The sequence below is a fragment of the Streptomyces sp. NPDC052107 genome (assembly GCF_040680215.1).
GTDB lineage: Bacteria > Actinomycetota > Actinomycetes > Streptomycetales > Streptomycetaceae > Streptomyces.
Genome location: NZ_JBFAWG010000004.1, coordinates 114,045 through 229,387 on the forward strand (window position 1 = coordinate 114,045; position 115,343 = coordinate 229,387).

At 70.4% G+C, this 115,343-nt stretch carries 100 protein-coding genes, 5 tRNA genes and 2 pseudogenes (2 of these 107 cut by a window edge); 74 read left to right on the top strand and 33 right to left on the bottom strand.

Translation table 11 applies throughout. The features are described from left to right. From AB0M27_RS06005 to cimA, 5 genes are all read left to right on the top strand, one after another. Positions 1–17: the end of an urease subunit alpha gene (locus tag AB0M27_RS06005; RefSeq protein WP_365718403.1), read on the top strand. The gene continues 1,708 nt to the left of window position 1, outside the view; only the last 17 of its 1,725 coding nucleotides appear in the window; its start codon lies off the left edge, out of view; the stop codon is at positions 15–17. A 16-nt stretch (positions 18–33) separates the two neighbouring features. After that, positions 34–1,104 carry an agmatine deiminase family protein gene (locus AB0M27_RS06010; protein WP_365718405.1) on the top strand — a complete coding sequence of 357 codons (1,071 nt, stop codon included), beginning with the start codon at positions 34–36 and terminating at the stop codon, positions 1,102–1,104. A gap of 17 nt (positions 1,105–1,121) precedes the next feature. Next, positions 1,122–1,733, top strand: a complete 612-nt coding sequence (locus AB0M27_RS06015) for a TetR/AcrR family transcriptional regulator (protein ID WP_365718407.1) — start codon at positions 1,122–1,124, stop codon at positions 1,731–1,733. 38 nt (positions 1,734–1,771) lie between these two features. Then, positions 1,772–3,073 (top strand): MFS transporter, encoded by a 1,302-nt coding sequence (locus AB0M27_RS06020; RefSeq protein ID WP_365718409.1) that lies wholly within the window; start codon positions 1,772–1,774, stop codon positions 3,071–3,073. A gap of 285 nt (positions 3,074–3,358) precedes the next feature. Then, positions 3,359–4,969 carry a citramalate synthase gene (cimA, locus tag AB0M27_RS06025; protein ID WP_365718411.1) on the top strand — a complete coding sequence of 537 codons (1,611 nt, stop codon included), beginning with the start codon at positions 3,359–3,361 and terminating at the stop codon, positions 4,967–4,969. Positions 4,970–5,008: 39 nt separating this feature from the next. Here cimA and AB0M27_RS06030 read toward each other — a convergent pair whose 3' ends face one another. Both AB0M27_RS06030 and AB0M27_RS06035 read right to left on the bottom strand, forming a co-directional pair. Continuing rightward, positions 5,009–5,608, bottom strand: a complete 600-nt coding sequence (locus AB0M27_RS06030) for a GPP34 family phosphoprotein (protein WP_365718413.1) — start codon at positions 5,606–5,608, stop codon at positions 5,009–5,011. 363 nt (positions 5,609–5,971) lie between these two features. Beyond that, a complete protein-coding gene (locus AB0M27_RS06035) occupies positions 5,972–7,837 on the bottom strand; it encodes a ricin-type beta-trefoil lectin domain protein (protein WP_365718415.1) in 1,866 nt (621 codons plus the stop codon). Between the two features lie 139 nt (positions 7,838–7,976). Between AB0M27_RS06035 and AB0M27_RS06040 the strand changes: the two genes are divergently transcribed. The 3 genes from AB0M27_RS06040 (at position 7,977) to AB0M27_RS06050 (ending at position 12,853) form a co-directional block, all read left to right on the top strand. After that, positions 7,977–10,991 (top strand): glycoside hydrolase family 3 N-terminal domain-containing protein, encoded by a 3,015-nt coding sequence (locus tag AB0M27_RS06040; protein ID WP_365718417.1) that lies wholly within the window; start codon positions 7,977–7,979, stop codon positions 10,989–10,991. A gap of 48 nt (positions 10,992–11,039) precedes the next feature. After that, positions 11,040–12,392 carry a hypothetical protein gene (locus AB0M27_RS06045; RefSeq protein ID WP_365718419.1) on the top strand — a complete coding sequence of 451 codons (1,353 nt, stop codon included), beginning with the start codon at positions 11,040–11,042 and terminating at the stop codon, positions 12,390–12,392. A 194-nt stretch (positions 12,393–12,586) separates the two neighbouring features. Next, positions 12,587–12,853 (top strand): hypothetical protein, encoded by a 267-nt coding sequence (locus AB0M27_RS06050; protein WP_365718421.1) that lies wholly within the window; start codon positions 12,587–12,589, stop codon positions 12,851–12,853. Between the two features lie 160 nt (positions 12,854–13,013). Here AB0M27_RS06050 and AB0M27_RS06055 read toward each other — a convergent pair whose 3' ends face one another. After that, the gene (locus AB0M27_RS06055; RefSeq protein WP_365718423.1) at positions 13,014–13,610 is read right to left on the bottom strand and encodes a YceI family protein; all 597 of its coding nucleotides are present in this window, start codon (positions 13,608–13,610) and stop codon (positions 13,014–13,016) included. Between the two features lie 399 nt (positions 13,611–14,009). On the opposite strand from AB0M27_RS06055, the gene AB0M27_RS06060 reads away from it, so the two are divergent. Both AB0M27_RS06060 and AB0M27_RS06065 read left to right on the top strand, forming a co-directional pair. Next, a complete protein-coding gene (locus AB0M27_RS06060; protein WP_365718425.1) occupies positions 14,010–15,605 on the top strand; it encodes an acyl-CoA carboxylase subunit beta in 1,596 nt (531 codons plus the stop codon). Positions 15,606–15,662: 57 nt separating this feature from the next. Beyond that, complete coding sequence (locus AB0M27_RS06065; protein WP_365718427.1) at positions 15,663–15,860, top strand: acyl-CoA carboxylase subunit epsilon; 198 nt, start codon at positions 15,663–15,665, stop codon at positions 15,858–15,860. A gap of 178 nt (positions 15,861–16,038) precedes the next feature. Here AB0M27_RS06065 and AB0M27_RS06070 read toward each other — a convergent pair whose 3' ends face one another. From AB0M27_RS06070 to AB0M27_RS06105, 8 genes are all read right to left on the bottom strand, one after another. Further along, positions 16,039–16,620, bottom strand: coding sequence for an ATP/GTP-binding protein (locus AB0M27_RS06070; RefSeq protein ID WP_031224757.1), 582 nt, complete (start codon positions 16,618–16,620; stop codon positions 16,039–16,041). Beyond that, positions 16,601–17,170: a DUF742 domain-containing protein gene (locus tag AB0M27_RS06075; protein ID WP_365718429.1), complete on the bottom strand. Its 570-nt coding sequence runs from the start codon at positions 17,168–17,170 to the stop codon at positions 16,601–16,603. Before AB0M27_RS06075 ends, AB0M27_RS06070 begins: the two co-directional genes overlap by 20 nt. Positions 17,171–17,264: 94 nt before the next feature. Continuing rightward, a complete protein-coding gene (locus tag AB0M27_RS06080) occupies positions 17,265–17,678 on the bottom strand; it encodes a roadblock/LC7 domain-containing protein (RefSeq protein ID WP_004983065.1) in 414 nt (137 codons plus the stop codon). Positions 17,679–17,688: 10 nt separating this feature from the next. Then, entirely contained in the window at positions 17,689–20,913 is a 3,225-nt protein-coding gene (locus AB0M27_RS06085; RefSeq protein WP_365718431.1) for a nitrate- and nitrite sensing domain-containing protein, read from the bottom strand. Positions 20,914–21,303: 390 nt separating this feature from the next. Then, positions 21,304–21,879, bottom strand: coding sequence for an ATP/GTP-binding protein (locus tag AB0M27_RS06090; protein WP_365718433.1), 576 nt, complete (start codon positions 21,877–21,879; stop codon positions 21,304–21,306). Beyond that, a complete protein-coding gene (locus AB0M27_RS06095; protein WP_030168425.1) occupies positions 21,860–22,258 on the bottom strand; it encodes a DUF742 domain-containing protein in 399 nt (132 codons plus the stop codon). The genes AB0M27_RS06090 and AB0M27_RS06095 overlap by 20 nt, the downstream gene beginning before the upstream one ends. A gap of 111 nt (positions 22,259–22,369) precedes the next feature. Beyond that, positions 22,370–22,783 (bottom strand): roadblock/LC7 domain-containing protein, encoded by a 414-nt coding sequence (locus tag AB0M27_RS06100; protein ID WP_005479910.1) that lies wholly within the window; start codon positions 22,781–22,783, stop codon positions 22,370–22,372. A 9-nt stretch (positions 22,784–22,792) separates the two neighbouring features. After that, positions 22,793–26,602, bottom strand: a complete 3,810-nt coding sequence (locus AB0M27_RS06105) for a nitrate- and nitrite sensing domain-containing protein (protein WP_365718435.1) — start codon at positions 26,600–26,602, stop codon at positions 22,793–22,795. Positions 26,603–27,175: 573 nt separating this feature from the next. Here AB0M27_RS06105 and AB0M27_RS06110 point away from each other — a divergent pair. The 12 genes from AB0M27_RS06110 (at position 27,176) to AB0M27_RS06165 (ending at position 37,966) form a co-directional block, all read left to right on the top strand. Beyond that, entirely contained in the window at positions 27,176–27,370 is a 195-nt protein-coding gene (locus tag AB0M27_RS06110) for a hypothetical protein (RefSeq protein WP_365718437.1), read from the top strand. Between the two features lie 374 nt (positions 27,371–27,744). Then, the gene (locus AB0M27_RS06115; protein WP_365718439.1) at positions 27,745–28,530 is read left to right on the top strand and encodes a fumarylacetoacetate hydrolase family protein; all 786 of its coding nucleotides are present in this window, start codon (positions 27,745–27,747) and stop codon (positions 28,528–28,530) included. Further along, entirely contained in the window at positions 28,523–30,007 is a 1,485-nt protein-coding gene (gltX, locus tag AB0M27_RS06120) for a glutamate--tRNA ligase (protein WP_365718441.1), read from the top strand. Before AB0M27_RS06115 ends, gltX begins: the two co-directional genes overlap by 8 nt. Positions 30,008–30,290: 283 nt before the next feature. Further along, on the top strand, positions 30,291–31,823 hold the full coding sequence (locus tag AB0M27_RS06125; RefSeq protein ID WP_365718443.1) for a class I SAM-dependent DNA methyltransferase: 1,533 nt from the start codon (positions 30,291–30,293) through the stop codon (positions 31,821–31,823). A gap of 11 nt (positions 31,824–31,834) precedes the next feature. After that, a complete protein-coding gene (locus AB0M27_RS06130; protein WP_365718730.1) occupies positions 31,835–33,013 on the top strand; it encodes a restriction endonuclease subunit S in 1,179 nt (392 codons plus the stop codon). Positions 33,014–33,081: 68 nt separating this feature from the next. Further along, positions 33,082–36,600: a DEAD/DEAH box helicase family protein gene (locus AB0M27_RS06135; protein ID WP_365718445.1), complete on the top strand. Its 3,519-nt coding sequence runs from the start codon at positions 33,082–33,084 to the stop codon at positions 36,598–36,600. Between the two features lie 82 nt (positions 36,601–36,682). Further along, on the top strand, positions 36,683–37,414 hold the full coding sequence (locus AB0M27_RS06140) for an HAD family hydrolase (RefSeq protein ID WP_365718447.1): 732 nt from the start codon (positions 36,683–36,685) through the stop codon (positions 37,412–37,414). A 90-nt stretch (positions 37,415–37,504) separates the two neighbouring features. Then, positions 37,505–37,576: transfer RNA gene (locus AB0M27_RS06145), tRNA-Gln, on the top strand. Between the two features lie 21 nt (positions 37,577–37,597). Continuing rightward, positions 37,598–37,670, top strand: a tRNA-Glu gene (locus AB0M27_RS06150). 29 nt (positions 37,671–37,699) lie between these two features. Continuing rightward, a tRNA-Glu gene (locus tag AB0M27_RS06155) sits at positions 37,700–37,772 on the top strand. A gap of 21 nt (positions 37,773–37,793) precedes the next feature. After that, positions 37,794–37,865, top strand: a tRNA-Gln gene (locus AB0M27_RS06160). A 28-nt stretch (positions 37,866–37,893) separates the two neighbouring features. Continuing rightward, a tRNA-Glu gene (locus AB0M27_RS06165) sits at positions 37,894–37,966 on the top strand. A 51-nt stretch (positions 37,967–38,017) separates the two neighbouring features. On the opposite strand, the gene AB0M27_RS06170 is transcribed toward AB0M27_RS06165, so the two are convergent. After that, positions 38,018–38,662, bottom strand: a complete 645-nt coding sequence (locus AB0M27_RS06170) for a MerR family transcriptional regulator (RefSeq protein ID WP_365718449.1) — start codon at positions 38,660–38,662, stop codon at positions 38,018–38,020. Positions 38,663–38,746: 84 nt separating this feature from the next. On the opposite strand from AB0M27_RS06170, the gene AB0M27_RS06175 reads away from it, so the two are divergent. Beyond that, complete coding sequence (locus AB0M27_RS06175; RefSeq protein WP_365718451.1) at positions 38,747–39,256, top strand: DUF4188 domain-containing protein; 510 nt, start codon at positions 38,747–38,749, stop codon at positions 39,254–39,256. Between the two features lie 87 nt (positions 39,257–39,343). On the opposite strand, the gene ndgR is transcribed toward AB0M27_RS06175, so the two are convergent. After that, a complete protein-coding gene (gene ndgR, locus AB0M27_RS06180; protein WP_009320373.1) occupies positions 39,344–40,060 on the bottom strand; it encodes an IclR family transcriptional regulator NdgR in 717 nt (238 codons plus the stop codon). 197 nt (positions 40,061–40,257) lie between these two features. Between ndgR and leuC the strand changes: the two genes are divergently transcribed. The 4 genes from leuC (at position 40,258) to AB0M27_RS06200 (ending at position 43,560) form a co-directional block, all read left to right on the top strand. Continuing rightward, positions 40,258–41,682: a 3-isopropylmalate dehydratase large subunit gene (leuC, locus tag AB0M27_RS06185; RefSeq protein WP_365718453.1), complete on the top strand. Its 1,425-nt coding sequence runs from the start codon at positions 40,258–40,260 to the stop codon at positions 41,680–41,682. A 6-nt stretch (positions 41,683–41,688) separates the two neighbouring features. Further along, positions 41,689–42,282, top strand: a complete 594-nt coding sequence (gene leuD / locus AB0M27_RS06190; RefSeq protein WP_365718455.1) for a 3-isopropylmalate dehydratase small subunit — start codon at positions 41,689–41,691, stop codon at positions 42,280–42,282. 263 nt (positions 42,283–42,545) lie between these two features. Continuing rightward, positions 42,546–42,776, top strand: coding sequence for a hypothetical protein (locus AB0M27_RS06195; protein ID WP_365718456.1), 231 nt, complete (start codon positions 42,546–42,548; stop codon positions 42,774–42,776). 136 nt (positions 42,777–42,912) lie between these two features. After that, on the top strand, positions 42,913–43,560 hold the full coding sequence (locus tag AB0M27_RS06200; protein ID WP_365718458.1) for an HU family DNA-binding protein: 648 nt from the start codon (positions 42,913–42,915) through the stop codon (positions 43,558–43,560). A 70-nt stretch (positions 43,561–43,630) separates the two neighbouring features. Here AB0M27_RS06200 and AB0M27_RS06205 read toward each other — a convergent pair whose 3' ends face one another. Both AB0M27_RS06205 and cofC read right to left on the bottom strand, forming a co-directional pair. Beyond that, positions 43,631–43,834: a hypothetical protein gene (locus tag AB0M27_RS06205; RefSeq protein ID WP_365718460.1), complete on the bottom strand. Its 204-nt coding sequence runs from the start codon at positions 43,832–43,834 to the stop codon at positions 43,631–43,633. 89 nt (positions 43,835–43,923) lie between these two features. Further along, positions 43,924–44,562 carry a 2-phospho-L-lactate guanylyltransferase gene (gene cofC / locus AB0M27_RS06210; protein WP_365718462.1) on the bottom strand — a complete coding sequence of 213 codons (639 nt, stop codon included), beginning with the start codon at positions 44,560–44,562 and terminating at the stop codon, positions 43,924–43,926. 156 nt (positions 44,563–44,718) lie between these two features. On the opposite strand from cofC, the gene AB0M27_RS06215 reads away from it, so the two are divergent. The 3 genes from AB0M27_RS06215 to AB0M27_RS06225 all read left to right on the top strand — a co-directional run bounded on the left by AB0M27_RS06215 (position 44,719) and on the right by AB0M27_RS06225 (position 47,794). After that, a complete protein-coding gene (locus tag AB0M27_RS06215) occupies positions 44,719–45,525 on the top strand; it encodes a lysophospholipid acyltransferase family protein (RefSeq protein ID WP_365718463.1) in 807 nt (268 codons plus the stop codon). Next, the gene (locus AB0M27_RS06220; protein ID WP_365718464.1) at positions 45,522–46,532 is read left to right on the top strand and encodes an NAD(P)H-dependent glycerol-3-phosphate dehydrogenase; all 1,011 of its coding nucleotides are present in this window, start codon (positions 45,522–45,524) and stop codon (positions 46,530–46,532) included. The genes AB0M27_RS06215 and AB0M27_RS06220 overlap by 4 nt, the downstream gene beginning before the upstream one ends. Before the next feature lie 104 nt (positions 46,533–46,636). Further along, positions 46,637–47,794, top strand: a complete 1,158-nt coding sequence (locus AB0M27_RS06225) for a D-alanine--D-alanine ligase family protein (protein ID WP_365718466.1) — start codon at positions 46,637–46,639, stop codon at positions 47,792–47,794. A gap of 12 nt (positions 47,795–47,806) precedes the next feature. Here the strand turns inward: AB0M27_RS06225 and AB0M27_RS06230 are convergent, their stop codons facing one another. Continuing rightward, positions 47,807–48,328: a DUF3515 domain-containing protein gene (locus AB0M27_RS06230; RefSeq protein WP_365718468.1), complete on the bottom strand. Its 522-nt coding sequence runs from the start codon at positions 48,326–48,328 to the stop codon at positions 47,807–47,809. Between the two features lie 20 nt (positions 48,329–48,348). Then, the gene (locus AB0M27_RS06235) at positions 48,349–48,582 is read right to left on the bottom strand and encodes an Lrp/AsnC ligand binding domain-containing protein (protein WP_003997603.1); all 234 of its coding nucleotides are present in this window, start codon (positions 48,580–48,582) and stop codon (positions 48,349–48,351) included. A 246-nt stretch (positions 48,583–48,828) separates the two neighbouring features. On the opposite strand from AB0M27_RS06235, the gene AB0M27_RS06240 reads away from it, so the two are divergent. Continuing rightward, positions 48,829–49,794 carry a thiamine-phosphate kinase gene (locus AB0M27_RS06240; RefSeq protein WP_365718470.1) on the top strand — a complete coding sequence of 322 codons (966 nt, stop codon included), beginning with the start codon at positions 48,829–48,831 and terminating at the stop codon, positions 49,792–49,794. After that, on the top strand, positions 49,791–50,615 hold the full coding sequence (thiD, locus tag AB0M27_RS06245; protein WP_365718473.1) for a bifunctional hydroxymethylpyrimidine kinase/phosphomethylpyrimidine kinase: 825 nt from the start codon (positions 49,791–49,793) through the stop codon (positions 50,613–50,615). The genes AB0M27_RS06240 and thiD overlap by 4 nt, the downstream gene beginning before the upstream one ends. Before the next feature lie 141 nt (positions 50,616–50,756). On the opposite strand, the gene rpmB is transcribed toward thiD, so the two are convergent. Next, positions 50,757–50,942: a 50S ribosomal protein L28 gene (gene rpmB, locus AB0M27_RS06250; protein WP_003993230.1), complete on the bottom strand. Its 186-nt coding sequence runs from the start codon at positions 50,940–50,942 to the stop codon at positions 50,757–50,759. Positions 50,943–51,200: 258 nt separating this feature from the next. Here rpmB and AB0M27_RS06255 point away from each other — a divergent pair, with 258 nt between their 5' ends. Then, positions 51,201–52,916 (top strand): DAK2 domain-containing protein, encoded by a 1,716-nt coding sequence (locus tag AB0M27_RS06255; RefSeq protein ID WP_365718474.1) that lies wholly within the window; start codon positions 51,201–51,203, stop codon positions 52,914–52,916. 13 nt (positions 52,917–52,929) lie between these two features. Here the strand turns inward: AB0M27_RS06255 and AB0M27_RS06260 are convergent, their stop codons facing one another. After that, a complete protein-coding gene (locus tag AB0M27_RS06260; protein WP_365718476.1) occupies positions 52,930–56,127 on the bottom strand; it encodes a tetratricopeptide repeat protein in 3,198 nt (1,065 codons plus the stop codon). Then, entirely contained in the window at positions 56,124–57,953 is a 1,830-nt protein-coding gene (locus AB0M27_RS06265) for an HSP90 family protein (RefSeq protein WP_365718477.1), read from the bottom strand. The genes AB0M27_RS06260 and AB0M27_RS06265 overlap by 4 nt, the downstream gene beginning before the upstream one ends. Positions 57,954–58,117: 164 nt before the next feature. Here AB0M27_RS06265 and AB0M27_RS06270 point away from each other — a divergent pair, with 164 nt between their 5' ends. The 8 genes from AB0M27_RS06270 (at position 58,118) to mutM (ending at position 66,591) form a co-directional block, all read left to right on the top strand. Beyond that, positions 58,118–61,357, top strand: coding sequence for a helicase-related protein (locus AB0M27_RS06270; protein WP_365718478.1), 3,240 nt, complete (start codon positions 58,118–58,120; stop codon positions 61,355–61,357). Positions 61,358–61,481: 124 nt separating this feature from the next. Then, positions 61,482–62,069 (top strand): 16S rRNA (guanine(966)-N(2))-methyltransferase RsmD, encoded by a 588-nt coding sequence (rsmD, locus tag AB0M27_RS06275; RefSeq protein WP_365718479.1) that lies wholly within the window; start codon positions 61,482–61,484, stop codon positions 62,067–62,069. A 26-nt stretch (positions 62,070–62,095) separates the two neighbouring features. Beyond that, positions 62,096–62,575 carry a pantetheine-phosphate adenylyltransferase gene (coaD, locus tag AB0M27_RS06280; protein WP_365718732.1) on the top strand — a complete coding sequence of 160 codons (480 nt, stop codon included), beginning with the start codon at positions 62,096–62,098 and terminating at the stop codon, positions 62,573–62,575. Between the two features lie 57 nt (positions 62,576–62,632). Further along, entirely contained in the window at positions 62,633–63,742 is a 1,110-nt protein-coding gene (locus AB0M27_RS06285) for a cell division initiation protein (protein WP_365718480.1), read from the top strand. A 158-nt stretch (positions 63,743–63,900) separates the two neighbouring features. After that, positions 63,901–64,554, top strand: a complete 654-nt coding sequence (locus AB0M27_RS06290) for a YceD family protein (protein ID WP_365718482.1) — start codon at positions 63,901–63,903, stop codon at positions 64,552–64,554. A 2-nt stretch (positions 64,555–64,556) separates the two neighbouring features. Next, entirely contained in the window at positions 64,557–64,730 is a 174-nt protein-coding gene (rpmF, locus tag AB0M27_RS06295) for a 50S ribosomal protein L32 (RefSeq protein ID WP_003951102.1), read from the top strand. 8 nt (positions 64,731–64,738) lie between these two features. Continuing rightward, positions 64,739–65,647: a ribonuclease III gene (gene rnc / locus AB0M27_RS06300; RefSeq protein WP_365718483.1), complete on the top strand. Its 909-nt coding sequence runs from the start codon at positions 64,739–64,741 to the stop codon at positions 65,645–65,647. An 83-nt stretch (positions 65,648–65,730) separates the two neighbouring features. Further along, the gene (gene mutM / locus AB0M27_RS06305) at positions 65,731–66,591 is read left to right on the top strand and encodes a bifunctional DNA-formamidopyrimidine glycosylase/DNA-(apurinic or apyrimidinic site) lyase (protein ID WP_365718484.1); all 861 of its coding nucleotides are present in this window, start codon (positions 65,731–65,733) and stop codon (positions 66,589–66,591) included. On the opposite strand, the gene AB0M27_RS06310 is transcribed toward mutM, so the two are convergent. Next, the gene (locus tag AB0M27_RS06310) at positions 66,564–66,959 is read right to left on the bottom strand and encodes a helix-turn-helix domain-containing protein (protein WP_365718735.1); all 396 of its coding nucleotides are present in this window, start codon (positions 66,957–66,959) and stop codon (positions 66,564–66,566) included. The genes mutM and AB0M27_RS06310 overlap by 28 nt on opposite strands. 152 nt (positions 66,960–67,111) lie before the next feature. Here AB0M27_RS06310 and AB0M27_RS06315 point away from each other — a divergent pair, with 152 nt between their 5' ends. Continuing rightward, positions 67,112–67,693 carry a flavodoxin family protein gene (locus tag AB0M27_RS06315; protein WP_365718486.1) on the top strand — a complete coding sequence of 194 codons (582 nt, stop codon included), beginning with the start codon at positions 67,112–67,114 and terminating at the stop codon, positions 67,691–67,693. A 4-nt stretch (positions 67,694–67,697) separates the two neighbouring features. Here AB0M27_RS06315 and AB0M27_RS06320 read toward each other — a convergent pair whose 3' ends face one another. Further along, positions 67,698–68,048, bottom strand: coding sequence for a hypothetical protein (locus tag AB0M27_RS06320; protein WP_365718488.1), 351 nt, complete (start codon positions 68,046–68,048; stop codon positions 67,698–67,700). Positions 68,049–68,059: 11 nt separating this feature from the next. Continuing rightward, entirely contained in the window at positions 68,060–69,388 is a 1,329-nt protein-coding gene (locus tag AB0M27_RS06325) for a CAP domain-containing protein (protein ID WP_365718490.1), read from the bottom strand. 180 nt (positions 69,389–69,568) lie between these two features. Here AB0M27_RS06325 and AB0M27_RS06330 point away from each other — a divergent pair, with 180 nt between their 5' ends. From AB0M27_RS06330 to AB0M27_RS06350, 5 genes are all read left to right on the top strand, one after another. Beyond that, positions 69,569–69,850 (top strand): acylphosphatase, encoded by a 282-nt coding sequence (locus AB0M27_RS06330; RefSeq protein WP_365718492.1) that lies wholly within the window; start codon positions 69,569–69,571, stop codon positions 69,848–69,850. 381 nt (positions 69,851–70,231) lie between these two features. Then, positions 70,232–70,435 (top strand): hypothetical protein, encoded by a 204-nt coding sequence (locus AB0M27_RS06335; RefSeq protein WP_014675251.1) that lies wholly within the window; start codon positions 70,232–70,234, stop codon positions 70,433–70,435. 243 nt (positions 70,436–70,678) lie between these two features. Continuing rightward, complete coding sequence (locus tag AB0M27_RS06340) at positions 70,679–74,416, top strand: AAA family ATPase (protein ID WP_365718494.1); 3,738 nt, start codon at positions 70,679–70,681, stop codon at positions 74,414–74,416. A gap of 203 nt (positions 74,417–74,619) precedes the next feature. Then, on the top strand, positions 74,620–76,038 hold the full coding sequence (locus tag AB0M27_RS06345; protein WP_365718496.1) for a sugar porter family MFS transporter: 1,419 nt from the start codon (positions 74,620–74,622) through the stop codon (positions 76,036–76,038). A 175-nt stretch (positions 76,039–76,213) separates the two neighbouring features. After that, on the top strand, positions 76,214–78,328 hold the full coding sequence (locus AB0M27_RS06350; protein WP_365718498.1) for a HEAT repeat domain-containing protein: 2,115 nt from the start codon (positions 76,214–76,216) through the stop codon (positions 78,326–78,328). Here AB0M27_RS06350 and AB0M27_RS06355 read toward each other — a convergent pair. Next, a complete protein-coding gene (locus tag AB0M27_RS06355; protein ID WP_365718500.1) occupies positions 78,273–79,256 on the bottom strand; it encodes an LLM class flavin-dependent oxidoreductase in 984 nt (327 codons plus the stop codon). The genes AB0M27_RS06350 and AB0M27_RS06355 overlap by 56 nt on opposite strands. A 92-nt stretch (positions 79,257–79,348) precedes the next feature. On the opposite strand from AB0M27_RS06355, the gene AB0M27_RS06360 reads away from it, so the two are divergent. Next, entirely contained in the window at positions 79,349–79,549 is a 201-nt protein-coding gene (locus AB0M27_RS06360) for a hypothetical protein (protein WP_365718502.1), read from the top strand. A 6-nt stretch (positions 79,550–79,555) separates the two neighbouring features. Here the strand turns inward: AB0M27_RS06360 and AB0M27_RS06365 are convergent, their stop codons facing one another. Continuing rightward, a complete protein-coding gene (locus tag AB0M27_RS06365; protein WP_365718504.1) occupies positions 79,556–81,007 on the bottom strand; it encodes a cytosine permease in 1,452 nt (483 codons plus the stop codon). 325 nt (positions 81,008–81,332) lie between these two features. Here AB0M27_RS06365 and ftsY point away from each other — a divergent pair, with 325 nt between their 5' ends. Beyond that, positions 81,333–82,538 carry a signal recognition particle-docking protein FtsY gene (gene ftsY / locus AB0M27_RS06370; RefSeq protein ID WP_365718506.1) on the top strand — a complete coding sequence of 402 codons (1,206 nt, stop codon included), beginning with the start codon at positions 81,333–81,335 and terminating at the stop codon, positions 82,536–82,538. A 93-nt stretch (positions 82,539–82,631) separates the two neighbouring features. Here the strand turns inward: ftsY and AB0M27_RS06375 are convergent, their stop codons facing one another. Further along, positions 82,632–83,294: a bifunctional DNA primase/polymerase gene (locus AB0M27_RS06375; RefSeq protein WP_365718508.1), complete on the bottom strand. Its 663-nt coding sequence runs from the start codon at positions 83,292–83,294 to the stop codon at positions 82,632–82,634. A gap of 457 nt (positions 83,295–83,751) precedes the next feature. Here AB0M27_RS06375 and AB0M27_RS06380 point away from each other — a divergent pair, with 457 nt between their 5' ends. The 6 genes from AB0M27_RS06380 to ftsH all read left to right on the top strand — a co-directional run bounded on the left by AB0M27_RS06380 (position 83,752) and on the right by ftsH (position 93,447). Then, positions 83,752–85,230 (top strand): hypothetical protein, encoded by a 1,479-nt coding sequence (locus AB0M27_RS06380; RefSeq protein WP_365718510.1) that lies wholly within the window; start codon positions 83,752–83,754, stop codon positions 85,228–85,230. 364 nt (positions 85,231–85,594) lie between these two features. Then, entirely contained in the window at positions 85,595–86,938 is a 1,344-nt protein-coding gene (locus AB0M27_RS06385) for an ammonium transporter (RefSeq protein ID WP_365718512.1), read from the top strand. Then, the gene (locus tag AB0M27_RS06390; RefSeq protein ID WP_030990174.1) at positions 86,935–87,273 is read left to right on the top strand and encodes a P-II family nitrogen regulator; all 339 of its coding nucleotides are present in this window, start codon (positions 86,935–86,937) and stop codon (positions 87,271–87,273) included. Before AB0M27_RS06385 ends, AB0M27_RS06390 begins: the two co-directional genes overlap by 4 nt. A 29-nt stretch (positions 87,274–87,302) precedes the next feature. Next, on the top strand, positions 87,303–89,744 hold the full coding sequence (locus AB0M27_RS06395; RefSeq protein ID WP_365718515.1) for a [protein-PII] uridylyltransferase: 2,442 nt from the start codon (positions 87,303–87,305) through the stop codon (positions 89,742–89,744). 124 nt (positions 89,745–89,868) lie between these two features. Next, the gene (ffh, locus tag AB0M27_RS06400; protein ID WP_365718517.1) at positions 89,869–91,416 is read left to right on the top strand and encodes a signal recognition particle protein; all 1,548 of its coding nucleotides are present in this window, start codon (positions 89,869–89,871) and stop codon (positions 91,414–91,416) included. Between the two features lie 90 nt (positions 91,417–91,506). Further along, positions 91,507–93,447: an ATP-dependent zinc metalloprotease FtsH gene (ftsH, locus tag AB0M27_RS06405; protein WP_365718519.1), complete on the top strand. Its 1,941-nt coding sequence runs from the start codon at positions 91,507–91,509 to the stop codon at positions 93,445–93,447. Here ftsH and AB0M27_RS06410 read toward each other — a convergent pair. Next, positions 93,444–94,439 (bottom strand): SAM-dependent methyltransferase, encoded by a 996-nt coding sequence (locus AB0M27_RS06410; RefSeq protein ID WP_365718521.1) that lies wholly within the window; start codon positions 94,437–94,439, stop codon positions 93,444–93,446. The two genes, ftsH and AB0M27_RS06410, sit on opposite strands and share 4 nt — an antisense overlap. Before the next feature lie 577 nt (positions 94,440–95,016). Here AB0M27_RS06410 and AB0M27_RS06415 point away from each other — a divergent pair. From AB0M27_RS06415 to AB0M27_RS06485, 15 genes and pseudogenes are all read left to right on the top strand, one after another. Next, positions 95,017–95,613 (top strand): hypothetical protein, encoded by a 597-nt coding sequence (locus AB0M27_RS06415; protein ID WP_055704355.1) that lies wholly within the window; start codon positions 95,017–95,019, stop codon positions 95,611–95,613. Positions 95,614–95,925: 312 nt separating this feature from the next. Beyond that, a complete protein-coding gene (rpsP, locus tag AB0M27_RS06420) occupies positions 95,926–96,345 on the top strand; it encodes a 30S ribosomal protein S16 (protein ID WP_208898581.1) in 420 nt (139 codons plus the stop codon). Between the two features lie 5 nt (positions 96,346–96,350). Further along, positions 96,351–96,590: an RNA-binding protein gene (locus AB0M27_RS06425; RefSeq protein WP_005479813.1), complete on the top strand. Its 240-nt coding sequence runs from the start codon at positions 96,351–96,353 to the stop codon at positions 96,588–96,590. 104 nt (positions 96,591–96,694) lie between these two features. Next, positions 96,695–97,237, top strand: coding sequence for a ribosome maturation factor RimM (rimM, locus tag AB0M27_RS06430; protein ID WP_365718524.1), 543 nt, complete (start codon positions 96,695–96,697; stop codon positions 97,235–97,237). Continuing rightward, complete coding sequence (gene trmD / locus AB0M27_RS06435; protein WP_365718526.1) at positions 97,237–98,070, top strand: tRNA (guanosine(37)-N1)-methyltransferase TrmD; 834 nt, start codon at positions 97,237–97,239, stop codon at positions 98,068–98,070. The genes rimM and trmD overlap by 1 nt, the downstream gene beginning before the upstream one ends. 135 nt (positions 98,071–98,205) lie before the next feature. Then, positions 98,206–98,556 (top strand): 50S ribosomal protein L19, encoded by a 351-nt coding sequence (gene rplS, locus AB0M27_RS06440; RefSeq protein WP_365718528.1) that lies wholly within the window; start codon positions 98,206–98,208, stop codon positions 98,554–98,556. Between the two features lie 45 nt (positions 98,557–98,601). After that, entirely contained in the window at positions 98,602–99,297 is a 696-nt protein-coding gene (lepB, locus tag AB0M27_RS06445) for a signal peptidase I (RefSeq protein ID WP_365718530.1), read from the top strand. Then, positions 99,290–100,381, top strand: a complete 1,092-nt coding sequence (lepB, locus tag AB0M27_RS06450; RefSeq protein ID WP_365718532.1) for a signal peptidase I — start codon at positions 99,290–99,292, stop codon at positions 100,379–100,381. The genes lepB (AB0M27_RS06445) and lepB (AB0M27_RS06450) overlap by 8 nt, the downstream gene beginning before the upstream one ends. After that, the gene (lepB, locus tag AB0M27_RS06455) at positions 100,269–101,279 is read left to right on the top strand and encodes a signal peptidase I (protein WP_365718534.1); all 1,011 of its coding nucleotides are present in this window, start codon (positions 100,269–100,271) and stop codon (positions 101,277–101,279) included. Before lepB (AB0M27_RS06450) ends, lepB (AB0M27_RS06455) begins: the two co-directional genes overlap by 113 nt. A gap of 36 nt (positions 101,280–101,315) precedes the next feature. Beyond that, positions 101,316–101,567 carry a hypothetical protein gene (locus tag AB0M27_RS06460; RefSeq protein WP_365718536.1) on the top strand — a complete coding sequence of 84 codons (252 nt, stop codon included), beginning with the start codon at positions 101,316–101,318 and terminating at the stop codon, positions 101,565–101,567. A gap of 93 nt (positions 101,568–101,660) precedes the next feature. Beyond that, on the top strand, positions 101,661–102,446 hold the full coding sequence (gene lepB / locus AB0M27_RS06465) for a signal peptidase I (RefSeq protein ID WP_365718538.1): 786 nt from the start codon (positions 101,661–101,663) through the stop codon (positions 102,444–102,446). Next, positions 102,436–102,960: an NUDIX hydrolase gene (locus tag AB0M27_RS06470; protein WP_365718540.1), complete on the top strand. Its 525-nt coding sequence runs from the start codon at positions 102,436–102,438 to the stop codon at positions 102,958–102,960. Before lepB (AB0M27_RS06465) ends, AB0M27_RS06470 begins: the two co-directional genes overlap by 11 nt. A gap of 57 nt (positions 102,961–103,017) precedes the next feature. Continuing rightward, a complete protein-coding gene (locus AB0M27_RS06475) occupies positions 103,018–103,326 on the top strand; it encodes a DUF2469 domain-containing protein (protein WP_003965949.1) in 309 nt (102 codons plus the stop codon). A 58-nt stretch (positions 103,327–103,384) separates the two neighbouring features. Beyond that, positions 103,385–103,777, top strand: a complete 393-nt coding sequence (locus AB0M27_RS06480; protein ID WP_365718543.1) for a YraN family protein — start codon at positions 103,385–103,387, stop codon at positions 103,775–103,777. Then, a pseudogene (locus tag AB0M27_RS06485) lies at positions 103,778–104,812 on the top strand (ATP-binding protein); the annotation flags it as partial. A 71-nt stretch (positions 104,813–104,883) separates the two neighbouring features. On the opposite strand, the gene AB0M27_RS06490 reads toward AB0M27_RS06485, so the two are convergent. From AB0M27_RS06490 to AB0M27_RS06510, 5 genes are all read right to left on the bottom strand, one after another. Further along, a complete protein-coding gene (locus tag AB0M27_RS06490) occupies positions 104,884–105,441 on the bottom strand; it encodes a GNAT family protein (RefSeq protein ID WP_365718545.1) in 558 nt (185 codons plus the stop codon). A gap of 185 nt (positions 105,442–105,626) precedes the next feature. Further along, positions 105,627–106,043, bottom strand: a complete 417-nt coding sequence (locus tag AB0M27_RS06495; protein WP_365718547.1) for a hypothetical protein — start codon at positions 106,041–106,043, stop codon at positions 105,627–105,629. Beyond that, positions 106,040–108,118, bottom strand: coding sequence for a hypothetical protein (locus tag AB0M27_RS06500; protein WP_365718549.1), 2,079 nt, complete (start codon positions 108,116–108,118; stop codon positions 106,040–106,042). Before AB0M27_RS06500 ends, AB0M27_RS06495 begins: the two co-directional genes overlap by 4 nt. Next, positions 108,115–109,929, bottom strand: coding sequence for a hypothetical protein (locus AB0M27_RS06505; RefSeq protein WP_365718551.1), 1,815 nt, complete (start codon positions 109,927–109,929; stop codon positions 108,115–108,117). The genes AB0M27_RS06500 and AB0M27_RS06505 overlap by 4 nt, the downstream gene beginning before the upstream one ends. Positions 109,930–110,011: 82 nt before the next feature. Continuing rightward, positions 110,012–111,457: a site-specific integrase gene (locus AB0M27_RS06510; RefSeq protein ID WP_365718553.1), complete on the bottom strand. Its 1,446-nt coding sequence runs from the start codon at positions 111,455–111,457 to the stop codon at positions 110,012–110,014. 136 nt (positions 111,458–111,593) lie between these two features. Here AB0M27_RS06510 and AB0M27_RS06515 point away from each other — a divergent pair. The 4 genes and pseudogenes from AB0M27_RS06515 to AB0M27_RS06530 all read left to right on the top strand — a co-directional run. Next, positions 111,594–112,190 (top strand): annotated as a pseudogene (locus AB0M27_RS06515) (ATP-binding protein); the annotation flags it as partial. After that, the gene (gene dprA / locus AB0M27_RS06520; RefSeq protein WP_365718554.1) at positions 112,187–113,347 is read left to right on the top strand and encodes a DNA-processing protein DprA; all 1,161 of its coding nucleotides are present in this window, start codon (positions 112,187–112,189) and stop codon (positions 113,345–113,347) included. The pseudogene AB0M27_RS06515 and the gene dprA, both read left to right, overlap by 4 nt. A 311-nt stretch (positions 113,348–113,658) precedes the next feature. Further along, on the top strand, positions 113,659–114,501 hold the full coding sequence (gene whiG, locus AB0M27_RS06525) for an RNA polymerase sigma factor WhiG (RefSeq protein WP_365718556.1): 843 nt from the start codon (positions 113,659–113,661) through the stop codon (positions 114,499–114,501). A gap of 97 nt (positions 114,502–114,598) precedes the next feature. Then, on the top strand, positions 114,599–115,156 hold the full coding sequence (locus AB0M27_RS06530; protein WP_365718738.1) for a helix-turn-helix domain-containing protein: 558 nt from the start codon (positions 114,599–114,601) through the stop codon (positions 115,154–115,156). 124 nt (positions 115,157–115,280) lie between these two features. Here the strand turns inward: AB0M27_RS06530 and AB0M27_RS06535 are convergent, their stop codons facing one another. After that, on the bottom strand, positions 115,281–115,343 hold the end of the coding sequence (locus tag AB0M27_RS06535; protein ID WP_365718558.1) for a M23 family metallopeptidase. The gene runs 531 nt beyond the window's last position; 63 of the gene's 594 nt are visible here — the last part of the coding sequence; the start codon falls outside the window, past its right edge; it ends in the stop codon at positions 115,281–115,283.

The following is a 115,343-nucleotide window of genomic DNA, read 5'->3' on the forward strand; positions in this document are numbered from 1 at the left end:
GCCTCTACTTCCTCTGAGAATCCGGGAATTCCTATGACGACCCCCGCCGCCGACGGCTTCCGTATGCCCGCCGAGTGGACCCCGCACGAGCGCACCTGGATGGCCTGGCCCGGCCCGAACCCCACCTTCGACAGCCCGGAGGACCTCGCCGCCTCCCGCACCGCCTGGGCCTCGGTGGCCCGTGCGATCCGCCGCTTCGAGCCCGTGACCGTGGTCTGCGGCCCCGGCCAGTCCGCCGACGCGAAGGCGCTGCTCGGCCCGGACATCGACACCGTCGAGCGGGAACTGGACGACGCCTGGATGCGGGACATCGGCCCCACCTTCCTCACCAACGGCAAGGGCGAACTGGCCGCCGTGGACTGGACGTTCAACGGCTGGGGCGCCCAGGACTGGGCCCGCTGGGAGCACGACTCCAAGATCGCCGCGTATGTCTCCGACCTCGCGGGCGCCAGGACGTACGCCTCGAAGCTGGTCAACGAGGGCGGCGCGATCCACGTCGACGGCGAGGGCACCGTGCTGCTCACCGAGACCGTGCAGCTGGGCCCCGAGCGCAACCCGCACTGGTCGAAGCAGGAGGTCGAGGCCGAGATCCACGCCCACCTCGGCACAGAGAAGGCGATCTGGCTGCCGCGCGGCCTCACCGGCGACTACCCTCCCCCACTGCCCGAAAGGCGTGGGGGGACCCCCGACGGCTTCGGCACGCTGGGCCATGTGGACATCGTGGCCGCCTTCGCCCGGCCCGGCGTCGTGGTGGCGCACTCCCAGCCGGACCCGGCCCACCCCGACCACGAGGTCACCAAGGAGGTCATCGGCATCCTGCGCTCCCAGACGGACGCCCGGGGCCGCGCCCTGGAGGTCGTGGAGGTCCCCGCGCCGACCGTCCTGGAGGCCGACGGCCACTGGGCCGACTACTCCTACATCAACCACTACATATGCAACGGCGGCCTCGTGCTGTGCGGCTTCGACGACCCGCGCGACGAGATGGCCGCCGGGATCTTCCGCCGGCTCTTCCCCGAGCGGACGGTCACCCTGGTGGACGCGCGTACGATCTTTGCGGGTGGGGGCGGCATCCACTGCATCACCCAGCAGCAGCCGAAGGCATGAGCATGTAGGAGACAGGGATGGCCGGTGCGGCACGGGCGCGCAAGAACGCGCCGCCGCGCGAGGAGGTTCTCGCCGCCGCCATGGACATGATCGCCGAGCGCGGCCTGGAGAAGCTCACCATGGCGGCGCTCGGCCGCGAGGTCGGCATGAGCAGCGGCCATCTCCTGTACTACTTCCGCTCCAAGGACGAGCTGCTGCTGCAGACCCTGGAGTGGAGCGAGGGGCGGCTGGGCGTGGAGCGGGGCCGGCTCCTCACCGGCCCCGGAAGCGCGAGCGAGCGCCTTTCCGCCTACGTCGACCTCTACGTCCCCGACGGGCACCGCGATCCGCACTGGACGCTGTGGCTGGAGGTCTGGAACCGCTCGCAGAACGCCGACGAGGACGCGCGTGCCCGGCAGGCGGCCATCGAGGGAGCCTGGCATCGTGACCTGGTCGCGCTGATCGCCGAGGGCATGTCGCGCGGGGAGTTCCGGCGGGTGGACGCGGACCGCTTCGCGACGAAGCTGCGTGCGCTGCTCGACGGTTTCTCCATCCATGTGGCGATCGGGCTGCGCGGTACGGATCGTGACCAAGTGCTTTCGCATGTGCGGGAGTTCATCGCCGACTCGCTGCTGGTACCGGCCGGGTAAAGGAATCGTCTGCTCCGGCTCCGGGCATGTACCGGCGCATGGGACGACAACACTGGAAGAAGATCTGGGTCGGTTCGGCGGGGAACATGGTCGAGTGGTTTGACTGGTTCGTGTACGCGAGCTTCGCCACCTACTTCGCCGGCGCGTTCTTTCCGAGCGGGAATCCCACCGCCCAGCTGATGAACACCGCGGGCATCTTCGCCGTCGGGTTCTTCATGCGCCCCGTGGGCGGCTGGCTGCTGGGGCGGGTCGGTGACCGCAAGGGCCGCAAGGCTGCGCTGACGCTGACCGTCACGCTGATGTCGGCGTCGGCGATCCTGATCGCCATCGCCCCGACGTACGCGGTCGCCGGCTACGGCGGCGCGCTCGTGCTGCTCGTCGCCCGGCTGCTGCAGGGACTGTCGGTGGGCGGCGAGTACGCGGCCAGCGCCACCTATCTGACCGAGGCCTCGGACCCGAGCAGGCGCGGGTTCGCCTCCAGCTTCCAGTACGTCTCCATGACCGCCGGGCAGATCGTCGGCCTCGGGCTGCAGATCATCCTGCAACGGACCATGTCCGACAGCGCGCTGCACAGCTACGGCTGGCGGATCCCGTTCGTCGTCGGTGCGCTCGGCGCCGCCGTCGTCTTCTATCTGCGGCGCAGCATGCTGGAGACCGAGGTGTACGAGGAGGACACCTCCCACGCCGAGGAGCGCGGCACCCTGCGCGCGCTGTGGCAGCACCGGCGGGAGGCGTTCCTGGTCATCGCCCTCACCATGGGTGGCACGGTCGCGTACTACACGTACACCACCTATCTGACCAAGTACCTCTCCAACTCGGCCGGACTCTCCAAGGAGACGGCGACGCTCGTGTCCTTCACCGCGCTGATCGTCTTCGCCTGTCTCCAGCCGCTCGCCGGCGCCCTGTCGGACCGGATCGGCCGCCGCCCGCTGCTCATCACCTTCGCGGTCGGCTCCACCTTCCTCACCGTGCCGATCATGACCCTGCTCAAGCGTGCGGGCAGCTACTGGCCGGCGCTCGGTCTCGCCCTGCTGGCGCTGGTCGTCGTCACCGGCTACACCTCGATCAACGCCTGTGTGAAGGCCGAGCTGTTCCCGACCGGCGTCCGCGCCCTCGGCGTGGCCCTGCCGTACGCCATCGCCAACGCCCTCTTCGGCGGCACCGCGGAATACGTCGCCCTGTGGTTCAAGAAGGCCGGGATCGAGTCCGGCTTCTACTGGTACGTGGCGGGCTGCGCCGCCGTGTCCCTGGTGGTGTACGTCGCCATGCGGGAGACGAAGGACCTGGACCTCGCCCGGGTGAGGGACCGTACGGATTCCAGTCTGACGACCGCATCCTGAGACGGGCGGCGAGCCGGGGGCAGGTATGTGCCAGACTGCTCCCGTGCTCTCGTTCGCCATGATTATTGGCAGCAGGCGCGCCGGTCCGCAGTGACCACCTCGTACGACCAGGTGCGGGTGGCCACCGTCGTCCTCGACCCGCGCGCAGACCTCTCGCACCCGCGAGGGGTTTTTTCGTTTTCCGGCCCACCTGCAGTCGGAGGCGATGCGCGAGGGACCATTGGGGGGACGGTGGAGCCGGTCATTCCGGTAAGACCGAAGATCCACAACAGGAGCCTTGAGACCATGACCGAGACGGCAACCAGCGAGCTCGACGACTCGTTCCACGTCTTCGACACCACGCTGCGCGACGGCGCGCAGCGCGAGGGAATCAACCTCACCGTCGCGGACAAGCTCGCCATCGCACGGCACCTGGACGACTTCGGCGTCGGCTTCATCGAGGGCGGCTGGCCCGGCGCGAACCCCCGTGACACCGAGTTCTTCGCCCGCGCGCAGGCGGAGATCGAGTTCGGGCACGCCCAGCTGGTCGCCTTCGGCGCCACCCGCCGCGCCGGGGCGAAAGCCGCCGAGGACCCCCAGGTCAAGGCGCTGCTGGAGTCCGGCGCCCCGGTGATCACCCTGGTCGCCAAGTCGCACGACAGGCATGTGGAACTGGCGCTGCGCACCACGCTCGACGAGAACCTGGAGATGGTCCGCGACACGGTGTCGTACCTGAAGGACCAGGGCCGCCGGGTCTTCGTGGACTGCGAGCACTTCTTCGACGGCTACCGCGCCAACCCCGAGTACGCCAAGACCGTGGTCCGTACGGCCACCGAGGCCGGCGCCGACGTCGTCGTCCTCTGCGACACCAACGGCGGCATGCTCCCCGCCCAGATCCACGCCGTCGTCGCCACCGTCCTCGCCGACACCGGCGCCCGTCTCGGCATCCACGCCCAGGACGACACCGGCTGCGCGGTGGCGAACACCCTGGCCGCCGTGGACGCGGGCGCGACCCACGTCCAGTGCACCGCCAACGGCTACGGCGAGCGCGTCGGCAACGCCAACCTCTTCCCGGTCGTGGCCGCCCTGGAGCTGAAGTACGGCAAGAAGGTGCTGCCCGAGGGCAAGCTCCGCGAGACGACCCGGATCTCGCACGCCATCGCCGAGGTCGTCAACCTGACCCCCTCCACCCATCAGCCGTACGTGGGCGTGTCGGCCTTCGCGCACAAGGCCGGACTGCACGCCTCCGCGATCAAGGTCGACCCGGATCTGTACCAGCACATCGACCCCGAGCTGGTCGGCAACACCATGCGCATGCTGGTCTCCGACATGGCGGGCCGCGCCTCCATCGAGCTCAAGGGCAAGGAGCTCGGTATCGACCTCGGCGGCGACCGCGATCTGGTCGGCCGGGTGGTCGAGCGGGTGAAGGAGCGCGAACTCAAGGGCTACACCTACGAGGCCGCCGACGCCTCCTTCGAACTCCTCCTCCGCGCCGAGGTCGAGGGCCGCCCGCTGAAGTACTTCGACGTGGAGTCCTGGCGGGCCATCGTCGAGGACCGTCCCGACGGCACCCATGCCAACGAGGCCACGGTGAAGCTGTGGGCAAAGAGCGAGCGGATCGTCGCCACGGCGGAGGGCAACGGCCCGGTCAACGCCCTGGACCGCGCCCTGCGCGTGGCCCTGGAGAAGATCTACCCGCAGCTCGCCAAGCTGGAGCTGGTCGACTACAAGGTCCGCATCCTGGAGGGCAAGCACGGCACCCAGTCCACCACCCGCGTGCTGATCTCCACCTCGGACGGCGCCGGCGAGTGGTCCACGGTCGGCGTGGCGGACAACGTCATCGCCGCGTCCTGGCAGGCCCTGGAGGACGCGTACACGTACGGGCTGCTGCGGGCCGGGGTGGAGCCGGCGGAGTAACTGCGCGGCTGCGGGCAGCGTCCCGCCCGGCCCGCCCGGCTACGGTGCACGCCAGATGTTGTCGAAAGCGGCGTTCTCGATGCGGCGCCGCTCCCGTACGGCCCCCAGTTCCGTCACCGCGTCGCCGACCGTCACCAGAACGGTGACCACCGCCTCCTCCCCGGGTTCCTCCTCGGGCGGCTGCTCACCCTGGATGCCCAGGGTGGCGGCGAGCCCGGCAAGGACCGGCTCGCGGGACCACCATCGGTCGGCGGCGTGCCGGCGGGCCGGGGTGTCGGCCGCCGCCGCCTTGTCCACGCGGTGGGGCCAGCGGTGCCGCTTCCCGGAGAGCTGCCCGGAGGCGTCCAGGACGTCGCGGTAGGCCGTGGCCAGCCCCTCCCCCCGGCGCCACAGCCAGTCCTCGACCGTCTCGTACGGCTCCTTGCGCACGAGCGCGGCCCCGGCCTCGTCCAGCATCCGGTCACCCGTGGTCAGCACCGGACCGGGCACGATGCGCTCACCGTCCAGGGTGAGCGCCCGCGCCCCGAGAAGGTCGATCAGCTCGGCCCCCGCGAGCGCCAGCGACAGATCGCCCGGCTCGACGGGGTGATCGCCGGGTACGTCGAGGCTGACGAGGAACAGATCCTGCGGTGTGGTCATACCCCCACCATGTGCCGTGTGCAGCGGATCCGCAGCACGACACCCGGTCATGGCTCAGCAGGAGTCCTTCGCCGGTGACGCAGTGCCCGAACCCGGGGGTGTACATCGTGCCGGGGGAGCAGCCGCCGGGCGCCCCGGTACGGGCGTGCCGGCCCTCGCAGGGGCGAAGAGGGGGACCTCGGCGTCCCCCGTGCAGCCCCTCCCTGCGCCCGTCCCACCCCGTGGTCACGGGCCGGTCCCCGCCGGCGCGGGGCCGCCCGTCGAGGTGGGGGCCGAGCGGCAGGTCGACGGCGGCACAGCCGCTCCGCGGCAGCATCCCGTCGGCCATCCCACCGTCACGGCCCCGTGCGTCTCATGCCTCCCCTACTGCAGCTTCCACTTCTGGTTCGCGGCCCCGGTGCACGACCAGATCTGTACCCGCGCCCCGTTCGCGGACGAGTTGTCCGTCACGTCGAGGCACTTGTCGGCCGCCAGGTTCACCACGTCACCGGTCGAGGAGTTGTACGACCACTGCTGGGCACCGGTGCCGTTGCAGTCGTACAGCTGCACCTTGGCGCCGTCCGCCGTCGAACCCGAGGTCACGTCCAGGCACTTGCCGAGCGCCTGGATCGAACCGTCGGCCATCACCGTCCACTGCTGGGCGGCGGTGCCGTTGCAGTCGTAGAGCTGTACGGCCGTGCCGTTGGCGCTCGAAGCGCCCGCCACGTCCAGGCACTTGCCGGCCAGGCCGACGAAGGAGCCGGTCCGCGTGCCGCCGCCGGACTGGGTGCCGGACCAGGTGAAGGTGGCCGAGGTCTTGCCGGGCAGCGAGTAAGTGGCGTGCTGGGAGCCCCAGTTGATGGTCACCGTCTGCGCCGAGGACGAGTCGTTGTACGCGATCAGCGCCTTGCTGCCGTCGGGGTTGCGCCAGGCCACGTTCGGCACGGTGGTGGACGCCGTGGAGGCGATCCGCTGGGCGCCCGGCCGGACGAACTTGGTCAGGTGGCCCATGTCGTAGTACTCGACGGTGTAGTCCACGGTGCCGCTCTGTCCGTCCCCGTTGTGCACGGTGATCAGACCCGTGCAGGTGCCGCAACCGCCGTTGTGGGGACCGCCGTTCTGGTCCACGGCCAGCGACCACTTGGTCACCGACTTCGCCCAGTTGCGGGTGTAGTCGATGATGTTGGACATGTCCTCGCGCTGCTGGTTGGCGATCCAGGTGCCGCCCGAGTGCTCGGTGCCGAAGGCGTCCAGCGAGGGGTACTGGTTGTGCACGGTGGTCTGTTTGGCGACGTCACCGCCGTAGCCGTGCCAGGCGATCCCGCCGAAGTTGGGGTGGTTGCGGATCGCCGGGTCGTCGACGCTCTGGGCCGCGTAGGAGTCGTAGGTGTCCCAGTTCCAGTCGTGGGCCAGCACCTTGGTGCCCAGGCCCGCCGACTGCAGCTGCGGCAGCAGGTCGTTCTTGAGGAAGTACTGGATGCCGGATGCGTTCCAGCTCATCGACGGGTAGCCGGAACAGCAGGTCGGCTCGTTCTGCGGGGTGACGTACGAGACGTTGATCCCCTGGTCCTTGTACGCCTGCAGGTACTTCACGAAGTAGGAGGCGTACGCCGCGTAGTCCTCGGCCTTGAGCCAGCCGCCGTTGAGCGAGCCGCTGTCCTTCATCCAGGCCGGGGCGGTCCACGGCGAGGCCATCACCGTCAGGGACGGGTTGAGCTGGAGTGCCTGCCGGGTGAGCGGCGCGACGTCCGCGAGGTCGTGCGCGATGGAGAAGCTGTTCAGGTTCGGGTCCGTCTGCCCGGACGGCACGTCGTCGTACGTGTAGCCGTACCGTGCGAGGTCCGAGGCGCCCATCGGGTTGCGCAGGAACGACAGTCCGATGCCGTCCGTCGGGGAGAACAGCTTGCGCATGGTCGCGTCCCGGGTCGTCTGGGACAGCGCCCCGCTGCTGTTCATCAGCCAGGCCGCGGTGTCCGTGAAGGACGCGCCGCCGCCGGTGAAGGTCTGGTAGCTGGTGTTCTCGTCGACGGTGATGTTCGTGCCGCCGCCGCCCGTGCCGGACTGGAAGGCGAACGGGGTCTGGGCCTGCAGGCCGCGTACGACATGCCGGCCGGCGGAGTCGTCGGTGGTGGTGAGCCAGGCCGTGACCTGCTCGCCGGCCGCGTGCGCGGGGGGCACGGCGGCGGTGAAGCCGGCGGTGGAGAGCAGCCCGGCCAGCAGCAGCCGGACTGTGCGGGGGGTTCTCCTCATGGTGCGTCGCCCTTCCTCTCGGGTCGACAGAGCGGAGACCGGCACAACTGACGTGCGGTCTTGACGGGTTGAGGTGCCGTTAGTTAACTCACGGCGTGATCTAAGCCATGAGTGAACCATGAGAGCCGAGGGAAGGTCTATGCCGAGAACCGCCCTGCTCGTCTCCGGGGCCTTGCTCACCGCCCTGTTGCCCCTGTCCGCCACGGCGCACGCCGCCGACGACCCCGCGCCGGTCCCGGTCGACCGCTTCGAGGGCGAGGTCCCCTTCGCCGCCCAGCCCGCCGACGGCATCTTCACCTGGGGAAGCGACGCCGACGACCCGCCCACCCTGCACCTCACCGACCGCACCGACGCCCCTGAGGGGGCCAAGGTCCTCACCGGCACCTACGACATCAGCGGCTACGGCGGCTTCACCCACGACTTCGCCGCCGGCGAGCCGGCCCACGACTGGTCCGCCCACCAGGGCATCCGCTTCTGGTGGGAGGGCCGTGACAACGGCCGGAAGATCGCCTTCGAGATCAAGGACGGCGGCGCCAACGGCGAGGCATCCGAACTCTGGACGACCTCCTTCACGGACGACTTCACCGGCTGGAAGCAGATCCAGATCCCCTTCACCGACTTCCAGTACCGCACCGACTACCAGCCCGTCGGCGGCATCGACCACGTCCTCGGCCTCACCCGGATGTGGGGGTACGCCGTCACGCTCCCGGCCGGGACCAAGGGCGACTTCGCCATGGACGACGTCGAGCTGTACGGAAAGGCCGACCAATCGCTGCGCGCCTCCGTCAGCACCGACGCGCCCGTGTATCCCGTCAAGGCGGGCGGCACCGCCGAGGTCAGGGTCACCCTGGCCACGACCGGTGACCGGCCCGTCGACGACCCGGTGACGGTCACGTACGCGACGGAGGGCGGCACCGCCACCGCCGGCCGGGACTACACCCCGACCCAGGGCACCCTCACCTTCCCGGCCGGTACCCCGTCCGGAACGGCGCAGACCATCACGGTGCCCACCCGGAACACCAAGGGGGCCGCACCCGCGAAGACCATCCCGCTCAAGCTCACGGTCACCGGTGCCAAGGCTCCCGCCGAGAGCCCGCAGGTCGTCATCGACGCGCACGGACTGCCGTATCTGAACAGCAAGTTGCCAGTGAAGAAGCGCGTCGCGGACCTGCTGTCCCGCATGTCCCTGGCGGAGAAGGCCGGGCAGATGACCCAGGCCGAGCGGGGGGCCGTAGGGGGCGGGGGCGACATCGCGACGTACGCCCTCGGCTCGCTGCTGTCCGGCGGCGGCTCCACGCCCACCCCCAACACCCCCGAGGCCTGGGCCAGGATGATCGACGGCTTCCAGCTGCGGTCGCAGGCCACCCGCTTCCAGATCCCACTGATCTACGGCGTCGACGCTGTCCACGGCCACAACAACCTGGCCGGCGCCACGATCATGCCGCACAACATCGGCATCGGCGCGAGCCGGGATCCCCAACTGGCCGAGAAGACAGGGGCGGTGACGGCCGCCGAGGTCCGCGCCACCGGCATCCCCTGGGACTTCGCGCCCTGCCTGTGCGTGAGCCGCGACGAACGCTGGGGCCGCTCCTACGAGTCCTTCGGCGAGGACCCCGCCCTCGTGCAGTCCATGGAGACCATCATCCAGGGCCTGCAAGGCCGGGCGGACGGACGGGACTTGAGCCATGACGACAAGGTGCTGGCCACCGCCAAGCACTTCGTCGGCGACGGCGGCACCGCGTACGGCTCCTCCACCACCGGCACCTACACCACCGACCAGGGCGTCACCACGGTCACCCGGCAGCAGCTGGAGGACATCCACCTGGCGCCGTACCAGACGGCCGTCGAGCGGGGCATCGGCACGGTCATGCCGTCGTACTCCTCCCTCGACATCGTCGGCGACGGTCAGGGCGCGGTGAAGATGCACGCCCGCGGCGACATGATCAACGGCGTGCTCAAGGACCGGATGGGCTTCCACGGCTTCGTCATCAGCGACTGGAACGCCATCGACCAGCTCCCCGGCGACTACGCCACGCACGTCCGCGCGGCGGTGAACGCGGGCGTCGACATGATGATGGTGCCGTACTCCTACAAGGACTTCAGCGGCACGCTCGCCGACGAGGTGAAGGCGGGCCGGATCAGCGAGAAGCGGATCGACGACGCCGTCTCCCGCATCCTGACCCAGAAGTTCAGGCTGGGCCTCTTCGAGCATCCCTACGCCGACACCTCCGGCGCCTTTGCCATCGGCTCCCCGGCCCACCGGGCGGTCGCCCGCCAGGCCGCCGCCGAGTCGCAGGTGCTGCTGAAGAACGGCGGCGGGCTGCTGCCGCTGAAGAAGAGCGAGAAGGTGTACGTCGCCGGGTCCAACGCCGACGACCTCGGCAACCAGACCGGCGGCTGGACCCTCACCTGGCAGGGCGCGTCCGGCACCCACACCCAGGGCACGACCATCCTGCAGGGCATGCGCGCGGCCGGCGGGAACGTCACCTACTCCAAGGACGCCTCAACCCCGACGGACGGCTACGACGTCGGCGTGGTCGTCGTCGGCGAGACCCCGTACGCCGAGGGCGTCGGCGACGTCGGCAACGGCCACAGCCTCCAGCTGTCGGCGGCCGACCGGGCGGCCGTGGACAAGGTGTGCGCCGCCATGAAGTGCGCGGTGCTGATCGTCTCGGGCCGTCCGCAGCTCGTCGGCGACCGGCTCGACAAGATCGACGCACTGGTGGCCTCCTGGCTGCCCGGCACCGAGGGCGAGGGCGTCGCCGACGTCCTGTACGGCAAGCGCCCCTTCACCGGACAGCTCCCCGTCACCTGGCCGAAGTCCGAGTCCCAGCTCCCGATCAACGTCGGCGACGCGTCGTACGACCCGCAGTTCCCGTACGGCTGGGGGCTGACCACGCTCACCGACGTCCCGCGGGGCGGCACGGCCACCCTGAAGGCGCTGGGTGCGGCGGCGACGGCGGCCGAGCGCAGGGGCGACGACCGGGCCAGCCGTGAGCTGGTGACGAAGGCGCGGCTGCTGGTCCAGCAGAAGCTCGGTGACCGGATGACACAGGCGGTGGCGAAACCCTTCGCCGACGCCGACCATCTGCTGCTGACCGGACGGTACGGAAAGGCGGTGGGGAAGCTGATCGAGGCGTACGGGGCCGCGTAGACGCGGACGGTATGACCCATCAGGGGAGGCTTCGGGTAGCTTCGAAGGATGAAGGCCGTCCTGCGGACCCGAAGCCTCCCAGCCCTGTTGCTGGCCGCCCTCGCCCTGGTCGTCGCGACCGTGTTCGCCCCGGGGGCGGGCGCGGACACGAGCATCTCCGCCATCGCCCAGGCCCTCCGCAAGAGCCCGGTCTACGTCGACCCGGCCGCCTCGGCCCAGCTGCCGAAGGCCGATGCCGACGCGCTCGCGAAACGCATCAAGGACGCGAACAAACCCCTGTTCATCACGGTGCTCCCGGCCGGCCACCCGACCGCGAACCTCTTCTCGGACCTGCGCGCGGCCACCGGCATCACCGGCCTGTACGGCATCCGCCTCGGCGACCGCTTCGACGCCCGCGCCGACTCCTCCGTGATGTCGGCGACGGCCCGGCGGAACCTGGTCACGAGCGTCCAGGGTGAGCCGGCCAAGGCCCAGCTCTCCGACTTCACCGACCGCGCACTGGCCAACATGGGCGGCCATGCCCCGTCGAGCTGGGGCGGCTCCGGCGGGGGATCCTCCGGTACGGCCCTGATCGTGGTGGCCGCGGTGCTGGTGGCGGGGGGCGCCGGCGCCTACGCGCTGGTGCGCCGGAGCCGCCGGCGGCGCGCCGAGGAACAGCGGGCCGCCCTGGACCGGCTGCGGGTGGTCGTGGACGAGGACATCACCGCCTTCGGCGAGGAACTGGACCGCCTCGACTTCCAGCCGGCCGAGCCCGGCGCCGACGACGCGATGCGCGCCGACTACGAACACGCCCTGGACGCCTACGAGACCGCCAAGCAGCGCATGGCCGCCGCGAGCCGGCCGGAGGACGTCCGCACGGTCACCGAGGCCCTGGAGGACGGCCGCTTCTCCCTGGCCCGGCTGGCCGCCCGCCGCGAGGGCCGGCCCCTGCCCGAGCGCCGCCCGCCCTGCTTCTTCGACCCGCGACACGGCCCCTCGGTGACCGACGCCACCTGGACCCCGCCCGGCGGAGCCCCGCGCCAGGTCCCCGTCTGCGCGGCCGACGCCACCCGGCTGGCCGACGGCCGCGATCCGGTCATCCGCGAGGTCGACACCGACTACGGCCGTCGCCCCTACTGGGACGCGGGCCCCGCCTACGGCCCCTGGGCGGGCGGCTACTTCGGCGGCGGCATCCTGCCCGGCCTGCTCGTCGGCACCCTCCTCGGCAGCATGATGGCCACCCCCTCGTACGCGGCCGACTACGGCACCGGGTACGGCGACTTCGGCGGTGACTACCAGGGCGGCGACGTCTCCGGGACGGACTTCGACGCCCAGGACTTCGGGGGCGGGTTCGGGGACGGCGGCGACTTCGGCGGGGGAGGGGGCGACGGTGGCGGGGGCGACTTCGGCGGGGGGTTCTGAACGCCGGACACGCCGGACCTGCCCAACCGTCAGCGGCGCTCGCCCCGCCCGTCTCCAGGGACCCCAGCCGCTCCATCAGCCCGGCCGCCGGCGCCGGCACGCCGCGCTCGGTCTCGCCGAGCGACCCGAGTGCCCCGGCCAGCCAGGCGTCCCGCTCGGCCCTGTCCCGCCTCCGTGCCCGCCGTCCGGACTCGGTGAGCGACAGCACGGACCGGCACCGGTCGTCCGTCCCCCGCAGCTACGCCTACTGGGCGGCCGGCATGACCACGGCCCTGTCCCTCCTCCTCGGCTACTTCGGCCAGGACGCGACCGAGCTGCCTCCGATCCGCCTGGCCGCGATAGCACTGGGCGCGGCCCTGTCGATCGCGGCGGCGTGGTGGCTGCTGCCCGTCAGCGGCCGTACCGGCGGGCGTACCGTTCACCGGCAGCGCGCCACCACGCGGGAGGAGACTGTCGGTTGACCACCGGGCTCGGCTGATCGGGACGCGGCCCGAGCCGCCACAGCGCGCGGGCGTCCACGTTCAGGCCGTGGGTAGCGTGGCCGGCAGGACACGCGAGCGCCCGCCTCCCGTTTCCGGGGGCGGGCGCGCTCACGGTGGTGCCGGCCGAGCGGCCGGAGGCTCAGGCCTGCTTGATCGCCGAGATGTCGAAGTTCAGCTTGATCTTGTCGGAGACGAGCATCCCGCCGGTCTCCAGCGTCGCGTTCCAGGTGAGGCCCCACTCGGAGCGCAGGATCTCGGCCTTGCCCTCGAAGCCGACGCGCTCGTTGCCGAACGGGTCCTTCGCGGCGCCGTTGAACTCCAGGTCGATGGTGAGCGACTTGGTCACGCCGAGCAGGGAGAGGTCGCCGGTGATGCGGTAGTCGTCGCCGCCCAGGGCCTCCGCCTTGGTGGAGCGGAAGGTCATGACCGGGAACTCGTCGATCTTGAAGAAGTCGGACGACTTCAGGTGGCCGTCACGGTCGGCGTTGCCGGTGTCGATGCTCTCCATCTTGACGTCGAACGTGGCGGTGGAGTTGCTGGGATCCGCCCCGTCCAGGTGCAGGGTGCCGGTGAAGTCCTGGAAGGCGCCCTTGACGTTCGTGACCATCGCGTGGCGCGCCACGAAACCGATCGTGGTGTGCGCCGGGTCGATGGTGTACTCGCCGCTCAGCGCGGTCAGGTCGGCGCCGGCGGCCGGGGCCTGCGGGGTGTTCTCTTTGCGGCTGAAGATGCCCATGACGTTCTCCTGGCGTTTCTGTTTAACGTTCAACGAACCCAACGAGTCCGACCGTAAACCTATTCCGTCCGGTTTTCAACATCATCCGCAGGGTGACTTTGCGGTAACTTCTGGTCACCATGTGTCCCTGGAGTCGACCGGTACGGTGGGGCGCGGTGGTCCTTTCGGCGGGCCGCCGTCCGAGGCTCCCTGTCACCCCGGGGATGGCATGCGCCGACTGTGAATGTGAGGCGGCTCTCAGGTGGCGCCTTTGTGGCGCCCCTACAACCACGATGCCCTGTGAGCAGTCGGAACGGCTGCACGCGGCCATGGTTCTGTTCACTGGTACCAGGAAAACGGGCCGGAGACTGTACGGAGTCAACGGCTCGCTTTCCTTGGTGTCCTTCGTAAGGTCGCTACATGACCGTTTTGGAAGAGACGACGGGTGAGCCGACCGGCGAGCCGACGGACGCACGCGGACGGGTCGCCGAGCTGCACGACATTCGTGCGCAGGCCGTGGCGGGCCCGGGCGAGAAGGCGACCGCGGCGCAGCACGCCAAGGGCAAGCTGACGGCGCGGGAGCGGATCGAGCTGCTCCTGGATCCGGGGTCCTTCCAGGAGGTCGAGCAGTTGCGCCGGCACCGGGCGACCGGTTTCGGGCTGGAGGCGAAGAAGCCGTACACCGACGGTGTCGTCACCGGCTGGGGCACGGTGGAGGGCCGTACGGTCTTCGTCTACGCGCACGACTTCCGGATCTTCGGCGGTGCGCTGGGTGAGGCACACGCCACCAAGATCCACAAGATCATGGACATGGCCATCGCGGCCGGCGCGCCGCTGGTGTCGCTGAACGACGGCGCGGGCGCCCGTATCCAGGAGGGCGTCTCCGCCCTGGCCGGTTATGGCGGCATCTTCCAGCGCAACACCAGGGCGTCGGGTGTCATCCCGCAGATCTCGGTGATGCTCGGCCCGTGCGCGGGCGGCGCGGCGTACAGCCCCGCCCTGACGGACTTCGTCTTCATGGTCCGCGAGACCTCGCAGATGTTCATCACCGGCCCGGACGTGGTCAAGGCGGTCACCGGCGAGGAGATCACCCAGAACGGCCTGGGCGGCGCCGACGTCCACGCCGAGACCTCCGGTGTCTGTCACTTCGCCTACGACGACGAGGAGACCTGCATCGCCGAGGTGCGGTACCTGTTGTCGCTCCTCCCGCAGAACAACCGGGAGAACCCGCCCCGGGTGGACACCTCCGACCCGGTGGACCGCCGCTCCGACGTCCTGCTGGACCTGGTCCCGGCCGACGGCAACCGCCCGTACGACATGGCCAAGGTCATCGAGGAGATCGTCGACGACGGCGAGTACCTGGAGGTCCACGAGCGCTGGGCCCGGAACATCATCTGCGCGCTGGCCCGCCTGGACGGCCAGGCCGTCGGCATCATCGCCAACCAGCCGCAGGTGCTGGCGGGCGTCCTGGACATCGAGGCGAGTGAAAAAGCTGCGCGCTTTGTCCAAATGTGTGACGCTTTCAATATCCCGATCGTCACCTTCCTGGACGTGCCGGGGTTCCTCCCCGGTGTGGACCAGGAGCACGGCGGAATCATCCGCCACGGCGCGAAGCTGCTGTACGCCTACTGCAACGCGACCGTGCCGAGGATTTCGCTCATCCTGCGCAAGGCGTACGGAGGTGCCTACATCGTCATGGACTCCCAGTCGATCGGCGCCGACCTCACCTACGCCTGGCCGACCAACGAGATCGCCGTCATGGGCGCCGAGGGCGCCGCGAACGTCATCTTCCGCCGGCAGATCGCCGATGCGCCGGACCCCGAGGCCACGCGGGCCCGGATGGTGAAGGAGTACAAGGCCGAGCTGATGCACCCGTACTACGCGGCCGAGCGTGGCCTCGTGGACGACGTCATCGACCCGGCCGAGACCCGCGAGGTCCTGGTCAAGTCCCTGGCCATGCTGCAGTCCAAGCACGCCGACCTGCCCTCCCGCAAGCACGGCAACCCCCCGCAGTAACCGAGCGGACCCGCCGCGGCAACCCCGCGGACCTCTCTCTCACGGAGACTGACACCCATGAGCACTCCTGACATCCGCGTCGAGAAGGGCCACGCCGAGCCCGAGGAAGTCGCCGCCATCACGGCCGTCCTCCTGGCCCGCGCGGCCGCCCAGCCGACGCCTTCGGTCCACACCCACCGGGGCCGCGCCAAGGCCGGCTGGCGCCGCCTGGAACGCGAAGGCGGCTTCCGGGCCCCGCACAGCTGGCACGGCTAGGCTGCGCCGCTCCACCGGTTCTTGAGGGGCCCCTCCACTGCGGAGGGGCCCCTCTTGCTGTGTACGCCGCCGGGCAAAAAGAAACCCCGCGCCCCGTAAGGGGCGCGGGGAACCGCGCCAGCAACCAGGAACCACCCGCAGACGGCGTACGACCTGCCGTGGCAGCCCAGTGGCCGAACTACCGAAGTCGAGCCATCAGAGCGTGCTCCACCAGAGTGATCAGCGTCGACTTGGCGTCAGCCCTGTGGCGGGCGTCCGTCGTGATGATCGGGGTGTCGGGGCCGATCTGCAGGGCCTCACGGACCTCGTCGGGGTTGTACGGCTGGTTGCCGTCGAAGCCGTTCAGCGCGATGACGAAGGGCAGGCCGCTGTTCTCGAAGTAGTCGACGGCCGGGAAGCAGTCGGCGAGGCGCCGGGTGTCCACGAGCACCACCGCGCCGATCGCACCGCGCACCAGGTCGTCCCACATGAACCAGAACCGGTCCTGACCCGGCGTACCGAAGAGGTAGAGGATCAGGTCCTGGTCGAGGGTGATACGGCCGAAGTCCATGGCGACCGTCGTGGTCGTCTTGTCTCCGGTGTGGGTGAGGTCGTCGATGCCGGCCGAAGCGGACGTCATGACGGCCTCTGTGCGCAGCGGGTTGATCTCCGAGACGGCGCCGACGAACGTGGTCTTGCCCACGCCGAAGCCGCCCGCCACCACGATCTTCGCGGAGGTGGTGGAGCGGGAAGGACCGCCGCTAGAGCTTGCGAAGTCCACTGAGCACCCTTTCGAGCAGTGTCACGTCTGGCTGGCCACCGGCGTTCTCGTCGCCGCCGGGCTGATGGATGGCGACCAGGCCCGCCTCCGCCAAGTCGGCGACGAGGATCCTGGCCACGCCGAGGGGGATTGTCAGGAGCGCGGAGATTTCGGCTACCGACTTGATCTCCCGGCACAGGTTGCAGATCCGCTGATGCTCGGGCAGCTGACCCTGCATCTGGTGCGGAGCGGCGGTGGTGTGCACCAGTGCCTCGATGGCGAGCTGGTAGCGCGGGCGGGTCCGGCCGCCGGTCATGGCGTACGGACGCACCAAGGGGTTGTTCGATGCGGTCGCGGGCGCCGGCTCGGGGCGGCGCTGCGGTTGCACCGGCTGGATCCGCGGGGCCGGCGGCTGCTGGTACGGCGAGGGGCCGGGACCCTGCGGGGCGTACGGCTGCCGATGGCTGGGGGCGGAGGGGAAGTTGTACCGGTTCGCCGAGCCGCCGTCCTGGCCCTGGGCAGGACCGTACGACCAGTTGCCCGAAGACGAACCGCCTGGGGGTGTTGCCACTTTCTCCTCCTCCGACTGCGCCGGGCACCCATCCGTGTGGAGCCGCGTCCCGAAACCTTACGGCCCCGGGACGCGTATACGCACCGTTGGTCTGTTAGTTGAGAAGGCTTCCCTGGAGCTCTGCACGCAGATCCGGGGTGAGGACCGTGCCCGCACGGTCCACCAGAAGGGCCATCTCGTACCCGATGAGGCCGATGTCCGCTTCCGGGTGGGCCAGCACGGCGAGCGACGAGCCGTCGGAGATGGACATGATGAAGAGGAATCCCCGCTCCATCTCCACAACCGTCTGATTCACGCTGCCTCCCTCGAAGATCCGGGAGGCGCCTGCCGTCAGAGACGTCAGACCGGAGGCGACGGCCGCGAGCTGGTCGGCGCGGTCGCGGGGGAAGCCTTCGGACATCGCCAGAAGGAGTCCGTCGGCGGAGACCACCACCGTGTGGGACACCCCCGGGGTGTTGTCCACGAAGTTGGTGATCAACCAGTTCAGGTTCTGTGCCGCCTGGCTCATCGGGCTCACACTAACGCTCCTGGTTGTAGGTGCTGTCAGGACCGAAGCCCTGGCCGTTCGTTTCACTGCCTGCGCTGCGTCCGCGCTGGACGCCCCTGCGCAGGTTGCTCAGCCTGCCCCGGACGTCCTCCGGGGCGCGGGAGACCTGTGGGCCCCCCTGGGGGGTGGTTTCGGCGGAACCCGAGACCAGGTTGGCCTTGGGCACCCGCCGCGGCAGGCCCGAGGCGGTGACCCCGCCTGCCTTGGGCTTCCGGAGCTGCGACGCCTGCTGCCAACGCTCGTCGTTCTGCGAACGCCAGCCGCTGTCGTCGCCCGCAGCCGGGGTGTTGCCCGGTGCCGGAGCTTCCTGCTGCACGCCCGCCGTGCCACCCGCGGTGGCCGAGCCGTTGGAACCGCTCGCGGCGGATCCCCGGCGGGGCAGCCCGGCGTCGGTCAGCTCGTGGGCGGCGGGAGAGGCCGGTCCCGGACGGTCGAAGCCTACGCGGTTCCGCTCACTCGCGTCAGCGGCCTGCGAGGATTCCGTTTCCGGAGCGTAATGGGCCGGATAGCCGTTCCGGAAGCCGTCCTGCTGCGGCTGCTGCGGCCAGTCGTCCTGGAAGGACGGGGCCTGCGACTGCTCCGCATAGGCGGGGTCCGGGTAGCCGCCGTTCGGCGCGTAGTACTGCTCGTCGTACGGCTTGTCGTACGACTGCTCCTCGAACGGGGCCTGCTGCGGCTCGGCGTACGTCTGCTCCTCGTACGCCTGCTGCGGCTGCTCCTGGTAGGCCTGCTCCTGGTACGACGGCCGCGGCTGCTCCTGGTAGCCCTGCGGGCCGTCGAAGAGCGGGTCGGCGTAGCCGGCGGGGGCCTCCGTGGTCTCCTGCTGCGGCAGGTCCGGCTGCTCGCCGTGCGTCTGCGCCTCCAGGGCCGCCCGGCGCTCCTCGCGCATCAGGGAGCGGCCGACCGGGTCCAGCTCACGGATGTCGTCGGGGACGTCCACGTACCGGCTGTCGTCGAAGCCCAGTTCGGCGGCGGTGCGCATCGGCATCGGCTGCGTCTGGTTGAAGTTCTCACCCCTGAACTGCTGCTCCGGGATGATCTGCGAGACGGTGAACTCCTCGCGGTCCAACGGGACTTCGCCGCCACCGCCGTGCGTGATCGCGTCCGGCAGCATGACCAGCGATGTCGTACCGGCCTGCTCGCCCGAGGGGCGCAGCTGGACGCGGATGCCGTGCCGGTCGGACAGCCGGCCGACCACGAACAGGCCCATGCGCTGGGAGATCGCGGCGTCCACGGTCGGCGGGTTGGCCAGCTTGTGGTTGATGTCCGCGAAGTCCTCGGCCGTCAGGCCGATGCCCTTGTCGTGGATCTCGATCATGATACGGCCGTCGGGCAGACGGGTCGCGGTGACGCGGACCTTGGTCTGCGGGGAGGAGAACGTGGTGGCGTTCTCCAGCAGCTCGGCCAGCAGGTGCACGAGGTCGGTGACCGCACGGCCGTGGATCTCGGCCTCGGGGACACCGGACAGCTCGATGCGCTCGTACTGCTCCACCTCGGAGGAGGCGGCGCGCAGCACGTCGACCAGCGGGACCGGCTGGTCCCAGCGGCGGCCGGGCTCCTCGCCGGCGAGGACCAGGAGGTTCTCGCCGTTGCGGCGCATACGGGTGGCCAGGTGGTCCAGCTTGAAGAGGTTCTCCAGCTGGTCCGGGTCGGCCTCGTTGTTCTCCAGGTCGGTGATCAGGGTCAGCTGGCCCTCGATCAGCGACTGGTTGCGGCGCGAGAGGTTGGTGAAGATCGCGTTGATGTTGCCCCGCAGCAGGGCCTGCTCGGAGGCGAGCCGGACCGCCTCGCGGTGGACCTGGTCGAAGGCGCGGGCGACCTCGCCGATCTCGTCCTTGGTGGTGATCGGGATCGGGGCGACCCGGGTGTCGACCCGGCCGGGGTCGGTGCGGGAGAGCTGGTCGACCAGCATCGGCAGACGCTGCTCGGCGATGCCGAAGGCGGCGTTGCGCAGCTGGCGCATCGACCGGCTCATCTGCCGGGCCACCGCACCGGCCAGGATGAAGGCCAGCAGCAGGGCGACCACGACGACGGCGCCGGTGATGAACGCCGAGGTCTTGGCGTTGTCGGCGATGTCCGAGGCCTCGTTCACCGCCTTGTCGGCCATGTCCGACTCGATCTGGCGGTAGGCGTCGAACTTGAGGGTGTTGACCGCCCACCAGTTCTGCGGGGTGATGCCCTTCAGAGTGAGCTGCTGGAGCGCGGCCGGGGACGGGGAGTCCAGCGTGGCGAGGTCCGTGACCATGTCCTGCGGCTTGGACGGCGGGGCCACGTAGTTCGGGTTCTGGCTCTTGGCCTGCTGGGCCATCGCCGCTGCCTTGGTCTCGATGTCCCTCTTCTCGGCGTCCAGCCTGTCGGCGTCGGCCTGGGTGCCACCGCCGAGGTACTCCTCGACGGCGATGCCCTCCAGGTAGGCGTAGGAGGAGAGGGCGACACGCTGGGTGGCCAGGTTGGGGGCGTCCGGGCCCGGCTTGGCCAGCATGTGCATGCCGATCGAGCGGTCCAGCGAGAGTGCCGCCTTGGTGAGCGACATGGCGTAGACGGTACGGCCGTAGGAGGTGATGTTGCCGGTGCCCAGGCCCAGCTCGTTGGCGAACTCCATCAGGGGGTGGGCGACCTTGACGTAGCCCTCCTCGGTGTCCACACCCTTGAACTTGCTCGTGTACGCGCCCGCACGCAGCGTCTGCAGGAAGGGCTCGACCTGCCGGAACAGCTTCAGCCGGCGCTCCAGGCCGGACTCGTTCGGCATGTTCTGCGCGGCCTGGTCGAAGGCGTCGGCGGCCTGGTCGGTCTCGTTGCGGGCCGCCTTGATGGTCGCCTTGTCCGTGGGGGTCGCCAGCTTGCCCTTCAGCAGCGGGGCCGCGGTGATGTCACGCTCGTTCTCGAGCGCGTTGGCGTACGTCAGGGAGGCACGCACCAGCCGGGCGGTGTTCTCGGCGTCGCGGGCCTGCTGCCAGGTGTCGATCGAGCTCTTCACCTGGAAGCCGCCCATGACGAGACCGACCGTCACGGGTATCAGCAGGATCGCGTTCAGCCTGGTCGGCACGCGCCAGTTGCGCGGGGAGAACCGGCCGCCGCTCGGCGCGGGAGCGGCCGCCGGCTCCGCACCGGTCACAGGGGAGGGCGCCGCAGCGCGCGGCGGCGGGGTGAAGTTGCCCCGCGCCGACGGCTCGGGACCGTTCTTGCTTCGCCTCACTCGACCAACAACCTCTCGGCGGTCGGCACCTACGTCGTGCCGCAGTCTCTCAGAGCCCGGTTCGTCATCGACTACTGAGTACGTCTTTGACTATTGGGCAGTTCAGGCATTCCAGCACGTGGACCAGTGCTCTTCCAAACAGCGGAAACCTGTTCGTGATGCTCTTGTAAGGCCCAGATAAAACGGTCATAAAGAGCGAGCCCCGGCAAAAGGCGGGGCGATTGTGAGCACAGCGGTACGGCGCGACCGCGTCGCGTGGTGATACCGGGGGATTCCTCTGCCGAACTGTTATGAACACCGGAGCCGACCGTGTCAAAGGCCACAGTCGGCTCCGGCTTTCTTTACGACAACTGCCGTATGTGACGACGTACTTGAGTACGTACGCCTGTGCTACTTGAGCCGCGCCATCAGGGCGTGCTCGACCAGCGTGATCAGCGCGCTCTTGGCGTCCGCGCGATGCCGGGCGTCGGTCGTGATGATCGGGGTGTCCGGCCCGATCTGCAGCGCTTCCCGCACTTCCTCGGGGGCGTACGGCTGATGGCCGTCGAAGCCGTTGAGGGCGACGACGAACGGCAGGCCGCTGTTCTCGAAGTAGTCGACCGCCGGGAAGCAGTCGGCGAGGCGCCGGGTGTCCACGAGCACCACCGCGCCGATCGCACCCCGCACCAGGTCGTCCCACATGAACCAGAACCGGTCCTGACCGGGGGTGCCGAACAGGTACAGGATCAGGTCCTGGTCGAGGGTGATACGGCCGAAGTCCATGGCCACCGTGGTGGTGGTCTTGTCCCCGGTGTGGGTGAGGTCGTCGATACCGGCCGAAGCGGACGTCATGACGGCCTCGGTGCGCAGCGGGTTGATCTCGGAGACGGCGCCGACGAAGGTCGTCTTGCCGACGCCGAATCCACCCGCCACCACGATCTTCGCGGAGGTGGTCGCCCGCCCTCCGTCAGAGCTTGCGAAGTCCACTGAGCACCCTTTCGAGCAGCGTCACGTCCGGTGCGCCGCCGTTGTTCTCGTCGCCACCCGGCTGGTGGATGGCGACCAGGCCGGCCTCGGCGAGGTCGGCCACCAGGATCCGGGCCACTCCGAGCGGCATGGTCAGCAGCGCGGAGACCTCCGCGACCGACTTGACCTCACGGCACAGATGGCAGATGCGCTGGTGCTCCGGGAGCAGTCCCATGAGCGCTGCCGGGTCGGCCGTGGTGCTGATCAGCGCCTCGATCGCGAGCTGATACCGCGGCCGGGTCCGGCCACCGGTCATCGCATACGGCCGTACCAGTGGCTGGTCGCCCTCGTCACCGTACGGCTCCGCGTACGGATCGTGATGGGCGGTGGGCGGGGTCATGAATCCTCCGGGCGGGACAGCAAGTCGGTCAGTCGAGCCGTCGGACGAGGCCGGTGGGGGGATTGTGGCGGCCGGACGGTGGTTTGGTGAGGTGGGTGGTGCCGGGGCCGGTCAGTGAAGCAAACTGCCTTGGAGTTCGGCGCGCAGGTCCGGGGTGAGTACCGCCCCTGCGCGGTCGACGAGCAGGGCCATCTCGTAGCCGACGAGACCGATGTCGCACTCGGGGTGGGCCAGGACCGCGAGGGACGACCCGTCCGAGACGGACATCAGGAAGAGGAACCCGCGCTCCATCTCGACGACCGTCTGCGCCACGTCGCCGCCCTCGAAGATCCGGGAGGCCCCGGCCGTGAGGGAGGTCAGCCCGGACGCGACGGCCGCCAGCTGGTCGGCACGGTCCCGCGGGAAGCCTTCGGACATCGCCAGCAGAAGGCCGTCGGCGGAGACCACCACCGTGTGCGACACCCCGGGGGTGTTGTCCACGAAGTTGGTGATCAACCAGTTCAGGTTCTGTGCCGCCTGGCTCATCGGACTCAACTAACGCTCCTGCTGGTGAGTGGGGCTCGGGAAGCTGCCGGTCTGGCCGCTGCCGGCCTGACGGCCCTGAGCGATGCCCCGACGGAGATTGGTCAGCCGTCCGCGTACGTCATCGGGCGCACGCGAGACCTGCGGACCGGCTTGGTGCTGTTGCTGCTGAGCCGTGCCCGGGACGAGGTTCGCCCGGGGCACCCGGCGCGGCAGGCCGGAGGTGGTGACACCGCCCGCCGCGGGCTGCCGGACGCGCTCGGCCTGGCGGACGAACTCGTCGTTCGGCGAGGTGCGCCAGGAGCCGGTGGTGGAGCCGTTGCCGTTCGTGCCCGCGGGACGCTGCGGAGCCGGGGCGGACGCCGGCTGCTGCGGCGCGGGCTCCTGCTGCTGCGAACCGCCGTGGAACCAGTTGGTCTCCAGCGTGTCGTACAGCGGGGTACGGCCGTCGACCGGGCCGCTGGCCGGCGGCAGGGCCTCCGGCTCACGGTGCACCGGACGCTGCTGCTGCGGGGCCTGCGGACGCTGGGCACCGAAGCCGTCCCGGCCGGTCGGCTGCGGGCGCTCGAACTGACCGGTGTGGGCCGGGTTCTGGCGCCCAGGCAGGGCGTGGCGGCCGGTGGAGCTGCCGTCGTAACCGCCGTCGAAGCCCTGCGGAGCCGCGAACTGGCCAGTGTTGTGGCCCGTGTTGCGCGCGGGGTCGTCCTGCCGCGGTGCCGGCGTGCCGAAGACGTCGGAGCGGACGAACTGACCCGAGCCGTCCCCGGCTCCGGGACCGTCGAACCGGCCGGGCAGCTGGGGAGCGTCGGGGCGCGCGAACTGGCCGGTCTGGTACGGGCTTTCGGGGCGCGCGAACTGGCCGGTCTGCTGCGGGTTCTCGGGACGGGCGAACTGGCCGGTGTTCCGGGGGCCGCCCAGACCGTTCAGGTCCGGGCGCGGGAACTCGCCCGTGGCGGCCGGGCCCTGTGCGTCGATCCGGGGCATCTCCGCGGTCGAGCCCGGACCCTGCCGGTCGTCGACGCGCGGCATGCGCGCGGTGTGTGCCGGGTCCTGCTCGTCGTGGCCGCGCGGGGCGTCCAGCGAGGCACGCGACATCGGGGCCTGGCTGTCGGCCCAGTCCGGAGTGCGCGGCTGCTGGTCACCGCCGGGCAGCTCGGCCCGCGGGCCGCCGCGCGGCGGCAGCTGGCGGCCCTGGTCGGGGGCGGCGCCGGGACGCTGCGTGCCACGGCCGCCGAAGGCGTCCTGCTGCGGGCCGCCCGGGTTCGCGGACTGCAGGCCCTGCGGGGCGCCGGGCGCCTGACCGCCGAAGCCGCCCGCACCCGCGCCCGCGGGCGCCGGCCGGCCCAGCGGGCCACCGAGACCGGGACCGCCGGGACCGCCCTGGGGACCGCGGGCACCACCCGGCGCACCGGGACGGCCGCCCTGGCCGCTGCCGGGCAGCGCGGCCCGGGGACCCTGGCCGGCGCCGACCTGGCCGCGCGGAGCGGAACCCGCACCGAGCAGACCGCCACCGGTCGGAGCACCGCCGAGGGCACCGCCGCCCGCGTTGCCCGCCTGGCGCCGGGCCGCGGCCGCACCGGCGGCGGCCTGCGCGGCGGCCGGGCCACCGGTCGCGACGGGCGCGCCCGGCTTGCCCGTAGCGGGCTTCTTGCCGCCCTGGGCCACGTCCACGGGCAGCATGACCAGCGCGGTCGTACCACCGGAGTCGGACGGGCGCAGCTGGATGCGGATGCCGTGCCGCTGCGAGAGTCGGCCGACCACGAAGAGGCCCATGCGGCGGGAGACGGAGACGTCCACGGTGGGCGGCGAGGCGAGCCGCTCGTTGATCGCCGCGAGGTCCTCGGGGGACAGGCCGATACCAGTGTCGTGGATCTCGATCAGCACGCGGCCGTCGGGCAGCGCGTGACCGGTGACCTTGACCTTGGTCTGCGGCGAGGAGAACGAGGTGGCGTTCTCCAGCAGCTCGGCGAGCAGGTGCACGAGGTCGTTGACCACGCGGCCGGCGACCTCGGTGGTCGGCACGGAGGCCAGCTCGATGCGCTCGTACTGCTCCACCTCGGACGCGGCGGCGCGGAGCACGTCGACCAGCGGGACCGGGCGGGTCCAGCGGCGGCCGGGCTCCTCACCCGCGAGGACGAGGAGGTTCTCACCGTTACGGCGCATACGCGTCGCGAGGTGGTCGAGCTTGAACAGCGAGGACAGCTGGTCCGGGTCGGCCTCGCGGGACTCCAGTTCGGAGATCAGCGACAGCTGGCGCTGGATCAGGCCCTGGGAGCGGCGCGAGAGGTTGGTGAACATCGCGTTGACGTTGCCCCGCAGCAGGGCCTGCTCGGCGGCGAGGCGGACCGCCTCGCGGTGCACGTCGTCGAAGGCCGCGGCCACCTGGCCGATCTCGTCCCGGGAGTGCACACCGACCGACTCCACGGAGGTGTCGACGTCCTGCGGGTCGGACTCCGACAGCTGCTTGACCAGCTCGGGCAGACGGTCCTGGGCGACCTTGGTCGCGGTCTCCTGCAGGCGGCGCAGCGAGCGGATCATGGAGCGGGCCACGACGAAGGCGCCGACCAGCGACACACCGAGCACGAGGAGGATCAGCGCACCGGAGATGATGGCGTCACGCTGGGTGGCGCTCTTCAGCTCGCGGGCCTTCTGCTCCATCTCCTCGAGCAGCGTGTGCTCGATCTTCTTCATCTGCTCGATCTTGGTCGAGCTGTCGTCCACCCAGTCCTTGTAGGAGCGGGCGTTCAGGCTCTGGAGGCCGTCGGGGGAGTCGAAGACGCGCTTGGCGTAGGTGTCCGCGGACTCGATCGTCGGGTTGCCCTGGTCGATCGGCTTGAGGAGTTCCTCGGCGTTGTTGTTCGCGTAGATCTTCCGGAAGATCGCGATCTCGGAGTTCTCGCTCTGGTACGCCGACTGGCCGTAGAGGCGGTCGTTCGTCGACAGGTCGCCCTTGGTGGACGTGGTCGCGGGCAGCGCGGCGGCGATCGTGGCGCGCTGCACGGAGGCGTACTCCTTGGCGGTGGAGAAGGCCGCCAGGGCGCGGGTGCGCGAGATCATCTCCGGGTTGCTGGACGCCTGGGCCATGTCCTGGGACAGGTCGACCAGCTGGGTGATCAGCCGGTGGTAGGACTCGATCGTCTGGGTCGAGTTGCCCTTCGTCGAGTAGGCGCCCTTGCGGATCTTGGCCAGCTGGTCGAGCTGGTTGAAGATGCCGACGAGGTTGTCACGAACGCCCTGGAGCTGACCGTCCTTGCTGGCGGCGTCGATCTCCTGGGTGGAGTTCTCGAAGTTCGACAGGGCCCGGTCGGTCTTGTCCCGGTAGCCCTTGACCGTGTAGTCGTTCGCGCTCAGGCCGTGCGCCATGGGACCGGCGGACTGGTCGCGCTCGTCCTGGAGCGCCTGCGCCAGCTCGGTCGCCTGCTTGGTCATGTCCGTCAGCAGCTTCATGTTGTCGAGCTGCTGGATGTCGGTGATGTTCTGGTCGATGCGCAGCGCGCCCAGCGAGGTCGCCGCGACCACCGGGAGCGCGAGCAGCGACACCAGGCGCGTGGAGATGCGCCAGTTGCGCAGCGCCATGCGGGAGCCGGGGCCGGTGGAGCCCTTGGCGGGCTTGATGGCCGGCGCGGGGGCGGCGCCGGAGGTGCCGGTCCCGGTCGCGGCCGACACGCCGGGGCGTCCGCCGCGCTCACCGCCGTCCGCGGACGGGGCCGGGCCCGGGTTCTGGGCGTGCTGGGGCGAGGAGCTGCCCTTCATGGGGCCAGTCCCGTCGTGCGACTCCGGCTCCGCCGAAGCGCTGCCATCCCTCTTGAAACGTCCCTGCACTAGCGTCGCAACCTCTGGACCAGGCGCCCCTCCGCGCGAACGGAGGGACACGGTGTCGGCGTTGTGGGGAGCGCCCTGAAAACGCCCCCCGATGGTCTTGAGTGACCGGCGCTGGTTCCCCCCTGTCTCGCCCGCCACTCGGCGCTGCTTCGCGCCCCTTGTGCGCCGGCTCGATCCCTGCGGCGGTCCGTGGAATTCCAGCACAGTGCCGGATCTCCAACAAGGGCCGTGCCCCGAGCTGTGACCTCCGTGACGGACTGTGAGTGCCGCGTCACCAGCCGTGGAAGCCGATCCCCAACATATCGGGCGTTTCTCTGCGACTCGCCGCTCGGCGTCAGGTGTCTGAGTCGCCATGATCGGGAGCGGAATGATGGCTTCAGGGGGTCAATGTCCGTTTCGCTGGGTCGTGTTGCCTACCAGATTTGACCGAATTGTTCGCGAGCTCGTGAGCAAACTCACACACGCCTCGTGGGCAGTTGGCGCCTTCGGCGGGGAATCGGATGTTTAGCCTGACGCTTTACAAGAGGGACGACTCTGCCAACCCACTCGACCCGAGGGCACAGGATCACAACGGTGAAGACGACGATGATGTTCCACAAGATCGCCAACCCGCGACGCACCACCCTGGCGCATCTGACGGACGCCGACGAACTGCAGACCCCCGAGCTGCTGGAGCACTCCCTCGAGCTCCCGGCCCAGACGGCCAACCCCCGGCGCACGGTGCTGGTGGACGTCCCGGCCGGCGCGACGGCCACCGCCGGAGAGTAGCCGACCGGCCCGGAGAGCAGCCGACCGGCGCTCACCTATTCCGCTGAATTTCCGGGACCCCGTTTTCGTACGAGTCCCGGCCCCTGGGATGACGCGCGCCCCGGAATTCCCCCGGGGACTGCTTTTCCGAGCGCCTCGGCGATCATCCGCAACAAGCCGGTGGCCGTGCTCCCGCGGCCGCCGGCGCACCGTACGGCCCCGGGCGAGGCCCGCCGGGGCGCACGCCGAACACCGCGAACCCGGAATTCCGGCCCGCCCCATTCCCGCACCGGAAAAACGCCGCGGGCCCGTCGCACCGGCCGAACGTCCGGCGGCCCGACCGGTTAACCTTGGGCGTCAGTACGCCGGTTCTCAGTAAGGGGCGCAAGGATCCCGTGCGCATCGCCAGGTTCTCCATCGACGGGAACGTAGCCTTCGGCGCGGTCGAGGGCGACAAGCAGGACGAACTCGTCCTCGACATCATCAAGGGCATCCCGTTCGCGGACTACGAGCTGTCCGGTACGAAGGTGCCGCTGAGCAAGGTCAGGCTGCTGCCGCCGGTACTCCCCAACAAGGTCGTGGCGTTCGGCCGCAACTACGCCGAGCACGCGCGCGAGCTGGGCAACGAGGTGCCGGACGCCCCCTTCGCCTTCTTCAAGCCGTCCACCTCGGTGATCGGCCCCGGCGACGACATCCAGTACCCCTCCTTCTCCGAGGAACTGCACCACGAGGCCGAGCTGGCCGTCGTCATCGGCCGCATGTGCCGGGAGGTCCCGCGCGACCGCGTCAAGGACGTGATCCTCGGCTACACCTGCGCCAACGACGTCACCGCCCGCGATGTGCAGCGCCGCGAGAAGCAGTGGGCCCGGGCCAAGGGCTTCGACACCTCCTGCCCGCTCGGCCCCTGGGTGGAGACCGACCTCGACCTCGGCCGCGCGAACGACCTCACCATCCAGCTCACCGTCAACGGCGAACAGCGCCAGCTGGGCCGTACGAGCGAGATGATCCACCCCATCGAGGACCTGGTCGTCAACATCTCCGAGGCCATGACCCTGCTCCCCGGCGACGTCATCCTCACCGGCACCCCCGCGGGGGTCGGCCCCCTGAACGTCGGCGACGAGGTCGCCGTCTCCATCGAAGGCATCGGCACTCTCACCAACAAGGTTGTCAAGCGTGGCTAGCGCATCCGGCTCACCCGTACGCGTCCGTTTCTGTCCCTCGCCCACCGGTAACCCGCACGTGGGTCTGGTCCGCACCGCCCTGTTCAACTGGGCGTTCGCCCGGCACCACCAGGGCACCCTGGTCTTCCGCATCGAGGACACCGACGCCGCCCGCGACTCCGAGGAGTCCTACAACCAGCTGCTCGACGCGATGCGCTGGCTCGGCTTCGACTGGGACGAGGGCCCCGAGGTCGGCGGCCCGCACACGCCGTACCGCCAGTCGCAGCGCATGGACATCTACGCGGACGTGGCCCGGAAGCTGCTGGACGGCGGCTACGCCTACCACTGCTACTGCTCCCAGGAGGAGCTGGACACCCGCCGTGAGGCGGCCCGCGCCATCGGCAAGCCCTCCGGCTACGACGGCCACTGCCGCGATCTGAGCGCCGAGCAGGTCGAGGAGTACGAGGCGCAGGGCCGTACGCCCATCGTCCGCTTCCGGATGCCGGACGAGACGATCACGTTCACCGACCTGGTGCGCGGCGAGCTGACCTTCACCCCGGAGAACGTGCCGGACTACGGCATCGTCCGCGCGAACGGCGCTCCGCTGTACACGCTGGTGAACCCGGTCGACGACGCCCTGATGGAGATCACCCACGTCCTGCGCGGCGAGGACCTGCTCTCGTCCACCCCCCGCCAGATCGCCCTGTACAAGGCGCTGACGGAGCTGGGCATCGCCAAGCAGACCCCGCAGTTCGGGCACCTGCCGTACGTGATGGGCGAGGGCAACAAGAAGCTCTCCAAGCGCGACCCGCAGTCGTCGCTGAACCTCTACCGCGAGCGGGGCTTCCTGCCCGAGGGCCTGCTCAACTACCTGTCCCTGCTCGGCTGGTCGCTCTCCGCGGACCAGGACATCTTCACGATCGCCGAGATGGTCGCCGCCTTCGACATCTCCGACGTGAACCCCAACCCGGCGCGCTTCGACCTGAAGAAGTGCGAGGCGATCAACGGTGACCACATCCGCATGCTGGATGTGAAGGAGTTCACCGAGCGCTGCCGCCCGTGGCTGAAGGCCCCGTTCGCCCCCTGGGCGCCCGAGGAGTTCGACGAGGCCAAGTGGCAGGCGATCGCCCCGCACGCCCAGACCCGCCTGAAGGTGCTGTCGGAGATCACCGACAACGTCGACTTCCTCTTCCTGCCGGAGCCGGTCGAGGACGAGGCTTCCTGGACCAAGGCGATGAAGGAGGGCTCCGACGCCCTGCTGCGCACGGCCCGGGAGAAGCTGGAGTCGGCCGACTGGACCTCCCCCGAGTCCCTGAAGGAGGCCGTCCTGGCCGCCGGCGAGGTGTACGGCCTCAAGCTCGGCAAGGCTCAGGCCCCGGTCCGCGTCGCCGTCACCGGCCGCACCGTCGGCCTGCCGCTCTTCGAGTCCCTGGAAGTCCTGGGCAGGGAGAAGACGCTGGCCCGGATCGACGCGGCGCTGGTGAAGCTCACCGCGTGACCCACTCGTGCACGAGGGGCGGCACCCGCAACTCCGGGTGCCGCCCCTCAGGCGTTGGTCACTGCGCGTCGGCTTCGTCGATCGAGTAGCCGCTGTCGTCGAAGATCTCCAGCACGACGACGACCATGAGCGCGCCGGCCACCATGTATTCCAGCATTACGCCGGGGGCCACGCCCGACGCTCACCTGGCAGCGCGTCGTACGTGGCGCGGGCCTCGACGGTGAACCGGATGCGGTTCTCGGTCATGGCACCACGCTACGGCACGGGCCGTAAACTCCCGGACGTGATTACGGGTGAACTGAGGAACAAGGTGGGGCGCGTCTGGGACGCGTTCTGGTCGGGCGGTATCTCCAATCCGCTCCAGGTGATGGAACAGATCACGTATCTGCTCTTCATCAAGCGGCTGGACGATCTGCAGATCGCCAAGGACCAGGCCGCCGAGTTCTCGGGCATCCCGGACTCGGAACCCTTCTTCACCGAGGACCAGCAGGACCTGCGGTGGCACAACTTCCGCACCATGCAGCCGCAGGCCATGTACGACGTGGTGAGCCAGGGCGTCTTCCCGTACCTGCGGCGCATGGGCGGCGAGGACTCCACGTACTCGCACCACATGCGAAACGCCCGTTTCGAGATCCCGGATCCGAACCTCCTGGTCAAGGTCGTCGACCTGCTGGACGACATCGCCGAGCACATGGAGGACGGCGACACCAAGGGTGACGTCTACGAGTACCTGCTCGCGAAGATCGCGACCGCCGGGCAGAACGGCCAGTTCCGCACCCCCCGCCACATCATCGACCTCATGGTCGAGATGACCCAGCCGCGCCCCGGCGACACGATCTGCGACCCGGCATGCGGCACGGCCGGCTTCCTCGTCCAGTCGGCGGCCTATCTGAAGCGCGAGCACAGGCGGGACCTGCTCGGCACCGAGGAACGCCGTCACTTCGACGAGGAGATGTTCCACGGCTTCGACTTCGACTCCACCATGCTCCGCATCGGGTCGATGAACATGCTTCTCCACGGCATCGCGAACCCGGACATCCGCTACCGCGACTCGCTTTCCCAGACGGGCGCCGAGTTCGGCGACGAGGAGAAGTACTCCCTGATTCTGGCGAATCCGCCGTTCGCGGGCAGCCTGGACTACGAGTCCACCGCGGCCGACCTGCTCCGCACGGTCAGGACCAAGAAGACGGAACTGCTCTTCCTCGCCCTGTTCCTGCGCCTGCTCAAGCCGGGCGGACGCGCCGCCGTCATCGTGCCCGAGGGTGTCCTCTTCGGTTCCACCAAGGCGCACAGGGACCTGCGCAGGATGCTCGTGGAAGAGCAGAAGCTCGACGCGGTGGTCAAGCTCCCGTCCGGCGTCTTCAAGCCGTACGCCGGAGTCTCCACCGCCATCCTCTTCTTCACCCGCACCGACACGGGCGGCACGGACGAGGTCTGGTTCTACGACGTCCGGGCCGACGGCTTCTCGCTCGACGACAAGCGCACCCCGCTCCTGACCGAGGACAAGCTGGGCGTCCGCCCCGACGCCGGGGTGCTCGCCGACCACGAGCACGAGAAGAACAACCTGCCGGACGCCCTCGCCCGCTGGTTCCATCGCTCCGGCTCGGAACGGGAACGTCCCCGCACCGCCGCCTCCTTCACGGTGCCGAAGTCGGAGATCGTCGAAAACGGCTACGATTTCTCCTTCAGCCGGTACAAGGAGATCGTCCACGATAGCATCGAGACGCGTAAGCCGTCCGAGATCCTGGCCGATCTGAAGCGTCTCGACAAAGAGATCGAAGAAGGTGCCGCGGAGCTCGAAGGGATCCTGGCGTGAGCTCTCGGCATGTGGCCCTGGGTGAGGTGGCGACCTTCACCAACGGCGTGGCCTTCAAGTCCTCGGACTGGGAGGACAACGGCTCCCGGATCATCCGCATTCAGAACCTGACGGACGCGGCCAAGCCGTTCAACCGGACGACGCGGCAGGTGCCGGACAGGTTCCACGTCCATCCGGGGGACCTCTTGGTCTCCTGGTCGGCGACCCTCGGCGTCTTCGAATGGCAGGGGCCCGATGTCGCTCTGCTCAACCAGCACATTTTCCGGGTCCAGCCGAACAGCGACCTGGTGGACAAGCGCTACCTCAGACATGCCATCGGTGCTGTGCTGAGGAAGGCCGAGCGGCATATGCATGGCGCGACCATGCGCCATGTAAACAAGTCCGACCTGCTCGCCGAGAGCTTCTCCTGTCCGCCGCTGGAGGAGCAGGCCAAAGCGGCCGATGTGCTGGACGCGGTGGATGCCCTGCGGGTCAAGCGCCGCCGTGCGCTGGAGCTCTTCGACGAGCTCACCCGGTCCGTCTTCCTCGACATGTTCGGCGACCCCGTCAGGAATCCGCGAGGATGGGAGGTGCGGACGCTCGGAGATCTGCTGTCGGGTATCGACAGCGGCAAGAGCCCTCAATGCCTGGACCGCCCGGCCCGACCGGGGGAGTGGGGCGTCCTGAAGCTCGGCGCGGTGACGCGCTGCGTCTACGACGCCGACGAGAACAAGGCGCTGCCGCTGGATTTCGCCGTCGACCAGCGCTTCGAAGTGCGCGCCGGGGACCTGCTCTTCTCTCGTAAGAACACCCCTGACCTGGTTGCGGCCGTGGCGCTCGTGACCTCTACCCCCGAGCGTCTCCTGCTGCCGGACCTCATTTTCCGGCTCGTGCCTGCGGAGGACTCGGGAGCAACGGCCGAGTACCTTCACGCCGCCATGACCCATCCGGCCATGCGGAAGCGCATTCAGGCTCTCGCGTCGGGCAGTGCCGCTTCCATGGTGAATATTTCCAAGGGCAAATTGATGGGTCTCTCGCTGCCGGTTCCGCCCCTCGAACTGCAGGAGCGGTTCGCCGCTCTGCTGCGTCGTGTGCGCACCCAGCGCGACGTCCAGACGGCTCACCTCGCCACGCTCGACGAACTCTTCACCTCCGTCCAGCAGCGTGCCTTCAACGGCACCCTCTGGGATCATGAACCCGCGTCCCTGTGACGCGTGAGACGAAGGCAGCGGGGGGGCGCCACTTCCCTGCACCTGTCAAGGGGAGGGCGCTCACCACCATGGCCACCGAGCACGGACACCCAGCCGGGAACTTCGCCTTTCTCCGGGACGCCTGGCCCGCCCTCCACGCCGACGCCCGCAAGGCCGAACGACTCGCCCACGCGGACCCGCGTGCCTCCGCCTTCTACTCCCGGTTCGTCCTGGAGCAGGCCGTGCAGTGGCTGTACGAGCACGAGCCCCGCCGCCTGGCCGAGCCGTACAAGAAGGACCTCAACGCGATGATCAAGGAGCCGGCGTTCAAACACCTCGTCGGCCCCGGCCTGGTCGCCAAGATGGACCTCGTCCGTCTCAACGGCAACCGCGCGGTGCACAGGTCGAGCCCCGTGCCGCCCAAACTGGCTCTCGACAGCCTCCGTGAGCTGTTCCACAGCCTGTACTGGTTCGCTCGCCAGTACACCGACAGCACACAGCACACCCTCCCCGCCCCCGAGCTCGCCTTCGACCTGACCCTCGTGCCGCGCCCCGTCTCCCCGCAGGTCCGCCTCGCGAAGCAGCAGGAACTGCTGAAGAAGCAGCAGGAGCAGGAGAAGGCCTTCCAGGAGCGCTGGGAGCGGCTGAAGGCCGCCAACGAGGAACTGAAGCGCCGGCTGGAGGAAGCCCGGCAGCGCATCGCGGAGATCACCCGGCTGAACCAGCGGATCCCCGACACCCACGACTACGACGAGGAGACCACCCGCGACGCCTTCGTCGACGTCCTGCTGCGCGAGGCCGGCTGGGAGGGATTCACCCCCGGCAGGGACATCGAATACGAAGTCGACGGGATGCCGACCAAGACCGGCCGGGGCCGGATCGACTACGTGCTGTGGGGCGACGACGGCAAGCCGCTCGCCGTCGTCGAGGCCAAGCGCACCCGGCGCGACGCCCGCGAGGGCAGGCAGCAGGCCAAGCTGTACGCGGACGCCCTGGAGGCCCGCTTCAGGCGCCGGCCGGTGATCTTCTGCACCAACGGCTACGAGACCCACGTCTGGGACGACGCCCGGGAGATCAACTACCCACCCCGCCAGATCCAGGGCTTCCTCACCAAGAAGGAGCTGCTCTGGCGCATCCAGCAGCGAGCCCGCCGGCTCTCCCTCCCGCACACCCCGCTGAACGAGGACATCGCCGGCCGCCCCTATCAGAAGAGGGCCGTCGCACGGGTCGCCGAGGCGTTCCAGAAGGGCCAGCGCGAGGTCCTGCTCGTCATGGCCACCGGCAGCGGCAAGACCCGCACCACGGCCGCGCTCACCGACGTGCTGCAGCGGGCCGGGTGGGCGCACCGCGTGCTCTTCCTCGCCGACCGCGAGGCGCTGGTCACGCAGGCCAAGCGCGCCTTCGACGCGCACCTGAAGCAGACGCCCACGGTCAACCTCCTGGAGGAGAAGAACCAGGAGGCCCGCGTCTACTTCTCCACGTACCAGACGATGATCAAGCGCATCGGCCAGACCGACGCGGACGGCCGCCGCCGGTACGGACCCGGCTTCTTCGACCTCGTCGTGATCGACGAGGCGCACCGCTCGGTCTACGACAAGTACCGCTGGATCCTGGAGTACTTCGACTCGCTCCTCCTCGGCCTCACCGCCACCCCCAAGGACGAGGTCGACCGGAACACCTACCGCCTCTTCCAGTTGGAGGACGGTGTCCCCACCGACTTCTACGACCTGGACGACGCGGTCCGCGACGGCTACCTCGTCCCGCCGGTCCCGATCAGGGTGCCGCTCAAGTTCATGACCCGGGGCGTCAGTTACGCCGAGCTCTCCCCCGAGCAGCAGGCCGAGTGGGACCGCCTGGAGTGGAGCGAGGACGGTGCCGTACCGGACGTCGTCTCCGCGAACGACGTCAATCGCTACCTCCTCAACGACGACACCGCGGACAAGATCCTCGAGACCCTGATGACGTACGGCATCAAGGTCGAAGGCGGCGACCGCCTCGGCAAGACGATCGTCTTCGCCCGCAACCACGACCACGCGGAGTTCCTGGAGAAGCGCTTCAACGCCAACTACCCGCAGTACGGCGGCAAGAAGGCCCGGGTCATCACCTACAAGGAGAAGTACGCCCAGTCCCTGCTGGACGCGTTCGCCGACCCCCGTCCGAAGAACCCGGACGAGGTCCCCGACATCGCCATCTCCGTCGACATGCTGGACACCGGCGTGGACGTGCCCGAAGTCGTCAACCTCGTCTTCGCCAAACCCGTCTACTCCAAGACGAAGTTCTGGCAGATGATGGGCCGCGGCACCCGCCTGCGCCCGGCCCTCTTCGGACCCGATCCGGACCGTGCGGATCACGCCAAGAAGCACTTCCTGGTCTTCGACTTCTGCGGCAACCTCGACTACTTCGGCGCCGGCCTGCCCACCAGGGAGGGGCGCACCACGCTCTCCCTGGCCGAACGCACCCGGCAGCGCCAGCTCGACCTCGTCCGGGCGCTCGACCGGCGCAACCCCCCGGACCCGGCGCGGGACGCCGGAGCCGAGTCGTACGCCACCGAGGAGCAGTTGCGCTGGTCCCTCGCACACCGGCTGCACCGGTTGGTGGCCGGCATGTCCGCCGAGCACAACGTCCTCGTCCGGCCGCACCGCCGCGAGGTCGAGCGCTTCGGCGGTTTCACGGCCTGGAGCGTGCTCGACGACGAGGCCGACGGCCTGCTCCGGTCCGGCGTGCTCGGCCTGCCCAGTGAGTGGCGGGAGGACGACAAGGACCCGGGCGAGGAGGCCAGGCGCTTCGATCTCAAGGCGTACGAACTCCAGCTCGCGGCGCTGGAGGGCAGCCCGGACTACGTACAGCGGCGTGGCGAGGTCCAGGAGATCGCGCAGAACCTGCTCGGCAAGCTCAACATCCCCGCCGTGGCCGAGCAGGCGCCCCTGCTGGAGGCGTGGGCGGTGGAGGAGTGGTGGGAGGACGTGACGCTGCCCATGCTCGAAGAGCAGCGGCGCCGGCTGCGCCCTCTGGTCAAGCTGATCGACCCGCCGGCGAAGCGCAGGATCGTCTTCACGGACTTCCTGGAGGACGAGCGCGGCGAGCCCGTCGAGGTCAGCCTTCCGGGCCTGCCGGTCGGTACGGACATCGATCGCTTCCGCGCCAAGACCCGCGCCTACCTCGACAAGCAGCCGGACAACCCGGCGGTACGCAAGCTCACACAGAACGAGCAGATCACCGCCGCCGACCTCAAGGCGTTGGAGCAGGCGTTCCTGGACGAGCAGGTGGCCTCCACGGAGGACCTGGAGCACGTGGCCCAGCGCGGCCCGGGTCTGGGTCTCTTCGTCCGCTCCGTCGTCGGCCTGGACCGGGCGGCGGTCCAGCGGGCCTTCGAAGGCTTCACCGCCGGCCGCCGGCTCAGCCCTCAGCAATGGGACTTCCTCGACCTGGTCATCGACGCGCTGACCAGACGTGGCTACCTGGAGCTCCCGGACCTGTTCAAAAGCCCGTTCACCGACCGCTCCCCGAACAGCCTGCTCGGCTATTTCACGAAGGAGGAGACCGACGAGCTCAAGGTGATCTTCCTGGACGTCCGCAATCGCGCCCGTCCGACCGGACTGGCCGCGTAGCTGCATTCGGTGTGACGTCCGTCACGGTCCGTGATCGCCGTTGTCCGGACGCACGCCGCGTCCCGGCGTTACCGTCGGTGGCATGACGATCAGAGCCGTTGTCTGGGACGTCGACGACACCCTCTTCGACTACACCTCCGCCGACCGTGAGGGGATGCGGGCGCATCTGGCGGTGGAGGGGCTGCTCGCGGGATACGGCAGCCCCGAGGAGGCGCTCGGCCGGTGGCGGGAGATCACCGACCGGCAGTGGGCGCGGTTCTCGGCGGGGGAGGTCAGTTTCGAGGGGCAGCGGCGCGACCGGGTGCGGGTGTTTCTGGGCGCGGAGCTGACCGATGACGAGTGCGACGCCTGGTTCCAGCGGTACATCGGGCACTACGAGGCCGCCTGGACCCTTTTCCCGGACGTCCTGCCCGCTCTGGACGCCCTCTCGGCCAGCCACCGGCACGCGGTGCTGTCCAACTCCAGCATCACGGTCCAGGAGCACAAGCTGCGCACCCTCGGCCTCCTCGACCGCTTCGAGGTCGTGCTGTGCGCCGCCGAGCTGGGCGTCTCCAAGCCGGAGGCCGGCGCCTTCCTGGCGGCCTGCGAGGCGCTGGGGCTGCCTCCGCACGAGGTGGCGTACGTCGGCGACCACCCGGAGATCGATGGGCGGGGCGCCTCCGAGGCCGGGCTGCTGTCGGTGTGGATCGATCGCGGGACGGGCGCCGCACGGGCCGTCGGGGAGGACGTCTGCCGCCGGATCGCGACCCTCGCCGAACTCCCCGCGCTCGTCCGCTCGGATACCCGTTTTGGAGCCCCGTCCACCTTCAGGTAATGTTCTTCCTGCGCCGAGGGGAGCGGGCCGGAAGGCCGGAGCCCCGAGGCGCAAGCTAGAACGAGGACCCCGCAGGGGCTTGAGTTCCAGTGGCCTATGGTGTAATTGGCAGCACGACTGATTCTGGTTCAGTTAGTCTTGGTTCGAGTCCAGGTAGGCCAGCTCGCAGAGCTTATCTGCAAAGCCCCCGTTGTGTAGCGGCCTAGCACGCTGCCCTCTCAAGGCAGTAGCGCCGGTTCGAATCCGGTCGGGGGTACTGATCCTGATACTGTCGGGATCGCCAGGGCCCCCGTTGTGTAGCGGCCTAGCACGCCGCCCTCTCAAGGCGGTAGCGCCGGTTCGAATCCGGTCGGGGGTACTGACTGGTCTAAACCATCATTGGTCTATGGTGTAATTGGCAGCACGACTGATTCTGGTTCAGTTAGTCTTGGTTCGAGTCCAGGTAGACCAGCTCGGACCTGCGGAAACGCAGAGTCCACGCCCCCGTTGTGTAGCGGCCTAGCACGCCGCCCTCTCAAGGCGGTAGCGCCGGTTCGAATCCGGTCGGGGGTACGCACAGGGAAGGCCCTCCACCTCGGTGGGGGGCCTTCGTCGTACCCGGCTCTACTCGAACCCGTACCGCCGGCCCGACTCCTCCTCCTGGGCCAGTCGGCGCAACGCCTGCAGCATCGGCTCGGTCAGGACGGCGCCGAGCACCGCCGTCTCCACCTTCTCCGCCTCCGAGGGATGCGTCTCCACGAAGTCGAGGTCGAGTTTCGCGACCTCGTGCATCAACTTCCCGTACTCCAGCAGCAGTTCGGCTCCCCAGTCGTAGCCGAGCCGGCGGAACGCGGCCACCGACACCACCAGGGAGCGGTACGCGGGCGAGATGGTCGTCAGCAGCCGGGCGTTGGACCAGCCCAGCGTCTCCAGCAACTCGTCCGCCTCCTGGTGCGCGGCCCGCACGAAGTCGTCCTCCTCGTCCGGCTCCGGCACCTGCGGCAGCGCCCACAGGGCCGCGCCGAGCCGGATCGTGCGGCTCAGGGACTCGTCGTCGACGTTCCGCAGCACCTCCCGGACCGTGGCCACCGGGAGCCCGCCGACCTGGATCATCGCCCGCACCAGCCGCAGCCGGCGCAGGTGCTCCTCGCCGTACTCCGCCGTGGTCGTGTTGAGCTGGCGGCCCGGCGGCAACAGGCCTTCGCGCAGGTAGTACTTGATCGTCGCGGTGGACACACCGCTGCGTCTGCTCAGTTCGGCCAGCCGCATGTCTTGCGCTCCTTCTTGGATAACGGCACTATCCAATCATTGCTACTTGGATAGTGTCGCTCGCCAACGAGGGGGAAAGTGGCCATGGTGTCCCGTACGACCGCCGACGCGAAGGGCGAGGTCGTCGTCCTGCTGATCGGCATGCGCATCAACCGCTTCTGGGCGGTGCACCTGTGGCTGCCGGTGATGCTCGCGATGTTCCGGATGCTGCGGGAGCTGGAGGAGGACCCCGCGCGGGGCCTGTGCAACCGCGTGCTGCTGACGGCTTCGCCGCGCACGTACTACGTCGTGCAGTACTGGGAGTCCAAGGAGAAGCTGTACGCCTACGCGACCGCGCCGGACGCGTTCCACCACCGGGCGTGGGCCACGCTCAACCGCAAGGAGCGCAGCGCAAAGCTGCGCGGGCAGGTCGGGATCTGGCACGAGACGTATGTCGTGCCGGAGGGATCGTACGAGGCGATTTACGGGGACATGCCGGCGTTCGGCCTCGCGGCCGCGCACGGGCAGATCCCGCTGGAGAAGCGGGGCCGGTACGCCAAGGACCGGTTCGCGTACCGCTCGCGGCAGGACCCGGTGGCCGAGAAGGCCGGCTGACCGGGGGGACCGGGGGAGCGAGGAGGGCCTGCCGCGGCGTTGAGGCAGGCCCTCCTCGGCGTTCTTCCCCGTTCCCGGGTGCGGGGCTCAGCCCGAGCGGCGCAGGGCCTCGGAGAGGCGGGCGGCGGCATCGATGACCGCCTGGGCGTGCATGCGGCCCGGATGGCGCGTCAGGCGCTCGATCGGACCGGAGACGGACACCGCGGCCACGACGCGGTTGGAGGGGCCGCGCACCGGCGCGGAGACGGACGCGACGCCCGGCTCGCGCTCGCCGATGGACTGGGCCCAGCCGCGCCGCCGTACGCCCGATAGGGCCGTCGCCGTGAAGCGGGCCCCTTGCAGACCGCGGTGCAGGCGCTCGGGCTCCTCCCAGGCCATCAGGATCTGCGCCGAGGAGCCGGCCTTCATCGTGAGCGTGGAACCGACCGGGACGGTGTCCCGAAGACCGGACAGGCGTTCCGCCGCGGCCACACAGATCCGCATGTCACCCTGGCGCCGGTAGAGCTGCGCACTCTCGCCGGTGACATCACGGAGGTGGGTGAGCACGGGGCCCGCCGTCGCGAGCAGGCGGTCCTCGCCGGCCGCCGCCGCCAGTTCCGCGAGACGCGGGCCGAGAATGAAACGGCCCTGCATGTCGCGTGCCACCATGCGGTGGTGTTCCAAAGCCACGGCCAGGCGGTGAGCCGTGGGTCGTGCCAGTCCGGTCGCGCCGACCAGACCCGCGAGGGTGGCCGGACCGGACTCCAGAGCGCTCAGGACGAGGGCCGCCTTGTCCAGAACGCCGACGCCGCTACTGTTGTCCATGCAACGATACTCGCGTCTCACTCTGTGAAACGCAAGTTCAATTTTCCGTGGAACGCGCCACTCTGGAATCACACAGCGGCCCGCAGACCAACGGGCCCGGTGGTGGACGCCCGGAATCACGACACCTGGGGCGCGGGCGTCTCCTCCTCAAGATCTCTAGTTGGGCCGGTGCACGCTTGCCGGCCGGAGGGAAAGCGATGGGTAGGACACTCGCGGAGAAGGTCTGGGACGACCACGTCGTCCGGCGCGCCGAGGGCGAGCCCGACCTCCTCTTCATCGATCTGCACCTGCTGCACGAGGTGACCAGCCCGCAGGCCTTCGACGGGCTGCGCAGGAACGGCCGACAGGTGCGCCGCCTCGACCTCACCATCGCCACCGAGGACCACAACACCCCGACCCTCGACATCGACAAGCCCATCGCGGACCCGGTCTCTCGGGCCCAGCTGGAGACGCTGCGCAAGAACTGCGCCGAGTTCGGGGTGCGGCTGCACCCGCTGGGCGACGTCGAGCAGGGCGTCGTGCACGTCGTCGGCCCGCAGCTGGGTCTGACCCAGCCCGGTACGACCGTGGTCTGCGGTGACTCCCACACCTCCACGCACGGCGCGTTCGGCGCCCTGGCGTTCGGTATCGGCACCTCCCAGGTCGAGCACGTGCTGGCCACCCAGACGCTGCCGCTGGCCCGCCCCAAGACCATGGCCATCACGGTCGAGGGCGAGCTGCCCGAGGGCGTCACCGCCAAGGACCTGATCCTGGCGATCATCGCGAAGATCGGTACCGGCGGCGGCCAGGGCTACATCCTGGAGTACCGCGGCTCCGCCATCGAGAAGCTCTCGATGGAGGCCCGGATGACCATCTGCAACATGTCGATCGAGGCCGGCGCCCGCGCGGGCATGATCGCCCCCGACGAGACCACCTTCGACTACCTCAAGGGCCGCCCGCACGCCCCCGAGGGCGCCGACTGGGACGCCGCGGTCGCGTACTGGAAGACGCTGCGTACCGACGACGACGCCGAGTTCGACGCCGAGGTCGTGATCAACGCCGACGAGCTGTCGCCGTTCGTCACCTGGGGCACCAACCCCGGCCAGGGCGCGCCGCTTTCGGCGTCCGTCCCCGACCCGGCTTCGTACGAAGACGCTTCGGAGCGCCTCGCCGCCGAAAAGGCCCTGGAGTACATGGGGTTGGAGGCCGGCCAGCCGCTGCGGACCATCAACGTGGACACCGTCTTCGTAGGCTCCTGCACCAACGGCCGCATCGAGGACCTGCGCGCCGCCGCCGCGATCCTGCGGAGCCGCAAAGTCGCCGACGGCGTACGGATGCTGGTCGTCCCGGGCTCCGCGCGCGTGGGTCTGCAGGCCGTCTCCGAGGGCCTGGACGTGGTCTTCAAGGAGGCCGGCGCCGAATGGCGGCACGCGGGCTGTTCGATGTGCCTCGGCATGAACCCCGACCAGCTGGCCCCGGGCGAGCGCTCCGCCTCCACCTCCAACCGCAACTTCGAGGGCCGGCAGGGCAAGGGCGGTCGTACGCACCTGGTGTCGCCGCAGGTCGCGGCCGCGACCGCCGTCCTGGGCCGCCTGGCCTCGCCCGCCGACCTGTCCGACGCCCCTGTGCCCGCTGGAGTCTGAGAAATCATGGAAGCCTTCACCACCCACACCGGCCGGGCCGTCCCGCTGCGCCGCAGCAACGTCGACACCGACCAGATCATCCCTGCTCACTGGCTCAAGAAGGTCACGCGGGACGGGTTCGAGGACGGGCTGTTCGAGGCCTGGCGCAAGGACCCCGAGTTCGTCCTCAACCGCCCCGAGCGGCAGGGCGCCACCGTCCTGGTCGCCGGTCCCGACTTCGGCACCGGCTCCTCCCGCGAGCACGCCGTCTGGGCGCTGCAGAACTACGGCTTCAAGGCCGTGATCTCCTCCCGCTTCGCGGACATCTTCCGGGGCAACTCGCTGAAGAACGGCCTGCTCACGGTCGTCCTGGACCAGAAGATCGTGGACGCGCTGTGGGAGCTCACGGAACAGGACCCCACTGCTGAGGTCACTGTGGACCTTGAGGCTCGTGAGGTTCGTGCGGAGGGCATCACCACCTCTTTCGAGCTGGACGAGAACTCCCGCTGGCGGCTGCTGAACGGCCTGGACGACATCTCCATCACGCTCCGGAACGAGGCCGACATCGCTGCGTACGAGGCCAAGCGGCCGTCGTACAAGCCGCGGACGCTCCAGGGCTGATCCGGACCCCCGACCGGGTCGCGTTTCGGCCACCCAACACACCCTCTGTACCCCCGATCGCCACGATTGGGGGTACAGCCATGTCTGCACCCGAACGGCCCCGTGAGCTTCTTACTTGACGCTCAACTTGCCACGTTACGAAGGCCGTTGCCTGGGTACGTGAGCGCTGGGATCGCGCCCTCCGCAAGTGCCTGGAAGGCCATTCGAGGCGGCAGTTGCCCCCTGAGCAGGCGACAACTCGCCCCAGATGGCACAATCTGTGCATGGGACACGACGGCCAACTCCAGCTCTATACGGCGGTCGCGAACCAACTGAAGGAAGCGCACGCAAGGGTGCGCGCACTGCAAGTCCCGGAGGGCGTACGGATGGCGCTGACCCGGAAGCTGCTGGTCATTACGGCCGCGGCCAAGCACGATCTCGCCGCTGCGGCAAGGCGGCTCGAGCGGTTCAACGCGGACCTCGACGAGGGTCGGATCCCCGGCGAGGACGACTGAACAGCCCGAGACCACCGAGTCCGTTGCGGCACAAGGGTGATTAGCCCGTTTCGTGTTTGATTTGCGGTATATATCTGCCTAACGTGCGAAAAAGCTTGAACACTTTCGTTCTGGCGATGTCTCCGAAGGGGAAGACGTGAACAAGGCGCAGCTCGTAGAAGCGATTGCCGACAAGGTGGGCGGCCGCCAGCAGGCCGCCGAAGCTGTCGATCATGTCCTGGACGCCATCGTCCGCGCGGTCGTCGCGGGCGAGCGGGTCTCGGTCACCGGCTTCGGGTCCTTCGAGAAGGTGGACCGCCCCGCCCGCTACGCCCGCAACCCCCAGACGGGCGAGCGGGTTCGGGTCAAGAAGACCTCCGTGCCGCGCTTCCGCGCCGGTCAGGGCTTCAAGGACCTGGTGAGCGGCTCGAAGAAGCTGCCGCGCGGTGGCGAGGTCTCGGTCAAGAAGGCGCCGAAGGGCAGCCTGACCGGCGGCGCGGCGGCGACGGTCAAGAAGGCCGCCGCGAAGAAGACCACCAAGGCGGCCGCGAAGAAGATCACGGCGAAGAAGGCGGCGCCGGCGAAGAAGGCGCCCGCCGCGAAGAAGACCACGGCGAAGAAGGCGCCCGCCAAGAAGACCACGGCGGCCGCCAAGACCACCGCGGCGAAGAAGACCACCGCCAAGAAGGCGACGGCCAAGAAGGCCCCGGCGAAGAAGGTCACCGCGAAGAAGGCCCCGGCCAAGAAGTCGACGGCCCGCAAGACCACCGCCAAGAAGGCCACCGCCCGCAAGGCGACGTCGTAAGGACGCCAGGCACCCACGCGCCGGGCCGGACTCCCCTGGGGAGCCCGGCCCGCGGCGTGTGTAAGGGCAGTTACAGGGTTTGGAGGGTTACGAGGGTGATGCGCAGGGTGTCACCGGTTCCCTCCGTCTCGATCCGCACGCGCTGTCCTGGTCGCAGGAGCAACAGGCCGCCCGCGTCGAACGCCGGGGCGTCGAAGGGCACCGGGGTGCCGTCGTCGAGGAGCACCTGTCCGCTGCGGGTTTCGGGGTCGTAGGTGTATGCGGTGGCCTGCATGACGGCCAGCCTAGTGTTCGCCGTTGCGGGATGCGCCGTAGGGTCGCAGGCCGTCTCAATATCCTGCCCGGCGCCCGTGCCGGGTGCCCTCAGGACCCCGGGATCAGCAACCCCGCCGAAACCGCAGCCGTATGCGGGCCGACGCCCAAGGCCAGCGCTGCCCGCAGATCGTCCCCGGTGTCCACGTCCCGCCGCACCGAATCCACCCCCGTCAGCTGGATTTCCGCCGCTCCGGACGTGCGATGACGGGAACGGGAATCCACGCCGAACTCCGGCCGCAATTCCCGGTCCGGCCCCGCGGCCAGCAACGTCGTGCCCAGTTGCGCCGCATCCGCGAGAAACGCCCGGGGAAACCCCGCCGCCGTGCCCAGGACGACGGCCAGTTCCGCCGGGCGCAACGCCGGCAGATCGGCGTTCAGGGCCGCAACCGGTGTGCGCGGACGCATGTCCCGTACGACGGCCGCCCCGTGCGCCAGCGCGGCGTTCAGACCGCTCGCCGGCGTGTCCGGGACGATCCGCGCGCCCAGTGCCGCCAGCTCGCGCGCCGCCCGTTCGTCGTCCGTGACGACCGCCACATCCGCCACGGCCGTACAGGACAGCGCCGCGGCCACCGTGTCCTGCGCGAACGCGAGCGCCAGCCCCGGGCGCACCCCGTCGCCCGCGGTGTCCGAGAGCCTGCTCTTGGCCCGCGACAGGGGCTTCAGGGGGATGACCAAGGTCCACTGCACCGGCGTACCGTCCCTCTCTCGTCCCGATCATTGTCCCCCGCGCCATCTGGCGCCGTCGGTGGCGGGGCGTACGGTGTTCTCGACAGACCGGCGGCCTGGAGCGACACTTGTGCGGCCCCCCCCGCCGAGGTGACAGCCCTAGAGGAAGGTGTCCTTGTGCCCCGCCGCAGAATCGGCTTCTGGTACCGCTTCGCCGCGGTGATCTGCAAACCGCCGCTGGTGATTCTGATCAAGCGGGACTGGCGCGGAATGGAGCACATTCCGGCCGAGGGCGGATTTATCACCGTGGTGAACCACAATTCCCACGTGGACCCCTTCGCGTACGCGCACTATCAGTACAACACCGGACGGGTTCCGCGATTCCTGGCGAAGAGCGGACTTTTCAAGAAGGGATTCGTCGGCGCCGCCATGCGCGGCACCGGGCAGATCCCCGTCTACCGCGAGTCCACGGACGCGCTCAGCGCCTTCCGGGCCGCCATCGACGCCGTGGAGCGCGGCGAGTGCGTCGCCTTCTACCCCGAGGGCACCCTCACCCGCGACCCGAACGGCTGGCCCATGACCGGCAAGACCGGTGCCGCCCGCGTCGCCCTGCAGACCAAGTGCCCGGTCGTCCCGATCGCCCAGTGGGGCGCCAACGAACTGCTGCCGCCGTACGCCAAGAAGCCGAACCTCTTCCCGCGCAAGACCCATCACGTGCTCGCGGGTCCGCCCGTGGACCTCTCGCGCTTCTACGACAAGGAGATGACCCCGGAGCTGCTCAAGGAGGCCACCGAGGTCATCATGGCGGCCATCACGCGCCGGCTGGAGGAGATCCGCGGCGAGAAGGCGCCCGAGACGCCCTACGACCCGCGCCGCGAGCGGATCGAACAGCGGCGCCGCACCGAGGCGCAGACGGCTCAGACGGCTCAGACGGCTCAGACCGCGCAGACCAAGGGCAAGGAACCGGAGGGGCAGGGCAAGTGAGCAAGGCGGTTAAGGCGGCGGTCTTCAGCGCCGGTTCGTGGGGCACGGCCTTCGGCATGGTGCTCGCGGACGCCGGCTGCGAGGTCACCCTGTGGGCGCGTCGGGCCGAGGTCGCGCAGGCGATCAACGAGACCCGCACCAACCCCGACTATCTGCCGGGCGTCGAACTCCCCGAGAACATGCGGGCGACCACCGACCCCGCCGAGGCCGCGGCCGACGCCGACTTCACGGTTCTGTCCGTCCCCTCCCAGACCCTGCGCGCCAACCTCGCCGAGTGGACCCCGCTGCTCGCCCCGGACACCGTGCTCGTCTCCCTGATGAAGGGCGTCGAACTCGGCTCCACCATGCGGATGAGCGAGGTCATCGACGACGTCGCCAAGGTCGGCTCCGACCGCATCGCGGTCGTCACCGGACCCAACCTGGCCCGCGAGATCGCCGCCCGCATGCCCGCCGCCGCCGTCGTCGCCTGCACCGACGAGGCCGTCGCCCAGCGCCTCCAGGCCGCCTGCCACACGCCGTACTTCCGGCCGTACACGGAAACCGACGTGGTGGGCTGCGAGCTGGGCGGTGCCGTGAAGAACGTCATCGGGCTCGCCGTCGGCATCGCGGACGGCATGGGGCTCGGCGACAACGCCAAGGGCTCGCTCATCACGCGCGGCCTCGCCGAGACCGCGCGGCTCGGTGTCGTGCTCGGCGCCGACCCGCTGACCTTCTCCGGACTCGCGGGCCTCGGCGACCTGGTGGCGACCTGCTCCTCGCCGCTGTCCCGCAACCACACCTTCGGCACCAACCTCGGCAAGGGCATGACCCTGCAGGAGACCATCGCGGTCACCAAGCAGACCGCCGAGGGCGTCAAGTCCTGCGAGTCCGTGCTGGATCTGGCCCGCAGGCACGGCGTCGACATGCCCATCACCGAGACGGTCGTCGCCATCGTTCATGAAGGCAAGTCCCCGGTGGTCGCCGTCAAGGAGCTGATGTCGCGCAGCGCCAAGTCCGAGAGGCGCTGAAGACGCCTCCCGCGCGACGCTGCGCGACCGCCCGGGGGACACGGAGTCACGGCGGCCAAGTGGGCGCTGACTCGGGGGATACCAACGGGTACCCTCAACGCGATATGAGCACCGAGAACCTTCCCCACAGCCCTGAGCAACCGTCGCGCAAGCCGCGCGTGGCCGTCGTGTTCGGCGGGCGCAGCTCCGAACACGGGATCTCCATGGTCACCGCCGGCGCCGTCCTCAAGGCCATCGACCGGACGAAGTACGACGTGCTGCCGATCGGCATCACGCGGGAGGGCCGTTGGGTGCTCACCGCCGACGAGCCGGAGCGGATGGCCATCGCCGACCGCCGCCTGCCCGCCGTCGAGGAGCTGGCGGAGTCGCACGAGGGCGGCGTGGTGCTCCCCGTCGACCCCGCCAACCGCGAGGTCGTCTACACCGAGCCCGGCTCGGTGCCCAAGGCGCTCGGTGAGGTCGACGTGGTCTTCCCGGTGCTGCACGGCCCGTACGGCGAGGACGGCACCCTGCAGGGCCTCCTGGAGCTGTCCGGGGTCCCGTACGTGGGCGCCGGTGTGCTCGCCTCGGCCGTCGGCCAGGACAAGGAGTACATGAAGCGGATCTTCACCTCCTACGGGCTCAAGGTCGGCCCGTACATGGTGATCCGGCCGCGCGAGTGGGAGCGGGACGAGTCCGCCGCCCGCAAGAAGATCATCGACTTCGCCGGCGAGCACGGCTGGCCGCTGTTCGTGAAGCCCGCCCGCGCGGGCTCGTCCATCGGCATCACCAAGGTCGACGACCTGTCCGGCCTGGACGAGGCGATCGCCACCGCGCAGGCCCACGACCCGAAGATCCTCATCGAGGCCGCCGTGCGGGGCCGGGAGATCGAGTGCGGTGTCCTGGAGTTCGAGGACGGCCCGCGCGCCTCCGTCCCGGCCGAGATCCCGCCGCCGGACGCGCACGCGTACTACGACTTCGAGGCCAAGTACATCGACTCCACGCCCGGCATCGTCCCGGCGCCGCTCACCGAGGAGCAGACCGCCGAGGTGCGGCGGCTCGCGGTCGAGGCGTTCGAGGCGGTCTCCTGCGAGGGCCTGGTCCGCGCGGACTTCTTCCTCACCGAGGACGGCGAGTTCGTGATCAACGAGATCAACACCCTGCCCGGCTTCACGCCGATCTCGATGTACCCGCAGATGTGGCAGGCCAGCGGCGTCGGCTACCCGGAGCTGATCGACCGCCTGGTGCAGGCCGCGCTGCGCCGCTCGACCGGCCTCCGCTGAGCAGCCGACCGGTCACCCGCGCATGGAGGCGATCCCCTTGGGGATCGCCTTCTTCACGGCCGCCGCGAGATCCGTGAGCACGGCCGTGCCCTCCTCCTGCGCGGACATCCCCTTGGGCAGGCCGATCTGCACATAGGCCACGCGGCTCGCGGTGGTGAACCTCCAGGTGCCGTCGCCTTGCTTCTCCATCAGCCAGTCGACGCCGTTCACCCCGCCCGCGATGGCGTCGGGGTCACCGCCTTCGGCCACCTTGGGATCGATCATCTTCGGCGGCCGTACGACACCGCATCGCAGTATGATCGCCGGGTTTCCCCAGCCCGCCGTGTACGCGGACCGGGGTTCGGGGTCGTTGCGGCTTCGCCCGTCGAGCTTCCGCGGCAGCACCCGGTGCAGCTCCCGGCACACCTTCGCCGTCTTCGCGTCGGGGCTGGGAACCGCCACGGTCGCGCCGTCGTCTGCCGAGGAGCAGCCCGCGACCGCGATCAGCAGCGCGGGCGCGAGCAGGCCGAAGGGCCGGTGACCGAAGAACTTCACCGGCCAAGCGTAGACGGGGGCTACAGATGCACGACCGGACAGGTCAGGGTGCGGGTGATGCCGTCCACTTGCTGGACCTTGGCGACCACCATGCGACCGAGGTCGTCGACCGTGTCGGCCTGGGCGCGCACGATGACGTCGTACGGTCCCGTCACGTCCTCGGCCTGGATCACTCCAGGGATCTTGCTGATCGTCTCGGCGACGGTCGACGCCTTGCCGACCTCCGTCTGGATCAGGATGTACGCCTGTACCACGGAACCTCCAGGGCGGCCACGAGGATCATGTGGGGAAAAGGAACGCCACGGTATCGCGTTGCCGCTCCCCGCGGGGAGACCTGCGGGAACCGGGCTTGCGCGCCAGGGTGCAGGCACGACGGAAGTTGACGGTCGCAAGACCGTTCCGACGGTCATCCGGACCGTATCGACAGTCATCTCGACGGTATCGGGGACACTGATGACGCGCGACTGGGCACGGCATGGCAGAGAAGGGGAGCAAGGGCAATGAAGGGCACTGTTGGTGAGCTCGGGGAGTTCGGGCTCATCAGGGAGCTCACCTCCCGTCTCACCACCACCCCGGCGGTCCGGATCGGCCCCGGCGACGACGCCGCGGTGGTCGCCGCGCCCGACCGCCGGGTGGTGGCGAGCACCGACATCCTGCTGGAGGGGCGGCACTTCCGCCGCGACTGGTCCACGGCCTACGACGTCGGCCGCAAGGCGGCGGCGCAGAACCTCGCCGACATCGCCGCGATGGGCGCCGTACCGACCGCCCTGCTGCTCGGCCTGGTCGTCCCGGCCGAACTCCCGGTGACCTGGCCCAGCGAGCTGATGGACGGTCTGCGCGACGAGTGCCAGGTCGCGGGCGCCTCCGTGGTCGGCGGTGACGTCGTACGCGGCGACACGATCATGGTGTCGATCACCGCGCTCGGCGATCTGCGCAACCAGGAGCCCGTCACGCGCGCCGGCGCCCAGCCCGGCGACCTGGTGGCCGTCACGGGCTGGCTGGGCTGGTCCGCGGCCGGTTACGCGGTGCTCTCCCGCGGTTTCCGCTCACCGCGCGCCTTCGTGGAGGCCCACCGCCGCCCCGAGCCGCCCTACCACGCGGGCCCGGCGGCCGTCGCGCTCGGCGCGACGGCGATGTGCGACGTGAGCGACGGGCTGATCGCGGACCTCGGGCACATCGCCGAGGCGAGCAAGGTCCGCATCGACATCCGCTCGGGCGCGATCGACATCCCGAGCCAGATGAACGACATCGGGCAGGCCGTCGGCGTCGACCCGCTGCAGTGGGTGCTGACCGGGGGAGAGGACCACGCGATCGTCGCGACCTTCCCGCCGGACACCAAGCTGCCGGCCCGCTGGAAGGTCATCGGCGAGGTCCTCAACCCCTCCGCGCTGCCCCAGGTGACCGTCGACGGGGCGCCCTGGACCAGCAAGGGCGGCTGGGACCACTTCGGGGACATCGAGTCATGAGCACCCTGAAAACGCCGCCGAGGGTCCTCACCGTGGCCGGTTCCGATTCCGGCGGCGGCGCCGGCATCCAGGCCGACCTGAAGACGATGCTGGCGCTCGGCGTGCACGGGATGAGCGTGATCACGGCGGTGACCGCGCAGAACTCGCTGGGCGTGCAGGGCGCCTGGGAACTGCCCGTGGAGGCGGTCCGGGCCCAGTACCGCAGCGTCGTGGACGACATCGGCGTCCAGGCTGTGAAGACCGGCATGCTGGCCTCGGCGGAACTGGTCGAGGCGGTCGCCGAGTTGATCTCCGGCACAGACGCGCCGGCCGTGGTCGACCCGGTGGCCGTCTCCAAGCACGGCGACCCGCTGCTGGCCGCGTCCGCGCTGGACTCCGTACGGACGAAACTGCTCCCGGTGGCCACCGTGGCGACCCCGAACCTCGACGAGGTGGCACAACTCACCGGGGTGCGGGTCGAGTCGGAGGACGATCTGCGACGGGCCGCGGCGGCCGTGCTGGAGTACGGGCCGCGCTGGGTGCTGATCAAGGGCGGGCACCTGGCGGGTGATGCCGGGCGGGTGGGCGGGAACCAGGCAGTGGATCTGCTCACGGACGGTGTCGACGAGTACCGGCTGCGTGCGCCCCGCCACGACAACCGGCACACGCACGGCACGGGCTGCACCCTGGCGTCCGCCGTCGCGTCGGGGCTGGCGAAGGGGCAGAGCGTGCCGGAGGCGGTCACGGCGGCCAAGGAGTACGTCACGGGCGCGATCGCGGCCGGGTTCGCGCTGGGGGAGGGGATCGGGCCGGTGGATCACGGCTGGCGGCTGCGGGCGTGAGCGGTCCGGGTACGGGGGCCGTCCAGGTATGGCAGCCGTCCGGGTACGGCCGCCCTGGGGTACGGCAAAAAGCCGGCCCACCCTCAGGTGGACCGGCTCAGTGCAGCGAACCAGGCAGTGGCCGCGCGCTCAGCTGTAGCGTCAGCGCGAGACCTTGCCGGCCTTGATGCACGAGGTGCAAGCGTTCACGCGCTTCGGCGTCCCGCCGACCACGGTACGCACACGCTGGATGTTCGGGTTCCAGCGGCGGGACGTACGGCGGTGCGAGTGCGAGATGTTGTTGCCGAAGCCCGGCCCCTTGCCGCAGACGTCGCAGTTGGCAGCCACGGGTCACTCCAAAGACTTCAGATGCACTTACGGTTAATCCCGGCAGGCCGGGATCGAGATCCTAAAACCTGAGATCTTGAGTGGCGTTGCCAGGGGAACGGCCCGATCAGATCGGGCAACCGGAGCAGCATACAACGGCTGCGCCCGTAGAACGAAACTACCATGGCAGCTCAGGGCCCGGCTCGCGGCCCTCTTCCGGTGGACACCGCTTCGGGGTCTACGCTGCGTCCCACGTCCAGCCAGCTCAGGGAGGCGCAGGTGGCGCAGGTGCCGCAGACATTCCTCGATGCTCTCGCGGTGCGCACCTGGTGCGGTCTGGCGCTCGGAGCGCTCGGCCGCGCGCGTGAGGAGATCGACGCGATCAACGTCTATCCGGTGGCCGACGGTGACACCGGGACGAATCTCTACCTCACCCTGGAATCGGCCTCCACGGCCGTGGAGGCGGTGTTCGCCGGGTACGAGACGGGCGCCGGGGAGCCCTCGCTGGCGGACGCCGTGCACGCGATGGCCCACGGGGCGCTCATCGGGGCCCGCGGCAACTCCGGGACGATCCTGGCGCAGCTGCTGCGGGGCATGGCGCAGGTACTGGCGGAGGGCGGCGAGGCGGCACACATCGACGGCGCCGGGCTGCGTCTGGCGCTGCGGCGGGCCGCCGACTCCGCGCGGCAGGCCGTGGCCCACCCCGTCGAGGGCACGGTCCTGACCGTCGCCTCGGCCGCCGCCGAGGCCGCCGAGGAGGCCGACGGCGACTGCGGCACGGTCGCGCGGGCGGCCTACGAGGGCGCGCGGACGGCCTTGGCGGCCACTCCGGGCCAGCTGTCCGTGCTCCGCCGGGCCGGGGTCGTCGACGCGGGCGGACGCGGGCTCGTGGCGGTGCTGGGGGCGCTGGTGGAGGCGTTCACGGGAGAGGCGGTACGGGAGGCTCCGGCGGCACGGGAGAGCCTGGCGGCAGTGGGGGAGAGCGCGCAGGCGCCGGACGCGGCTTCCGGCGGGCACGTGCGCGTGGAGAGCATGCGCGCCGCGGACCTCTGCGCCGAGGGATCCGACAGCGGTGGGCCCGCCTACGAGGTGATCTATCTCCTGGAGGCCGGCGACACGGCCGTGGCCCGGCTGAGGGAACGCCTCGACGCGCTCGGCGACTCCCTGGTCGTGGTCGGCGGCGACGGGCTGTGGAACGTCCATGTGCACGTCGACGACGCCGGCGCCGCCGTGGAGGCGGGCGTGGAGGCCGGGCGGCCGTACCGGATCCGGATCACCCACTTCGGGCTCGGGGACGTCCACACCGGCGGCGAGCGGCCCCCACGCGAGCGTGCCCAGCGGGCCGTCGTCGCCGTCGTACCGGGCGAGGGACTGGCCGCGCTGTACACCGAGGCGGGCGCCACGACCGTCCTCGCGCGCCCCGGGGAGCCGCCCGCCAGCGGGGAGCTGGTGCAGGCCGTACGGCGGGCCCACGCGCGCGAGGTCGTGCTGCTGCCCAACGACGCCGAGCTGCGCCACACGGCCGCGGCGGCCGCCGAGCAGGCCCGCGCCGAGGGCATCCGGGTGGCCCTGATCCCGACCCGCTCGGCGGTCCAGGGCATCGCCGCGCTCGCCGTGCACGCGCCGGAACGCCGGTTCGACGAGGACGTGGTCCAGATGACCGCGGCGGCGGGCGCCACCCGGTACGCCGAGGTCGTCGTCGCCGAGCGCCAGTCCTGGACGACGGCCGGCATCTGCCAGGCCGGGGACGTGCTCGGGCTGATCGACGGCGACGTGGCGGTGATCGGCCCCGACGTCACCGCCACCGCCCGGACCCTCCTGGACCGCATGCTCCAGGCGGGCGGCGAGCTGGTCACCCTCGTCGTCGGCGACGGGGCCCCCGAGACCGTGGCCGAGCAGCTGGAGGCCCGCGTACGGGAGTCCTACCTCGCCGTGGACACGGTCGTGTACCGGGGTGGCCGGCAGGGGACCCTGCTGCTCATCGGCGTGGAGTGAGCACGCGCGGGACTCACTGGTCCGGTTCGAGCAGCCGGCCGGCCTCCACCCGCCGCGCCCGGGCACTCTCGTCCCCGTCGTCGGCACCCTCGTAGGCCGCGAGTACGGCACGCGCGCGTGCCGCCGCCCGAGCGGGCCGGCCGAGGTCTGCCTCCAGCCATCCGGCGGCGAGTTCGGCACCGGTACGGTCGTGCAGCCCGTCCGCACCCAGCGTGCCGAACAGCGCGGCCGCCCGGTCCATCTGGACCAGCGCCGCCTCGAACACGGCCTGGATCGCGCTGTCTTCGGCCTCTTCGGCGACCTCGGCCCCCTCGGTCGCCGTGCGGGCCAGCAGGTCGCCGAACTGCCGGTGCGTCTGGGCGAGTTCTACCGTGAGCTGTTCGCGGGACACCGGATCGGCCGCGGCCTCCCGTGCCCGTTCGCACGCGCGTACCGCCTCCGTCATCAGCTCCTGGGCGCCCTCGGCTCCGCCGTCCACGCCCAGCGCCAGCCAGCCGCGGGCGCGCAGCGAGCGGACGAGGAAGGCCGGGTTGCCCAGCGCCCGCCACAGTTCACCCGCACGCGCGTAGGCCTGATCGGCCTCCTCCAGCAGACCGGCCTTGCTCAGGGACTCGGCGGCGAGGTGGGCGAGCGTGGCGTGGTCCTGCTGCTCGGGCCAGCGCCGGGCGATCTCGGCCGCCCGCAGCCGGTGTTCGGCCGCCGCGCGGTGGTCGTCCAGCTCGCTCAGGCAGTCACCGAGCCACCACTGCGCCTGCACGACGGCCCCGTCCCCGTGCGTCCCGGCGGACAGGTCGGTCAGCGCCGACTCCAGCACCTCGGCGGCCTCCGCCCAGCGGCCCTGGCGCAGCAGAAGCCCACCCAGCGCCTGTCGCGCCCAGGCGCCCAGCGTGCCGCTCTCGCCCGCCTCGTCGGCCCAGTGCGCGGCCTGAAGCGCGTGCTCGGCGGCCTCGACGACCTCGCCCCGGGCGCCGACGGCCTCGGCGAGCTGCAGATGCAGCTGGGCCCGTCCGACCGGCTCCACGTACGGCCCGCCGTGCTCCAGCGCGGCCCGCAGCGCCTGCTCGGCCCCGGCCTGGTCACCGGCCTGATGGGCCAGTGCGGCGACCTGCACCTCGTACTCCACGGCGAACCACGGCAGCCCGGCGCTCACGTACGCGTCGGCCGCCCGCCGGAACAGCTCCGCGGCCCTCCCGGCGTCCCCGCGCAGCCCGGCCAGTTCGGCGAGCATGGCCCGCGCCTCCGCGGCCCGCGCGGCCAGCCGCACATCATCGCCGGTCCGCCCGCCCACGAGCGCCAGCACCTCACGTACGGCCTGCTCGGCCTGGGCGGACGCATCCCGCGCCCGCCCAGACACCGACCCACCGCGGGCCGCCCCGCCCGGCACCAGCCCCTCGCTCTTCGGCTGGTCCGCGCCCGGTGCGTCGGGGGCCGGTCCGTCCGGCAGCGCGTCCTGGGGCGCGAGACTGCCCGCGTCCGGCCCGTCCGGCTGGTCCGGTTCCGGGAGTTCGGGCCCCGGCTGGTTCGTGGCGGGCGATTTGGGGGCTGGTCCGTCGGCCAACGCGCCCTCGGGCACGGGACCGTCCGGCGCTGGTGTGCCCGGCACCGGGTCCTCCAGCACCGGTGCCCCTTCGTGTACCCGCCGCATCAGAATGCGCGCACGGCTCATCACCACCGACGCCGTCTGCCGTACTCCGGTGGCCTCCTCGGCGTACAACGCCAAGGCCTCGTCGTAGAGGGCGGTGACCGTCTCCAGGGCCGCGTCCACCTCGCCCGTCAGAGCGCGGACGTACGCTCCACGCGCGCGTGCCGCCAGGGCCTCGCCGGGGTCGCCCGCCTCCGCGTAGCCGGCCGCCGCCTGCTCGAACAGCTCGATGCCCTCGGGGCCGCGGGCCATCGCCTCGTGGTCGACGAGCTCCGCGTGGTCGCGCGGCTCCAGCTCCGTACCGCGCGCGGCCCGCCGGACCGCCGCCCAGGCCTCCAGGGCATGCGGCTGCAGGGTGTCCGACAGCCGCCGTGCCTCGGCGAGCAGGGCCGGCAGGTCGGGTCCGTCGTCCGTCTCCAGCGGCGGGAGCGCGGCCGCCGGGCCCGGCGCGGGGCGCACCGTGCGCACGCCCAGCGGCAGGCGGTCCACCAGTGGCCGCTGGGCCATACGCGCGCGTGCCCGGTCGCCGACGCGCGAGGTGCCATTGCGCCGGTCGAACCGCTCGGCCAGCTCCAGTGTCTCCACGCGCGCGTGGGCGGCGAGTTCCTGCGCCGTCCAGGCCCGCCCGGCCGGCCCGGGCACCCGCTGTCCGGCGAGCCCCAGCTCGGTCAGCCGGTCCATCAGCAGCGTCACCACGGCCATGAAGTCCAGCCGGCTGCGCGGATGCCCGGCGTCCGTGAAGTAGGCGGGCCGCTCGGCGAGCAGCTCCAGCGCGCGTGCCTCGTTCCCGGTCAGCGCGCAGAACTCCACATGGTCGGCGTACGCGCCGCGCATCGACTCCATCGGCCGTACGAGCCGGAAACCGCGCAGATGGTTCGCGCGGGCCTCGTCGAGCCGGCCCAGGCGCAGCAGCGGGGCCAGCGAGGAGGCCAGCACGGTGTGCGGTTCGTGCGCGCAGGCGAACTCGCCGTCCAGCACCGGCCGCCACAGCTCCAGTGCCTCCGCGTCCCGCCCGCGCTCGGCCTGCCAGACGCCCTGCCCGTGCAGCTCGCAGGCGTGACAGTCGGCCATCCGGTCGCGGTCCGCGGCGAGCCACGCGGCGTACGCCCGCTCCGCGCGTACCAGATCACCGATGTGCGCCGCCACGCTGAACTCGGCGCTGCGCACCGCCCGTTCGGAGTGCCCGGCGAGCCGGTAGCGGTGCTCCATCTCGCCGAGCCACTTCTCGATCGAGGCGAGCGGGATGTGCGGCTGGTCCAGCATGCCCGCCGACATCCACTTGAAGACCCAGTGCAGCGAGTGCGCCTCGTACTCGTCGAAGTCCCCGGGCCGTTCGTCCCACATCCGCAGCAGCCGCGCGAACGGGACGAACATCTTGTCCTTCTCGGAGCTGTAGTTGTAGACCTTCAGCTGGTGCCCGAGCGCCTCGATGACGCCGAGCGGGATGCCGAGGCCCTCCGCCGCGGCCAGCAGCTGCTCCGCGCGCGCGTTGCGGGCCGGGCCCTCCGGCTGCTCGGAGTTGTCCGCCATCGCCCGGCGCAGCGCGTCGAAGTCCGCGATCTCACTCATCTCCCGTCACCCTCCCCATGGGTCGCCCACTCCAGCAGGCCGATGAACGCCCGGTTGAGCAGCGCCGAGTCGGCCGGCCTGAGCGGGCGCTGCGCCATCAGCAGGGCCTGCCCGTACAGCGACTCGGTGGTGGTGCCGATCAGTTCCGGGTCCTTCAGTGAACCGATGCGCCGCACCAGCGGGTTGAGATGGTTGAGCACCAGACGCGCGCGTGGTGCGCTGCCGCGCAGCGAGCCGAGGATGCCCGCCCACAGGTCGTCGGCCTGCTCCTCGGCCGCCGCGCGGGCCTGCTCGTGCCGGGCGGCCCGGTCGTCCAGGTGCAGCGCGGGCACGGACAGGGGGTGGAAGGCCCGCAGGACGACGTCACAGCCCAGGGGGTCCAGTTTCGCCCGCGCCGCCGCCAGGAAGCCGGACAGGGCCAGCTCCTCGCCCGGGTCGACCGCGTCCAGGTGCGCGGTCACCGTGTCCGCGTCCAGCTCGGCGACCACCGTCCCCGGCCGCACCGACGGCAGCGCCTCGACCAGGTCGCCGTCGTACGTGTAGCCGCCGTTGACCACCCCGACGCCCTGCGCGGAGGCGATCGGCGCGACCTGCCGGTACTCCTCGACGGTCCGGGTGAAGTGCACCACCGGGTGCCGCTGCGCGAACTCCTCCAGGGACAGCTGCCCGTCGGTCGTCTCGAACGGCAGCCACGGCAGCATCGTGCGCAGCATGTCGCGGTCGTGCCGGGCGAGGGACTTCACCCCCAGGTGGTGTACGGCGAGAAACGCCGTCAGCCGTTCGGGATCACCGGCGGCGAGGCCCGTGAGCCACGAGCGGATCCTTTCCCCGAGCGCCTCCCGCACCGCGGCGAGCGTCTCGTCCTCGTACAGCGACTCGCGCGAGGCCGTCGGCCGCAGACTGTCGGTGTCCAGCACACAGCGCACGAAGAACGCCCAGTCGGGCAGCAGCTGTTCGGCCCGCTCGGTCAGCAGCATGCCCTTCAGATGCACCCGGTGGGTCGCCCGCTGGGCGGGACTCACGGCCGCCGGCAGCACGTACGCCACCCCGCGGATCCCGGCCAGCGGCACCGCCAGGTCGATCGAGTCCAGCGGTGTGAACCCGAACAACTCGTGACAGTGCCGGGCCAGCGCCACCCTTCTGCTCGAAGGGCTCGGAAACGGCCGGTCCCAGGGCGCGGGCAGATCGGTGACCGGCTCCTCTCCCACCCGGATGTCGTACGGCAGCAGCGCGCCGAAGTCCCGGGCCAGGGTCAGGACCCGCTCCGGCGCCAGCCACTCGGCCGCCCCGGGGCGCGCGGTCAGGTGGACGGTCGTACCTGGCTCCGGCCGCGCGGAGCCGGGCAGGGCCCGCACGGTGTACGAGCCGTCGTCGCGCGCCGTCCACTCCACCGGCGGCGCGCCGGGCGTACGGGCGCTGCGGCTGACCACCCGGATCCGCTCGGCGACCACGAAGCAGGCGAGCAGACCGATGCCGAACTGGCCGAGGAAGTCCGAGCGGGCCTCCTGCAGGCCCTCGGCCCGCTTGGAGCTGCGCCCGATGGTGGCGAGCAGGCTGTGCACGTCCGACTCGGTGAGCCCGACACCGGTGTCCTCCACCCGCAGGCCCCCGCCATCGGCGTAGAGCCGCACCCGGGCCGGGGCGCCGGGCTCCTCGTCCCGCCGTGCCGTGATGGCGTCGACGGCGTTCTGCAGCAGCTCGCGCAGATAGACCTTGGGGCTGGAATAGAGGTGATGGGAGAGCAGGTCAACCAGACCGCGCAGGTCGACCTGGAACGTATGAGGTGAGAGGGAACCCTGGGATGACTGTGAGCTCTGGTAGTCCATCGTCGCAGCGCCGGAGGGGGGAGGAGCATCGGCGCGGGGTCGGGCGGTCCCGGGGGGCGGTGACCGCGAAGGATGGCCGGAGCGCGCCATCCTAGAGCCCGAACAGCCCGTCCGACCAGGACTTTCCCAGGACGTATACGGCATTGTCAGTGCCGTGGTGTGCAATGGATCTCGTGCACGGACTGGAAGAACCACTGAAACAGCCACTGAAGTCGGTGCTCGGCCCCGCCACCGCGAAGGTGATGGCCGAGCACCTCGGCCTGCACACCGTCGGCGACCTCCTCCACCACTACCCGCGCAGATACGAGGAGCGCGGCCAGCTCACCCAACTCGCCGACCTGCCCATGGACGAGCACGTCACGGTGGTCGCCCAGGTCGCCGACGCCCGCCTGCACACCTTCGCCTCCGCCAAGGCCCCCCGCGGCAAGGGCCAGCGCCTGGAGGTCACGATCACCGACGGCAGTGGCCGTCTCCAGCTGGTCTTCTTCGGCAACGGCGTCCACAAGCCGCACAAGGAGCTGCTGCCCGGCACCCACGCGATGTTCGCCGGCAAGGTCTCGGTCTTCAACCGCCGCCTCCAACTCGCCCACCCGGCCTACGAGTTGCTGCGCGGCGACAGCGGGGAGACGGTGGAGAGCTGGGCCGGCGCCCTGATCCCCATCTACCCGGCCACGGCCAAACTGGAGTCCTGGAAGATCGGCAAGGCGGTCCAGACGGTGCTGCCCACCGCCCAGGAAGCCCTGGACCCCCTCCCGCCGTCCCTGCGCGAAGGGCGTGGCCTGCTCCCGCTCCCCGAAGCCCTCCTCAAGATCCACCGCCCGCACACCAAGGCGGACATCGCCGACGCCCGCGCCCGCCTGAAGTGGGACGAGGCCTTCGTCCTCCAGGTCGCCCTGGCCCGCCGCCGCCACGCGGACACCCAGCTCCCGGCCGTCCCCCGCCGGCCGGAGTCCGACGGCCTCCTCGCGGCCTTCGACGACCGCCTGCCCTTCACCCTCACCGAAGGCCAGCAGAAGGTCTCCAAGGAGATCTTCGACGACCTCGGCACGGAACACCCGATGCACCGTCTGCTGCAAGGTGAGGTCGGTTCGGGGAAGGCCCAGCCGCTCGACTCGCTCGTGCTCACACCATCCGGATTCCGTCGTATGGGGGACCTGGCGGTCGGAGACGAAGTTGTCGTTCCGGACGGGGAGATCGCGCTGGTCGACGGTGTTTTCCCGCAGGGAGCGCGCGATGTCTGGCGGCTGGTCCTCTCTGATGGAAGTTCTGTGGAGTGCGACGACGAGCATCTCTGGATCGTCGGCACGAGCTGTGCATGGCACCGTGGACAGGCCCCCGAGGTCATGACGACTCGGGAGATCCGTCTCGACACGTTCAAGGCCAACGGATCTTCGAAGTGGTACCTCCCAGCGGTGACCCCGGTCGACCTGGGGGGCGATTCGCAGCTTCCGCTCGACCCCTACCTCTTCGGTCTGCTGCTGGGCGACGGCTCGTTCCGAGACAACTTGAGGCTGTCCACCGTCGACGCCGAGATCCGCGATGCCGTGGCGTCGGCTGTCGCTCCCGACTGCCGTCTCGTTCCGGTCACGGGCTCTCGATGCAACTACACGCTTGAGCTCGCCCGTCGCACGGGCGGCGTGCGTAACCCCATCATCCAGACCCTCCGTGATCTGGGATTGTGGGAGCTGAGCTCGCACGGCAAGTTCATCCCCACCGAGTTCAAGAACACCTCGATCAAGAACCGTCTCGCTCTGCTGCAAGGGCTCCTGGACACCGACGGCACCGTTCAGGCGAACGGCCTCAGCATCTCGTTCTGTTCGGCCTCACGCCGGCTCGCAGATGATGTCGCCTGGCTCGTGCGTTCGCTGGGAGGCCGAGCACGGGTCCTGCCGAAGCGAGCCGCCTTCGAGGTCTCCGTCGCACTGCCCGACGAATACGCTCCGTTCCGCCTGCACCGCAAAGCCGCCCGGGTCCGGCCCCGGCCGAAATACAACACCTTCCGCCGCGGGATCCGTGCCGTCGAATATGTGGGACGCAAACCGGTCCAGTGCATCAGCGTCGCTCACCCCAGCCATGCCTACGTCACCGACAACTTCACGGTGACCCACAACACCATGGTGGCCCTGCGCGCGATGCTCGCCGTGGTCGACGCGGGCGGCCAGGCGGCCATGCTCGCGCCCACCGAGGTCCTCGCCCAGCAGCACCACCGGTCGATCACCGAGATGATGGGCGAGCTGGCCGAGGGCGGCATGCTGGGCGGCGCCGAGCACGCCACCAAGGTCGTCCTGCTCACCGGCTCCATGGGTGCCGCCGCCCGCCGCCAGGCCCTGCTCGATCTGGTCACCGGCGAGGCCGGCATCGTCATCGGCACGCACGCCCTGATCGAGGACAAGGTCCAGTTCCACGACCTCGGCCTGGTCGTGGTCGACGAGCAGCACCGCTTCGGTGTCGAGCAGCGCGACGCCCTGCGCGGCAAGGGCAAACAGCCCCCGCACCTGCTGGTCATGACGGCCACCCCGATCCCGCGCACCGTCGCCATGACGGTCTTCGGCGACCTGGAGACCTCCGTCCTCGACCAGCTCCCCGCCGGCCGCTCCCCGATCGCCAGCCATGTGGTCCCGGCCGCCGACAAGCCCCACTTCCTCGCCCGCGCCTGGGAGCGGGTCCGCGAGGAGGTGGCGAACGGCCACCAGGCGTACGTCGTCTGCCCCCGCATCGGCGACGACATCGACGAGGCGGCCGACCCGAAGAAGGCCGAGCAGAAGTCCCCCGAGGACGAGGCGGAGAAGCGCCCGCCGCTCGCGGTCCTGGACGTCGCCGACCAGCTGGGCCGCGGCCCCCTCCAGGGCCTGAAGGTGGAGGTCCTCCACGGCCGTATGAACCCGGACGACAAGGACGCGGTGATGCGTCGCTTCGCGGCCGGTGAGACGGACGTCCTGGTCGCCACCACGGTCATCGAGGTCGGCGTGAACGTCCCCAACGCGACGGTGATGGTCATCATGGACGCCGACCGCTTCGGCGTCTCCCAGCTCCACCAGCTCCGCGGCCGCGTCGGCCGGGGCTCGGCCCCCGGCCTGTGTCTCCTGGTCAGCGAGATGCCCGAGGCCAGCGCGGCCCGCCAGCGCCTGAACGCCGTCGCCGCCACCCTCGACGGCTTCGAGCTCTCCCGCATCGACCTCGAACAACGCCGCGAGGGCGACGTCCTCGGCCAGGCCCAGTCCGGCGCCCGCTCCTCCTTGCGCGTCCTCGCGGTCATCGAGGACGAGGAGGTCATCGCGGAGGCGAGGGAGGAGGCGACGGCGGTGGTGGCGGCGGACCCGGAGCTACAGCGGCTTCCGGGGCTCCGTACGGCGTTGGATGCCTTGCTGGACGAGGAAAGGGAGCAGTACCTGGAAAAGGGCTGAGGCGCAGCGTCCCGACAGGGGTGCGGGGCTGTGCCGATATGCGGCTGCGCCGCGCGGGCGCGAGCGACCACGACGGACCGCCTGCCAAACTGAATCCGTAACCACCCCCGAACAAGGACCGAAGATGACCCGCGTGATCGCCGGCAGGGCAGGCGGACGGCGCCTCTCAGTACCGCCCGGCACCGGAACCCGGCCGACATCGGATCGCGCCCGCGAAGGTCTCTTCTCCACCTGGCAGTCCCTCCTGGGCGGCCCCCTGGACGGCGAACGAGTCCTCGACCTCTACGCCGGCTCGGGCGCCGTGGGCCTCGAAGCCCTCTCCCGGGGCGCGAGCCACACGCTCCTCGTCGAAGCCGACGTCCGCGCAGCCAGAGTCGTCCGCGAAAACGTCAGGCGCCTCGGCCTCCCCGGCGCCGAAGTGCGAGCGGGCAAAGCGGAACAAGTAATCAAGACCGCACCCCCCGCCGAGCCGTACGACCTCGTCTTCCTCGACCCCCCGTACGTTGTCACAGATCACGATCTTCGCGAGATTCTCCTCACACTCCGCTCGGGAGGCTGGCTCACGAAGGACGCCCTCGTCACCGTGGAGCGCAGCACCAGAGGCGGCGCGTTCCAGTGGCCGGACGGCTTCGAGGCGATCAGGTCCCGTCGCTACGGCGAGGGAACGTTTTGGTACGGTCGCGCCGCCTCTACGTGCGAAGACGCACGATGACCGGACCGGAGAGCGAGGGATCACAAGTGCGCCGCGCCGTCTGTCCCGGGTCGTTCGACCCGATCACCAACGGACACCTCGACATCATTGCCCGCGCCTCCCGTCTGTACGACGAGGTCTATGTCGCGGTGATGATCAACAAGTCCAAGAAGGGCCTGTTCGAGATCGACGAGCGGATCGAGCTGATCCGCGAGGTCACCGCCGACTACGACAACGTCCGGGTCGAGGCCTTCCACGGCCTCCTCGTCGACTTCTGCAAGCAGCGCGACATCCCCGCCATCGTCAAGGGCCTGCGCGCCGTCAGCGACTTCGACTACGAGCTGCAGATGGCGCAGATGAACATCGGCCTCACCGGCGTCGAAACGCTGTTCGTGCCCACCAACCCCACCTACAGCTTCCTCTCCTCCTCGCTGGTCAAGGAGGTCGCGGCCTGGGGCGGCGACGTCTCCCACCTGGTGCCCGCCCCGGTGCTGGAGGCCCTGAACAAGCGCCTGCGCAAGGACTGATGGGGCTACAGTCGTCCCGTCCGTCTCCAACCCGGCTGTAGAGAGTGGCGAGCACAGGTGGACGTGCAGAAGAAGCTCGACGAGATCGTCTCCACGGTCTCCGGCGCCCGTTCCATGCCCATGTCGGCGTCGTGCGTGGTCAACCGCGCCGAGCTGCTCGCGATGCTCGAAGAGGTGCGCCAGGCGCTGCCCGGCTCCCTCGCGCAGGCGCAGGAGCTGATCGGCGACCGTGAGCAGATGGTCGAGCAGGCCCGCATGGAGGCCGAGCGGATCATCTCGAACGCGCACGCCGAGCGTGGCTCGCTGATCTCCGACACCGAGATCGCCCGCCGCTCCCAGGCCGAGGCCGACCGGATCCTCGCCGAGGCCAGCAAGGAGGCCGAGGAGATCCGCGCCGAGGCCGACGACTACGTCGACTCCAAGCTCGCCAACTTCGAGGTCGTCCTCACCAAGACCCTCGGCTCGGTCGGCCGCGGCCGCGAGAAGCTCCTCGGCACCGGCCCCGGCCTGGACGAGAACGGCTACGAGGACGAGGACGCCCCCGAGCGCAGCCACGACCCGGAGACCCTGCGCCACAACGCCGACCAGTACGTCGACGTCAAGCTGGGCGCCTTCGAGGCGGTGCTCGCCAAGACCCTGGAGGCCGTCGGCCGCGGCCGGCAGAAGCTGCACGGGCGGATCGCCACGGACGACCTCGGCGCCCTCGCCGACGACACCACGACCTTCCAGCACTCCAGCGACGCCGACTACCTCGCCGATCTCGCCGCGCTCGCCGACCAGGACGCCCTGGCCGAGCGCCCGGCCCAGCCCGTGCAGCAGCCGCAGCAGCAGCCGTCGTACGAGCCGCAGCCGGCGTACGCGTACGACCAGCAGCAGCCGGACCCCTACGGCGGCTTCCCGCAGCAGCCCGCCTACGGCCAGCAGGACCCGTACGGCTACCAGCAGGCCGACCCGTACTCCCCCACCTCCGGCTACGCTCCGGCGGGCGGTGCCCCCTTCCAGGGCTATGACCAGCAGCAGGCCGCCTACGACCCCCAGCAGGCGCACCAGCAACAGCAGCCCCAGCATCAGCAGCAGGGCTACGCTCTCGACGAGACCAGCCTCTTCGACACCAGCATGATCAGCGCGGAACAGCTGAGGGCGTACGAGCAGGGCCGGGGCCTGTAGCGGGCGGGAGGCCGCCGCGAGCGCCCGCCGACCTCCGGATTGGGCCCTGAGCGAAAGGTCCAGTATCCTGGCTCTTCGGTCGCGCGTACGTCCGCGATCTCCGCTGCCCGCGACACCGAGGGGCGGCGGCCCTCCGAGCTCGAAGATCGAAAGCAGGAATGGCTTCCAACGCCCGCCTCGACCACCGCAACCCCCTCGTGTTCGACACGCACGAGCTGGGTCGGCGTCCTGGCGCGCTGCAGCGCCTGACCCGCACGATCGACGCTCCCGCCGATCTCGGCATCCAGGGGGTCATCGGAGTGCCGGAAGGCGCCCCGGTGGAGCTCGAACTCCGCCTCGAGTCGGTCATGGAAGGGGTGCTCGTCACAGGCACCGCCCGTGCACAGGCCGAGGGGGAATGCGTAAGGTGTCTGGAGCCGGTCGGGCTGGAGCTCGAAGCGGACTTCCAGGAACTGTTCTCGTACCCTGACGCCGACGACCGGGGCCGCGTGATCGCGGAACCGGGCGACGACGCCGAGGACGACGAGGACAGGTTCTTCCTCGAGGACGGACTGTTCGACCTCGAACCTCTGCTGCGCGATGCGGTGGTGCTCGCACTGCCGATGCAGCCGGTGTGCCGGGAGGACTGCCCCGGTCTGTGCTCCGAGTGCGGAGCGCGGCTCGCGGTCGACCCGGACCACCACCACGACGCCGTCGACATCCGTTGGGCGGCTTTGCAGGGACTCGCCGGTTCACTCGAAGACGGCGAGAAGGACGAGATGAGCGGCGGCGCGCCTCAGTCAGCACGCGCCGACGAGAAGCAGGAGAAGTAGCCGTGGCTGTTCCGAAGCGGAAGATGTCGCGCAGCAACACGCGCCACCGCCGGTCGCAGTGGAAGGCTGCGGTCCCCACCCTGGTTGCGTGCGAGCGCTGCCACGAGCCCAAGCAGCAGCACATCGCGTGCCCGTCTTGCGGCACCTACAACAAGCGCCAGGTCCTCGAAGTCTGAGCGGGCTGGTGAGAGGCACTGTGTCCAGTCCCAAGAAGGCGGAAGACGCCATGGCGGACGCACCCGCCAAGAAGAAGGCGGACAACCAGGCCTCGTCCCACACGCTTCTGGAAGGGCGGCTCGGCTACAAGGTCGAGTCCGCCCTTCTGGTGCGCGCGCTGACCCACCGTTCGTACGCGTACGAGAACGGCGGTCTGCCGACGAACGAGCGGCTGGAGTTCCTCGGTGACTCCGTCCTCGGCCTCGTCGTCACGGACACGCTGTACCGCACCCACCCCGACCTGCCCGAGGGCCAGCTGGCCAAGCTGCGGGCCGCGGTGGTCAACTCGCGTGCGCTGGCGGAGGTCGGGCGCGGCCTCGACCTGGGTTCCTTCATCCGGCTCGGCCGCGGTGAAGAGGGCACGGGCGGCCGGGACAAGGCGTCCATCCTCGCCGACACCCTGGAAGCGGTGATCGGCGCGGTCTATCTCGATCAGGGCCTCGACTCGGCGTCCGAGCTGGTGCACCGGCTCTTCGACCCGCTGATCGAGAAGTCCTCGAACCTCGGTGCCGGCCTGGACTGGAAGACCAGCCTCCAGGAGCTGACCGCGACCGAAGGACTCGGCGTGCCCGAGTACCTGGTCACGGAGACCGGCCCCGACCACGAGAAGACCTTCACTGCTGCCGCCCGCGTCGGAGGCGTCTCGTACGGCACCGGCACCGGCCGCAGCAAGAAGGAGGCGGAGCAGCAGGCCGCCGAGTCCGCCTGGCGGTCCATCCGGGCCGCGGCGGACGAGCGCGCCAAGGCCGCCAAGGAAGCGGCCGCCGCGGACGCCGAGGCGGTCAAGGCGGCCAAGGAGGCCGCCGCCAAGGACGGCGATCCGGCTACCGGGGAAGCCGCCGCCAAGGACGGCGACCCGTCGTCCGCTACCGCCTGACCCACAGCAGTACCGAGCGCCCGCCCCACCGTTCCCGAGGGGGCGGGCGCTCCGCTCGTCCACCGCTTCGTACGGGGGTCCCGATGCCTGAGTTGCCCGAGGTCGAGGTCGTCCGGCGCGGCCTCGCGCGCTGGGTCGCCCACCGCACCGTCGCCGAGACCGAGGTGCTGCACCCGCGCGCCGTACGCCGGCACCTGGCGGGGCCCGACGACTTCACGCACCGGCTCAAGGGCCACCACATCGGCACCCCCAGCCGCCGCGGCAAGTACCTGTGGCTGCCGCTGGAGGAGACCAACCAGTCCGTCCTCGCCCACCTCGGCATGAGCGGTCAGCTGCTGGTGCAGCAGCACGAGGCGCCGGACGAGAAGCACCTGCGCATCCGGATCCGGTTCGCCGACTCCCTCGGCACGGAACTCCGGTTCGTCGACCAACGCACCTTCGGCGGGCTGTCGTTGCACGACAACACCCCCGACGGCCTGCCCGACGTCATCGCGCACATCGGCCGCGACCCCCTCGACGAGCTGTTCGACGACGAGGCCTTCCACCTGGCGCTGCGCCGCAAGCGGACCACCATCAAGCGGGCCCTGCTGGACCAGTCGCTGATCAGCGGTGTGGGCAACATCTACGCGGACGAGGCGCTGTGGCGCGCCCGCATCCACTACGAGCGCCCGACGGCGAACTTCACCCGCCCGGTCACGACCGAACTCCTCGGTCACATCCGGGACGTGATGAACGCCGCCCTCGCCGTGGGCGGCACCAGCTTCGACAGCCTGTACGTCAACGTCAACGGCGAGTCGGGTTACTTCGACCGGTCCCTGGACGCGTACGGCCGCGAGGGCCTGCCCTGCAAGCGGTGCGGCACGCCGATGCGCCGCCGCCCCTGGATGAACCGCTCCAGCTACTTCTGCCCGAAGTGTCAGAGGGTGCCGCGCGTCTCGTCGTAACGCGCGCGTGACGCGAGGACGTCGTCCATGGCGCCCTCCACGCAGTGGATGAGCGCCAGCAGCCGCTCGGCCACCTGACGGCCCAGGGGGGTCAGTTCATAGTCCACGCGCGGAGGGTTGGTCGGCTGCGCGTCGCGGTGCACCAGGCCGTCGCGCTCCAGCGCGTGCAGCGTCTGGGACAGCATCTTCTCGCTCACCCCGTCCACGCGGCGGCGCAGCTCGTTGAAGCGCAGCGAGCCCTCGTACAGCGCGCCGAGCGTGAGACCGCCCCAGCGGCCGGTGACGTGCTCCAGCGTGCCGCGTGACGGGCAGGCCTTGGCGAAGACGTTGTAGGCGAGGTCGTCGTGGTCCTGGGCGGTTGGGCTCATACCGGCGGTCATGGCACGAGGGTACGCGTGCACAGCGCTAACCGCCAGGTTGCACTAACCGCGAGTTAGTGCTTTCCTGAAGTCACTGCTTCTGAGCTGCCGTGCAGTCGATGCAGTCCAAGCTGCCCATGCGGCCCATTCAAGGAGTCTCTGTGACCACCCCTGTCGTTTCCATCGCCTACCACTCCGGCTACGGCCACACCGCCGTCCTCGCCGAGGCCGTCCGTGCCGGCGCCACCGACGCGGGTGCCGAGGTGCACCTGATCAAGGTCGACGAGATCACCGACGAGCAGTGGGAGACGCTGGACCGCTCCGACGCGATCGTCTTCGGCTCGCCCACCTACATGGGTACCGCCTCCGGCGCCTTCCACGTCTTCGCCGAGGCCACCTCCAAGCGCTGGTTCGGCCAGGACTGGAAGGACAAGCTGGCCGCCGGCTTCACCAACTCCGGCTCCAAGAGCGGCGACAAGCTGCACACCCTGCAGTTCTTCCAGATCCTCGCCGCGCAGCACGGGATGAACTGGATCAACCTCGGCCTGCACCCCGGCTGGAACAACAGCGCGGGCTCCGAGAACGACCTCAACCGCCTCGGCGTCTTCGCGGGCGCGGCGGCGCAGACCAACGTGGACGAGGGCCCGGACGCCGTGCACAAGTCCGACCTCGCCACGGCCGAGCACCTGGGGCGCCGCGTCACCGAGACGGCGCGGGTGTTCACGCGGGGGCGCGCGGCCTGAGAGCTCAGCGACGGTTCAGGGTACGCCAGGCGTCCGTCACCGACAGGGTGACGGCGCCGTACCAGTGGGGATGCTCCGGATCGTCCCAGGTCGCCGGGGACCGGAGGATCGCCGGCAGGTCGGCGCGGGGGAGGGGCTCGCCGTACGCGGCGCCCTCCTCGCCGTCCGGCGCGGTCCACGGCTCGATGCGGTGCACCTGCACCCAGCCGCGGTCCACCAGGCACAGCACGGCTTCGGCGAGGCCGACGGGATCACCGTCGGCGGCATACGCGAGGATGCCCCAGGACTCCATGGCGGAGACCATCAGGTCCTCCTCCACCGGCGTGAGGGCCACCGGCCGGTAGGCGCTGGTCACCGGGGACCGCCTCAGTACCCGAAGTCCTGTGTCCACCAAGGCCCGCCCGGGCCGTAGTGGACGCCGACGCCCAGGGTCTTGAAGTCGCAGTTCAGGATGTTGGCGCGGTGGGCGGGGCTGTTCATCCAGGCCTGCATCACGGTCGCCGCGTCGGCCTGGCCACGGGCTATGTTCTCGCCGCCGAGGTCGGTGATCCCCGCCACCGCGGCCCGGTCCCACGGGGTCTTGCCGTCCGGGTCGGTGTGGTCGAAGAAGTCCCGCGCCGCCATGTCGTCGCTGAACGACTCGGCCAGCTTGGTCAGCGAGGAGTTCGCCGCCAGCGGGCTGCACCCGACCGTCGCCCGCTCCTGGTTGACGAGCTTCAGCACCTCCGCCTCGGCGGCGTTCGCCGTGGAGACCGCCACCGGTGCGGCACTTGTCTTCGGGGCCTTCGGTGTCTTGGACGCCGTACGCGACGGGGTGGTCTTGGGCTTGCCGGCCGGCGTCGCCCGCAGCGTCGGCTTCCCGGTCGCCGTCTTCGACGGGGTGGGCGTAGGAGAGGCCGGCGCCGACGCCGAGGCGGACGCCGACTCCGACGCGGAGGCGGACGGGCTCGGGGACGCCGAGCCCCCGGAGTTCAGGCCGGCGCCACCCCCGGGGTTGTCGGCGCTGCCCGAGGTGCCGCCCTGCTCGGCGGCCGTGTTGCTCGGCGTGTCCACCGCCTGCACCCGCTCGCTGCCGGTGGTGTGCGTGGCGCCGCCGAGCCTGTAGTTCTGCAGACCCGGCACGACGCCGGTGGCCACCGCGGCCGTACCGAGGGCCACGGCCACGGACACCCCGAGCAGACCCGCAGGCACCGGCCGCCTCGCGGCCTTCTTCCGCCGCCGGTGGCCGGAGGAGGGGCAGCCGGCGGGGTTGAAGTCACCGCCCTGGGAGCCGCCCGGGCCGTCGCCCTCCGCCGCGAACAGATAGGCGTGCGCCCTGGCGGTCGCGTCGGCGTACTCCAGCGGCCGCAGACCGGTCGCCGGGGTGTAGGCCTCCGGGTTCAGGTACGGCGCGATGCCCCGGGGCGCCGGTTCGCGCCGGATGACCTCACCAGGGACGATCTCGCCCGGGTACGAGTCCTGCCAGGCCTCACCCACGTACGACCCCTGCCGGACGCCACCCGCGTACGAGCCCTGCCACGGCTGACCGGTGAACGAGTCCTGCCAGGGCTCACCGGTGAACGAGTCCTGCCAGGGCTCAACCGTGAAGGAGTCCCGCGGGGCGCCGCTCCCGGTGGTGGACCGCCGAGCGTGTGTGCCCCCCGTTGCGTGGTTCGTGGCGGCGCGGCCAGCGGCGGAGCGGCGATGGCGTCCCATGTCCTTGCCCTCTTCCTCGTCCTCGCGGTCGACCGGCGCCTGCGTGGCGAGTCACTCCTCATGGCCAACCCGACTCACTCGAACGAGTGAGTTTCATATGAGATTCATCGGGCGGGACGCTACCGCATGCCGCCGACGGGCGATGTGTCCCGAGCGACATCGGCCGGTTAGGTTGCACCCATGAGTGAGGATGTACGACTGGTGGCCTGGGTGCGTGGACGCGTGCAGGGTGTGGGTTTTCGCTGGTTCACGCGGGCCAAGGCGCTGGAGATCGGCGGCCTGAGTGGTTTTGCTCTCAATTTGGCCGACGGCCGCGTCCAAGTCGTCGCGGAGGGCTCGCGCGACGGGTGCAAGGGGCTGCTCGACTGGCTCCAGGGCGACGACACGCCCGGGCACGTGGACGGAGTCACCGAGATCTGGGACACACCCCGCGGCGGCTACGACGGCTTCGCCATCCGCTGAACCGATTCTGTAAAGGCGCGCAGGCGGGCGCACGGGGAGCTGCCGGGGGCACATGCGCCCAGCAGAAACGACCTGGTGGTTGCCAAGAACGGCCCGGCATGGCAGGCTCCGCAGGAACAGCTGATCGTCACGTCCTGAGGGCCCCGGATGACTCGCTGCGCCGCCGTTTTTCCGGCCGCGCGCCCCGGTTTGCCCGCCAATACAGGGCGTGATCGTGTTGACCGTCAAACTTTTTGGTGAGACGCTGAAAGCCCCGCGCACCTTAGCTGTTTGGCATGGAGCAACAGCAGAGCAACACCCGGATGTGCCAAGCACCGCGGGTGCAATCCCTCACGACCCACACCGCATCGGTCGGTCACTCATTGTGGAGGACCATCCATCATGGCAAAGGCGCTTCTCGGTTACGTCGGCGGCTCCGACCCTCGACTCCTCGCCGAGATGCGACGGCTGCAGCAGCGCGTCCAGGACCTGGAGTCCGAGCTCGTCCGGATTCAGGCGGAGAACGAAGCGCTGACGGCTGCCGCCTCTCAGGACAGGATCATGGAGAGCATCGACGCACACCAGGCGGAGCCTGCGCTCACCTGATCACTGCATCGCTCCACGACAGCAGTCGCAGCGATCTGGCTGCCGTATCAACCGCTCAGTTGATCGGACGACCGAAACCCGGCCGTCAGAGTTGCAAGGGACGCTTCGGCGTCCCTTCTTTCTTGCCCCGCGCATCCTTTCACCGTCTTTAACGTACGGTGTGCCCTGCATGTTCAATGGCGAAACCGTGGGGTTGCGAGTGTTCGTGGAGTGAGATAGCGGCGCCAGGTAGAGTCCAGCGGCGTGCACCTCAAGGCCCTGACCCTCCGCGGGTTCAAGTCGTTCGCCTCGGCGACCACGCTCCGGTTCGAGCCGGGGATCACGTGTGTCGTCGGCCCGAACGGCTCGGGCAAGTCCAATGTCGTGGACGCGCTCAGCTGGGTCATGGGCGAACAGGGCGCCAAGTCGCTACGCGGCGGCAAGATGGAGGACGTCATCTTCGCCGGCACCACCGGCCGCCCCCCGCTGGGCCGCGCCGAGGTGTCCCTGACCATCGACAACTCCGACGGCGCGCTGCCCATCGAGTACGCCGAGGTCACCATCACGCGGATCATGTTCCGCAACGGCGGCAGCGAGTACCAGATCAACGGCGACACGTGTCGCCTCCTGGACATCCAGGAACTCCTCTCCGACTCGGGCATCGGCCGCGAGATGCACGTCATCGTCGGCCAGGGCCAGCTCGACTCCGTCCTGCACGCCGATCCGATGGGCCGCCGCGCCTTCATCGAAGAGGCGGCCGGCGTCCTCAAGCACCGCAAGCGCAAGGAGAAGGCCCTGCGCAAGCTGGACGCCATGCAGGCCAACCTCGCGCGCGTGCAGGACCTGACGGACGAACTGCGCCGCCAGCTCAAGCCCCTGGGCCGGCAGGCGGCGGTGGCGAGACGGGCCGCCGTGATCCAGGCGGATCTGCGTGACGCACGCCTGCGCCTGTTGGCCGACGACCTGGTACGCCTACGGGAAGCCCTCAAGGCCGAGATCGCCGACGAGGCCGCCCTGAAGGAGCGCAAGGAGTCGGCAGAGCAGGAGCTGAAGAGGGCCCTGCACCGCGAGGGCCTCCTGGAGGACGAGGTACGGCAGCTCACGCCCCGCCTCCAGCGCGCCCAGCAGACCTGGTACGAGCTGTCCCAGCTGGCCGAGCGTGTCCGGGGCACGATCTCGCTGGCCGACGCGCGCGTGAAGAGCGCGACGTCCGCGCCCCCCGACGAGCGGCGCGGCCGCGACCCCGAGGACCTGGAGCGCGAGGCCGCCCGCATCCGTGAGCAGGAGGCCGAGCTGGAGGCGGCCCTGGAGGCGGCCCAGCACGCACTCGACGACACGGTCGCCCACCGCGCCGAACTGGAGCGGGAGCTGGCCGTCGAGGAACGCCGGCTGAAGGATGTCGCCCGCGCCATCGCCGACCGCCGCGAAGGCCTGGCCCGCCTGTCCGGCCAGGTCAACGCGGCCCGCTCCCGCGCGGCCTCCGCCCAGGCCGAGATCGACCGCCTGGCCACGGCCCGCGACGAGGCACAGGAACGCGCGGTGCGCGCCCAGGAGGAGTACGAGGCGCTGAAGGCCGAGGTGGACGGCCTGGACGCCGACGACGCGGACCTGGCCGAACAGCACGAGGCGGCCAAGCGCCGGCTCACCGAGGCCGACGCCGCCCTGAGCGCGGCCCGCGAGGCCCTCACCACCACCGAGCGCACCCGCGCCGCGACCCAGGCCCGCCACGAGGCGTTGGCACTGGGCCTGCGCCGCAAGGACGGCACCGGCATACTCCTCGGCGCCCGCGACCGCCTCACCGGAGTGTTGGGCCCAGCGGCGGAACTCCTGACGGTCACCCCCGGCTACGAGGTCCCCCTGGCCGCAGCCTTCGGCGCGGCAGCGGACGCGATCGCCGTGACGACCCCGGCAGCAGCAGCCGAGGCAATCCGCCTGCTCCGCAAACAGGACGGGGGCAGGGCAGCACTCCTGCTGGCGGCGGAAGCGCCCCAAAGGCGCGCGGGGAACGGCGCGCTCAACCACGACGACGCAGCACACGACGACGGCGGACCAGCGCCCCAGAGGGGCGCGGGGAACGGCGCGCCCAGACACAATGCACCGGCAGACGACCGATTGCCCACGACGGCACTCCCCGCGGAGCGCCCGGCGGGGAACTCCGCGACCAGCCACAACGCACCCGCAGACGCCCCACCACCAGGCGGCCCCCTCTCCGCCGCCGACCTGGTCCGCGGCCCCGTCGACCTCATGCCCGCCGTCCACCGCCTCCTGCGAGGAATCGTCGTCGTAGGCACCCTGGAGGACGCCGAGGACCTCGTCTACGCGCACCCGGAACTCACCGCCGTGACCGCCGAAGGCGACCTCCTCGGCGCCCACTTCGCACACGGCGGATCGGCGGGAGTGCCGAGCCTGCTGGAGGTGCAGGCCTCCGTCGACGAGGCCGCGGCCGAGCTGGCCGAGCTGGCGGTGCGGTGTGAGGAGCTGGCCCAGGAGCAGCGGGCGGCAGCGGAACGGCGTACCGAGGCCGCCACCCTCGTGGAGGAACTCGCGGAGCGGCGTCGCGCTGCGGACCGGGAGAAGTCGGCCGTCGCCCAGCAGCTCGGCCGGCTCTCCGGGCAGGCCCGGGGCGCCGCAGGCGAGGCCGAGCGGTCGGCCGCGGCCGCCGCACGCGCGCAGGAGGCGCTGGAGAAGGCCGTACAGGAGGCCGAGGAGCTGGCCGAGCGGCTGGCGGTCGCCGAGGAGATGCCGGTCGAGGAGGAACCGGACACCTCGGTACGCGACCGGCTCGCCGCCGACGGTGCCAACGCCCGGCAGACCGAGATGGAGGCCCGCCTCCAGGTCCGTACCCACGAGGAGCGGGTCAAGGGGCTGGCCGGGCGGGCCGACTCGCTCGACCGGGCCGCCCGCGCGGAACGCGAGGCACGCGTGCGTGCCGAGCAGCGCCGCGCCCGGCTGCGGCACGAGGCGGCCGTGGCCGAGGCCGTCGCCTCCGGCGCCCGGCAGCTGCTCGCGCACATCGAGGTGTCCCTCGCCCGCGCCGAGCAGGAACGCACCGCCGCCGAGGCCGCGAAGGCTCGACGGGAACAGGAGCTGACCACCGCACGCACCCAGGGCCGCGACCTCAAGGCCGAACTCGACAAGCTCACCGACTCCGTCCACCGCGGTGAGGTGCTCGGCGCCGAGAAGCGGCTGCGCATAGAGCAGCTGGAGACCAAGGCGCTGGAGGAGCTGGGTGTCGAACCGGAGGGGCTGGTGGCCGAGTACGGCCCGCACCAGCTCGTGCCGCCCTCGCCCCCCGCCGAGGGCGAGGTGCTGCCGGACGACCCCGAGCATCCCCGCAACCAGCCCAGGACCTTCCACCGCGCCGAACAGGAGCGGCGGCTCAAGGCCGCCGAGCGGGCGTACCAGCAGCTGGGGAAGGTCAACCCGCTGGCTCTGGAGGAGTTCGCGGCGCTGGAGGAGCGGCACAAGTTCCTCAGCGAGCAGCTGGAGGACCTGAAGAAGACCCGCGCCGATCTGCTCCAGGTGGTGAAGGAGGTCGACGAGCGCGTCGAGCAGGTCTTCACCGAGGCCTACCGGGACACCGCCCGCGAGTTCGAGGGCGTCTTCAGCCGTCTCTTCCCGGGCGGCGACGGGCGTCTGGTCCTGACCGATCCCGAGAACATGCTCACCACGGGCGTGGATGTGGAGGCCCGTCCGCCCGGCAAGAAGGTCAAGCGCCTCAGCCTCCTCTCCGGCGGCGAGCGCTCGCTGACCGCCGTGGCGCTGCTGGTGTCGATCTTCAAGGCCCGGCCGAGCCCGTTCTACGTCATGGACGAGGTCGAGGCGGCGCTGGACGACACCAACCTCCAGCGGCTGATCCGGATCATGCAGGAGCTGCAGGAGACCTCGCAGCTCATCGTGATCACGCACCAGAAGCGCACGATGGAGGTCGCCGACGCGCTCTACGGCGTGTCGATGCAGGGGGATGGCGTCTCCAAGGTCATCTCCCAGCGCCTTCGTTAGCGTCGCCATTCAAGATCAACTCACTCCGTGTTCAATAAGTGAACATGGAGACCTCGAACACATCGAAAAACTCATAGCTGCTGGACTATTGACTTCGAAACTTGAAGGCATAGTCTCTGCAACGTTGCTTTTACCTTCAGGTATCACTACCAAAGAGGGCTCACCCCACCCCGGCAGCGTTGCCGTGGCCCGAGGAGTTTTTCGTGACCAGCACAGCGCAGGCACCTCAGCAAGGAGCCAGGACGGCTCAACCCGAGCATCTCGGGCACGTCATCTTCATCGCGGCGGCCGCCGCCATGGGCGGCTTCCTGTTCGGTTACGACAGCTCCGTGATCAACGGCGCGGTCGAGGCCATCCGCGATCGCTACGACATCGGCTCCGCGGCCCTCGCCCAGGTCATCGCGATCGCCCTGATCGGCTGTGCCATCGGCGCCGCGACCGCCGGCCGCATAGCCGACCGGATCGGCCGCATCCGTGTCATGCAGATCGCCGCGCTCCTCTTCGTCGTCAGCGCTGTCGGCTCCGCACTGCCCTTCTCCCTCTGGGACTTCGCCCTCTGGCGCGTCGTCGGCGGCTTCGCCATCGGCATGGCCTCCGTGATCGGCCCGGCCTACATCGCCGAGGTCGCCCCGCCCGCCTACCGTGGCCGGCTCGGCTCCTTCCAGCAGGCCGCGATCGTCGTCGGCATCGCCATCTCCCAGCTGGTCAACTGGGGCCTGCTGAACGCCGCCGGCGGCAACCAGCGCGGTCACCTGATGGGCCTGGAGGCCTGGCAGGTCATGCTCGGCGTCATGGTCGTCCCGGCCGTCCTCTACGGCATGCTGTCCTTCGCGATCCCCGAGTCCCCGCGCTTCCTGCTCTCCGTCGGCAAGCGTGAGCGTGCCAAGGAGATCCTCGCCGAGGTCGAGGGCAAGGACGTCGACCTGGAAGCCCGCGTCGCCGAGATCGAGCACGCGATGACGAGCGAGCACAAGTCCACCTTCAAGGACCTGCTCGGCGGCGGCTTCTTCTTCAAGCCGATCGTCTGGGTCGGTATCGGTCTGTCGGTCTTCCAGCAGTTCGTCGGCATCAACGTCGCGTTCTACTACTCCTCGACGCTGTGGCAGTCGGTCGGTGTCGACCCGGCGGACTCGTTCTTCTACTCCTTCACGACGTCGATCATCAACATCATCGGCACCGTGATCGCGATGATCTTCGTGGACCGCGTCGGCCGCAAGCCGCTCGCCCTCATCGGCTCGGTCGGCATGGCCGTCGGTCTGGCGCTGGAGGCCTGGGCGTTCTCGTACCACCTCGTCGACGGCAGACTCCCGAGCACCCAGGGCTGGGTCGCCCTGATCGCCGCCCACGTGTTCGTCCTCTTCTTCGCCCTGTCGTGGGGTGTGGTGGTCTGGGTCATGCTCGGCGAGATGTTCCCGAACAAGATCCGCGCCGCCGCCCTGGGCGTGGCCGCCGCAGCGCAGTGGATCGCCAACTGGGCCATCACCGCGAGCTTCCCGTCGCTGGCCGACTGGAACCTGTCCGGCACCTACATCGTCTACACGGTCTTCGCCGCGCTCTCGATCCCGTTCGTCCTGAAGTTCGTCAAGGAGACGAAGGGCAAGGCGCTGGAGGAGATGGGCTGACCTTCCCGAAGGAGGCCCTCCGAGACCGAGGAGCAGGGCCAAGTCCCCGCTGCCCTCTCCTCGCACCATCCGCCGCCCCCGCTCCGGCCACTGCCCGGACCGGGGGCGGCGGTGTCGTACGGCCCGTCGTTCCGGAGCACCCCCGTTGTCAGTGGCGCCGTGCATAGTGATCCACATGTTCGACGGACTTCACGACATCGACTGGGCGTCGATGGACCACGCGTACGGCTCGGCCGAGGAGGTCCCGGCGCTGCTGACGGCGCTGCGCTCCGAAGACGCGGAGGAACGCCGCAAGGCCCTCGACCGGTTCTACGGCGCGGTGCACCACCAGGGCAGTGTGTACCCGCCGACGGCGGCGAGCCTGCCGTTCCTGTTCGAGCTGGCCACCGACGACACCACGCCCGACCGGGACGCCGTCGTCGCGCTGATGGCCGGCATCGGCCGGGAGTCCCTCGACCGTGGCTTCGAGGACGACGGCACCGAGATCGAGTACTACCCCACCATGGGCTATGCGCGGGCCGTGTCCTTCCTGCGCGACCGTGGTGTGGCGTTCGCCGGGCTCGCCCGCGACCCCGACCCGTGCGTGCGCCTGGCCGCGATCCCCGGGGTGGGGCTCTTCCTCGACGACGCCGACCGGGCCGCCGAAGTGCTCCGCGACCGGCTGTCCGCCGAGTCCGGGATCGCGGCGCGGCTGCTGATCGAGGCGGCGGCGACCCTGGCGCTGCGCCTGCCGGCCGCCGCGGAGCAGGTGACGGCCTGGCTCGCCGGGATCGCCGCCGACCCGGCCATGGACCCGGCGACCCGGCTCGCGGCCCTGGTCCAGCGGGCCCGCTGTGCCCCGGACCGGATCGGCGAGGACGTCGTACCGGCCGCCGTCGGCCTGCTGCGCGAGACGGCGCGCGCCACGGCCGTGCCGCGGCTCCGGCAGGCTCCGCCCCGCCCGGCCGCCCCGGCCGGGGGAGTGCCGCCCCAGATAGTCGCCGCCTTCGAAGATCTCGACCGGCACACGCGCGTACACGCGCCGACGACCGATCTGCTGCGCACCTTCCACGAGGTGCTGGGGGCACGGGTGCCCGAGCGCTCGGCGCTGCTCGCGGAACAGCTGAGCAGCCCGGATCCCGGCGCCCGCCTGGACGCCATCCGCATGAGCGGCGAGCTGATGCGCGCCTGGCGCGGAGACCACACTCAGCTCGTCCTGCTGGTCGCCGACCGACTCAGCGCGGCCGAGCACGAGATCGCCGCCGAGGCCGCGGCCGTCCTGGAGACCTGCCACCCGATCGCCGGGCCGGCCCGGGAGGCCCTCGCCGCGCACGTCGCCGCCCAGCGGGCCGTGCACGGACCCGATGTGTGGGCCGCCTCCGAGCCGCAGCTGCGCAAGGCCCACCAGGAGGCCGTCCGGGCGCTGGCCCGGCTCGGTGACGCACGGGCGCTGCCGAGTCTGCTGACCGCGCTGGACAGCGACGTCGACGCCTGGCGCGCGATCCAGGTCGCCCGGGATCTGCCGCAGGCGGCGGACGAGTTGGTGCCCAGGCTCTGCGACCATCTGCGCCGGCTCGACGTCGCCGAGCAGTGGACCGAGATGAGCGTCAACGCGCTCCTGTCCGCCCTGGCCGCGCCGGCAGACCCGGCGGCGCTGCCCGTCGTCGTGGACACGCTCGGTGCCGCGGTGCGTCATGAGCGGACCGGTGTCATCTGCTCGGCCCTGAAGACGCTCCGGGCGTTCGGCCCGGCGGCAGCGGAGGCACTGGATGCGATCCGGTCACTGACCGCCGCGACCCACGTGCACGTACGGCCCGCCGCCGTCGCCGCGCTGTGGGCCGTCGGCGGCGATCCGGCCGAGGTCATGCCGCTGCTGTTCGGCCTCCTCGACGACAGCATCGTTTCCGAGGCGGCCGATGTGCTCGGCGAGATCGGCCCGCCCGCCGCGGCCGCACTGCCCCGGCTGCGCGAGCTGCTGACGGACGCCTACGAATGGGTCCGGGTGCACTGCGCGGCAGCGCTCTGGGAGATCGGCGGTGAGGCCGAGGCACCGGCCGTCCTGGACACCCTGCTCCAGGCCTGGGCACAGAACCCCTCGACGGCCAACCACGTCGTGGCGTGCCTGGACCGGATGGACGCCCGCGTGGCCCGGCCCGCCCTGCCCCTGCTCCGCGAGCAACTGTCCCTGCCCCGGCGCGGCGGCCGGTTCCGCAGCGTCGACCACGACGAGGACCTCCAGCGGCTCGGCCGCGCGCTCATCGCGCGGCTCGATCCTCCAGCACCGGAAGCACCCGCTCCGCGAAGAGCCTGAGGCTGCGCCACCCCTCCTGCACCGGCATCCCGCCCGCCAGCGGATGCAGTACGAGACTGTCGGCATCCAGCGCCACGCACTCCTCCGGAGTGAGGATGCGGTACACGCCCTCCGCGCGCAGGTCCTCCACCGTCGTGGCCGCCGACTTCACCGCCGAGCGGATCCGGTCCGACTGCCAGGAGGCGTACGTCCGCGCCTCGTGCAGGAAGTGCTCGCCGTACTCCGCCCACGCCCGGTCCGGGTCCTCGGCGATGTGCAGCAGCGGAGTCTCGGCCGCGGGCATCATGACCCAGCCCTCGGTGCCGTACTCGGCGAGCTTCTCCTTGTAGTACGACTCCAGCTCCGGCAGATGCGCGCTCGGGAAGAACGGCAGGCCGAGCCGGGCGGCCCGGCGGGCGGCGGCCCTGGAGGAGCCGCCGACCAGGAGGAGGGGGTGCGGATCGGTGAAGGGGCGCGGGGTGAGCCGTACCGGACGGCCCCGGTAGGTGAACTCCTCGCCGGACCACGCCTTGAGCAGGGTCTCCAGCAGCTCGTCCTGGAGCCGGCCCCGGCGATTGAAGTCGACGTCGAACAGGGCGTACTCCTCGGGCCGGTAGCCGATTCCGGCCACCGTCACCAGCCGCCCGCCGCTCAGCAGGTCCAGTACGGCGATCTCCTCGGCCAGCCGCAGCGGATCGTGCAGCGGGCCGATCACCGCCGACACGGTCACCGCGATCCGGCGGGTCGCCCCGAACACCGCGCCCGCGAAGGCGAACGGCGACGGCAGCCAGTTGTTGTCGGCGCCGTGGTGCTCCTCGGTCTGCACGGTGCTGATCCCGTGCTCGTCCGCGTACGCGGCCATCTCCAGGGCGGCCCGGTAGCGGGCGGAGAGGGCGGCGGGGGTGGCGCCGGGAGCGACGAGGTTGAAACGGACGACCGTGACAGGCATGGGAAGTCCCCCTCCGGTGCGATGCGGTGGAGGGGGACGGTAGCTGACGCAGCGTCAGATAGCCATGGAGGGGCGGGAGGTAGGGTCGCGGGATGACCGACGCCGCACCCACCGATCCGCGGGCGGAGGCCGGGCGGGGCCGGGTCGCACTCTGGCTCGACCCCGACGACCTGCGGTGGCTCGCCCGGCACTGCTGCTGTCCGGACGATGCCGACCAGGAGACGAGGGACCGCTGCTCCCGCCTCCGCTTTCGCGCGAGCGCGGCCCTGCACAACAGCGGCCCGGCCGGCTGACGCCCGTCAGGCGTCGACGGTCGCGCGCTCCTCGGCCCGCTCGACGACCTCCGCCGGCCGCGTCACCGCCGGCTTCGGCAGCGCCAGGTACAGCAGGCCCGAGATCACGATCGTGGCGACCCAGCCGAGGCCGTACTCGCCGATGACGTTGTTCTTCGCGAGCGGGCCGGTGAACCAGTCCGAGGTGGTGAACATCAGGCCCGACACCAGGCCGATCGCCCAGGCGGCCACGGCCGCGGGGGAGAAGCCGCCCTTGTACCAGTAGGCGCTGGTGCGGGTGGTGTCCGTCATGGCGCGGCCGTCGTACTCGGTGCGGCGCAGCATGTCCGCGCCGAAGACGCCGACCCAGGCGGAGAAGGCGACCGCCAGCAGCGACAGGAAGGCGATGAACGAGCCCATGAAGCTCGTCGCCACCAGCATCAGCACACCGCCGAGGACCAGCGAGATCACTGCGTTCACTGAGACCGCCCAGTGGCGCGGCACCTTGAAGCCGAGGGTCTGGGCGGTGAAGCCCGCCGAGTACATCGACATCGAGTTGATCAGCAGCATGCCGATCAGCGCGATGAACAGGTACGGCACCGCGATCCACGTCGGCAGGATCTCGCCGAGGAAGGACACCGGGTCGGTGGCCGAGGCCAGGTCCGGCGTGGCGACCGCCATCACCGCGCCCATCAGGACCATGGGGAGCACGACGACGCCGGCGCCACCGACCGCCGTGCCGACGATCGCCTTCGAGGACGCCGTGCGCGGCAGATAGCGGGTGAAGTCCGGCGCGGACGGGATCCAGCTGACACCGCCGGCCGCGATCATGCCGATCCCGGTGATCACCGCGGCCGTCGAACCGGCGCTGTGGTGCATGACCTTCGACCAGTCGGTGTTCGCCACCAGGTAGACCAGGACCAGCACCGAGAAGACAGCGAAGAGGTACGTGGCGTACTTGTTGCACCTCTGTACGGCGTTGATGCCGAGACCGGAGATCGCGAAGGTCGCGACCACGAACACGAGCAGCGTCACCATGTCCAGCACGCTGTTGGCCTTCAGCCCGAACAGGATGTCCAGGATGGTGAGCATCGCGTAGGCGCCGGTGACCGCGTTGATCGTCTCCCAGCCCCAGCGTGCGACCCAGATCAGCGAACCGGGCAGCAGGTTGCCGCGCTGGCCGAAGACCGCGCGCGAGAGCGCCATGCCTGGCGCGCCACCGCGCTTGCCCGCGATACCGATCAGACCGACCAGGCCGTACGACACGATCGGCGCCGCCACCGCGACGACGAGCGCCTGCCAGATGTTCAGGTGGTACGCCACGACGAGGCTCGCGCCCATCGTCAGCAGCAGCACGCTGATGTTGGCGCCGACCCAGGTGGGGAACAGATCACGGGTCTTCGCGGTGCGCTCGTGATCGGGGACCTGTTCGATACCTCGGGTCTCGAGAGCGCCTTCGGTCTCGACGGTTTTGCTCATGAAAAAGGGGCACCAGACGTGGGGGGACGGGGACGGTCGGGACTCTACGCGCGTCAATAGAGTCGCCGCCATCGTACTTTGCTCTGAGTCGTCGCATTAAGTGGCGTTTGTCTCTCAGAGGAAGCCACAAACGCCTTCTCTGCGGCGAGGGCGTGTCACAGCCCACCGCGCGCGTCCTCTCGTCCTGATACTGGACGCGTTGTGACTCCGCCCATGGGGTCTTCCCGCCAGGACGAACGGGCGGCGGGCCAGCCCGGCCCGAGGGCACGCGGCCCTGATCAGGGAACGACTGACCGCGCAGGAGGTCACGCATACTGGAGCCGTTATGGAAACCGTCATCCTTGCTGTAGTCATCGCCGTGGTCGTGCTCGTGGCGCTCGGCGGGCTGGTGGTGGGCACCCGGCGCAAGAAGCCGCTGCCTCCGCCGCCTCCGAAGACGCCCGACATCACCGCGCCCCCGGCCGAGCCGCACATCGGCGAAGAGGCCGAGACGCCGCGCGAAGAACCGCGCCGCACCATCGAGGAGGTGGATCTCCCCGGCGGCCCCGCACCGGTCGTCGTGGAGGAGCCCCCTGCTGCCGTCGAGGCTCCCGAGATCGAGATCCCGGAGCCCACCGCGGGCCGGCTGGTCCGGCTGCGCGCCCGCCTGTCCCGCTCCCAGACCGCCCTCGGCAAGGGCCTGCTCACGCTGCTCTCGCGGGAGCACCTGGACGACGAGACCTGGGAGGAGATCGAGGACACACTGCTCACCGCCGACGTCGGTGTGCAGCCCACCCAGGAGCTGGTCGAGAGCCTGCGCGAGCGCGTGAAGGTACTCGGCACCCGCACCCCCGAGCAGCTGCGCGGCCTGCTGCGCGAGGAGCTGCTCAAGGTCGTCGGCACGGACTTCGACCGCACGGTCAAGACCGAGCCCGCGGACCGCAAGCCCGGCATCGTGATGGTCGTCGGCGTCAACGGCACCGGCAAGACCACCACCACCGGCAAGCTCGCGCGCGTGCTCGTGGCCGACGGCCGCACCGTCGTCCTGGGCGCCGCCGACACCTTCCGCGCCGCCGCCGCCGACCAGCTGCAGACCTGGGGCGAGCGGGTCGGTGCCTACACCGTGCGCGGGCCGGAGGCCGGCGACCCCGCCTCCGTCGCCTTCGACGCGGTCAAGGAAGGCAAGGAGATGGGGGTCGACGTCGTCCTCATCGACACCGCCGGCCGCCTGCACACCAAGACCGGCCTCATGGACGAGCTCGGCAAGGTCAAGCGGGTCGTGGAGAAGCACGCGCCGCTCGACGAGGTGCTGCTCGTCCTGGACGCCACCACCGGCCAGAACGGCCTGGTGCAGGCCCGCGTCTTCGCGGAGGTCGTGGACATCACCGGCATCGTGCTGACCAAGCTGGACGGCACCGCCAAGGGTGGCATCGTCGTCGCGGTCCAGCGCGAGCTGGGCGTCCCGGTCAAGCTGGTCGGCCTCGGCGAGGGCGCGGACGACCTCGCGCCGTTCGAGCCGGACGCGTTCGTGGACGCCCTGATCGGTGACTGACTGGTTATCGACCGCGACGGCTGACAAGAAGCGCCCGCCCCAAGGTGCAGTTGGGGACGGGCGCTTCGTCTTGCCGGGCGCGCGTGCGGCTGATCAGGCCCCCGCTCGCGACCGGTGGGCCACATAGGCCAGCGTGCCCAGCAGCAGTCGCGCGGCCGGAGGCCGGGTCGCCGAGTCCAGTGCGGGTGGGCGCAGCCAGCGCACCGGCCCCAGGCCGCCCCGGTCGGAGGGCGGCGCGGTGATGTGCGTACCGGGGCCGAGGCCGCGCAGGTCCAGGGCCGAGGGGTCGTCCCAGCCCATGCGGTAGAGCAGCCGGGGGAGCTCCGCGGCGGCGCCGGTCGCGACGAAGAAGTGGGCGCGGCCCTCCGGGGTGGCCGTCACCGGACCGAGGGGGAGACCCATCCGCTCCAGGCGGGCCAGGGCGCGGCGGCCGGCGGCCTCGGAGACCTCGACGACGTCGAACGCCCGGCCCACCGGCAGCATCACCGCGGCGCCCGGCACCTCCGACCAGGCCCTGCTCACTTCGTCCAGCGTGGCCCCGGCAGGCACCTGGGCCGCGAACTCCAGCGGATGCGCGCCCGGCGCCGCGCAGTCGGCGCGTCCGCACGAGCAGACGCCCGCCGCGGCCCGGGCTCCCGCCACCACGTCCCAGCCCCACAGTCCGGTGAACTCGGCGACGGCGGTGCACTCCGACGAACGGCCGCGCCGACGCGTGCCGGAGCGGATCTCGCGAATGCCGCCGATCGTGAAGCCCATGCCCCCTCCAACGGGTCCAGCGCGCCGGTGGTTACGCCACGGAACGAGACGGAAGCGGAACGTAACACTACGGCTCCGCCTTCCCCGGTCGCCGCGAGGCTAAGGCGGCGCCTTGAGGTGCAACGGGTGGCGCATTGGGGTATTCGCGCCCTCGTGTGCATCACTCCGCCCACTTCCGGCCGTCCTATGTCAAGTGAATCGCGTGCTGCCGACTGTGAGTTCATTCGAAGGGGTGGCGAATGGTGGCGTTTCCGGGATCCCGGTGGTTGGGCGGGTGATCGTAGGATTACTGTGAGTGCGCGAGTCCGGTCGGCATATGCATGGATGGGTATGCCGGAGGCGAGGCGCCAGCTCGTTCGAAGGGTGAGAACCGGCGGACAAGAGGCCGTATTTACCGGCATTCTGATAAGGCTTGGCGCACTCGACGACAAGTGGTCTCAGGGATGGGGGCGTTCCAGTGAGCGGCAACGGCGGTAGTGGAGCGAACGCTGACAGGCGCCCCAATGACCTGCTCGGCTCGTGGTTCGTGCGGAGCGGCTGGTCCAAGGGCGAGCTGGCCCGCCAAGTGAACCGCCGGGCACGCCAGTTGGGTGCCAACCACATCTCCACCGACACCTCGCGCGTGCGCCGCTGGCTGGACGGGGAGAACCCGCGCGAGCCGATCCCGCGCATCCTCTCGGAGCTGTTCTCCGAGCGCTTCGGCTGTGTGGTCTCCATCGAGGACCTCGGCCTGCGCGCCGCCCGCCAGTCACCCTCCGCGTCCGGTGTCGACCTGCCCTGGACGGCCCCGCAGACGGTCGCCCTGCTCAGTGAGTTCTCGCGCAGCGACCTGATGCTGGCCCGGCGCGGCTTCCTCGGCACCTCGCTGGCACTGTCCGCCGGTCCCTCCCTCATCGAGCCCATGCAGCGCTGGCTCGTCCCGAGCCCCACCTCCGCGGCCCCCGCCGAGCCGGAGCCCGTCCTCGACCCCCGCAGGCCCGGCCGGCTGTCCAAGCCCGAGCTGGACCTGCTGGAGTCCACCACGCGGATGTTCCGCCAGTGGGACGCCCAGTGCGGTGGCGGCCTGCGCCGCAAGGCGGTCGTCGGCCAGTTGCACGAGGTCACCGACCTGCTCCAGGAACCCCAGCCCGAGGCCACCGCCCGAAAGCTCTTCAAGGTCGCCGCCGAACTCGCCGAACTGGCGGGCTGGATGTCGTACGACGTGGGCCTCCAGCCCACCGCGCAGAAGTACTTCGTCCTCGCCCTGCACGCGGCCAAGGAGGCCGGTGACAAGCCCCTCGGCTCGTACATCCTCTCCAGCATGAGCCGCCAGATGATCCATCTCGGCCGGCCCGACGACGCCCTGGAGTTGATCCACCTCGCCCAGTACGGCAGCCGCGACTGCGCGAGCCCGCGCACCCAGTCCATGCTGTATGCGATGGAGGCCCGTGCCTACGCCAACATGGGCCAGCCCGGCAAGACCAAGCGCGCGGTCCGCATGGCCGAGGACACCTTCGCCGACGCCGACGAGTGGGACGAGCCGGACCCCGACTGGATCCGCTTCTTCTCCGAGGCCGAGCTGTACGGCGAGAACTCCCACTCCTTCCGCGACCTCGCCTACGTCGCCGGACGCAGCCCCGCCTACGCCTCCCTCGCCGAGCCACTGATGCGCAAGGCGGTGGAGAAGTTCGCGGAGGACAGCGAGCACCAGCGGTCGTACGCGCTGAACCTGATCGGCATGGCCACCGTGCACCTGCTCCAGCGCGAGCCCGAGCGGAGCACGGCCTATGCCTCCCAGGCCATGGAGATCGCCAGGAAAGTCCGCTCCGAGCGTGTGAACACTCGTATTCGAAAGACGGTCGACACGGCCGTCCGGGACTACGGCGATCTCGCCGCCGTCGTCGACCTCACCGATCAGCTCGCCGTCGACCTGCCGGAGACCGCCGAAGCGGTCTGACGCACCCGGCTCCCCCGCCCCGGCCGCGGCCGGTCCTCCCGAACTGCCCGACTCGGCTCCCCCACGCCAGGTCATCGGAGAGGGCCGCCGCGGCCGGCCCGTTTCTCCGTACGTGCCGCCACGTGTCGCCACGTGCCGACTGGAGCAGGTTGCGTCACGATAACGATCGGCAGGGTCGAGATCCGGCAGTTCATGGACGCGTAACACGCCAGGCGCCTTCGTCACCCCGGCGAAACAACGAGGGGCTTCCACCGAAACCGCGCTGCGCCAATCTCATGGCGCATAACCGGCCCACACCCCACGACCCGCCGGACCGCTCAGGCACCGCCCGCACGGGGCCGTACCAACCGACGAGGAGACGCCGATGGCACCAGCCATCACGCTTGCCGCGGAGGCACCCAAGCTGTCTGCCGCGAACACAGGCTTCATGCTCATAGCTTCTGCCCTGGTGCTGATCATGACGCCGGGTCTCGCCTTCTTCTACGGGGGCATGGTCCGCGTCAAAAGCACCCTGAACATGCTGATGATGAGCTTCATCAGCATGGGCATCGTCACCATTCTGTGGGTGCTCTACGGCTTCTCCCTCGCCTTCGGCACGAACAACAGCCTCATCGGCTGGGACTCCGACTGGTTCGGCCTGCGCAAGATCGGTCTGACGGAGCTCTGGCCCGGCTACACCATCCCGATCTTCGTGTTCATGGTCTTCCAGATGATGTTCGCGATCATCACGCCGGCCCTGATCAGCGGCGCCCTCGCAGACCGCGTCAAGTTCTCGGCCTGGTCGCTGTTCATCGCCCTGTGGCTGACGCTCGTCTACGTCCCCATCGCCCACTGGGTGTGGGGCGCGGACGGCTGGGCCTACAAGCTCGGCGTGATCGACTTCGCGGGTGGTACGGCGGTCCACATCAACGCGGGTGCGGCGGCGCTCGGCGTCATCCTCGTCATCGGCAAGCGCGTCGGCTTCAAGAAGGACCCGATGCGTCCCCACAGCCTGCCGCTGGTCATGCTCGGTGCCGGTCTGCTGTGGTTCGGCTGGTTCGGCTTCAACGCGGGCTCCTGGCTCGGCAACGACGACGGCGTCGGCGCACTGATGTTCGTCAACACGCAGGTCGCGACCGCCGCCGCCATGCTGGCCTGGCTCGCCTACGAGAAGATCCGGCACGGCGCGTTCACCACGCTGGGCGCCGCCTCCGGCGCGGTCGCCGGTCTGGTCGCGATCACCCCGTCCGGCGGCGCGGTCTCCCCGCTCGGCGCGATCGCCGTCGGCGCCATCGCCGGTGTCGCCTGCGCCGCGGCCGTGGGCCTGAAGTTCAAGTTCGGCTACGACGACTCCCTCGACGTCGTCGGCGTCCACATGGTCGGCGGCATCATCGGCTCCCTGCTGATCGGCTTCTTCGCCACCGGCAAGGGCCAGTCCACCGCGACCGGTGTGTTTTACGGCGACCACACCTTCACCCAGCTGTGGAAGCAGTTCGCCGGTGTCGGCGCGGTCCTCGCCTACTCGCTGATCGTCTCCGCGGTCCTCGCCTTCCTGCTCGACAAGACGATCGGAATGCGGGTCACCGAGGACGAGGAGATCTCCGGCATCGACCAGGCCGAGCACGCCGAGACCGCCTACGACTTCAGCGGCGCCGGAGGCGGTGTCATCGGCTCCACCGCCCACGCCCCGGCCCTGGCCGCCACGCAGACCAAGAAGGTGGACGCATGAAGCTCATCACCGCCGTCGTCAAGCCCCACCGGCTGGACGAGATCAAGGAGGCCCTGCAGGCCTTCGGCGTCCACGGCCTGACGGTCACCGAGGCCAGCGGTTACGGTCGTCAGCGGGGCCACACCGAGGTCTACCGCGGTGCCGAGTACACCGTCGACCTGGTCCCGAAGATCCGCATAGAGGTCCTGGCCGAGGACGACGACGCAGAGCAGCTGATCGAGGTCATCGTCAAGGCGGCCCGCACCGGCAAGATCGGTGACGGCAAGGTCTGGTCCCTGCCGGTCGAGACGGCCGTACGGGTCCGCACCGGCGAGCGCGGCCCGGACGCGCTCTGACCACAACTTTCGAGAACGGGAGTCGCTGGGTGACGGGAACGGACGAGCGGATGGCAGAGGACTCGGGACCCAGCGGCTACGCGGCGGCCCGGCTGCGCCTCCTCACCGAGGGGGCGCGGTCCGGGCCGTCGCGCCGTGCCGCCCTCGCGGAACTGACCGACGACTGGCTCGCCTGGCTGTTCACGGCGGCCGCCGAGGGATTCCCGGGCGCCTCCCTGGTCGCCGTCGGCGGCTACGGCCGTGGCGAGCTGTCCCCGCGTAGCGACCTGGACCTGCTCCTGCTGCACGACGGCAGTGACACCAAGGCCGTCGCCGCCCTGGCCGACCGCCTCTGGTACCCGGTCTGGGACCTCGGCGTCGCCCTCGACCACTCCGTGCGCACCCCGGCGGAGGCCCGCAAGACCGCCGGGGAGGATGTGAAGGTCCAACTCGGCCTCCTGGACGCCCGTCACCTCGCCGGCGACCCCGGCCTCACCGCCGGCCTGCGCACCGCCGTCCTCGCCGACTGGCGCAACCAGGCCCCCAAACGCCTTCCCGAACTCCAGGAACTCTGCACCGAGCGCGCCGAGCGCCACGGCGAGCTGCAGTACCTGCTGGAACCCGACCTCAAGGAGGCCCGCGGCGGTCTGAGGGACGCCACCGCCCTGCGCGCCGTCGCCGCCTCCTGGCTCGCCGACGCCCCGCGCGAGGGTCTCGCGGACGCCCGCCGGCGGCTGCTCGACGTACGGGACGCGCTGCACCTGGCCACCGGCCGTGCCACCGACCGGCTCGCGCTTCAGGAGCAGGACCAGGTGGCGGCCGAGCTGGGGCTGCTGGACGCGGACACCCTGCTGCGGCAGGTCTACGAGGCGGCGAGGGTCATCTCGTACGCCAGTGACGTCACCTGGCGTGAGGTGGGGCGCGTGCTGCGGTCGCGCGCCGTCCGTCCCCGGCTGCGCGCCATGCTGGGCGGCGGCAAGCCCGTCGCAGAACGGTCGCCGCTGGCCGAGGGCGTGGTGGAACAGGACGGCGAGGTGGTGCTCGCCCGCGCCGCACGCCCCGAGCGCGACCCCGTGCTCCCCCTGCGCGCCGCGGCCGCCGCCGCACAGGCAGGCCTCCCGCTCTCCCTGCACGCCGTACGGCGCATGGCCGCCACCGCGCGCCCGCTGCCCACGCCCTGGCCCGCCGAGGCCCGTGAGCAACTGGTGACGCTGCTCGGCTCCGGCCGCCCGACCGTCGACGTCTGGGAGGCACTGGAGGCGGAAGGCCTGATCAGCCGCCTGCTGCCGGACTGGGAACGGGTCCGCTGCCGCCCGCAGCGCAACGCCGTCCACATCTGGACTGTCGACCGGCACCTCATCGAGACGGCCGTCCGTGCCTCAGAACTCACCCGCCGCGTCAGCCGCCCGGACCTGCTTCTGGTCGCCGCCCTGCTGCACGACATCGGCAAGGGCTGGCCCGGCGACCACTCGGTGGCCGGCGAGATCATCGCCAAGGACGTGGCGGCCCGGATCGGCTTCGACCGCGCGGACGTGGACGTGCTGTCCGTCCTGGTCCGCCACCACCTGCTGCTGATCGAGACGGCCACCCGCCGCGACCTCGACGACCCGGCCACGGTCCGCTCGGTCGCCGAGGCGGTCGGCAGCCAGAGCACCCTGGAGCTGCTGCACGCCCTGACCGAGGCCGATGCCCTCGCCACCGGCCCCGCGGCCTGGTCCTCCTGGCGCGGCTCCCTCGTCGCAGAGCTGGTGCGGCGGGTCTCCGCCGTGCTCGCCGGCGACGCCCCCGCCGAGCCGGAGCCCGCCGCGCCCACGGCCGAGCACGAGCGGCTGGCGATCGAGGCCTACCGCACGGGCGGCCCGGTCCTCGCGCTGCGCGCCCAGACGGAACCGGTCCCCGAGCAGGAGTCCGTCCAGGAACCCCTCGGCGTCGAGCTGATCATCGCCGTACCCGACCAGCCCGCCGTCCTCCCCGCCGTCGCCGGTGTCCTCGCCGTGCACCGGCTCACCGTCCGCACGGCCGAGCTGCGCACCCTGCGCCTGCCCGACGACGTCGACGACGGCTCGGTGCTGCTGCTCAACTGGCGGGTGGCCGCCGAGTACGGCTCCCTGCCGCAGGCCACCCGGCTGCGTGCCGATCTCGTCCGCGCCCTCGACGGCACCCTGGACATCGCCGGCCGCCTCGCCGAACGGGACGCCGCCTACCCCCGCCGGCGCGGCTGGGTGGCCCCGCCGCCGAGGGTGACCGTCGCTCCGGCGGCCTCCCACCACGCCACGGTGATCGAGGTCCGTGCCCAGGACGCCCCGGGCCTGCTGTACCGGATCGGGATGGCCCTGGAGAAGGCAGGGGTGCGGGTGCGGAGCATGCACGTGTCGACGCTGGGTTCCAACGCGGTGGATGCGTTTTACGTCACGACCGGCGCGGGGGAACCGCTGCCGGGAGAGGATGCCGGGTCGCTGGCACGGGTCCTGGAGGAGACGCTGCGGGCGTGACCCCGGCGGCCGCGTGGTGTGTTCCCGGTCGCTGACCAGAGCAGGCGGGGACGATTTGCTTGCGGGGCCGGATACCCTGGAGGGCAGCCCGAACCGTCTCCGACTTCCGAGGACCGACGCCACCGTGTTCGATACCCTCTCCGACCGCCTCAGCGCGACTTTCAAGAATCTCCGCGGGAAGGGGCGCCTCAGCGAGGCGGACATCGACGCCACGGCGCGCGAGATCCGTATCGCGCTCCTGGAAGCGGACGTCGCCCTCCCGGTCGTCCGGACCTTCATCAAGAACGTCAAGGAGAGGGCGCTCGGCGCCGAGGTCTCCAGGGCGCTGAACCCGGCCCAGCAGGTCCTGAAGATCGTCAACGACGAGCTCGTCACCATTCTCGGTGGCGAGACCCGGCGCCTCCGCTTCGCCAAGCAGCCGCCCACCGTGATCATGCTGGCGGGTCTGCAGGGTGCCGGTAAGACCACCCTCGCGGGCAAGCTCGCCAAGTGGCTCAAGGAGCAGGGCCACTCCCCGCTGCTGGTCGCCGCCGACCTCCAGCGCCCGAACGCCGTCAACCAGCTGAGCGTCGTCGCCGAGCGCGCCGGTGTCGCGGTGTACGCGCCGGAGCCGGGCAACGGCGTCGGCGACCCGGTGAAGGTCGCCAAGGACTCCATCGACTTCGCCAAGTCCAAGGTCCACGACATCGTGATCGTGGACACCGCCGGCCGCCTCGGTATCGACGCCGAGATGATGCAGCAGGCCGCGGACATCCGTGACGCCGTCTCCCCGGACGAGATCCTGTTCGTCGTCGACGCGATGATCGGTCAGGACGCCGTCAACACGGCCGAGGCCTTTCGTGACGGCGTCGGCTTCGACGGCGTGGTGCTCTCCAAGCTCGACGGTGACGCCCGCGGTGGTGCCGCCCTGTCGATCCGGCAGATCACCGGCAAGCCGATCATGTTCGCGTCGAACGGCGAGAAGCTGGACGACTTCGACGCCTTCCACCCGGACCGGATGGCCTCCCGCATCCTCGACCTGGGTGACCTGCTCACCCTGATCGAGCAGGCGGAGAAGACCTTCAGCCAGGAAGAGGCCGCCAAGATGGCCTCGAAGCTGGCGTCCAAGAAGGGCCAGGACTTCACCCTGGACGACTTCCTGGCCCAGATGGAGCAGGTCAGGAAGATGGGCAGCATCAGCAAGCTGCTCGGCATGCTCCCGGGCATGGGCCAGATCAAGGACCAGATCCAGAACATCGACGAGCGGGACGTCGACCGTACCGCCGCGATCATCAAGTCGATGACCCCGGGCGAGCGCCAGGACCCGACGATCATCAACGGCTCCCGCCGCGCCCGTATCGCCAGGGGTTCCGGTGTCGAGGTCAGCGCGGTGAAGAACCTGGTCGAGCGGTTCTTCGAGGCCCGCAAGATGATGTCCCGCATGGCCCAGGGCGGCGGTATGCCGGGCATGCCGGGGATCCCGGGCATGGGCGGCGGCCCCGGCCGGCAGAAGAAGCAGCAGAAGAAGGCCAAGGGCAAGCAGCGCTCCGGCAACCCGATGAAGCGCAAGCAGCAGGAGCTGGAGGAGGCCCAGCGCCGCGAGGCCGCCGCGCAGGGCGGCGCCTTCGGGCTCCCCCAGCAGGGTGGTCAGGACTTCGAGCTGCCGGACGAGTTCAAGAAGTTCATGGGCTGAGTCCCGCGCGTACGTCCCTGAGGGCGCCCCCTGGCCGAGGGGGCGCCCTCAGCGCATGCCGACGTCCGCCATATGCCTTAACGTCCAGATATGAGCGATGCGGCGCCACCACGCAAGACTCCTGATCAGCCGTGGCGCACCGAGGGCACCCCCGACGAATCGCCCCGGCGGCCCGGCGGCGGAAGGATCCGCGGCGGCAAGTGGTGGGGACTGCTCGTCACCGCGGTGATCGTCTTCCTGCTGGCCTATGTCGGACTGAACTATCTCGGCCAGGGCAACCAGCCGACGATCTCGTACACGGAGTTCAGCAGGCAGGTCACGGCCGGCAACGTCTCCAAGATCTACTCCAAGGGTGACGCGATCCAGGGCCAGCTCAAGAGTGCGCGGGCCAACCCCGAGGGCGGCGGCTCGTACACCCGGTTCAAGACACAGCGCCCGGCCTTCGCGGCCGACCGGTTGTGGCAGAACCTGAGCAGCCACGGGGTGACGGTGACCGCGCGGCCCGTCGTGCAGGAGCGCAGCCTGCTGTCCAACGTGCTGATCTCCCTGATCCCCATCGCGGTCCTGGCCGTGGTGTGGATCTTCTTCGCACGGCGGATCGGCGGGGCCCTGCCCGGCGCGGGTGGCCTGTTCGGCCGCCGGGCGCCGCCCAAACCGGTCGGGCTGCGGCCGGGCACCGAGCGCACGACCTTCGCGGACGTGGCCGGCATCGACGAGGTCAAGGGCGAACTGGACGACGTCGTCGACTTCCTGGAGCACCCCGACGTCTACCGCAGGATGGGTGCGAAGCTGCCCCGTGGTGTGCTGCTCTCGGGTCCGCCAGGCACCGGCAAGACCCTGCTCGCCCGCGCGGTCGCGGGCGAGGCCGGCGTGCCGTTCTTCTCCGCCTCGGCGTCCGAGTTCATCGAGATGATCGTCGGCGTCGGCGCCTCCCGTGTCCGCGAACTGTTCGCCGAGGCCCGGAAAGTGGCGCCATCGATCATCTTCATCGACGAGATCGACACCATCGGCCGGGCGCGCGCCGGCGGTTCCTCGATGAGCGGACACGACGAGCGCGAGCAGACGCTGAACCAGATCCTCACGGAGATGGACGGCTTCTCCGGCGCGGAGGGCGTGATCGTCATCGCGGCGACCAACCGCGCGGACATCCTGGACCCGGCCCTGACCCGTCCCGGCCGCTTCGACCGGGTGGTCAGCGTGGCGCCGCCGGACCGCTCCGGGCGCGAGTCGATCCTGCGCATCCACACCCGGGACATCCCGCTCGCGCCCGACGTCGACCTGACCCAGCTGGCCCGGGTCACCCCGGGCATGACGGGCGCGGATCTGGCCAATCTCGCCAACGAGGCCGCTCTGCTCGCGGTGAAGCGCAAGCAGGAGCAGGTGACCGCCTCGCACATGTCGGAGGCGCTGGAGAAGGTCCAGCTGGGGGCCGAGCGCACCCTGGTGATGCCCGAGGAGGACCGCCGGCGCACCGCGTACCACGAGAGCGGACACGCCCTCCTGGGCATGCTGCAGCCCGGCGCCGATCCGGTCCGCAAGATCACCATCGTGCCGCGCGGCCGGGCACTCGGGGTGACCATGTCCACGCCCGAGGTGGAGCGGTACGCCCACTCGGAGGACTACCTGCGCGGTCGCATCATCGGCGCCCTGGGCGGGATGGCGGCGGAGGACGTCGTCTACGGAGTGGTCACCACGGGTGCGGAGAACGACCTCGAACAGGTCACCAACATCGCGCGCGGGATGGTGGCCCGCTGGGGCATGAGCGAGCGGGTCGGCCGCCTGTCCGCCCTCCCGAGCGACGCCCAGCAGGCCTACGGCCTCTCCGCCGCCCCGCAGACGCTCGACGTGATCGACGTCGAGATGCGGCGGATCGTGGACGAGTGCTACGAGGAGGCGTGCCGCAAACTCCGTGATCACCGAGGCCAGTTGGACGCCCTGGCGCAGGCGCTGCTGGAGAACGAGACGCTGGAGGAGGTGGAGGCGTACCGGATCGCCGGGATCACGCGCCTGACCAAGGAAGGTGACTCCTAAGGCACGCGGGCGACGAGGTAACGGAAGACGTTCGGCATCCACACGGGCCCGTCCGGGCGCCGGTACGGGTGCAGGGCCTCCGTCAGCTCCTTGTCGACCTGCTTGGCGTCCGTCGCCGCGATCGCCGCGTCGAACAGGCCGGTCGACAGCAGCCCCCGTACGGCGCTGTCGATGTCGGCGTACCCGAACGGACAGGCCACCCGCCCCGAGCCGTCCGGCTTCAGCCCCGCCCGCTGGGCGACCTCCTCCAGGTCGTCCCGCCGGGCGGGCCGCCAGCTGCGCGCGCTGCGCAGGGGATCGGCCAGTTTCGTCGCCACCCGCAGCACCGAGGAGGTGGCGCAGCGCTCCGGCGGACCCCAGCCGGCCAGCACCACGGCGGCCCCGCGCGTGGCCAGCGGCAGCGCGTCGGCAAGCAGCTCGCCGAGCCCCTCGGAGTCGCCTGCGAGACACCCGATCGGCTCGAAGACAGTCACCAGGGTGTAGGCGGCGGCCTCCGCGCCGGAGGCGTCGCCGGGCGAGCCGGCGACGAGTTCCACGGCGGCACGCGCGCGTGTACGGCCGCTTCGGCTGCGCCCGCTGTCGCCGTGCGGGTTGGGAGCGCCGGACGGGTCGGGAGCGCCGTCCGGGTCGGGAGCACCGGATGGGCCGCCCTCTTCGGCGCGCGCAGCGCGCCCGCCGCGGACACCACGCCCGTCGCGGCCTCCGCCGTGTGTACCGGTCCCGCCGAAGATCCCTCCGTTCGCGCCGCGCCGGGCGTCCGGCAGCAGGCGTTCCCGGGCGAGGGCGAGCCGTTCGGGGGAGGCGGCGTCGACACCGGTCACCTCGGCACCTTTGCCGGCCGCCAGCAGCAGCGCGAGCCCGGCGCCGCAGCGCAGGCCCAGCAGTCGGGTGGCGGGGCCCACTTCGAGTCGCTCGTAGACGGCTTCGTAGAGCGGCACCAGCATCCGCTCCTGGATCTCGGACCAGTCACGCGCGCGTGCGCACAGGTCCACGCGGGGTGCGGAACCCGCGTGAGGCACGTGCTGCCGCACGAGCGTAGGTGTCATAGGTAAGCGCCCCAATCCGCCGACAGTTCGCCGCTGTGCCCGGTTGCGTGGTCCCCGTACCGTGCGCGCGCACTTCCCACCTATGTCAGGTAACTCCCGGCTCGCTGCCCCGTCCAGGGGTCGTGGGGCCCGGCTTGGGGTCCCGGCGCGGGTGTGGCGAGATTTCACATCCCGGCAATCTGGATGGCCGTACGGTGACCGCTCCGGGCAAACGGGCCGGTGCCGGGGGGCCGGACAGCGCGGGGTAACGTCACGCGCGTCCCGGACGCTGACCGGAGTGAGGCTTCACGGCCAGAGCGGCCGAAACGTCTCTTGCGCAACCGCCGACCACACTCGCACCGGGGTCTACATGCCGGGTCGTACGGCGGCCTACGCACCACCTTGGTACGAGCTGCGCGGCTTCTCCGCAGATCAGCGCACCCGCCCTCGTCCGGACGCATCAGCGGCAACTGACGGGTACGTGCAAATTATTTGGGATGCCCCGGAATAGGAACACATTCGAGCTCCCGCTCGTTGTCATTACGTGAGCACGACACAGACACCACCTGTTCTCGCCGCAGAGCTGGCGCAGGCGTGGGCCGACATTCAGCGGTACCACCCCGAGCTGCCGGACCTCGCCGCGCCAGAATCCCTGATCGGAGAGTCGTCGTCCGCGTGCGGACACGAGCTCTCCTTCGAGCGACTGCTCCATGAGGCAGTCCACGGCATCGCCGCCGCCCGTGGGATCCGCGACACCTCCCGCGCCGGCCGGTACCACAACCGCCGTTTCCTCGCGATCGCCGAGGAGCTGGGCCTCGACCACCCGGAGGAGCCGCACCCGAGCAGCGGTTTCTCGCTGGTCACACTCAACCCCGAGGCCAAGCGGCGCTACCGCCCGACCATCGAGCGGCTGCAGCGCGCACTGAAGGCCCACACGGCGGCGACCTCCTCGGACACCACCCGCAGCTTCCGCGGCCCGGCCGCCCGGCACGGCTCCTCCGGCGGCGGCGTCCGGGTCAAGGCGGTCTGCGACTGCGGCCGCAACGTCCGCGTGGTCCCCTCGGTCCTCGCCCAGGCCCCCATCGTCTGCGGCGGCTGCGGCAAGCCCTTCAGAATCCCGGAGGTCGCGGGAGCGGCGTGACACGGGCCGCGGGAACCGGCATCTCGTGGGTGCCGGTGGCGGGCCTTCGGCCGGCAATTTCACAGCACCGGGCAGCGCACCCGACGTGACCTCACCTCCACGCCGGGTGCCTCCCAGGCATGCCCGAGGCCGACCGTCTCACGCTCGGCCAAAAGCGACCCGCAGGGTATGGCACAATGGCTAGCTGTACTCGACAGCCGCACAGGACCCCTCTCTCCTCCGGCTGACGCGTCCATCGGGCACTCGGGTACCGCAACCCCACGCGGCAGCTCGCCGTGCCCAACCACGTCAAATCCAGGAGAACCCACTCCCGTGGCAGTCAAGATCAAGCTGAAGCGTCTGGGCAAGATCCGTTCGCCTCACTACCGCATCGTCGTCGCCGACTCCCGTACCCGCCGTGACGGCCGGGCCATCGAGGAGATCGGCAAGTACCACCCGACCTACAACCCGTCGGTCATCGAGGTGGACGCCGAGCGCGTGGCGTACTGGCTGGGTGTCGGCGCGCAGCCGACCGAGCCCGTTCTCGCCATCCTGAAGAAGACCGGCGACTGGCAGAAGTTCAAGGGCGAGCCGGCCCCCGCGCCGCTGCTCACCGCCGAGCCGAAGCCGGCCCGTCCGTCGTTCGAGGCGCTCGGCGGCGACGACGAGGGCAAGGGTGAGGCGATCACCCAGAAGAAGAAGGCTGAGAAGAAGGACGAGGCGGCTGCCGAGTCCGAGTCGACCGAGGCCTGAGCAGCATGCTCGAAGAGGCGCTTGAGCACCTCGTGAAGGGCATCGTCGACAACCCTGACGATGTGCAGGTCGCCTCGCGCGACCTGCGCCGCGGACGCGTGCTCGAGGTCCGGGTCCACCCGGACGACCTCGGCAAGGTGATCGGCCGCAACGGCCGCACCGCGCGTGCCCTGCGCACCGTCGTGGGCGCCATCGGCGGCCGCGGTGTCCGCGTCGACCTCGTCGACGTGGACCACGTCCGCTGACGCTTCATCGCAACCGGCTCGGGCCGGGGAAGGCCACTGGCCGTCCCCGGCCCGCAGTCGTATGAGCAGGACGCCGACCAGGAGATGACAGGAGAATTGGACACGTGCAGCTGGTAGTCGCACGGATCGGCCGTGCCCATGGCATCAAGGGCGAGGTCACCGTCGAGGTGCGTACCGACGAGCCGGAAGTCAGGCTCGCCCCCGGCGCCGTACTCGGCACGGACCCCGCCTCCGCGGGACCGCTGACCATCGAGACGGGGCGCGTCCACAGCGGCCGCCTCCTGCTGCGCTTCGAGGGCGTCACCGACCGCAACGCGGCCGAGGCCCTGCGCAACACCCTCCTGATCGCCGAGGTCGACCCGGAGGAGCTGCCCGAGGGCGAGGACGAGTACTACGACCACCAGCTCATCGACCTCGACGTGGTCACCGAGGACGGGGCGGAGGTCGGCCGGATCACCGAGATCTCGCACCTGCCCTCCCAGGACCTGTTCATCGTGGAGCGCCCGGACGGGACCGAGGTGATGATCCCGTTCGTCGAGGAGATCGTCACCGAGATCGACCTGGAGGAGCAGAAGGCGGTCATCGCCCCGCCGCCGGGTCTGATCGACGACCGCGCGGTGATCGACTCGAACCGGGACGAGCCCTGATGCGCCTCGACGTCGTCACGATCTTCCCCGAGTACCTGGAGCCGCTGAACGTCTCCCTGGTCGGCAAGGCACGCGCGCGTGGACAGCTCAACGTGCACGTGCACGACCTGCGGTCCTGGACGTACGACCGGCACAACACCGTCGACGACACCCCGTACGGCGGCGGCCCCGGCATGGTCATGAAGACCGAGCCCTGGGGCGACGCCCTGGACACGATCCTCGCCGACGGCTACGAGACCGGCGCCACGGCCCCCGCGCTGATCGTGCCCACCCCCAGCGGCCGCCCCTTCACCCAGGAGCTGGCCGTGGAGCTCTCCGAGCGCCCCTGGCTGATCTTCACGCCCGCCCGCTACGAGGGCATCGACCGGCGCGTCATGGACGAATACGCCACGCGCGTGCCCGTCCACGAGGTCTCCATCGGCGACTACGTGCTGGCCGGCGGCGAGGCTGCTGTACTGGTCATCACGGAGGCCGTCGCCCGGCTGCTGCCCGGCGTCCTCGGCAACGCCGAGTCCCACCGCGACGACTCCTTCGCGCCCGGTGCGATGGCGAGCCTCCTGGAAGGCCCCGTCTACACCAAGCCGCCCGTCTGGCGCGGCCGGGACATCCCGGACGTGCTGCTCAGCGGCCATCACGGCAAGATCGCCCGCTGGCGCCGCGACGAGGCGCTCAGGCGGACGACCGCCAACCGGCCCGACCTGATCGAGCGCTGCGACCCCAAGGCCTTCGACAAGAAGGACCGCGAGATGCTCTCCGTCCTGGGCTGGGAGCCCGACCCGACGGGCGAGTCGTACGGCCGATTTTGGCGGCGGGCCGACGGCGTGGAAGAATAGGCCGCTGTTGTGCGCCCGTCCGGTGTGCGCCCCTGCCACAGGGGGACACGACGCCCGCCCCGACCCGCACACGGCTTCGTGCAAACACCTAGTTTCCGTTGATGACCTGTGGCATCAGCGAAGAAAGCAGACGAAATGTCTCACCTGCTCGACTCCGTCGACGTCGCGTCGCTGCGCAGCGACATCCCGGCCTTCCGCCCGGGTGACACCGTCAACGTCCACGTCCGCGTCATCGAGGGCAACCGCTCCCGTGTGCAGCAGTTCAAGGGCGTTGTGATCCGCCGTCAGGGCTCCGGTGTCCGCGAGACCTTCACGGTCCGCAAGGTCTCGTTCTCCGTCGGCGTCGAGCGCACCTTCCCGGTGCACACCCCGATCGTCGAGAAGATCGAGCTGGTCACCCGCGGTGACGTGCGTCGCGCCAAGCTGTACTACCTCCGTGACCTGCGCGGCAAGGCCGCGAAGATCAAGGAGAAGCGCGAGAGCTGAGCACTCGCCGGAGCCCATAGCGGGGCGGGATAGCATCTCGCCCCGATGGACACCGAAGCACAGCCGACGGAACGCGACCGCTCCTCCCACCGGGATTCCCCGGGCCCGGAGGGACGGTCGCGTTTCGCGTTGGCTGCGCGGATCGTCGACTGGCTGCCGGGCGGCCGGATCACCCTCACACTCTTCCTCTGCCTGGCGTTTTTGCTCGTCCTCAACGCTTTCGTGGTGCAACCGTTCCAGATTCCGAGCGGATCCATGGAACAGGGCTTGAGGATCGGGGACCGCGTTCTCGTAAATAAGTTGGCGTACCGTTTTGGTGCCGCGCCGCGCCGCGGCGAGGTGATCGTGTTCGACGGCACGGGGTATTTCGGGGATGCCGACTACATCAAGCGCGTTGTCGGTGTGGGGGGAGACCATGTGGTCTGCTGCGACAAGCAGGGGAGGATCGAGGTGAACGGCCGCGCCGTCGACGAGTCGGCGTTCCTCTATCCCGGGGACAGCGCCTCCAGCGTGCCCTTCGACGTCGTCGTACCCGCCGGCCGCCTGTTCGTCCTCGGCGACCACCGCAGCGACTCCAGTGACTCCCGCGACCATCTCGGTTCGCCCGGCGGCGGCATGATCCCGGTCGGCGAGGTCATCGGCCGCGCCGACTGGATCCTGTGGCCGTCCGACCACGCGACGCACCTGACGCGGCCCTCCGCCTACGCGCGCGTGCCCGCCCCGGAGGGCGCGCATGGGTAACCGCGGCAAACCGCGCGGAGTGCCCAGCAACCCCGCCGACAATCTGCTGCCCACCGGATCGCGCCGCACCTCCGCGCCCGGCGGCGGCCGCACGCGCGCGGAGCGGCGGAAACTCCAGCGCAAGGTCAAGCGCAAGCGCCGGCGTTCAGCCGTTCGGGAGATCCCTCTTCTGGTCGGTGTCGCCGTCCTCATAGCACTCGTCCTGAAGACCTTCCTCGTCCAGGCGTTCGTGATCCCGTCCGGCTCGATGGAGCAGACGATCCGCATCGGCGACCGCGTCCTGGTCGACAAGCTCACCCCGTGGTTCGGCTCCAAGCCGCAGCGCGGGGACGTCGTCGTCTTCCACGACCCGGGCGGCTGGCTGGCCGACGAACAGACGGCCAAGAAGCACGACCCGGTCGTCGTCAAGCAGCTCAAGGAAGGCCTCACCTTCATCGGCCTGCTGCCCTCCGACAACGAGAAGGACCTGATCAAGCGGGTCGTCGGGGTCGGCGGCGACCACGTCAAGTGCTGTGACCAGCAGGGCCGGGTAACCGTCAACGGCGTACCGCTCACCGAAGGGGATTACATCTATCCGGGTGACGCGCCGTCCGCCCAGCCCTTCGACATCACCGTCCCCAAGGGCCGGCTGTGGGTCATGGGCGACCACCGGGGCAACTCCGCGGACTCCCGTTTCCACCAGAACACGCCGTACGGCGGAACGGTGTCCGAGAAATCCGTGGTCGGCCGTGCCGTCGCCATCGGCTGGCCGATCGGCCACTGGACACGCCTCGAGGAACCTAAAACCTTCGCAAGCGTCGCCGACTCAGCGGCGGGTGCGACCGCCGGTACCCCGCTGTCGCATAGGGTTGCCTCCGAGAATCCGAATGGAACGACCCAGCTCCCGACCCCTGCGGAACTCCCGCTCGTTATGGGAGTGGTGGGCCTGCGTCGTATGTGGGGCAGGCGGCGGCACGGAGTAAGGAGTTGGTGTGGGGGATGTGGCGGTTGGCGCACGGTCGGGGCACGACGGCGAGGAGCACCGCGGGCGCCCCGTGGAAGCGAACGCCCCCGTGCCGGACGGCGCCATGATCTCCGGGAATGACGCGGCGCGCGACGAGGGCACGCCGGACGACGGGCAGCGGCCGAGGACCGAGGGCTCGGGTGCGGGCGAGGCCGCGGACCGGCCGAGGAAGCCGCGCTCCTTCTGGAAGGAGCTGCCGATCCTCGTCGTCATCGCGCTGGTCCTGGCGCTGCTGATCAAGACGTTCCTGGTGCAGGCGTTCTCGATCCCGTCCGCCTCGATGCAGGACACCCTCCAGGTGGGTGACCGTGTCCTGGTCGACAAGCTCACCCCGTGGTTCGGCTCCCAGCCCGAGCGCGGCGAGGTCGTCGTCTTCCACGACCCGGACGACTGGCTGGCGGGCGAACCGGCGGCGAGCCCGAACGCCGTGCAGAAGGTCCTCAGCTGGATCGGCCTGATGCCGTCCGCCAACGAGAAGGACCTCATCAAGCGCGTGATCGGCGTCGGCGGCGACACGGTCGAGTGCAAGGGCACCGGCCCGCTGCTGGTCAACGGCAGGGCGCTGAACGAGCCGTACGTCTACCCCGGCAACACGCCGTGCACCGATGACGAGCTGGGCGGCCAGTTCAAGGTGACGGTCCCCAAGGGCTACATCTGGGTGATGGGCGACCACCGCCAGAACTCCCGCGACTCGCGCTACAACCAGTCCGACAAGAACCACGGCATGGTCCCCGTCAACGACGTCGTGGGCCGTGCGATCGTCAAGGCCTGGCCGATCAACCGCTGGGGCACCCTGCCGATCCCGGACACCTTCGACCAGCCGGGCATCAACCAGCAGCCCGCGGAGTCCGCCGCCCTGACGGTGGCCCCGCAGGGCGTGGCCGTCGCCGCGGTGCTGCCGGTGGCGGTGTGGCGACGCCGTCGCGCGGACCGGCTGGAGTCCAAGACCGAGCGGAAGACGGCCGCGGGCAGCCGGTGACCGGAAGAGGTCCCGGCGCTCCCCGACGGATGGACGGTGGACCGCCTGCGCGCCCACTCCGGCGACGCGCGTGCGGTCCCGCTCTCCCCGGACCGGCACGTCTACGTCGAGGACGGCAGCGGCGGCGATCCCGAGCCGCTGCGCCCCTCGTACGTGCTGGCCTTCGGCGAACTCTGCCTCGTCGACCACGACGGTGAGTGGTACATGGGGTCCCTCCACGACGACGGCTCGGTGGGCTGTTGGGCCGCGTACGGGGCCGATCTGGCCGAGGCGATCCGGAATCTGTGAGTCCGACGCCTGCCAGGTCGTTGCCCCCGGTCCGGCAGCGGTCGTGAAACAGGGGCTGCCCCTGCCCGGTACTGCCGGGTAGGGTGCGGGTCCATGGGTGGCGAGAGCACGACGCGTACGGCCCCGCACAGTGGCGGGACAGGCACGGCACAGCCCGGCGGCAGCCGGCTCGGAGAGCGGCTGTCCTCGGTGGCCGTGGCACTGGGTCTGGTGCTGTTCCTCGGCGGATTCGCCTGGGCGGCGGTGAGCTACCGGCCGTACACCGTACCCACCACCTCCATGACGCCCACGATCGACGCCGGTGACCGGGTGCTGGCGCAGAAGGTCGACGGCAGTGAGCTGAAGCGCGGTGACGTCGTCGTCTTCGAGGACAAGAGCTGGGTCACGGGCGCCAAGGTGGTCAAGCGCGTGGTCGCGGTCGGCGGCGACACCGTCTCCTGCTGCACGAACGGCAAGCTGACCGTCAACGGCAAGCAGATCGACGAGCCCTATCTGCCCAAGGGCAGCCTGGCCGAGATCAAGAACTTCCCGACGGTGACCGTTCCCCAGGGCCGTCTGTTCCTCCTCGGTGACGAGCGCCAGGGTTCCCTGGACTCCACGGCCCACCTCACCGACGCGGCCAAGGGCACGGTCTCCCGCGACGCCGTGACCGCCCGCGTGGACGCGGTCATCTGGCCCTGGAAGGGCCCGCTGAAGCGCCCCACCGGCTTCGAAACCCTCGGCGCGCTCTCCCAGCCCGGTCCCCTGTCCACGATCGAGCTGCTGATCGTCGCCGGCGCCGTCCTGGTGCTGGCCGGCGGCGCCTACGGCCCGATCGCCAAGCGCATGGGCCGCAGGCGTGCCGGCGGCGCCCGCCCGGAGGCGGCCGGTGTCCGCTGAGACCACGCGGACCGGCGACGACTCGTACGAGGGCGGGCTGCGCAAGGTGGCCCGGGTGGTCCTCCTCGACCCGGAGGACCGCATCCTGCTCCTGCACGGCCATGAGCCGGACGATCCGGCCGACGACTGGTGGTTCACCCCCGGCGGCGGTCTGGAGGGCGCCGAGACGCGCGAGGAGGCCGCGCTCAGGGAACTCGCCGAGGAGACCGGCATCACCGACGTCGAGCTCGGCCCGGTGCTGTGGCGCCGTGTGTGCTCCTTCCCGTTCGCGGGCCGCCGCTGGGACCAGGACGAGTGGTACTACCTGGCCCGTACGACGCAGACGGCCACCGCGGCGCAGGGGCTGACGGAGCTGGAGCGGCGCAGTGTCGCCGGGGCGCGTTGGTGGACGTGTCAGGAACTGACCCGGGCACATGAGACGGTGTATCCGACCAGACTCGCCGAGCTGCTGCGCAGGCTGCTCGACGAAGGTCCCCCGGCCAGTCCCGTGACCCTCGATGCGGAAATCGTCTGAGGGGCCGTCGGACTGGCGCACAATGGGGGGATCGCACGGCTGAAGGGGAACATTGCCATGAGCGCCGAGGACCTCGAGAAGTACGAGACCGAGATGGAGCTGAAGCTCTACCGGGAGTACCGAGATGTCGTCGGTCTGTTCAAATACGTGATCGAGACCGAGCGGCGTTTCTACCTCACCAACGACTACGAGATGCAGGTGCACTCGGTACAGGGCGAGGTGTTCTTCGAGGTGTCGATGGCCGATGCCTGGGTGTGGGACATGTACCGGCCGGCGCGCTTCGTGAAGCAGGTACGGGTGCTCACGTTCAAGGACGTGAACATCGAGGAGTTGAACAAGAGCGACCTGGAGCTGCCGGGCGGGTGACGGGGTTTTCCACAACCGCCGAGTTGTCCACCAAGATCAACATCTTGGGGCAGGATGCGTGACGGTTGGCGCCGGAGGTGGTGCCGACATGAACGCACGAGAAGCACTCGGCAAGTACGGCGAGGACCTGGCCGCCCGGCGGCTCGCCGAGGCCGGAATGACGATCCTGGAGCGCAATTGGCGCTGCGGCCGTTCCGGCGAGATCGACATCATCGCGCGTGAGGGTGACGCGCTCGTCGTCTGCGAGGTGAAGACCCGCAGGGGCGGCGACTACGAACACCCCATGGCCGCGGTGACCCCCGAGAAGGCGGCCCGGCTGCGCGAGCTGGCCGAGCACTGGATCCAGGCCCACGGAGGCGCACCACCGGGCGGCGTCCGCATCGACCTGATCGGCGTCCTGCTGCCCCACCGCGGCGCCCCGTCCGTCGAGCACGCACGGGGGGTGGCCTGAATGGGATTCGCCCGCACCTGCTCGGTGGCCCTGGTCGGCGTCGAGGGAGTGGTCGTCGAGGTCCAGGCCGACCTGGAACCAGGCGTCGCCGCCTTCACTCTGGTCGGCCTCCCGGACAAGAGTCTGACGGAGAGCAGGGACCGGGTCAGGGCGGCGGTGGTGAACTCGGGCGGCGAGTGGCCGCAGAAGAAGCTCACCGTCGGACTCAGCCCGGCCTCGGTGCCCAAAGCCGGCTCCGGCTTCGACCTGGCCGTCGCCTGTGCGGTGCTCGGCGCCGCCGAGCGGATCGATCCGCGTGTCCTCGCGGACATCGTCATGATCGGGGAGCTGGGCCTGGACGGCCGGGTCCGACCGGTCCGCGGCATTCTGCCGGCCGTGCTCGCCGCGGCCGACGCCGGCTACGAGCAGGTGGTCGTACCCGAGTGCGCGGCCGCCGAGGCCTCGCTGGTCCCCGGTGTCTCCGTGCTCGGCGTCCGCAGTCTGCGCCAGCTCATCGCGGTGCTCACCGAGGAGCCCGTCCCCGAGGAGGAACCTGACGAGCAGGGCCGTCCCGACCCCCTCCTGGCCGGTCTGCGCGTGCCGGGCACGGGCGCGGCCACCGGCATGCACAGTGTCGGCGCCGCGCAGCACGAACACGATCACGATCTGGCGGACGTCGTGGGCCAGACCTCGGCCCGTACGGCCTTGGAAGTGGCCGCCGCCGGTGGGCACCACCTGTTCCTCGAGGGTCCGCCCGGCGCGGGCAAGACCATGCTCGCCGAGCGGCTGCCCGCCGTCCTGCCCCGGCTCACCAGGGAGGAGTCGCTGGAGGTCACGGCGGTGCACTCGGTGGCCGGGCTGCTGCCGCCGGGCAAGCCGCTCATCGACGTGGCTCCCTACTGCGCCCCGCACCACTCGGCCACGATGCAGTCCCTCGTCGGCGGAGGCCCCGGCATCGCACGGCCCGGGGCGGTCTCCCTCGCCCATCGCGGCGTGCTGTTCCTGGACGAGGCACCCGAGTTCCACAGCCAGCCCCTGGACGCCCTGCGCCAGCCCCGGTTCTCCAGACTTAGGTGTGTCTCATGAGACAGCCGTGGCCCCCGAAGTGGGTCATCTGAGTGAGGCACTCAAAGTTCGCTCATCGTGTGCAACTGGGCGAACTCGTCTGCGAGCATGCCCATCATGACGAGATCATGGTGCCGACCAGCGAAGAACACGTGATCGCGGAGCCGACCCTCCTCGACGAAACCGAGCCGACGATGAAGTGCCAGCGATGCCTCGTTGTGTGCGAAGAGCCGTGCTACGCACTTGTGATAGCGCCGCTCGGCGAACATGTAGCGCAGTAGCGTCACCACGGCTTCTGCCGCGTAGCCCTTGCGCCGATGTTCAGCGCCCATCGTGACGCCGTACTCGAACCAGCCCGCATGTGGATCAGCTTGGTGCGAGCCGACAGCACCGACTATTTCCCCCGTGTCGATTGCTTCGATTGCCAACCCGAAGCGGTCGCCATCGGTTTTGGCAGAAGACTGCTCCTTCGCCCAGGTGCGGAAGCCCTCTGCGGAACGAGGTGGGTGCAGCAGGTCTCCTAACCGCTCCTCGTCCACGGCGAAGCGCATGAACGCGGTCCAGTCGTCGGGCTCGATACCTCGCAGGCGTATCCGTTGGCCAGTCCAGAAAGATGCCATCCCCTATTCGATCACGCCGCAGTGTGCGATGGATAGGCCTTTTGCCACCTCGGAACGGCCCGTGAACTGGCACTTCGAGGGAATCGGCCGTGGCGGTTCGCAGGGCTGCCGCTTCGGCGAGGAGCGTGGTGGTCACGGCGGCGGCGTCCAGATGGTCGGTCGCTGTGTCTCATGAGACATGTTGATCACTCCTGGGTGGCTTGCGCTCGGCCGAGGGGGAGCGGAACGACGGCGGCTGAGCGGCTGTCTGCGTGCTCGCGAAGTGCGGCGTTCTCTGAGAGGAGGGTCATGATGACGGTTGCGGCGGCGTCGACCTGGTCCTGGAGTTGGCGGTATTGATCGCGGCTCTTGCGGAGTTTGCTGCGAAGCTCGGTGAGTTCGGCGTCGCGCTCTTGCTCCCGGAGGTCGGCGGGGCTGGTCCCGACGCGGCTGTCCCACTCCGCTAGGACGTCGGCAGCCCGGTTCATCGTTGCGCGGCTGACCTGGGCCTCGCGGCAGAGGTTGTTTTTGGTCAGCTTGCCGTCGGTGCGCTCGGGGGCGCCGGCGAGGAGTCGTTCCATCGCGTCGCGAAGGGCCCGTTCAGTCTTGGGTGAAACGGTCACTGCTCGGCCTTCTTGATCATGAGGTTGACCTCGTGGAGCTGTGCGTCGATGTGAGTCCGGCGGTTCCTGGGCAGGGACGTGTCGGCCCGCAGACGGTTCAGGGACGATCGCTCGGCCTTCCAGATCGGCAGGTGTTCAGGGCCGAGGATGCTGTTTGCGCATCGGGAGGGCTGGCAGCGGTCCAGCAGAGGGCCTCGATGTCCTTCGGGGACGATGGCGTCCTCGATGCACTTGGCGCCGGAGGGATCGTCGTCGTTCATGGTGCAGTGATTGAGCATGCCGAAGCGGATCGAGAAGCGGGTGCGGCGGAGCAGGCTGTGCTCGACGCGGATGTCGCCGCGCTGGGCTTGGCCGGTGGCTCGGAGTTCCTCCGCCTTCTGGCGGACCGCGGCGAAGGCCTCGCGCATCCGGTCGGCGCCGGGGCCGAAGCCGATGGTCTCGCCGCGGCTGTCCGCGGCGAAGAGTTCCTTGAGCCGGTCGAAGCGGCGTTCAGCGATGGCGTCGTCGAGGTGTTTGGCCCAGGCCGGGTCCTTGACCATGTAACCGGCGGTGGTCCGGTTGGCCAGGGCCCGGGTGGCGACGTGCTTGAGCTGCATGCCGACAGCGATCTCGGAGCCCGGGAAGTCGCGGGTGAGCATGGCCATGGTCCTGCGGAACATATGTGGAGCGACGTGCTGCGGCGGGATCTCGTCAAGCCCGGTGACATGGCGGAATTCGTTGACGCGTCGGATAAAGTCCAGGAGCGCGTCGCCGCTGTCGAAGAGCGTCTCGGGCCCGTAGCCGGGAACGGAGCCGAAGGCGAGTTCAGGGTGCGGGGACAGCTGCTCGACCGTCTCGATGGCGCGGGCGACCTGGCCGACGATCCACCAGTGCTTGGTGGGCAGGTCCGGATCGAGTTTCTGCTTGGTCGACTTCACCGCCGTGGTGCCGAAATATTCGACAACGGACCCCTTGAAGATCTCCCGGATCTCGGAGTCGCGCATCATCGACAAGGCGACGACCAGGCAGTAGCAGGCATTGCGCAAGGCCAGGGCCTCGAAGTGCAGCTGCTGCGGCTGGAGCGATTCGTGCCAGGGACCACGTGTCCCGTCGGTCCGCTCGACCACGGCCAGCCGGGGCAGCAGGCCGACCTGGACCCGGCCGGTCTCGGCGAGTTCCTCGACTGTGCGGCGGCGGGCCCGGCCGGACTTGGTGTCGGTGGGGAAGAAGTTGAACCTGCGGGGATGACGCCCGAGGAGCGCATTCAGCAGTGACCAGTTGACCACCCATCGCCCGTTCTGGGCGGAGTGGACGGGAACGCGGCTGGCGGGATCGTCCAGCCAGGCCGCGAAACGGCGGTGAATCTCATCGATGGGACCGTCGTAGAAGCCGGCCTGGATGGCCTGCCAGCGGTTAAGGGCCTTGAGAATGTCGGGGCCGAAGGTGTCGACGTAGGTCCAGGCGGCCCGGACCAGAGGGAACCAGGTCTCCGGCTTGACCACGGGTGTCTTCAGCGGGGCGTCGCGCGAGATGTTGAGGATGTCGCGCGTGCTCATCCCCGGCCAGGGGTCCGTCTCGCGGCCACCGCAGGCCAGAACGGTGCGGAACCGGTGCAGAGCCCGGATGACCGTGATGGGCTCCATCTGGGTCGTCGTGCCGGGAGTGTGATGCTGATCAACGTATCGGTGGAAGTCCTCGTCGCTCCAGAGGGTGATGTTGTCGGGGAGTTGCTGGTCGACGCCGAACGCGGCCAGCGTGCGTAGATGCAGCATCCTGAGCCTGACCGTATTGACGTCGTAAGGTGTGGCCCGTAGGTGGATGCCGCGGGCCAGCAGGGCGGGATGCTGCGGGTTGAACCAGATCATGGACAGCTCGCGGCCCAGAAGGTGCCAATCCGGGGCGAGCCCGCGCAGCCAGACCCGCCGGCTGGCCCGGTCCTGGTTCGCGGGCCGGCGGACGACATCGTTGAAGTCCCAGCAGTCGGTGATGTCCCCGAACCGGGGCGACGTGGCGCCGGGCAGCAGGGGCTGCGACTGGATCACCGGTTCGTCGTCCCGGAACACGGAGCGGGCTGCGGGCAGTGGGAGGCGGGTCATGCGTCGAACTCCACGTGTGCGGCGAGAGGAAGCTGCAAGGACAGGCCTTCATCGGCGATCTGCCGCCGGGCCTCGGCGATCTCGGCATCCGTGCGGGCCTTGATCGCCTCGTTGACGTTGACCCGGCTCTGTCCCCAGAGCGCGTGGAAGTGCTGCGGGGACAAGCGGAGCTGGAGCCGGGCCAGGTGGTCGGCGAACAGCAGTAGCTGCGGCAGGTTCGAGGGCAGCACGAACGCGTTTCGGCATTCCAGGCAGCGGGCCGGGGCGACCGGGCAGAGCTGCCCGGGGCGGCCGAACGGTGAGGTGAAGGGGTCCTTGCAGCTGGAGACACCCATGTCGAGCTGGCCCGAGCGAAGGTCCTCGATCTCTTCGCGGGTCAGGCCGAGTACGTCGCCCGATCCCGGCTCGGAAAGAGACTGTTCGGCGTCCTCGCTGAGCACGATGGGGCCTTCGAGGGCCTTGTTGAGCCAGCGGCGCTGGGCGGCAGTGATCACGTTCCCGGAGATCACCCGCAAGGTGGTGCCGTGTGCGTAGTGGCCGCGGAAGACCTCCTCGCTGTGGTCGTCGGCGATGTCGCTGACACGGCCCTTGAACGCGATGGCCTTCTCGACCTTCCCGGACTTGCGCAGGCGACGGATGTCAGCCGGTCCATCGACGCGAACGTCGTGGGCCTGGAGCCAGCTGGCGAGGTTCCCGCCGTCCTGGGCGCCGTCGAACGGCGCGATCCGTAACGAGTGGACGTGCAAGGAGGCCTTCAGGAATAGCGGGACCGGGTCGGCCCCGGCCCGCTCGGCCAACGGCCGGCTCAGCTCAAGGAGTGTTCGGACCAGTTCGGCGGCGTCCAGCCGCGGCGTGCTGGGGTGCAGTGCCGCTGCAGGCTCGCCGCCGGTGCTGAAGGCCTGCCGCATCTGTGCGTGAGCCCGCCCCTTGGTGAAATCGATCAACACGCTGCGAGGGCCGAACTCGACTGAGTCCTCGGTCAGGGTGACGACTTCCTCCGCGGACCGGCCCGTTGCCGCCATCAGCAAGATCCGATAACTCTGCAGGTCGAGGTTGTGCAGGTAGAGCTGCCGGACCAGAAACCGCACCAGCATCCGTTGCCCGGAACGGGCATCGACTCGCGAGGGCACAAGATCACGCAGAGACGCGGGCATGTCCCGCCAGCGGGGCAGATGCCGGATGATCTCCTCGCAGGCCCCCTCCTGGTGAGCGATGGCCCAGAGCAGGTTCGCCGGCTCGTGCCAGCCGCCCTTGGCGGGGTCCGTGCCGCTTCGGGCAAGTTCCCACCCCCGTCTGATCCTCGTCCTGATCGTCAGATGGTCGGCCCAGGCCGCCCGGACCAGGGCCTTCTTGTCGGCCCGGGTGAACTCGTCCAGCTCGGTGTAGTGCCCGCGGCGCAGGCCCAAGGCGCCGTTCACCCACCCGGGAAGGTGCCCGGCGACGGGCCGGTCGGGATGCTCGATCCGCCTCGCGATCAGTGTCCGGAGCCGCCCCGCGTGCCAGGCCGGCATGCGCGAGCCGGGCGGGAAGGTTGCCGGCAGGAGCCGGATCCACTCGGTCACTGCGAAGTGGAGATCGGGGTCGGTCTGGCCCAGGGAGGCCGAACGCGCGTGCGGGACGGAGGCGTCGACGTGGTCGCAGAACAAGACGATGGCCGAGCGGTAGCCTCGGACAGTCGCAGCGGACCACATCTCGGCGGCAGCCAACTCGACCCATTCATCGGCGAGTTGGTTGACCAGCGTCTTGCAGGTGTAGTCGGCCGGGTCGAGTATGAAGCCGGCCTTGTCGCCGTTCGCCTCGCAAGCGGTCACGGACCGCAGCCCGATCCGGGGCGGCTCAGGTTCCGCGGACCGAGGCGCGAGAACCGGGAAGTTTCGGGTGTACTCACCTCTTTTAGGCATGAGCGTGCTCTTCCAGGTTCAACATGTGCCGGGCGATGGTGATGTAGGAGGCGCCGCCGGCCGCGGTCCACTGGCGGAAGGCGTCATCGACCTCCCGCATCGGGTCCTTCAGGTAGCGGACGTAGCGGTAGGTGGTCGAGGGCCGCAGATGGCCGAGCCTGTGCTGGACGGTCAGCAGGGGGTTGCCGGTCATGTGATCCAGCAGCGTCGCCATGGGCAGTTCCTGGGTCTCGGCGTCACCGAGGGCTTCCCTGGTGAGGAAGATCAAGAGCCGCAGAGCGAAGGTGTGCCGCAGGTCGTGGTAGCACCAGCAGAGGCGGGGCATCAGTGGGGTGTCCTGGTGCGTCGCCCAGGTAGTCATTCGGTCCCAGGCCCGCCAGCGGACCCGGTCCCAGCCCGAGGCGCTGAGCATCTTCCCGCCCCTGCCGACAAAGAGCGCGAGGGGCTCCAGGCCGTCGCCCGTCTCCAGCACGGTGATCCGTCGCAGGTCCGTGTCCATGTCCTTGACCACCCGGGTGACCGTGCGGCCCTCCAGGACGCCGCGGAGCCTTCGGCCCTCCGCCTCGATCCCCGTCACCACGAACAGATCCCGGTGCTGGCGCCGCAGCGTGCGCTGTGCCGCCGCGACGATCTCCGGACGCTCGATCGTGAGATAGGGGTCCAGCAGTTCCATCGCGTCGACCGGGACATAGACCGAGCGGCGTTGCTTCCTTTTCGCGCAGGCCGCCAGATCGACGTCCGCGGTGCGGGGCCTGATGCCGGGCATCAGGCCGAGCTCGGGCAGCAGCAGCGTCGACCACTCCTGGATTCTCATCCCGGTCAGCAGAGCCAGTTCGCAGGCCGCCCGGTTGCGGTGCGGACGCCAGCCGCGGAACGACGCGTCCAGGCCGGCATCCGGCGTCAAGCCGCCGAAGCCGACGTCCCGGAGGTAGATGTACTGATCGATCTCCATGTGCCGGACACGGACGTCAGTGCTCTTGCCACTGGCCAGCGACGTGCCCCGTGAAGTCGACCGCCAAGGGCGGGCCGTGACATAGCCGATGTCGATCAGGAAGTCGTAGAGCTGCCCGATCGCGGCCGCGTCCTTGTCCCAGGTCGGCTCCTCGACCGTCTCCTCGGCGTGCTCAAGCCGCCACTGCTCGAACTGGATGATGTCGGACTCGGTTGCCGAACGAAGGTCCCGGCCGCGTGCCTGAAGGAAGCCCAGCAGCATCAAGACCGCATAGGCGTACGTCCGCATCGTCTTCGCGGCCATCCGACGCCAAGCCAGCCTTCGGAACCACGACGACAGCGGCTCGACCGGCCGCATCACATCGTCCAACAGCACCGGCGTACCGGCAGGCAGCCGATGCCGTTCGAGCGACTCCTCCAGCAGGGCGCGATCAACCCCGGCCACGTCCCCAACCCGCCACACCGCCCGGTGGTTGGCGAAGTACAACTGCACAGATCCTCCGAGCCTCGGCGTACGCGGTTGTGCGCGTTCGCGTGTACGTCAAGAGCCAACGGAAGCGCCCTACCAGGGGTACGGGGCCTGCTCAGGAGTCACCCAGATGAGACACAACAGAGTGTCTGGAGAACCGCTGGAGTCGGGCCACGTCGTGATCGCACGCAGCGCGGGCGTCGTCCGCTTCCCGGCGCGCTTCCTCATGGTGCTGGCGGCCAACCCCTGCCCCTGTGGACGCTTCTCGCAACGCGACTCCCTGTGCGAGTGCCCGCCGTCGGCGATCCGCCGCTACCAGTCCCGGCTCTCCGGTCCGCTGCTGGACCGGGTGGACCTGCGCGTCGAGGTCGATCCGGTCACCCGGGCCCAGCTCGTCGAACCCGGCGCCCGGGGCGAGTCCACGGCGACCGTGGGCGAGCGGGTACGGCTGGCCCGCGAGCGGACGGCGGCCCGGCTCGCCGGAATGCCCTGGCGCACCAACAGCGAGGTCCCCGGCCGCGAACTGCGCAGCCGCTACCACCCCGTCGCCGGCGCGATGGACGAGGCCGAGCGCAACCTGGAGCGGGGTCTGCTCACGGCCCGAGGCATCGACCGGGTTCTGCGCGTCGCCTGGACGGTCGCCGACCTCGTCGGACACGACCGCCCGGACGCCACCGACGTCGCCCTGGCCCTGCAACTGCGCACCGGAGTGCCGCGCGGGGTGCCGATGGCCATCGGGGCGCTGACATGACCACCGGCGAGGAGGCCCGAGACGAGCTGCTCGGACGGGTCCTTCTCTGCCGGGTGATCGAGCCGGGGGACGAGGCTGGTGGGCGGTGGGTTCGGGAGTTCGGGGTGGGGGAGGTGGTGCGGCGGTTGCGGGAGGGGGCGCTGGCCTTGCCGGGGGTGAGTGAGGCGCGGTGGTCCGGGCTGGTCGCGCGGGCCCGGCGGGCCGAGCCGGAGCTAGATCTCGCGGTGGCCGCCAAGGCCGGGGCGCGGTTCGTGGGGCCCGGGGACGCCGAGTGGCCCGGGCAGCTCGATGATCTCGGGGATGCCCGGCCGCTGGGGTTGTGGGTGCGCGGGCGGGCCAGTCTGCGGATGTGGGCGCTTCGGTCCGTCGCCGTGGTGGGTGCGAGGGCGTGCACCGAGTACGGCACCCACGTCGCGGCCACCCTCGCCGGCGGCCTCGCCGAGCGGGGCTGGGTGGTGGTGTCGGGTGGCGCGTACGGCATCGACGGCGCCGCCCACCGAGGCGCGCTCGCCGCCCGCGGAGCCACCGTCGCCGTCCTGGCCTGCGGCGTCGACCGGCCGTACCCGCGCGGCCACGCCGCCCTGATCAGCCGGATCGCGGAACAGGGACTGGTCGTGGGCGAGCTGCCCCCGGGCGACCATCCGACGCCCAGCCGGTTCATCCTCCGCAACCGTGTCATCGCCGCGCTGACCAGGGGCACCGTCGTCGTGGAGGCCGCCTGCCGCAGCGGCTCGCTGGCCACCGCGCGGGCGGCGGGACGCCTCGGACGGTTCACCATGGGCGTACCCGGCCCCGTCACCAGCGCTCTCTCCGCCGGCGTGCACGAACTGCTGCGTGGAGAGGCCGCTCTCGTCACCGACGCCGCGGAAGTCGTCGAACTCGTGGGTGACATGGGTGAGCTGGCCCCACCCCGCAAGGGGCCCGTGCTCCCGCGTGACCTGCTGGAACCCGCCGCCCGGGCCGTCCTCGCCGCCCTGCCCGGAGACCGCGCGGCCACCGTCGAGGAGATCGCGCTCGGCACGCCGACCACCCGGGACGAGGCGATCGCGAGACTGTACGAACTACGAGCACTTGGTTACGTCGAACGACATGGCGATGGCTGGAAGTTGACACGCCAGGCGGTGATGTCCGTCCGCGCCGGTCGCGGTCCGTGCTGACCGAGCGTGTTCGGCCGTCCGGGGGAACCACCGACGCCCTTGAGGTTTCCCGGAGTTGACGCTCCGGCCGGTCACACAGAGCGAGCCGCGGGACCCGCGCGCGACGCCGGCGGGAGCGCCCCGCGCACGGGTGGAGCCTCACTGTTCGCACACCGCGACACCTCAGTCACGCTACGCTCACGAGGGCGCCGACACAGATCGCGCCAACTCGACACCAGACCGACAGCTCACCCAGGCAGCCCACATCGCCCCACGAACCCCAGCCCCTCCCACTTCGCAGCACCTCACGGCAGAACGGCACAAGGCGACGAATGCCCCAGCACACCTCCGGGTCCGACCGGGCGGCTATCCCCCCAGCCGCCCGCGACGGTGGCAGCGTGCGGCCGCCCGCTCCCTCGACGCTCGACGAGCTGTGGCGGTCGTACAAGGCGACGGGGGACGACCGGCTGCGGGAGCAGCTGATCCTGCACTACTCGCCGCTCGTGAAATACGTCGCGGGCCGGGTGAGCGTCGGCCTGCCGCCCAACGTCGAGCAGGCCGACTTCGTCTCCTCCGGTGTCTTCGGGCTGATCGACGCGATCGAGAAGTTCGACATCGACCGGGAGATCAAGTTCGAGACGTACGCGATCACCCGGATCCGCGGCGCGATGATCGACGAACTGCGGGCGCTGGACTGGATCCCGCGATCGGTACGGCAGAAGGCGCGGAACGTGGAGCGGGCCTACGCCACCCTGGAGGCGCGGCTGCGGCGCACCCCGACGGAGGGCGAGGTCGCCACCGAGCTGGGCATGGAGGTCGACGAACTCCACGCCGTGTTCAGCCAGTTGTCGCTGGCCAACGTGGTCGCGCTGGAGGAACTGCTGCACGTCGGCAGTGAGGGCGGGGACCGGCTCAGCCTCATGGACACGCTGGAGGACACCGCCGCGGACAACCCCGTGGAAGTGGCCGAGGACCGGGAGCTGCGCCGCTTCCTGGCTCGGGCGATCAACACGCTGCCCGAACGGGAGAAGACCGTGGTCACGCTGTACTACTACGAGGGGCTCACGCTCGCCGAGATCGGCAACGTCCTCGGGGTCACCGAGAGCCGGGTCAGCCAGATCCACACCAAGTCGGTGCTGCAGCTGCGGGCCAAGCTGGCGAGCTTCGGGCGCTGAGGCCGGCGGCGCGGTCGGTGCCGTCGCGGCGAGCGGCTCCCGTTCGGCTGGGGGCGTCCGTAAAGTGGTTGACGTGCCAAGGATTCGAGCGGCCTCCGTGGCCGAGCACCGGTCGATGCAGCGAGCCGCCCTGCTGGACGCGGCTCGGTCGTTGCTGTCCGAGGGCGGGACGGAAGCGCTGACGTTTCCCGCGCTGGCCGAGCGGACCGGGCTGGCGCGCTCGTCCGTGTACGAGTACTTCCGGTCGCGGGCCGCCGTGGTCGAGGAGCTGTGCGAGGTCGACTTCCCGCTGTGGGCGGCGGAGGTGGCGGCCGCGATGGAGCGGGCCGAGTCCGCCGAGGGCAAGGTCGAGGCGTATGTGCGGCAGCAACTGGCGCTGGTCGGGGACCGGCGGCATCGGGCGGTCGTCGCCATCTCCGCGAGTGAGCTGGACGCCGGGGCGCGGGAGAAGATCCGGGCGGCGCACGGCGGGCTCGTCGCGATGATCGCCGAGGCGCTCGGGGAGATGGCGCATGAGCAGCCTCGGCTGGCGGCGATGTTGCTGCAGGGGGTCGTGGACGCGGCGGTGCGGCGGATCGAGCTGGGGGCCGCGGAGGATCCTGCGGTGGTGACGGACGCCGCGGTGGCCATGGTGTTGCGGGGTGTGAAGGGCTGACGCCGGCTGTCGCTGGGCGGCGGGGGGGGGGCTTGCCGGCGCCGGCAGGGTGCCTTCCCCCCAGTGGGGGACCCCAGTGTCCACCCGTGCCGCCCCAGCGGCACGACTGCCCGTAGCTACGCAGCTAGGACGGCAGTGGTACCTCCAGCACCGGCAGCAGTCTCGGTGGCCCCCTGTGCAGGAGCCA

Excerpts from the sequence above, each read along its gene's own strand:
- AB0M27_RS06385 (WP_365718512.1), top strand. The coding sequence starts at position 85,595 with ATGGCACCAGCCATCACGCTTGCCGCGGAGGCACCCAAGCTGTCTGCC.
- ftsH (WP_365718519.1), top strand. The coding sequence starts at position 91,507 with ATGAGCGATGCGGCGCCACCACGCAAGACTCCTGATCAGCCGTGGCGC.
- ndgR (WP_009320373.1), bottom strand. The coding sequence starts at position 40,060 with ATGGACAACAGTAGCGGCGTCGGCGTTCTGGACAAGGCGGCCCTCGTC.
- leuD (WP_365718455.1), top strand. The coding sequence starts at position 41,689 with ATGGAAGCCTTCACCACCCACACCGGCCGGGCCGTCCCGCTGCGCCGC.
- AB0M27_RS06035 (WP_365718415.1), bottom strand. The coding sequence starts at position 7,837 with ATGAGGAGAACCCCCCGCACAGTCCGGCTGCTGCTGGCCGGGCTGCTC.
- AB0M27_RS06375 (WP_365718508.1), bottom strand. The coding sequence starts at position 83,294 with ATGGGCTTCACGATCGGCGGCATTCGCGAGATCCGCTCCGGCACGCGT.
- AB0M27_RS06330 (WP_365718492.1), top strand. The coding sequence starts at position 69,569 with ATGAGTGAGGATGTACGACTGGTGGCCTGGGTGCGTGGACGCGTGCAG.
- AB0M27_RS06325 (WP_365718490.1), bottom strand. The coding sequence starts at position 69,388 with ATGGGACGCCATCGCCGCTCCGCCGCTGGCCGCGCCGCCACGAACCAC.
- AB0M27_RS06135 (WP_365718445.1), top strand. The coding sequence starts at position 33,082 with ATGGCCACCGAGCACGGACACCCAGCCGGGAACTTCGCCTTTCTCCGG.
- AB0M27_RS06240 (WP_365718470.1), top strand. The coding sequence starts at position 48,829 with ATGAAGGGCACTGTTGGTGAGCTCGGGGAGTTCGGGCTCATCAGGGAG.
- lepB (WP_365718532.1), top strand. The coding sequence starts at position 99,290 with ATGGGTAACCGCGGCAAACCGCGCGGAGTGCCCAGCAACCCCGCCGAC.
- ftsY (WP_365718506.1), top strand. The coding sequence starts at position 81,333 with ATGGAAACCGTCATCCTTGCTGTAGTCATCGCCGTGGTCGTGCTCGTG.
- AB0M27_RS06265 (WP_365718477.1), bottom strand. The coding sequence starts at position 57,953 with ATGGACTACCAGAGCTCACAGTCATCCCAGGGTTCCCTCTCACCTCAT.
- AB0M27_RS06310 (WP_365718735.1), bottom strand. The coding sequence starts at position 66,959 with ATGAGCCCAACCGCCCAGGACCACGACGACCTCGCCTACAACGTCTTC.
- AB0M27_RS06360 (WP_365718502.1), top strand. The coding sequence starts at position 79,349 with ATGACCGACGCCGCACCCACCGATCCGCGGGCGGAGGCCGGGCGGGGC.
- AB0M27_RS06490 (WP_365718545.1), bottom strand. The coding sequence starts at position 105,441 with ATGGCATCTTTCTGGACTGGCCAACGGATACGCCTGCGAGGTATCGAG.
- AB0M27_RS06270 (WP_365718478.1), top strand. The coding sequence starts at position 58,118 with ATGGATCTCGTGCACGGACTGGAAGAACCACTGAAACAGCCACTGAAG.
- AB0M27_RS06335 (WP_014675251.1), top strand. The coding sequence starts at position 70,232 with ATGGCAAAGGCGCTTCTCGGTTACGTCGGCGGCTCCGACCCTCGACTC.
- AB0M27_RS06060 (WP_365718425.1), top strand. The coding sequence starts at position 14,010 with ATGACCGTTTTGGAAGAGACGACGGGTGAGCCGACCGGCGAGCCGACG.
- AB0M27_RS06500 (WP_365718549.1), bottom strand. The coding sequence starts at position 108,118 with ATGACCCGCCTCCCACTGCCCGCAGCCCGCTCCGTGTTCCGGGACGAC.
- AB0M27_RS06100 (WP_005479910.1), bottom strand. The coding sequence starts at position 22,783 with ATGAGCCAGGCGGCACAGAACCTGAACTGGTTGATCACCAACTTCGTG.
- AB0M27_RS06140 (WP_365718447.1), top strand. The coding sequence starts at position 36,683 with ATGACGATCAGAGCCGTTGTCTGGGACGTCGACGACACCCTCTTCGAC.
- AB0M27_RS06040 (WP_365718417.1), top strand. The coding sequence starts at position 7,977 with ATGCCGAGAACCGCCCTGCTCGTCTCCGGGGCCTTGCTCACCGCCCTG.
- AB0M27_RS06170 (WP_365718449.1), bottom strand. The coding sequence starts at position 38,662 with ATGCGGCTGGCCGAACTGAGCAGACGCAGCGGTGTGTCCACCGCGACG.
- AB0M27_RS06030 (WP_365718413.1), bottom strand. The coding sequence starts at position 5,608 with ATGACCACACCGCAGGATCTGTTCCTCGTCAGCCTCGACGTACCCGGC.
- lepB (WP_365718530.1), top strand. The coding sequence starts at position 98,602 with ATGGACACCGAAGCACAGCCGACGGAACGCGACCGCTCCTCCCACCGG.
- rplS (WP_365718528.1), top strand. The coding sequence starts at position 98,206 with ATGTCTCACCTGCTCGACTCCGTCGACGTCGCGTCGCTGCGCAGCGAC.
- leuC (WP_365718453.1), top strand. The coding sequence starts at position 40,258 with ATGGGTAGGACACTCGCGGAGAAGGTCTGGGACGACCACGTCGTCCGG.
- AB0M27_RS06365 (WP_365718504.1), bottom strand. The coding sequence starts at position 81,007 with ATGAGCAAAACCGTCGAGACCGAAGGCGCTCTCGAGACCCGAGGTATC.
- AB0M27_RS06095 (WP_030168425.1), bottom strand. The coding sequence starts at position 22,258 with ATGACCCCGCCCACCGCCCATCACGATCCGTACGCGGAGCCGTACGGT.
- mutM (WP_365718484.1), top strand. The coding sequence starts at position 65,731 with ATGCCTGAGTTGCCCGAGGTCGAGGTCGTCCGGCGCGGCCTCGCGCGC.
- AB0M27_RS06425 (WP_005479813.1), top strand. The coding sequence starts at position 96,351 with ATGCTCGAAGAGGCGCTTGAGCACCTCGTGAAGGGCATCGTCGACAAC.
- whiG (WP_365718556.1), top strand. The coding sequence starts at position 113,659 with ATGCCCCAGCACACCTCCGGGTCCGACCGGGCGGCTATCCCCCCAGCC.
- AB0M27_RS06290 (WP_365718482.1), top strand. The coding sequence starts at position 63,901 with ATGGCTTCCAACGCCCGCCTCGACCACCGCAACCCCCTCGTGTTCGAC.
- cimA (WP_365718411.1), top strand. The coding sequence starts at position 3,359 with ATGACCGAGACGGCAACCAGCGAGCTCGACGACTCGTTCCACGTCTTC.
- lepB (WP_365718538.1), top strand. The coding sequence starts at position 101,661 with ATGGGTGGCGAGAGCACGACGCGTACGGCCCCGCACAGTGGCGGGACA.
- rsmD (WP_365718479.1), top strand. The coding sequence starts at position 61,482 with ATGACCCGCGTGATCGCCGGCAGGGCAGGCGGACGGCGCCTCTCAGTA.
- AB0M27_RS06080 (WP_004983065.1), bottom strand. The coding sequence starts at position 17,678 with ATGAGCCAGGCGGCACAGAACCTGAACTGGTTGATCACCAACTTCGTG.
- AB0M27_RS06010 (WP_365718405.1), top strand. The coding sequence starts at position 34 with ATGACGACCCCCGCCGCCGACGGCTTCCGTATGCCCGCCGAGTGGACC.
- AB0M27_RS06020 (WP_365718409.1), top strand. The coding sequence starts at position 1,772 with ATGGGACGACAACACTGGAAGAAGATCTGGGTCGGTTCGGCGGGGAAC.
- AB0M27_RS06065 (WP_365718427.1), top strand. The coding sequence starts at position 15,663 with ATGAGCACTCCTGACATCCGCGTCGAGAAGGGCCACGCCGAGCCCGAG.
- AB0M27_RS06355 (WP_365718500.1), bottom strand. The coding sequence starts at position 79,256 with ATGCCTGTCACGGTCGTCCGTTTCAACCTCGTCGCTCCCGGCGCCACC.
- AB0M27_RS06225 (WP_365718466.1), top strand. The coding sequence starts at position 46,637 with ATGAGCACCGAGAACCTTCCCCACAGCCCTGAGCAACCGTCGCGCAAG.
- thiD (WP_365718473.1), top strand. The coding sequence starts at position 49,791 with ATGAGCACCCTGAAAACGCCGCCGAGGGTCCTCACCGTGGCCGGTTCC.
- dprA (WP_365718554.1), top strand. The coding sequence starts at position 112,187 with ATGACCACCGGCGAGGAGGCCCGAGACGAGCTGCTCGGACGGGTCCTT.
- AB0M27_RS06175 (WP_365718451.1), top strand. The coding sequence starts at position 38,747 with ATGGTGTCCCGTACGACCGCCGACGCGAAGGGCGAGGTCGTCGTCCTG.
- AB0M27_RS06045 (WP_365718419.1), top strand. The coding sequence starts at position 11,040 with ATGAAGGCCGTCCTGCGGACCCGAAGCCTCCCAGCCCTGTTGCTGGCC.
- AB0M27_RS06055 (WP_365718423.1), bottom strand. The coding sequence starts at position 13,610 with ATGGGCATCTTCAGCCGCAAAGAGAACACCCCGCAGGCCCCGGCCGCC.
- AB0M27_RS06390 (WP_030990174.1), top strand. The coding sequence starts at position 86,935 with ATGAAGCTCATCACCGCCGTCGTCAAGCCCCACCGGCTGGACGAGATC.
- AB0M27_RS06475 (WP_003965949.1), top strand. The coding sequence starts at position 103,018 with ATGAGCGCCGAGGACCTCGAGAAGTACGAGACCGAGATGGAGCTGAAG.
- AB0M27_RS06260 (WP_365718476.1), bottom strand. The coding sequence starts at position 56,127 with ATGAGTGAGATCGCGGACTTCGACGCGCTGCGCCGGGCGATGGCGGAC.
- trmD (WP_365718526.1), top strand. The coding sequence starts at position 97,237 with ATGCGCCTCGACGTCGTCACGATCTTCCCCGAGTACCTGGAGCCGCTG.
- AB0M27_RS06195 (WP_365718456.1), top strand. The coding sequence starts at position 42,546 with ATGGGACACGACGGCCAACTCCAGCTCTATACGGCGGTCGCGAACCAA.
- AB0M27_RS06350 (WP_365718498.1), top strand. The coding sequence starts at position 76,214 with ATGTTCGACGGACTTCACGACATCGACTGGGCGTCGATGGACCACGCG.
- AB0M27_RS06015 (WP_365718407.1), top strand. The coding sequence starts at position 1,122 with ATGGCCGGTGCGGCACGGGCGCGCAAGAACGCGCCGCCGCGCGAGGAG.
- AB0M27_RS06205 (WP_365718460.1), bottom strand. The coding sequence starts at position 43,834 with ATGCAGGCCACCGCATACACCTACGACCCCGAAACCCGCAGCGGACAG.